Consider the following 115,343-nt stretch of genomic DNA (forward strand, 5'->3'; position numbering starts at 1 on the left):
CGTCGCCACAGCCAGGCTAACAATCTGCCACCGGCAGTCTATGAGGCCATGCTGACTGGCGAGTCAACCGAGAGTGTCTACTGAACCGGGGGCAGTCCACACTTCACACTTAACACTTCACACTTAAGTCTTCACTCTTCTACGCCCAACAATTCTTCCGCATGGGCCAGGCTCTTCTCCGAGTCCGCGCTCCCCAACATCCGTGCAATTTCGCGTTGACGTTGTTTGCTGTCGAGTGACTCGACGGCCAGGGCCGTGGCGTCCTCGCCTTTTTCCTTGCGCACCCGCAGCTGATGATCGGCGCAGGCGGCGACCTGGGCGAGGTGTGTAACGCACATCGCCTGGCCGGTTCCGGCCGCCTCGCGCAGGAACTGTCCGACGATGTGAGCCGTCTCCCCGCCGACACCGGCATCGACTTCGTCGAAAATGCGTGTTTTCGGACCTTCCCGACCACCCGTGGCGATCATCAGTGCCAGCGCCACGCGCGAGAGCTCGCCGCCGGAGGCAACCTTCGCCAGCGGCTGCGGCGCCTGGCCGGGATTGGCGCTGAACTCGATGATCACGCGATCCATGCCGTGGGCCGAGGGAGCTGCCTCGGCATCGGGTTCGACCCGGAACCTGAAATTGGCCGTATCCATGCCAAGATCGCCCAGGCGCTCGGTAATCAGGCCAGAGAGCGTTTCGGCCGCCTTGTCTCGTGCACGACTGAGTTCGCCCGCTGCCTCTCGCCATTGCTGCAGGCAGTGCTCGAGCTCCCGTGCCAGGGCTTCCCGCCGTTCGCCCTGGTTTTCGAGCGAGTCCAGCCGTTCGGTCATTCGCGTCGTCAGGGCCGGTACTTCGCCGGGCTGGACGCGGTGCTTGCGGGCCAGGTCCAGCGCCTTTTCGAGCCGCTGGTTGACGGTGTGGAGCCGTTCGGGATCTCCGTCGTCTTCGCTGCCCACGCGCTCCAGGGCGGTGCGGGCTTCGTCGATATTGATGCGCGCCTCTTCCAGCATCCTGGCGGTCTCCCCGAGTTCGGGCTCCAGGTCGCGCACCGGGTCCAGGGCATGAATGGCCTGGTTGATCAGGCTCAGGGCGCCCGGGCCCTCCTCGCTGTCGAGCGCATGGTCGGCGTTGGTGACGGCCAGGCGTACATCGTCGCTGCGCGCCAGGCGCTCCTGCTCTTTCTCGAGTGACTCGAATTCCCCCTCGGCCAGCGCCAGGTCCGACAGCTCGCGCACCTGGAAGCGCAACAGATCGAGTTGATCGGCGTTGCCGGCGGTCGCGTCCATCTCGTCGATTGCCGATCGGGCTTGCCGCCACTGCTGATAAGCCCCGTCGACGGACTGGACGAATTTGTCGTCGACCTGTCGGTCGAGCAGGCGCCGCTGGACAACCGCCTTTTCAAGCTGTTGGTGCTCATGCTGGCCGTGAATCTCGACGAGCAGTTCGCCCAGCTCGGCCAGCTGGCCGACAGTGGCCGAACGGCCGTTGATCCAGGCGCGCGATCCGCTCGGGTTCGTGAGTACGCGGCGCAGGATCAACTCGCCGTCCTCGTCTAGCGCCTGCTCCTCGAGCCAGCGGCGCGCCGGGTCGTCTGCGTCGAGGGCGAAGACCGCTTCCAGTTCCGCCTGTTTTTGCCCCTCGGCTATCAGGCTCGATTCGGCGCGGTCGCCCAGCAGCAGGCCGAGTGCATCGACCAGGATGGATTTGCCCGCGCCCGTTTCGCCGGTGATGGCGGTAAAGCCGGGTTCGATGTCGATTTCGACTTCGCTGATGATGGCGAAATTGCGGATCGCTAGATGACGAAGCATGCGGGTTCCGGTCGGGCCAGAAGCCCAACAAGCTAGCACCAAGAACGTCCTCGAACAACTCCGGTTGTATTGGCCGACCGCGGCCCCCATTGTTTCGCGCAGGATCACAAGTTCATGACCAAGGCGAACCGATATGGGAGACAACAAGGAATCGGCCGAAACAGAGCAGGATCGATTTGACGAACAGGCCGGCCAGACCGAGGCTGCCGACGGCGTGGCCGAAGACACCGCAGGGCCGGAGTCCGCGCAGCCGACATCGGATGGAGGCAGCGAAGGTGATCTGGAGCGTGAGGTCGAAAAGCTTCGCGAGGCGCTGCTGCGCACGCGTGCCGATATGGACAACATGCAAAAGCGCGCCGAGCGTGACATGGACAAGGCCCGCCGCTATCAGCACGAGGCCATCATGCGCGACCTGCTGCCGGTCATCGACGGGCTGGAGCAGGGCCTGGAGAATGCAGACGAAGGTAACTCCGCGCGCGAGGGCCTGGAGCTGACGCGCAAGCTGTTACTCAAGGCGCTCGAGGATCACGGCCTGGAGGTGCTCAACCCGGAGGGAGAACGCTTCGATCCGCAATGGCACGAGGCGATGAGCATGCAGCCCAGCGAAGAGGCCAAGCCCGATACCGTGCTGATGGTGTTGCAGAAGGGCTATCGCCTCAACGACCGCCTTTTGCGCGCCGCGCGGGTGATCGTCGCCAGCGAGCCTTGACCCGGCCCAGCGATTGAAATGGGCGTCCCCGGGCCCCACTAAACGGCTAGAGCATTCTTAAGTGCATTTTCGTACAACCGAGTTTCAAAACGAATCGAACAGGATTGAAATACCATGAGCAAGACTATCGGCATTGACCTGGGAACCACTAATTCCTGTGTTGCCGTCATGGAAGGCGGCAAGACGCGCGTTATCGAGAACGCCGAAGGCGATCGCACGACGCCGTCGGTTGTCGCCTTTACCAAGGACGATGAAGTACTGGTCGGCCAGCCGGCCAAGCGCCAGGCCGTGACCAACCCGGACCGCACGCTTTACGCGGTCAAGCGGTTGATTGGCCGCAAGTTCAACGAGAAGGTTGTCCAGAAGGACATCAAGCTCGTCCCCTACAAGATCATCGAGGCCGACAATGGCGACGCCTGGGTGCAAGTGGGTGACAAGAAAATGGCCCCGCCGGAAATTTCCGCGCGCGTGCTGATGAAGATGAAAAAGACCGCCGAGGAATACCTGGGCGAGGAAGTGACCGAGGCGGTCATCACTGTGCCGGCCTACTTCAACGACTCGCAGCGCCAGGCGACCAAGGACGCCGGCAAGATCGCCGGTCTCGAAGTCAAGCGCATCATCAACGAGCCGACCGCCGCGTCGCTGGCCTACGGCCTCGACAAGGAAGGCGGTGATCGCAAGGTCGCGGTCTATGACCTGGGCGGCGGTACGTTCGACATCTCCATCATCGAGATCGCGGATGTCGACGGCGAGAAGCAGTTCGAAGTGCTGGCCACCAATGGCGATACCTTCCTGGGCGGCGAAGACTTCGACTTCCGGTTGATCGACTACCTTGCAGGCGAGTTCAAGAAGGAGCAGGGCATTGACCTGCACAACGATCCGCTCGCCCTGCAGCGCCTGCGCGAAGGCGCCGAGCGCGCCAAGATCGAGCTGTCCTCGGCCCAGCAGACCGAGATCAACCTGCCGTATATCACGGCCGACCAGTCGGGTCCCAAGCACCTCAACATCAAGGTCACGCGATCCAAGCTGGAGTCGCTGGTCGAGGAGCTGGTCAAGCGTTCGATCGAACCCTGCCGCACGGCACTCAACGACGCAGGCCTGAAGGTCGACGAGATCGACGAGGTCATCCTTGTCGGTGGCCAGACGCGCATGCCAGCGGTGCAGAAGGCCGTGACCGACTTCTTCGGCAAGGAGCCGCGCAAGGACGTCAACCCCGACGAGGCCGTGGCCGTGGGTGCCGCCATCCAGGGCGGTGTATTGTCCGGCGACGTCAAGGACGTGCTGCTTCTCGATGTCACGCCGCTGTCGCTGGGTATCGAAACCCTCGGGGGCGTGTTCACCAAGCTGATCGAAAAGAACACGACCATTCCGACGCGCGCCTCGCAGGTGTTCTCGACCGCCGAGGACAACCAGTCCGCGGTGACCGTCCACGTGCTGCAGGGTGAGCGCGAGCAGGCCTCGGCCAACAAGTCGCTGGCACGCTTCGACCTGACCGGCATCCCGGCCGCTCCCAGGGGCGTGCCGCAGATCGAGGTCACCTTCGACATCGACGCCAACGGCATCCTGCATGTGTCCGCCAAGGACCAGGCAACCGGTCGTGAACAGAAGGTCGAGGTCAAGGCCGGTTCGGGTCTGTCCGAGGAAGAAATCGACCAGATGGTGCAGGACGCCGAGGCTCATCGCGAGGAAGACAAGAAATTCCATGAGCTGGTCTCGGTGCGCAACAACGCCGATGCCGTGGCGCACGCCACCCGCACCAGTCTCGAGGAGAATGGCGAAAACCTCGACGATTCGACCAAAAAGCAGATCGAGGACGCCCTGGCCAAGGTCGACGAAGCCATGAAGGGCGACGACAAGGAGGCCATCGAGTCGGCTGTCAACGAACTGCAGCAGGCCGGCGCCGAGCTCTACAAGGCCGCGGCCGAAAAGGCCCAGGCCGAAGAGGGTGCGGAAGCTGCCGGTGAACAGGGCGGCGAAACCGCCTCCGGCGAAGACGAGGAAGTGGTCGACGCCGAGTTCACCGAAGTCGACGACGACGAGAAGAAATGAGGGTTGGCTCGTTCGCTGGTTGGCTGGTTAGCTGGTTAACAAAACCGCTAATCGGTCGACCGGCGAACAATTCAACCAGCCAACAAGCAAACCAGCCAACAAGCTAACCGTATCAGAATGCCCGCTGACTACTACGACATCCTCGGCGTCTCACGTGAAGCGTCGACCGACGAGATCCGCAAGGCTTATCGGCGCAAGGCGCGCAAGTATCATCCGGACCGCAATCCGGACGATCCCGACGCCGAGAACAAGTTCAAGGAAGTCCGTGAAGCCCACGACGTGCTCAAGGACGAGCAGAAGCGGGCGGCCTACGACCGTTTCGGTCATGCCGGTGTCAACGGCGGCATGGGGGGCGGCGGCGCCGGCCCGCAGGCCGGCTTTGGCGACATCAACGATATTTTCGGTGACATCTTCGGCGATATCTTCGGCGGTGGGCGCCGGCGTCAGGGGCAGTCGTCGCGCCGTGGCCAGGACCTGCGCTATACCCTGGAGCTGGATCTCGAGGAAGCCGTCGCCGGCATCGAGAAGGAGGTCAGCCTCCCCACCCTGGGTGAATGCCAGACTTGCAGCGGCACCGGCTCGAAGGACGGGCAGCTCAACGTGTGCTCGACCTGCGGTGGGCAGGGGCAGGTACGCATGCAGCAGGGCTTTTTCTCGGTGCAGCAGACCTGTCCGGCCTGCCGCGGCAGCGGCCGCACCATCAAGGACCCCTGCGGCGACTGCAGCGGATCCGGCCAGGTGCGCGAGACCAAGACGCTGCAGATCCGCATTCCGGCCGGTGTCGACACCGGCGATCGTATTCGCCTGAGCGGCGAGGGCGGGGCCGGCGCCCAGGGTGGTGGCGCGGGCGATCTCTATGTCGACGTCCACGTGCGTCCGCACCCGCTGTTCCAGCGCGACGGCGATGACCTGTTCTGCGAGGTCCCGATTACCATCACCACCGCGGCGCTGGGCGGCCAGATGAAGGTGCCCACGCTGGGCGGCTCGGTCATGCTCAAGATTCCGCCCGAAACGCAGTCGGGCAAGGTCTTCCGCCTGCGTGGCAAGGGTGTGCAGTCGGTCCGATCACGTTCGTCCGGCGACCTGCTTTGTCGCGTCGAAGTCGAAACACCGGTCCATCTCTCGCGCGAGCAGAAAGACCTGCTCAGGCAGCTCCAGGACACGCTTGACGACCAGCCCGAGCAAAGCCCGCAGTCCACCGGCTGGACCGACAAGGTCAAGAGTTTCTTCGACCGCATGGGATTCTGATCGGCCTTGTCATCCCGGCCGCTGCGCAAGCTGCGAGCCGGGATCTCGCACCGACCTGAACCACCTGCGTCGAATGCGGTAACCTTCCAGCATGAGTCTGCAAGTTCTCGTCAGCGGCGCCACCGGTGCGGTGGGTCGCACCATCATCGAAGTCATCGAGTCCGATGATCGGTTCACGCTGGCCGGCGAGGCGACCAGCGCTCAGTTCTTCGAGCCGGACGTGCAAGCCGACGTCATCGTCGATTTTTCCCATCCCGACCTGCTCGAACACGTTGCGCGTTTTGCCGCCCGGCGACGCATTCCGCTGGTGACCGGCACCACGGCCCTGGGCGCCGCGCTAAAGGATGAGCTCCGGGAGATCGCCAGGGAGATCGCCATTTGCCAGGCCGCCAATTTCAGCGTTGGTGTCAACCTGCTTGTCAGGCTGGCCGACCAGGCGGCGCGGGCCCTCGGCGAGGACTTCGATATCGAGATTCTCGAAGCACATCACCGCCGGAAGCTGGATGCGCCCTCCGGCACGGCCCTGTTGCTCGGCGAGACCGTGGCCGCCGCCCGCGGCCAGGAATTGGCCGAGCGGGCCGTGTACGACCGGAGCGGGCGTCGCCAGTCGCGCCCGGCCGGCGAAATCGGCTTCCAGGCCATTCGTGGCGGCGATGTCGCCGGTGAGCACACCGTCTATTTCCTGGCAGACGGCGAACGTCTCGAGCTGTCACACCGGTCCAGCGATCGACGCGTTTTCGCCCGAGGCGCGCTGCTGGCGGCACGCAGAATCATCGACCGACCCACGGGCCTGCTGGATTTTTCAGAGTTGGTTTTCGAGACCAGCCGAACGGACAAAAAGGTTTGACAGCCTCCAAGTCCTCGACTAGAATGCCCGGCTTGTTGTGGGGCCATAGCTCAGCTGGGAGAGCGCTACAATGGCATTGTAGAGGTCGGCGGTTCGATCCCGCCTGGCTCCACCAATAAGGTTTCTGAAAGCATCTCCAAGACGTTTTCAGTCCCCATCGTCTAGAGGCCTAGGACACCGCCCTTTCACGGCGGCGACCGGGGTTCGAATCCCCGTGGGGACGCCACCAATAGAAAAGCCCGCCTAGCGCGGGCTTTTTTATTGGTCGCATCCCCACTATGGGATCGAACCCACCTCTTCGAAGCCAAAAGACTTCGAATACCTGGATTGCCTGTTCGAAGCCCGAATCCTTTCGGCCACCCCCTTGAGGTTCGAACCGAGCGAAGCGAGCTCGCTGAAGCGAAGCTTCAGCAATCCCCGTGACGGCCGCACGCCGCTCAATGCGGCGGGTGGCCGTGGCCATAATGAACCCCGTACACAGAATTCAGCCTCGAAAACCTCCGAGCTGGCTTTTCGACCACCCCCTTAGGGTTCGAACCGAGGGCCACAAAGTGGCCCGAGCTAGCTGAAATGCGAAGCATTTCAGCCATCCCCGTGACGGTCGCCTGCCGCTCAATGCGGCGGGCCGCCGTGGCCACAACGCGCCACTTGAGTTTGAAGCATGCCCCCGCCAACGCGCGGGGCCTTTTCTATCCCAGGGCGTCACTCATGCCGCAGCGCATCGATCGGATTGAGATGCGCCGCCTTGCGAGCCGGAAAGTAGCCGAATACAACTCCGATCGTCATCGAGAAGGTAAAACCGAGCACGATCACGCCGGGCGAGGCGACGAAGGGCATATTGAATTGCCGGGTCATCAGCCAAGTGCCGGCCATGCCGAGCAGCACGCCGATGACGCCGCCGAGCGTTGCCAGCACGACCGACTCGACCAGGAACTGTTGCAGCACGTCGCGGGAACGGGCTCCTATGGCCAGGCGGATGCCGATCTCCCGTGTTCTTTCGGTGACCGACACCAGCATGATGTTCATGATGCCGATGCCGCCGACCAGCAGGCTGACGGCGGCAATCCCGCCCAGAAGCAGCGTCATGGTCGCCGTGGTTTCAGAAAGTGCATCCATGATGTCCTGCGTGTCGCGGACATAGAAATCGTCCTCCTCGCCCGGGACGATGCGCCTGCGTTGTCGCATCAGGGATTCGACATCGCTTTTCACGCGTGCGCTGGTGCCGTCCTGCAGCGCGGAAATGTAGACGGTGTTGACGTCCAGATTGCCCGCCAGGCGTCGCTGCACGGCCTTGATCGGCATGACGATGACCTCGTCGCGATCTTGACCCATGGACAGCCCTCGCTGTTCGAGAACGCCGATCACGCGGCAGGCCGTCCGGCCGACACGCAGGCTGGATCCAAGGGGTTCGGCATTGAGATACATTTCTTCGACGACCGTCGTGCCGATGATGCACACGGCCGCTCCGGAACTCAGCTCGGCTTGTTCGAACTCGCGTCCGCGGGTGACCGGGTGGTTGCGCACCGTGAAGTATTCATTGGTGCTCCCCTCCACGCGAACGTTCTGGTTGGCATTGCCGAAGACCACCGTTTCGTTGCGCGAGACGGCCGGTGCGACGAGTATGCCGGGCACTTCGCGACGAATGGCGGTCACGTCCTCAATCTCGAAGGGCTCGGCTGATACACGAAGCGCGCTCGGGCCGTGCTGGGATACGCCCGGCATCACGAACAGCAGGTTCGAACCGATATTGGCGAACTGCTGCTCGACCGATCTCGTGGCTGACTGGCCGAGGTGGACCATGGCGATGACGCTGGCCACGCCAATGATGATGCCCAGTGTGGTCAGGAAGGAACGAAGCTTGTTGCGAGCAATGGCCTGGCCCGCCATGGTCAGTGTGTCGGCGCTGTTCAAGCCAGCACCTCCCCGGGAGGACCGTCGCGCTGTATCCTCCCGTCGACGAAGTAGAGCACCCGCTCGGCGTATGCGGCAATGTCGGTTTCGTGCGTGACCATGACGATGGTCAGGTCGCGCTCGTCTCTGAGTTCGACCAGGCGGTGCATGATCTCGTCGGCCGTGCGCGTATCGAGATTACCGGTCGGCTCGTCGGCCAGCAGGAAAGGCGGTTCGGTGACCAGGGCACGGGCAATGGCCACGCGCTGCTGCTGGCCGCCGGAAAGCTGGTTCGGCCTGGCGTCGGCGCGATCCCCCAGGCCCACGATCCTGAGCGCATCGAGGGCCAGCTGCTTTCGGCGTTTGCGCGAGACGTTTTCGTAGACCAGGGGCAGTTCCACGTTCGCCAGGGCGCTGGTTCGCGGCAACAGGTTGAAGCTCTGGAACACAAAGCCCATGAACTTGCGTCTGAGCAGGGCCAGTTCGTCGCGGTCGAGCGAGGCGGTATCCACGCCTCGAAACAGGTACTCGCCGGCACTGGGGACATCGAGGCAGCCGAGGATGTTCATGCAGGTCGACTTGCCCGAACCGCTAGGGCCCATGACGGCCACGAACTCGCCGGATGTGATGTCCAGATCAACGCCGTCGAGCGCACGAACCTCGGCGACACCCTGGCCGTAGAGCTTGTAGATACCTCGCATCTGCAGCACGGTGGGTGCAGGATTGCGCTCGGGACGATCAGGACTGGACACGGCCGGTGCGGCTCAACTGTCCGGGCGAACCAGCCCGACGACGATTCGGTCGCCGGCCGATACGGACTGGCCGAGCACTTCCGTATACAGGCCGTCGGTATGTCCCGTTCGCACCGGAACCCTCGCGGGTTCGCCGTTGCGCAGGAGCCAGATCGCACTGCCGCCGGAACCCGAACCGCCGCGCGTCATCCCCGGCGGCCCCGCAAGCATGCCGCCGCCGACCTGGTCTGCCGGCGGCTGGAATCGAAGCGCGGCGTTGGGAATGCGGATGATGTCCTCGCGGGTTCCCGTCGTGATCGTTGCCGTGGCCGTCATGCCCGGCAGAAGGCTTTCGTCGCTGTTGTCTACATCCAGCACGGTGGTGTAGGTGACCACGTTGCTTTCGATGTTCGGGAACAGGAACACCCGCAACACGTGCGCCTCGAACTCGCGACCGGGCCAGGCGTCGACGGTGAAACTTGCCGGCTGGCCTGCTTTAATCAGGCCCACGTCCGCCTCATCGACCGAGACGTGCAGTTCCATTTCGCGCAGGTCCTCGGCCAGGACGAAAAGTTCGGGCGCCTGGAAACTGGCCGCGACCGTGTTGCCGGGTTCGACGTCGCGTTTGAGAACGACGCCGTTGATCGGGGAGGTAATGACGGCCTTGTCCAGGCGAGTACGGGTGGCTGAAACCGAGGCCTCGGCCTCGCGGACCGAAGCCTCCGTCGAGTCGATCCGGGCCGCTGCTCGCTTGACCGCGGCACTGGCCGCGTCCAGCTCCGCGCGCGAGGCCACACTGCGCTCGACCAGGTTGGCCAGTCGCCGCTCGTTGGCCCGGGATTCCTCCAACGTGGCCTCTGCTTCTGCCACCGAGGCTCTTGCCAGCGCCAGCCGCGCTTGCGCCTGCGCCAGGCTCACCTCGAGTTCCTCGGTATCGAATCGTGCAAGGACGTCGCCGACGGCGACGGTGTCGTTTTCGCCGACATTCACTTGGCGAATCAACCCGGAGATTTCGGCGCCGACCGTGATCTCCCGACGCGGCTCGAGGTTGCCCGTGGCGGTTGCCGTGAGCACCATGTCGCCGCGATCGACGAGTTCAACCTGCCATTCGATCGGTTCCTCGCGCGGCCATAGCCACCAAGTGATCAATACCAGGAAGACGCCGCCGGCCAGGATCCAGAGCAGCTTGCCGAGCCGGCCACGACGTTGATCCGAACGGATTGCCGAGCGGACCTCTTCGGCCATGTCGTCGGGCGCCGGTTCGTTCGACAGGTTCATACCTGGCTCCAATGAGATGCTTCGTGAGGGTCTCGTACTCGGGATCGTGACCACCCGAGCCGGCCGGTTTCAGCGCGCCAATGCCTGAATGTCCGAGTATATACCTGCCCGGCGATCAGCTCGGGTCATCCAGGGCCGGGTCGCGAGGGTCCGGAGGCGTCATCAACGAGACGAGAACGTAGAGCAGAAGTGAGGCCAGCGCGCCGGTGACGATAACCGGGAAGGCGCCGACGATGGGTAGCCGGGCAAGATTGATCCAGACCAGCTCGGCGGCAATGCCCACGCCCGAGCCGCCGACGATTCCGGCTACGGCGCGGCGGCGTTGCCGCGTCGCCAGTACAGGCCGAGTACCAGGGGCACGAAAACGCCGGCCGCGTAAAGGGTGTAGGACATCAGTAGCAGGTCGATGGTGGCCTCGAAGGCCAGCGCCATCCAAAGCGCCAGTGCTCCGATGACGACAGTGACCACTCTCGACAGGCACAAAAGCTGCCGGCTGTTCATCTCCAGGTCCGGGCGGATCAGTTTGATGTAGATGTCGTTGGTGACATGCGAGGTGCCGGCCATCAGCAGGGAGTCGGCGGTCGACATGATGGCGCCGATGATCGCCGCGACCACGATTGCGGCGGCGAAGTCCGGCATCACTTCGGAAATTAGCATCGGAATGGCCTGCGCCGCCTCGATTTCATCCCCGAACAGGGCGCGCGGCGACCAGGCGAAGCACGACCAGCGACAGCCCGACCCCGGCGGCGGCGTAGGCAATGCCCGTCAGGCCGTAATCGAAACCCCATTCCCCAGAGCCCATCACGAAGCCGCCGCCGAAATGCGTCGCGCACAGCGTGGCGGTGGCCAGCAGCAGGCCCAATCGGCGCCCGACGAGAAGAAAATCCGTGGTGTCGTCGATGTATCGCGTGGCATAGACGCCGACACCGATGATGACAACGAAATTCAGCGCAAGGAGGATGACCTGAAGATTGGGCATTCGAAGTTCCCGAGTCAGAAGTGAGACAAGGCCGATTCTTTCAGCTCACACGCTCGCGGCCGTTCGCGCGCCGGCCGCTCTGGCATCTTCCCTTTCGTCCAATTGCCCGTGGCGTAGTGCAGCGTTCAAGATTGGGTGACAGCTGCCAGGATGAGAGGGAAAATGCTGAACTCAATTATTAGCAAGATACCGATTGCTGCACTGTTGTTTGCCGCAATTCATGCACATGCCTGCAACGACGCGGTCGTTCTGGTTCACGGCAATACTGGTGATCCGTCCGACTGGAGCAATACATACAACGAATTGCTGAACCGGGGATACAGCGCGGGGGAAATTCAGCGCCCCGACTGGGGCAGCAAGTCCTGCGCGGCCTGTAATAATCACAACGGCAGCGAGGAGGAGCCGGTGGTCGATGCCATCGTGGAGGCGCTGGCGGTGTCCTGCACGGGAGAGATCGACGTGATCGGTCATTCCATGGGCGCCACCCTGGCGGCCAAGCAGATCGCCGACTACGGACTGGTCGGGGATGTCGATACCTTCGTTGGTGTGGCCGGTGCGTTCCGCGGGCTGTGGTCCTGCGGCACCTATCCCTGGAACGTCTGGAACAGCACCTGCGGATACTGGGGGCTGTCGGTCAGCAGTCCGTTCCTGGACTGGCTCGACGGCAAACCGCTGGGCAACAACGTCTATTCGATCAAGTCCTGGAGCGATCAGGTGGTCTGCTCCACCGGCGTGTGCACGGTTGGCGGCATCCACAGTTCGCGTATCCGCGGCGAGGACGCCACCTACAGTTTCTCCTATGGTCACTTCGGGCTTCAGGCCTATACAGCCTCGTTCCAGGTGGACCTGATCGACTGATCCTGATCCGGTGCCGGACCGGTTCCGAAGACGGACCGGCCGGCATCGCCAGGTGGCCGGTTCCGGCGTCTACCAGCCGCGGGTGCCTGCACCGCCCTTGAATGGCCCCTTGACCCAGGACAGGATCCAGCCGCCATAGAAATCGCCTTGTTGGGCCTGAACCCGTTCGCCGGCAACGTAGCAGGCGTCCACCCGCCCCGCGTAGAACGATACGAAGTCCTTGATGGTCGGATCGGTCGGGTCGGGATAGGCCCAGGCGACATCTTCGATCCATCCCTTGTTCGTCCTCAGGTGCCAATACCGGGCTTGCCCCTTCCATTCGCAGAAGGTGCGTGTCTGGCTGGGTTCGAGCCTCTCGAAATCGACGTCATCGGGCGGAAAGTAGAAGCAGGGCGGGTGCGAGGTCTCGAGGATTCTCACCCCTAGGGTGGTTTCGGCCAGTACCCGACCTTCGTGTTCCACGCGCAAGGGCCAGTCGACAGCTTCGATTCGAGGTGGTCGCGGGTAGTCCCAGACGGATTCGGTGGCTATCGGGTTCACGCTCGTGTGCATTGCCGGTGGTCGGTAATCCAGTGTCTCACCGGAGGCGTGAAGAAAAATGCCGCCTCCCGGTGGAAGGCGGCATGGCCACCCGGTTCAGGTGGGGAAGCGGTTCAGGCGGTGCGCTTGTCTTCGATCCAGTCGTTGACCACTTGTTCGAGCAGCGTCAGCGGCAGCGCGCCGTGGCCCAGGATCTGGTCGTGGAACTCGGGAAGACTGAAGTCATCGCCCAGTTCGCGGCGGGCGCGCTCGCGCAGTTCGAGAATCTTCATCATGCCCACCTTGTACGACAGCGCCTGGCCGGGCATGACCAGGTAGCGCTCGATCTCTGCGGTGACGTCCTTCTGGCCCATGCCGGTGTGTTCGAGCATGTAGTCGATGGCTTCCTCGCGGTTCCAGCGCTTGTGGTGCAGGCCGGTGTCGACCACCAGGCGCACGGCGCGGAACATCTCGGCCTGGAGTCGGCCCAGGTTGTCGAGCGGGTCGTCCTGGAAGCCGATCTCCCAGGCCAGTTGCTCGGTATACAGCGCCCAACCCTCGGAGTAGGCCGTGAAGGGGATGAGGCGACGAAACATCGGAATGCCGTCGAGCTCCTGCGTGATGGCAATCTGGAAATGGTGGCCGGGGATGCCCTCGTGATAGGCCAGCGTGCGCATGCTGAACTTCGGCACCTCGGAGACATCGCGCAGGTTGGCGAAGAACACGCCGGGGCGCTCGCCGTCCAGCGACGGCCGCTGGTAGTAGGCGCCGGCCGAGGTTTCCTCGGCAAACTCCGGCACTCGCTTGACCTCAACGCCGGATTCCGGTCGCAGATTGAAGTACTCGTCCATGGCCGGGTCGATCTCGTCGAGAATCGACTGGTAGTCGGCCAGGATCTGCTCGCGGCCTTTGTCGGTGTCGGGGTAGAGCTGGTTCGGCCGCTCTGAAAGCTGCTGGACGCGCTCGCCGATGCTGCCTTCCGTCAGGCCCTCGGCGCGCAGGATGGCGTCCATCTCGCGGCCGATGCGCTCGACTTCGTCCAGGCCGATCTGGTGAATCTCGTCGGCGCTCATGTCCGTCGTGGTGTGCTGCCGGATGGCCTGTCGATAGAATGCATCGCCGTCGGGCAGGCGCCAGACGCCGCCGTTGCTGTCGGCTTTCGGCTCGAGTTCGCGCAGGTAGGCCAGCAGGTTTTCGTAGGCTGGATAGACCGATTGCGCGATGGCCTCGACCGCCTGTGAGCGCAGCTCTTCGCGGCGCTGCCCGCCGATTTCGGACTCGTCGATTTCGGCCATCTTTTCGGCCAGGTTCGTCGCCAGGAGATGGTCTTCGGGGGCGCTGTCGAGAAAGCCCTCGACTTGGTCGATGACCTTGGTCACGGCGAACGAAGGCGGCAGGATGCCGCGCTCTTCGCGCACCCTGAGCCCTTCCAGCACGCCATCGAATTTCTCGTCGAACTCGTTCAGGCGGGCGATGTAGTGCTCGGCACCGAGCTCATCCTCGATGACGTGCTGCTGCACCATGAAGTCGGGCAGGTTGCTCTGCACGCCGAACATCTGGTTGACCGGAAAGTTGTGGAAACGCCAGCGGTCGGCCTCGGCGATCTGGTTCGACATGAAGAAGTCGAACACATCGTAGGACAGCAGGTCCTGGCCCTCGTAGTCGGAGCGGTCATAGCGCTTGAAGGTCTCGTGCTGCTCGCGCCAATAGGCCAGCATGTCCTCGTTGGCTTCGGGCGAGGAATCGCTCAGTTCCGCATTGTGACCGCGAATCCCGAACTGGTCGAGAATCCGCAGCGAGGTCAGCATTTCCGGCTGCTGCAGGCTGAACTTCAGGAATGCCCGGGTGTAGAACCAGTCGATCGACAGCGGCTTGAAGTACCAGAAATTGATAAACAGCAGGCTGCCGGCCAGGATCAGGACGGCGAGACTGACACTGCCCCACTTGAGAAACTTCTTAAACATCGGTTTCGGTCCGTTGGATGTGCACGCAGCAGGTTAGCGCCCAGCTTGGGGCGCGCACGACTGCCAGAAGTCATGGTGGCCTTCAGAGCGTTACGACGAGACTCCCCGTCGATTGCCGGCCAAACAGCGCGGCAAAAGCCTCGCCGGCCTCTTCCAGCGAGTAGCTTTGGGTCGGCGCCGGATCGATGGCGCCGGCGAGTGTCCATTCAGCCAGGGTCTTGATCACCGGCGGCACGACGCTCGGATCGGCCATGACCGTCCCGCCCCAGTTGACCCCGTGAATGCTGCAGCGCTTGAGCAGCGGCAGGTTCATGGGGATCTTCGCGATGCCGGTGACGAAGCCCACAACCAGGAAGCGGCCGCCGGGTGCCATCAGGCGCAGGGCGGACTCGGACATCTCGCCGCCGACCGGATCGTAGACGGCATCAACGCCGCGCTTGTCCGTCGCCGCCTTGACCTCGTCACGCCAGCCTTCGCGGGTATAGTCGACGACGAGATCCGCGCCGTGGTCGAGGCAGTGCTGGCGCTTGGCCTCGCTCGAGGCGCAGGCAATGACCCTCGCGCCCAGCGCTTTCGCGCATTGGATAGCGGTGGTGCCCGTGCTGCCGGAGGCCCCGAGAACCAGAACGGTCTCGCCTTCGCGAACGTTGCCGATCTCGCGCAGCCCGTACAGGCTGGTCGCCCAGGAAATGAAGAAATTGGCCGCGTCGATGGGCTGGATACCTGCCGGCAAAGGCGCGCAAGAGCTGGCCGGCAAGACGATCCGCTCGGCCATGCCGCCGTGCAGCGCGAAGGCGGCCACCGGATCTCCAGCCTTGAGATGGGTGACGCCATCGCCGACCGACTCGACCACACCGGCCAGGGAACTGCCGGGCACGAAGGGCAGGTCGGGGCGGAGTTGGTAGTCGCCCCGAATCAGCAGCCCATCGAAGAAGCCCACGCCAATGCCGCTGACATAGAGCCTGACTTCACCCGGCCCGGGGGCTCCGGGCTCGTCGATCTCACTGACCCGGATACCGGACGGATCGCCGAATTCGCTGACCTGGATGGCACGCATGGACTGCTCCCTGATGTCTGAAGAACGGGCGTCATTATCCACGAGTGGCCGCCGCCGCTGCCAGCCGCTTCGTGAAGTGACGAACGTATTTCCATTCGCCAAGCGCCATGCTGGTATACAATGCACGCCGCTTCGATCGCGGTCCATCCAGGGTGGGTTTCGGCTCAACCCGGCTACGCATCCCCGATTCGACCCCCTGATTCTCGAGAACGGCCCGACCGTCGCGTCCGGGCCGACAAGGTATTGCTGAATGAATCTCCTCCACGCCATCCGTCGCGACTGGCTTTCCAATCTTCGCGGCGACGTACTGGCAGGCCTGGTTGTCGCGCTGGCGCTGATTCCGGAGGCCATCGCCTTCTCCCTGATCGCCGGTCTCGATCCGAGGGTCGGTCTGTATGCGTCGTTCTGTATTGCCGTGACGATCGCCTTTACCGGCGGCAGACCGGGCATGATTTCCGCGGCCACGGGCGCCATGGCCTTGCTGATGGTCACGCTCGTGCGCGAGCACGGACTGGAATACCTGCTTGCCGCCACCGTTCTCACGGGGCTGCTGCAGATCGTCGCCGGTTACCTGAAGCTGGCCGACCTGATGCGTTTCGTCTCCCGATCGGTGGTCACCGGCTTCGTCAACGCGCTGGCCATTCTCATCTTCCTTGCCCAACTGCCCGAGTTGATCGATGTGCCGGTGGCCGTCTATCCCATGGTTGCCGTCGGTTTGCTCATCATCTATGGCCTGCCCCTGGTGACCCGCGCCGTCCCGTCGCCGTTGATCGCCATCGTGCTGTTGACGGTCCTTGCGGTCGCTTTCGGAATCCAGGTGCCCACGGTTGGCGACAAGGGCGAGCTGCCCGACGCCCTGCCAACCTTCCTGTTGCCGAACATCCCCTGGACGTTCGAGACCCTGATGATCATCCTGCCGGTGGCGATCACGATGACGATCGTTGGCCTGCTGGAATCGTTCCTGACCGCGCAGATCGTCGACGACCTCACCGATACGCCCAGCAACAAGCACCGCGAAGCGCGGGGGCAGGGCATCGCCAACATGGTTTCGGGCTTTTTCGGCGGCATGGCCGGCTGCGCCATGATCGGGCAGTCGGTGATCAACGTGAAGTCCGGGGGCAGGGGGCGCCTGTCCAGCCTGGCCGCCGGCGTGTTCCTGCTGCTGATGATCGTCTTCCTGGGCGATTACGTCGGCATGATTCCCATGGCGGCCCTGGTGGCGGTGATGATCATGGTCGCCGTCGGTACTTTCAGCTGGCATTCGATTGCCAACCTGGGACACCATCCCAAGACTTCGAGCCTCGTGATGATCGGCACCGTGGTGGTCACCGTCTTCACGCATGACCTGGCCAAGGGCGTGCTGACCGGCGTGTTGCTCTCGGCGCTGGGCTTTGCCCGCAAGGTGAGCCAGGTGCTGGTCGTCGGCAAGCACCTGGAAGACGAGGGCCTGACCCGGCGTTATACCGTGACGGGGCAGGTCTTTTTTGCCTCGGCCGGCGAATTTCTCGCGGCCTTCGATTTCCGCGAAGTGATCGAGCGGGTTCGTATCGATGTCTCGGGTGCTCATTTCTGGGACCTGAGCGCCGTCGGAGCGTTGGACCGCGCCATACTCAAGTTCCGGCGTGAAGGCGTGGAGGTCGAGGTGGTCGGTATGGATGAAGCCAGCCGAACGCTGGTCGATCGACTGGGCGTACATGACAAGCCCGATGCCGAAAAGCTGCTGGGTCACTGAGGAGACTGCGCAATGAACAAGACTGCTTACACCATCCCCGTCGACGGCAAGGTCATGGCCTGTCTCGACGCCTCGATCTACGCAGACTCGGTGATCGACCATGCAGCCTGGGCATCCGTGCGGCTGGATTCAGGTCTCGTGTGCCTGCATGTACTTGATCGGGAGACGGCCCACTCGCCGACGGCCGACTACAGCGGCAACATCGGCATCGATACACAGTCCGCGTTACTCGAGGAGCTGGCCGAGCTCGATGCCCAGCGCTCGCGTGTTGCCCTGCGCCAGGGGCGCGCCTTGCTCGAGCGCGCCGCGCAGCGTGCGGTTGCAGCCGGCGCCATCAATCCCGAGAGCCTCCAGCGCCACGGCACGCTTGTCGAGACGGCCACCGAGCTGGAAGACGATGTCCGCCTTTTCGTTATCGGAAAACGCGGCGAGTCGGTCGATTTCAACAAGGGCCACCTGGGCGCCAATCTCGAGCGCACCGTTCGCGGCGTTAATCGGCCGCTGCTGGTGACTTCGCGCAAGTTTCGCCCCATAAAGCGTTTCGCGATCGCATTCGATGGCAGCGCTACCACCCGGAAATGTGTCGAGATGGTCAGCATGAGTCCGCTGCTGAAGGGCCTGGACTGCCACCTGATCGCTGCCGGCAGCGAAGACGGCAAGCTGCGAAAGGGCCTGGACTGGGCGCGGCAGGAACTGGAGGCGGCGGGCTTTGCGCCGCAAATCATTGTTCAGCCCGGTGATTCCGAGCAGGTCATCAGCACCCAGGTCGGGCAATTGGATATCGATCTGCTGGTCATGGGCGCCTACGGTCATTCTCGTATCCGTCACCTGATCGTGGGCAGCACGACTACGGCCGTTCTGCGCAGCTGCACCATTCCGGTCCTGCTGCTACGTTAGGGCTTACCCGCGGCGGAGTAATCCTTTCCGGACAGCACCTCGTCAAGAATCGCCTGCTCCACGGTGCTTCGCTGTCCGGCCGGGACGGGAAGGCGAACGACCAGCTGCACTTCCGTTGCATTCGGCGCATGGATCGTGACGCGCGGTTCGACGGGCGGCAGCCCCAGTCCCCGCAGTTCGCTGACCCGGCTCATGTGCATGCGCACCTCGTTGATGAAGGGCGCACAGTGTCGCTCGGCCGCCTCGATGAGCGCCTGGCGGGCGGCATTCCAGTCGTCTTCGCGCTTGAAGGGAATGGACAAGATATGAAAGCCGTACTTCTCGGTAAAGCTCTCGTTGACGATCGGTTCGGATACGAAAAGCGCATTCGGCAGAACGATTTTCCGGCCCGTGCGCTGGTGCATCGAATTGCCCGGACCGACCTCGAGAATGGTCGTGGCCAGCAGGCTGTGGTCGATGACGTCACCCCGAAAGTCCTTCACCTGGATGCGGTCGCCCAGGCTGAATGCGCTCGAACCACTCTTGAGCAGGGACCCCGTCAGGCAAAGAATGAGCTCCTTGGTGGCCACCACGAATGCGATGGCGATGGCGACGATCGAAAGCGCCAGGGTGCGAAGCTCGTTGCCCCAGATCAACACAAGGCCCAGGAGCAGAAGCAGCAAGAGCCCGTTGCGTGAATTGACCAGCCACTTGCGGCGCAACTCTGCGGCCGCGACATTGTGGCGGATGTAGCGAGCCGTCAGGCCTCGCACAACGGCGATCGCGAAGACGAGAATGGCGGTGCTGATGATCAGGCTGAAGGCGGAATCCGGTATCGAGAAGTTCGGCAGCCAGTCCATATGGGCTCTTCATTCCAGGACAAAGTCAGAGAATAACAGTGCAAGGCCGCTGAATGCTTCTTGACCCGGTCGGCAAGAGGCGACTAATCTTTCGATGGGGATGTAACGCAACCGACTTCCAGAGCGAACTCAATCGTGTCAGCGAAACGCAAAGTGGCAGAATTGCTCGGGGCCGCCGGCATCGAGATCAACGGTGATCGGCCCTGGGATCTCCAGGTGCACGACGAGCGGCTCTATCGGCGCGTGCTTGCCGAAGGCTCACTGGGGGCCGGCGAGTCCTACATGGACGGCTGGTGGGATGTTGAGCAGTTCGACGAGTTCTTCACGCGTATCCAGGGTGCGCGGATCGACCGCAAGCTCCGCAGTCTGCCGATGCTTTATCAGATCTTGCTGAGCCGGCTCGGCAACCGTCAGAGCCGCCGGCGCTCGAAGCAGGTCGCCGAACAGCATTACGATCTTTCCAATCACCTCTACGAGGCCATGCTGGGCCCGACCATGCAGTACACCTGCGCCTACTACGGGCGCGAAGGAGAGGAAACCACGCTCGACGAAGCGCAGCGTGCCAAGCTCGCCCTGGTTGCCCGCAAGCTGCATCTCGAGCCCGGCATGCGTGTGCTCGAACTCGGCGGAGGGTTCGGTGAACTGGCCCGCTACCTCGCCGCCGAACACGATTGCGAGGTGGTCAGCTACAACATCAGCCGCCAGCAGGTCGGCTATGCGCGGCAAATCTGCCAGGGCCTGCCCGTCGATATACGGCTGCAGGACTATCGCGAGGCGGCACGCGACGCCACCGAGTTCGACCGGGTGGTCAGCATCGGATTGATGGAGCATGTGGGGCCGAAGAACTATCGTGGGTTTTTCGAACTGGCCAAGTCGAGGCTGAAGGCCGGTGGTCTGGCCCTGGTCCATACCATCGGCGGCAACGATAGCCGCACGACCGCCGACCCCTGGATCACCAGGTACATCTTTCCCGGCGGCGTGATTCCCTCGGAGGCGCAGCTCACCCATGCCAAGGAAGGCCTGTTCGTGCTCGAGGACTGGCACAATTTCGGTCCGGACTACGACCGTACGCTGATGGCCTGGGAAGCGAACTTTCTCGCAGCCTGGCCGGAGCTCAAGGTCAGTGAAGGGCTCGATGAGCGTTTCTACCGCATGTGGCGCTACTACCTGAACTCCTCTGCTGGCGGGTTCCGGGCGCGCGGCCTGAATCTGTGGCAAATGGTGTTCAGCCAGGGCGATGTACCCCGCTATGTGCCGGTACGCTGAATCATGAGCGAGGCGAACTGGGCTGCGCATCGCTGGCGCGTCGAGGCGCTGGCCGAAGCAATCACTGAATCCGAAGGGGCGGTGCGCCTGCTCAAACGCACGAGCAATTTGTTCCGCCCTCGCGAGGATGCCGGGCGCACCGAACTCGATGTCACCTCACTGAACCACGTTATCGAGATTGATACCGAGGCGGGCGTGGCCGAGGTCGAAGGCATGACGCCCTATGTCGACCTGGTCGACGCCACCCTGCCGCATGGTTTTGCCCCCGCGATCGTTCCGGAGCTGAAAAGCATCACCGTCGGCGGCGCGATGACCGGCCTGGGTATCGAGTCGAGCGCGTTCCGCTATGGTCTGGTGCATCACACCGTCCACGAGATGGACGTTCTGGTCGCCGACGGCCGTGTGCTGACCTGCTCGCCGCAGCAGCACCCGGAACTGTTCTTCGGTTTTCCCAATTCGTACGGCAGCCTGGGCTATTCGACGCGGCTTCGAGTCGGGCTGATTCCCGTCAAGCCGTACGTGAGGCTTGAACACCTCAGCTACAGCGATCCTGAACAGCTGTTCGCTGCAATCAGACAGGAATGCAGTGAACCAACCTGCGCCTATCTCGACGGCGTGTACTTCGCGCCGGGTGAGTACGTGCTGACCAAAGCGCATTTTGTCGACTCGCTGCCCGCGGGTACCGGGACCAGTGATTACACCTGGCTGCAGCAGTACTGGAAGAGCCTGCACGAACGACAGGAAGACTACCTGAGCATCCACGATTACCTCTGGCGCTGGGATACCGACTGGTTCTGGTGCAGCAAGAATCTTGGCATGCAATTCAAACCGTTTCGCTTCCTCATGGGGCGCAAGCGACTCAATAGCATCACCTACCAGAAGATCATGCGCGCCAGCCATCACTGGCCGCTGAATATGCTCCAGTATTTGCGCCCACGCACCGAATCCGTGATACAGGACGTCGACATTCCGATCGACAATGCCGCTGCATTTCTCGCCGATTTCGAGGAACAGATCGGAATTCGCCCCGTCTGGATCTGCCCCTTCGTCGTCCCCGACGGCCGGTTCTCGCTGTTCGAACTGCGCACCGATACGCACTACATCAACTTCGGATTCTGGGACATGGTCCGATCGAGCGAGCCCGACGGGCACTACAACGCCGTGGTCGAGGAACTGGTCGCGAAACACGGCGGCAAGAAAAGCTTGTACTCGCGCAGCACCTACGACGAGACGCGCTTCTGGCAGGAATACGATCGCGACACCTACGAAGCACTCAAGCACGAATGCGATCCGAACGGCCGCTTCCCCGGGCTGTTTGAAAAGGCGGTGCGGCAGCGCTGATTGCGTGTAATTCAAGTATGAGAGGGAACAGCCAATGCGAATAACGCTACTTTCCGGTGCGGCAGTCGTCGCGCTGATAACCCTGACCACGCAGAATGTTTTCGCCGCAGCTGATTCCGATTCAGACGGATTGCTGGCGCGGCAGGTCGATGTCGTCGAGGCCGTTGGCGCGATCCGCTATTTCCACCCGCATGACGCCGTCACCGTTGTTAATTGGAACAGCGTATTGTTGGAAGGCTTCGAGTTGGCCGAACAGTCCAGTGATGAAGACGATTTTTCTGCGTCGCTTGCCCAACTGCTCGGCCAGATCGGCACTGGCATCGTGCAACGCGATGCAGATCGAACCAATGCTTCGATCACAGCGCTTGAATGCGGGTCGGACGAGAAACCGGTGCGTTGGGTGCACCAGGGATTCGGTGCGCCGCCGGCAGCCGGACAGGGTGAGACGTATCTGAGTCGGCGTTCGGGTGCGCAAGCGCATCCCGACCTTGGACCGCAAGCCTTTTCCAACGCCATGACGATGTTTTCGGCGAGGCCGTGGCGCGGCAAGCGCTTGTTCTTCAGCAGCCAGGCCCGGGTGCCCGATGGCGGCGAAGGCGCGATGTGGATTCGGGTCAACGACCGGAACCGGGAAATTCTCGTTTTCGACAACATGGATGACCGCCGCATCACCCAGAAAGACTGGGAAGAGGAAGGCCTGGTGTTTTCGGTGCCCAGCGATGCCGAGCGGATTGCCGTAGGCATGATCTCGCACGGCACGGCGCGCGTGGAGTTTCGCGATATCGACTTGCGGGAAGTCGACCAGGAGACGGAGCAGCCGCGCGAGGAATCGGTGCTTCCGGAACTGGAACAGTGGCGGACCTTTTCGCCGCCGGGGGTCGACGACCCCGAAATGGAAGTCACCGAAGAGGGGATGTTCGTCACCCTCACACCGGGCACCGGATTGCCACCGGTTGACGATTCGATGATGGCGCTTTTTGAAGATGCGCCGACGAGCGGGTCGCTGGAACTGGTGGACGGTAGCCGGCTGCAATTTCCCCTCGCGCTGTGTCCCGAGGATACGCAAATGGCCGCGCGTCGTCTGACGCGCCTGGCGAAGCGCTTTGCCGAGATCGATGTGGGCGAGCTGTCGGTGACCGAACGGGCCCGACTCGATGTCGCCACACTATGGCCGGTTATTCAGCACTTCTATCCGTATCGCGACAACCTGCACGACTGGCCGGGCGCCCTCGAGACCGCCTTGCGGGAAAGCCGGTCCATCAATGATTCCAGCGACCATCGACGCATATTGCAGCGACTGATGGTGCACGCTGAAGACGGCCATGTCCGCGTCCACGAGACGCAGCCGGAGGAAGAAGAAGAAGCGGTTGCCTGGTTGCCGATCGCGGTCGTGCCGGTCGACGGTGATTGGATCGTTGCCCGGTCTGATTCCCCAGAGCAAGTGCGCCCGGGTGATCGCATTGCCGCGATCGACGGCGAAACGGTTCAGGACTGGTTGGCGCAAGAGATGGCTCATTTCAGCGGTTCCCGCCAGTGGCGTACTTTTCGGGCGATCCGGACGTTGCTCCGGGGGCAGCCGGACGATAGCCGCAATCTCTCATTGCTGCGCGACGGCGAGTCCTTTGAATCCAGCCTGTCCTTCGAGCTCGAAGAGCGATTGGGCGCGAACGACCTGCCGCCCACGCGCGAGGCCGCGGAAGGCATTACTTACATCAACCTCACGGCGATCGATCAAGCAACGCTCTCCGACATGATCCCGGAGCTTGTCGATGCACGGGGCGTGATCTTCGACCTGCGTGGCTATCCCCGGGGCATCCGCCCGGACTTTCTCGGGCATCTCATGGCTTCGGACGATGACTTCACGGACTGGATGAAGGTGATGGTCGCGCGAGCGCCGAACGGCAACCTGGTTACGGCAGGTGAGTATGAATGGTCGATGGAGACCGCCGAGCCGCATATCGAAGCCCCCGTGGTGTTCCTGACCGACTACCGCGCGATCAGCTATGCCGAATCGATGATCGGCATGATCAAGTACCACGATCTCGGCACCGTCGTTGGATCGAATACCGCCGGTGCCAACGGCAACGTACTGCCGTTGCAGCTACCCGGCGGGTTCACCGTCTCTTACACGGGCATGTTCGTGGTCGGCCCCGACGGCGAGCCTTTCCATGGCCGCGGTATCGAGCCGGATGTGGGTGTTGCGCCGACGCTCGAAGGACTACGCGAAGGGCGGGACGAAGTGCTCGAGCGCGCGCTCGAAATATTTGGAGACTGAATAACTGATCCCCGGGCTTTCCTTGACGGCGGCCCTGCCGGGTGTGTCCCTTCCGGACCATGCCCTGGCGCTGATGGCCAGTGACAGGTGGTTTCTGCACGAGCGGCCCTGATTACCGACAGAGTTTTTTCAGCGGATGACTCATGGCACAGGCATTTCCGATTCCGGGCGTCTAGGGTTTCCGGGGCATCACCGGAGCGGGGCCCCATGAAAAATCATCGATTCGACCGACTGAGAATCGGCCTGTCCGGCCGGCGAACTGACGCGGACCTGCGAGGTTTCAAATGACGAGCATGCGAGCGATTGTCCAGGATGGGTATGGCGCGCCCGATGAGGTGCTGCACTTGCGTGAAGTCGAGATTCCAGTGCCAGCCCCGGACGAGGTGCTCGTGCGAGTGCGGGCCGCCTCGGTGAATCCCGACGTGTGGCACGCGGTCACGGGCTACCCTCGCCTCATGCGTCTGATGGGCGCGGGTCTGCGAAATCAGAAACAACCGATCCCCGGCCTGGACATGGCCGGTGAAGTGGCAGCCGTGGGGCGCGATGTGGTCGACTTCCGCCCCGGGGATGCGGTGTTCGGCGAGACCCATGACAAGATCCAGTGGACCAATGGAGGCGCCTACGCCGAATACGTGTGCGTACCGCAACACGTGTTGTCACCAAAGCCCGACAACATCACCTTCGAGCAGGCTGGGTCGGTGCCGACCTCCGGAATCATCGCCCTGGTCAACCTGCGCAAGCACCTGGGGACAAAGCCGGGGCAGCGTATCGTGATCAATGGCGCGGCCGGCGGTGTGGGTAGTATCGCCATCCAGATGGCAAAGGCCGAGGGTGCATTTGTCGTCGGTGTAGACCACACCACCAAGCTCGACTACATGCGAACGCTGGGTGCGGACGAGGTCATGGACTACACGCGAGAGGACGTCACCTGGCTGGAAGAGCCCGTCGATCTCATCGTCGACGTGGCCTCAACGCTATCGCTTTCCGACTGCAGACGGATACTTGAGCCCGATGGGCTGTATATCGCAATCGGTCACGATCACTACGGGGCAAAAGGCCGCCGTACGCTCGGCGGCTTTCCGCATTTTCTCGGGCTCATGGTGCGGGCGCAATTCAATCGGCACCTGGACAGGTCGTGGTTCGAGGTGCTGGAAAAGCGCGATGCCATGGAGATCCTGCGCGCAATGCTCGAGGCAGGGCAGCTGACTCCGATCGTTGGCAGGACCTTCCCTTTGGCGGAGGTGCCATCGGCGATCCAGTGTCTTCAAGCAGGGCAGTTCTGCGGCCGGATGGTCATCGTGCCACCCGATGGAAGCAGCAACCTTGACCGCTAGACGGGCCTGCCACAGCTGGCAAGTCAGGCCTGGCGGGTGACGACCGGGGGCGGCCGTCGGGACTGGCTGAGAGCGACGCCGCCAAGAATAAGAACGCCGGCGATCATCATGCCGGGCGTGAAGGGTTCGGCCAGTACCAGCCAGGCCCAGGCAACGCCGAACAGTGGCACCAGGTAGGTCACGGTGGCGGTGCGGCTGGGGCCGATGGTATCGAGCAGACGAAACAGGAAGGCGTAGGCGATGCCCGTGCAAAGCACGCCGAGCGTGATCGCGCTGGCCCAGACGGTGGCGCTCAGTGCCTGCTGCGGCCATTGCCAGATGGCCAACGGTGACAGCACGATGGCGCTGCACGACAGCGTGGCGCCGCCGAGTGCCACGGGCGGCAGGCCGGCGAGATGGCGCTTGACCAGGTTGCCGGCCAGGCCGTAGCAGGCGGCAGCCGCGGTGGCCGCCAGCGCGGCCCGGCCGACGGGGACGCCGGCCATCGGCATGCCGACCATGACGATCACGCCGACGATGCCTGAAATCAGCCCAAAGCCCCGACGAATGCCGATCTTCTCGCCGAACATCAGTCCGGCAAATACCACCGCGAACAGGGCCGTCATGCTGTTGGCAATCGCGCTGATGCCGGCAGGTGCGATGGCCGTCGCCCAGGCGAACAGGGTGAAGGGAACGGCCGAGTTGATCAGCCCGATCCCGAACAATACGTGCCAACGCCCGGCCAGGCGTTTGCGGGCCCGGTAGACGAAAGGCAGCAGCACCAGGGCGCCGAAGGCCAGCCGGATCTCGACCAGGGCGAAGGGGCCGAACTCCGGCGCGGCCACGCGCATGAGCAGGAACGACCCGCCCCAGATGGCGCCCAGCAGCACCAGTTCGGTCATGGCCTTGAGTTCGTCGGCGGCGGTGTGCGCGGCTTCGTTCATGGCTGGTGAAGAACATGAGTGGGCGGAATCGAGAGCGGAGAGGATAACGCTTTGGGCAGGCGCCCGGATGAAATTGCCCCGGGCGCAATCGATTGGAGGAATTGCTTGCAATTTGCCTATAGTTCGAGTATTCTAGAAATATGAAATCAACAGCCACCCAAATAAACTCAGCCGAAAGCCTGGCGCCCGTTTTCGCGGCGCTGGGGCAGGGCGCTCGCCTGGAAGTGATGCGGCTTTTGCTGGCAGCTTATCCGGATGCCGTGGCAGCCGGGGAGATCCAGGAAAAGCTGGGGATTCCGGCCTCTACCCTTTCGCATCATCTGCATCGCCTGCGCGAGGTGGGCCTGGTGGCATCGGTGCGCGAGAGCCAATGGATTCGCTACGCCGCACGGGACGACACCCTGCAGGCGCTGCTCGATTTTCTCTATTCGGAGTGCTGCAGCCGGAACTCGGTTGTGGACCCGGACCTGGCCGGCCGCTGTTGCTAGAACGATTTTCGGTTGATTCAGCGGCCTTTTTTTCGACTCTTTAATTCGATAGTTGCAGAAATACAGGAGCATGTCATGAACAAGACCCATATTTCACTCGACGTGAAGGACATCGACTCGGCGGTGGCGTTCTATCGCGCCTTCCTGCAGGCCGAGCCCGCCAAGATTCGTCCCGGTTACGCCAATTTTGAACTGGACAACCCGCCGCTCAAGCTGGCCTTGAACGAGGCGAAGCAATCCAGCGTGTCGCACCTGGGGGTGCAGGTGGCCGACCGCGACGAGGTGTTTGCGGAGATCGAGCGGCTCAAGGCGGCCGGCCTGGACACCTTTGCCGAACACGACACGGATTGCTGCCATGCCATTCAGGACAAAGTCTGGGTCGCCGATCCCGACGGGCATCGCTGGGAGGTGTTCGTCGTCAAGGGCGATGCGCCGCAGGCTGCCGGCTGCGGCTGCTCCGCCTGATTGGATCGGATGGATCGACGGCACGAGGAATCGAACCGGGGCGCTGCCCCGGTTCGGGCATCGCGCTATGATTTACAAAGCCTATTGAAGGCATGAGAACAATTAATTGTAGTTATTGGCTCAAAACCGATATGATCGTAGAGCTAACCGGTCAGGAACCGGCAGATTTCTATATGCGGCCCATTCGGGTCGTGCAGAGTTGCAGAAACAGGAGGAAAGGAAATGGATACTGAAGCGAAATGCCCGTTTGCGCCGGCGAAGTACCGGCATACCGCGAGCGGCGGCCTGTCGAATTCGAACTGGTGGCCCGAGAGCCTGAATCTGCGGATTCTCAACCAGAACTCGAACAAGGTCGACCCGATGGGCGAGGAATACGACTATGCCCAGGAGTTCGAGAAGCTCGATTATGACGCGGTCAAGAAGGACCTCGAAGCCCTGATGACCGAATCGAAGGACTGGTGGCCGGCCGACTATGGTCACTATGGACCGCTGTTCATTCGCATGGCCTGGCACGCCGCCGGCACCTATCGCGTGGCCGACGGCCGCGGCGGCGGATCGACCGGCAACCAGCGCTTCGCGCCGCTCAACAGCTGGCCCGACAACGGCAACCTGGACAAGGCCCGTCGCCTGCTGTGGCCGATCAAGCAGAAGTACGGCAAGCAGCTTTCCTGGTCCGACCTGCTGATTCTGACCGGCAACGTCGCGCTCGAATCGATGGGCTTCAAGACCTTCGGTTTCGGCGGCGGCCGCCAGGACATCTGGGAACCGGAAGGCGACGTCTTCTGGGGCCCTGAAAGCGAATGGTTGGGCAACGAGCGCCACCGCGAAGACGGCGAGCTGATGGGTGACCTGGCCGCCGACCACATGGGCCTGATCTACGTCAACCCGGAAGGCCCGAACGGCAGTGGCGATCCGAAGGAAGCCGCGTTCTACATCCGCCAGACCTTTGCCCGCATGGCGATGGACGACTACGAGACCGTCGCCCTCATCGCTGGCGGACACACCTTTGGCAAGTGCCACGGCGCTGCGCCGGATTCGCACCTGGGCCCGGAGCCCGAGGCCGCTCCGATTGAACAAGGTGGCTTGGGCTGGAAGAACGACCACGGCACCGGCAAGGGCAAGGACACCATCACCAGCGGCCTGGAAGGCGCCTGGACGATGGAGCCGACGAAGTGGGACATGAACTACTTCGAGAATCTGTTCAACTTCGAATGGGAGCTGACCGAAAGCCCCGCCGGCGCCAAGCAGTGGCGGCCGGTTGACGCGGAAGCTCAGAACACGGTGCCGGATGCGCACGACCCCAACGAGCGTCACGCGCCCATGATGGCCACCACCGACATCTCTTTGAAGGTCGACCCGGACTATCGCAAGATCTCCGAGCACTTCTGGAACAACCCGGACGAGTTCGCCGATGCCTTCGCACGGGCCTGGTACAAGCTGACCCATCGCGACATGGGCCCGATCGATCGCTACCTCGGCCCGGAAGTGCCGGACGAAGAGCTGATCTGGCAGGACCCGGTTCCCAGGGTCGATCATGACCTGATTGACGACAGCGACGTTGCCGAGCTCAAGGGCAAGCTGCTCGATTCCGGCCTGTCGGTTTCCGAGCTGGCCTTCCTGGCCTGGGCCTCGGCTTCGACGTTCCGTCACACCGACAAGCGCGGCGGCGCCAATGGCGCGCGCATCCGCCTGGCCCCGCAGAAGGACTGGGAAGCCAACCAGCCCGAGAAACTCGGCGGCTGGCTCGACAAGATCGAGAGTGTCCAGAAGGCCTTCAACGATGCCCAGTCGGGCAACAAGAAGGTTTCCATGGCCGACCTGATCGTGCTCGGCGGCGTTGCTGCGGTGGAAAAGGCCGCGAAGGACGCCGGCTTCGACGTGACCGTGCCGTTCGAGCCGGGTCGTACCGATGCCACCGAAGATCAGATCGACGCCGATTCGTTCGAGTGGCTCGAGCCGAAGGCCGACGGCTTCCGCAACTACCTGGGTCATGGGCACGATCGGCCGCAGGAAGAACTGCTGGTCGACCGCGCTCACCTGCTCGGACTGACGGTGCCGGAAATGACGGCTCTGGTCGGCGGCATGCGTGCTCTTGGCGCCAACCACGACCAGACCGCCCACGGCGTGTTGACCGACCAGCCGGGCAAGCTGACCAACGACTTCTTCGTCAACCTGCTCGACATGAGCACGGATGTGAAGGAGACCGACCGCGAAGGCATCTACGAAGGCCGGGACCGCGCCAGCGGCGAGGTCAAGTGGACCGCCACCCGCAATGACCTGGTCTTCGGGTCCAACTCGCAGCTGCGGGCGGTGGCCGAGGTCTACGCCAGCGAAGACGGCAAGGAAAAGTTCGTCCACGACTTCATCGCCGCCTGGAACAAGGTGATGAATGCGGACCGCTTCGACCTGGCCTGATCCGGCCTGTAAGAGTCGTCAGCAAGACCAGACCCCGACGCCCACCGGGCGCCGGGGTTTTTTTGTGACTGGGGCAAGAACCTGCAACAAACGGACAAGAGGCTGAGACAATAGGACAAGCTTTCTGCGTCCCCACGCGTCAGAATAACCAGCGATGGCTTGCCCGCCCGGGACCAGTCCAGCTTCAAGGCTGCAAACAAAATAGGGAGAAAGAATGTTTCAGAGTTCGGGAAGGCCGAGCGGCCTGAGCTATGTATTGATTGCTTGTCTGATGTTCGCTGCCGCTCCGGCCAGCGCCGCGCAATTCACCGTTACCAATAACAACGATTCAGGGGCGGGCAGTTTGCGACAGGCGGTGTTGGACGCCAACGCCAGCGCGGGCGCGGACGAAATCAATTTCGACGCGGGAGTTGGAACGATCACGCTCACCTCGGGGCAGATCGAGATTACCGACGACCTGACGATTCTGGGCCCGGCCGATCGGCAGACGATCAGCGGCAACGGCTGTTCGCGAATCTTCGAAGTGGCCACTGCGGATGCAACGTTACAGCGCCTGCGGCTTATCGATGGCACCGGTGCGGAAGCGTGCGATCCCGCCCAATCAGGACAGGGCGGCGCGGTCTGGAGCGATCAGGGCAGCCTGTCCATCATCGATTGCGAGCTCTCGGATAACCGGACGGAAGGCTTCTCCGGTGGCGCGATCCTTGCGCTTGGCGACCTTCTCCTGTTCGACAGCCTGCTCACCAATAACTCCTCGACCGGGGGGCAGTTCGGAGGTGGCGCGGTCCTCGCGGATGAATCGGTAACGGTGATGAACAGCCGCATTTCCAATAATGACTCCACGGGTTCCGGCGGAGGAATCCACGCCGTGTTCGGAGCGCTGCTGGTCAATTCCGTGGTTGCTGACAACACAACCTCCGGACAATCAGCTCATGGCGGGGGTATCTACGCACAGAACGTCGAGTTAGCCGACAGCACGGTGTCGGGCAACGTTGTGGAAGGCGATTCGGCGAGGGGAGGTGGCGTATATGCCACGGGACGAATCAATGCCGTGAACAGTTCTTTCTACGATAACGCTTCGCTGCAGAGAAGCGGTGGCGCCATGACCGTTGGCGCGGCCGGTGGCATTATCGATCTGGACAACGCAACGGTGGTCGGCAATAGCAGCGCCCTTTTCGGCGGCGGCATCACGCTGACCTGGCCGGACAGTGAATTGAACATCGATAGCACGATTCTGGCCGGAAACGCCGGCAGTTTCGAGGAGAACCTTTCCGTGGAGGGGGTCGTGAATGCACGCAACAGTCTTTTTGGTGGCGCGCCTTCCGATATCAACGGTGCGAACGAGAACAACATATTCTGGAACGCACCCGGTCTGAAGGATGCGGACGACAATGGCTGCGCGGTACCCGCCTTTGATGCGTGTGTTTCCACGCTCGAACCGCGTACGATCAGCCCGGTCCGGGATGCCGGTGCGAATTCAGAGGGGCTGGCCCATGACCAGCGCGGATCCGGCTTCCCGAGAGTCCAGGGTGCGTCCGCCGACATCGGCGCGCTCGAGGGTGAAGTGCCTGCTCTGCTTGCCGACCCGATGCTGCTGGACTTCGGAGAAGGTTCGGTGGGTGACTCAGCCGAGACCGAGAGCGTGACGTTCACAAACACGGGCGGCGATGACCTGGTTTTTGGAACGCTGTCGATTGCAGGCGCTGATCCAGACCAGTTCGGGATTGGGAGCGATCAATGCAGCGGCGAGACGCTTCCCCCACAGGCTGAATGCACGGTCGAGATCAGTTTCGCTCGGGAATTGCTGGACTTGACCCAGGCAGAACTGCTCATTCCCTGGAACGATCCGGAAAGTCCGGCCAGGCTGGCCATGGCGGGGCGGGGCATTCTCTATCGTGCCGTTGCGGTTCCCGATTCGGTGGATTTCGGGGGCATTCGACTCGCCGCCGAGCCGCCGTCGGCGCAGGAGACCATCCGTATCGATAACACCGGCACGGGTGAGTTGGCGTTCGAAACCGCCGAACTGCTCGGCAGCCATCCCGAGGTTTTCGAAATTTCCAGCGATGATTGTTCGGGAATGGTCTTGCCCGTTGCCGAAAGTTGCGAGATCCTGGTGACCGCGGCACCGACCGATCTGGGGGAGCGGACCGCGACTCTGAACCTCGCTTCCAATGCCTCGAACAGTCCGGTCAGTGTCGATCTGCGTGTCGAAGGCACGGAGCGACGCGTGGAGGTGAGCCGCGAACGGATCGTCTTTCCTCCGATCGGGCGAGTGGGCGTAACGACGGATATCGTCGGCGTCGTCTACAGCAACATCGGGAGTGCCCCCGTCGAGTTCGGCGCGCCGACGATCGAGGGTGATCACCCCGGCGATTTTGCCTTCACCGACGGCAACTGCAGCGGACAGACGGTATCACCCGGCGATTCCTGCTTTCTCGAACTGAATGCCACGCCGGCCGAGGAGGGGCTGCGTACGGCCGATCTGATCCTCACGTCCAATGCGCCGGACAGCCCCTATTCGGTGGAACTGATCTCCGAAGGCCTTTTGCCGGAATTGCGACTGAGCGACTCCGAGCCGCAAATCACGATCATCCAGGGTGACACGGGGTCGAGCCGATTGACCCTGCAAGCCGGGCGGCTCGAACTCCTGATCGAAGGAATCGGTAATCCGCAAGCGCCGTTTACCATCACCGGCGGAAGCTGTATGGACCTGACCCTGCCGGCCACGTTGCCGCCGTTCGAGGAGTGCGACATCCTGTTCGAGTTCGAGGCCACGGACATCGGTTCCTACGAATCGAGCTTCCAAATCACCAGCGATGCGCCGTCAAGCCCCGATACGGTGTCGCTGCGCGGGACCGTTCGCCCGCGTGTCGTACCCACGCTGGGCGGGTACGGCCTGGCGATCCTGGTGCTGATGCTCTCAATGGTGGCTGTGAGAAGGCTGGGATAAGCGCAGACGAGACCCCGACGCCCACCGGGCGCCGGGGTTGTTCTGCCTATTCTTTCATGTGGCTGAGCTCGTCGACCCGGACCCAGATGTCGGCATGGTAGTCCTCGATCGATTCGCGGTCGGCTTCACGCATCTTCTTGAATTCTTCCTCACCGAAATGCTCTTCGAGCATCTTCCAGAAACCGTTGTCGCCGTCGAACTCGGAGAAATTGGACACGGGCGATATGACATAGATGCCGCTGCCGTGTTCGCCGCCGATGGCTGAGTAGAAGTAGTACGGTTCGGTCCATTCCTTCTCTTTCGCGGCCTCGGTGTACTTCTTGACGTTTTCGAGAAAGGCGCGGCTGTCCTCGAGCTCGAAGCTGGTGACCCAGGCGATCGAGCGATCCTTGTCGTCATCGACGTGGTGGCTGTGCTCTTCGAGGTAGACGTCGAAGGAGGCGTAGACCTTGTCGACGGTGTCGTGATAGCGGTCCTTGAACTGCTCATAGCAGCTGTCGAGCTCCGAGTCGTCCTCGTCGAAATCGGCCCAGCGCTGATTGTTGATCACGAACGCGTAGCGGCTGACGTTTCCGGTCTCGGCCCGGTACACCGACCACTCGGCGTCTTCATCGGCTTCCTTGATGCACTCGTTCCACTCGGTAACGACTTCCTTGTAAGCGTCGTGCATGTCGCCCTTGACGTATTCCAGGTAGACGCGCTGTACCCAGTCTTCGGCTTCTTCGTGGTTGTCGGCCAGAACGGCGCTGGTCGACAGCGCCAAGCAGCCGGCGGCAAGTATGGCAGTTTTCATGGTTCGAACCTCCCAGTCCGGATTCAATTGGAGCGCGGCGCCCGTATTTGTGCACCGCGGGAGGATCAATAAAGCACATTCAATTTTTCGGAACCTGTCGAAAGGCTTTCAATTCGTCAATTCTCGGGGGTCCGAGGAAGAAATTGGCGCCCAGAATTGCTAAGGTGAACCTCGCGATATTAAAACCCGTGATTTTCGGCCTCCGGGCGCTCAATCACCCAGGCGGTGCGACGGAGTTGTGGGAGATGCTTTTCGCAGAGGGAGATTACATGACGGAATGGAATATTTTTCGCCGGGTTCTGCTGGCCGGCGTTTTGGTTCTGGCATCGGCTCAGGCGAGCGGTGCCGTTTTCACTGTCACAAACAATGCAGACAGCGGTGCGGGCAGCCTCAGGCAGATGGTTCTTGACGCTAACGCCGCAGCCGGGCAGGACGAGATCAATTTCGACCCGGGGCTCGGAACGATTACGCTGACCTCGGGCCAGATCGAGGTTACGGATTCCCTGATCATTCGTGGTCCGACGGATCGGCAAGCGATTAGCGGTAACGAGTGTTCTCGAATCTTCAAGGTGACCGCTGGGGTTGAATTCGAAAATCTGAGGTTGATTGACGGTATAGATTCGGCGACGTGTGGATCAATTTCGGGCGATGGAAGTGGAGGTGCTGTCCACATAAGTGCCGCACCAGCAGCTTTCAGCAACTGTGAAATCAGCGCCAGCCGTGCAGAGCGACCGGTCGCTGGTGTTTCCAATGCCCGCGGCGGTGGTGTTTATTCCGCCGGTCCAGTAACAATACAGAACAGCGCCATCAGCGGTAATACAGTTGCGGGCGTTAACGATTCCAGCCTACCTTTTCCCGCCGGAGGTGGCGTTTACGCTCGATCGATCCAGGTCAGGGACAGCGTCATAGAACGAAACCAGATCTCTGTCGAGGATGGTTTCGGGGCTGGTCTCTCAGCAGGGACGACTTCTGTTGTGAATAGCCGCGTATCCGAGAACGTTGCCAGCGGTCTTCGAAGTCGTGGCGGCGGCATCTGGGGGGGAATTGTGAATGTGGAGAATTCCTATATTGAGCGTAACCAGATTGCGGCTGAGTCCGATGGTGCAGGTATCCATGCGGTCGAGCTTTCTGTTTCCGGGAGTACATTCTTCAGGAATATCATCGATGGAGACGACGGCTCAGGCGATGGAGACGACGGCTCAGGCGCTGCCATCTTTGTAGGCGATCGTCTCGATCTCGTCAATTCCACCATTTACCAGAACGTGGCCTTCGGCGAGTCTGTGGGCTCCGCCGTCTCTGCCGCTGGTTTTAACGCTGTGCTTAATATCTTCAACTCGACGATCTTGGGCAATTCGGGCGGGACGGCGGTTTTGGTCAATCTTGCTGAACTGAACGTAGAAAGCACCATACTGGCTGACAACGGTACACCGCTACAACAAGTTGGTGGGTTGACTGACACCTTCAATCTGAGCAACAGCATTTTCGGCGGCCCCGACAGTGGTTTTGACACTAATGTCGACAATATTTTTCTCAATGATCCTCAGATGATTGGATTCGGCGACTGGGGTTGTGCGGTGCCGGCTCCTGACGAATGCGTGCCCATGAATCCGCCCATAGCTTCGGGTCCGGCGGTCAACGCTGGCTCCAATCCTCAAAATCTGACGGTCGATCAGCGCGGTGCTGGCTTTCCCCGTGTCTTTGGTGTCCGGGCCGATATCGGGGCTTTCGAGTTGGACGTTCCGGACCTGGATTTTCAACCGGAGCGGCTCGCATTTGGGCCCGTCAGCGTCGGGAATTCGGTGGTTGCCTCCGTGACCGGGAGCAGTATCGGAAGCCAGCCGCTCGAGATTTTGGATGCTGGCCTTTCTTCGGAGGTTTTCGAGATCGTTTCGAACGACTGTGACCCGGCGACCCTGGCGCCGGGAGAGGATTGCGCAATCGAAGTTCGGTTTACGCCCCAAGCAGATGGACAAGAGAACACGACATTGGGCGTATCCTGGCAACCAGCTGCAGATTCGCCGGCCACACTTCAGGAAGGGATATTCCTGGAGGGGCGCGGGACCGAGCCGTTGGTGAGCTTTAATCCTGGGCAGGTCGATTTTGGCGATCTGCGTGTGGATACAACAGCATCGGTCCGTCAGATCATTTTGGAGAACAGCGGATCGGAGTCGCTGGAGATTGGACAAGTAGCTCTTGACGGAGCAAATCCCGATGCCTTCACGTTCGAATCCGACGATTGCAGTAACCAGACAATTGCTCCGGGTGGCAGCTGCCAACTGAGTGTGAGCGCTCATCCGGCGGAAACGGGGCTCAGGGAAGCGCGATTCCGGATTCCATCGAATGCGCGCAGTAGTCCCGATTCGGTCGATCTCCTGGTCAATAGCGTGGAGCCGGTTCTCGAAGTCTCAGCCCGCCCTCTGGATTTCGGACCGGTATTCATCGACCAGCCGGATACCGCGAGCTTGACGGTGCAGAACAGCGGCACGCAGACCCTGGAGATTACCGGCTTCGGGTCTCCCTCCGAACCATTCGCGGTCGAAAGCAATACCTGCATGCCGCTGCCCTTGAGTCTCGCTCCGGGCGAATCCTGCGTAATCGACTTTCGCATGGAGCCCGTGCAGGAGCTTGGTGCCGTTGCCTCCAGCGTCACGATTACAAGCAATGCCGACTCAAGTCCGGACACGATCACGCTTGCGGCGACCATTCGCCCGCTGATCATTCCCGTCATGAGCTCTTTTGCTGGCGCGGTTCTGATTTTGTTGTTGATGATGATCGGGTGGCGACGACTGGCCTAAATCACGGCGGTTGATTTCTGTTTTCAATGGAGTGCCCGGCTCAGCCGGGCGCTCCGTCAGCATCGGTTTTTCTCCCTTTGCTTCATGTCTGCGTTTCCCGTTGGTCCGGTATGACGGGTTGGGTTCCTTCGCGGCAGCATACTATTAGCCTCGTTGCGCAGACACGGGTCTGCTTTGCGCGCGTGGCCTGCCGAACTACCGTATGATTTCCGCCCATGTCGGCTTACTTCGTCATCATCTCCCTGATCGTGGTCGGGCGCTTGCTCGCGCGCTTTTTTCCGCCCAGCGCGCCGGAGGTGCTCAACCGCGTGGTGATCATGCTGTGCCTGCCGGCACTGATCTTCATTCACGTGCCGACGCTGGAGGCCAGCACCGCGTTGCTGCCGCTGGTGATCGTGCCCTGGGCCCTGCTGGCGGTCAGCGTCGGCATTGTTTTGATACTGGCCCGCTGGCTGGAACTCAGGCGCGAGGCGGTGGCCGTGCTGTTGTTGCTGCTGCCGTTGGGCAACACTTCCTTCCTCGGCTTTCCGCTGGTCGAGGTACTGCTGGGCGCCGACCAGGTTCGCTACGCGGTCGTCTACGACCAGTTCGGTTCTTTCCTGATCGTTTGTACGCATGCTTTGTTCGTGCTGGCCTGGTTCGGCACCGGCGAGCGCCCGGCCGTGGGCGATATGGTCAGGCGAATCGTGACCTTTCCGCCGTTCATCGCGCTGGTGGGCGCATTGCTGTTGGGCAATGCCTGGTTCCCGGCCTGGCTGATGGACCTGGCGCACAACTTCGCCGACATGCTGCTGCCGCTTGTGACGCTGGCCATCGGCATGAGTTTGCACCTGCGACTGGTGCCGGAGTATCGCCGGCCGTTAATGATCGGCCTGCTCAGCAAGCTCCTGATCCTGCCGGCCGTGGCGCTGGGCATGATCCTGCTGCTCGATACGCGCCCGGATATCGCACGCGTGGCCCTGCTGGAGGCAGCGATGCCGCCGATGATTACCGCCGCGGCGCTACTCTCGTCGGCCCGCCTGGCGCCGGAGCTCGCTTCCGCGCTGGTGGCCTGGGGCGTCTTGCTGTCGGCAGCCACCGTGCCCTTTTGGTACCTGGTCGGCGCGCAACTGTTATCTTGATGCCATGAACAGGCGTCAACGCAGGCACGTGCACGAAACCTTGCGCCGGGCCACGGCCGAGGCGCACCACGCGCTGGGCCATCATCCTCTCATGCAGCGGCTGACCGGCCGCGATCTGCCTGGCCGAACCGCTGCGAGTCGCGATCGAGGCCCTGGCCATTCCTGACTACGGCAGTGTCACCGCCAGCTTCGGTGTGGCGGTACACGAAAAAGGCGAGCAGAGCCGTGAGCTGGTCAAGCGCGCCGACCGGGCCCTTTACGCCGCCAAGGAAGGCGGGCGCAACCGGGTCGAGCTTGCCGACGGTTGAGTCAGCCGTCGGCCGACACCAGGCGGAACCACTGATCGATCAGGCGAGTGCCGGTTTCCACCAGCGAAAACGCCGACGTGTCCAGGTGCCAGCCGTGAATCAGGCCGCGCAGGGTCGCGTGGAGCAGCTGGTTGGCATCATCGGCGCTCAGCCCCGAGCGCAGCTCACCGGCGCTGCGAGCGGCTTCGAATCGAGGCAGGGTGGCGCCCACCGCCTCGCGTGAGAGCTCGGCCAGCATCCCGACCGGGTTGATATCGGCGAAGAACTCGCAGCGATGCAGCAGGATGGCGTGAACGCGCTTGTACTGCGGGCGCTCGAGTCGATCCAGGGCCTGCAGGCAGGCCAGGCGTATTTCGTCGAGGTGGCCCTCGGCCTGCTGCTCGTCCGGAATGGCCTCGACCAGCTCTTCGAAGGGCATGTGAACCCGCTCGAGCATGGCCTGGAACAGGTCGGCCTTGCCCTCGAAATGCCAGTACAGGGCGCCGCGCGTGACACCCGCGGTGTGGGCGATGTCGCGCAGGGTCGCTCGCGCCACGCCCTTTTCGTAGAAGACCGCCTCGGCGGCGTCGAGCAGGGACTCGCGGGTGGCTTCGGCTTCAGCCTTGGTCCGGCGTGCCATGGACTACGCGCCTCCGGAACCGGGTTCGGCACGCCGCTGCCGGAACCAGTCCGAGAAGTCCTCGAACAGCTTGTAGAACAGCGGTACGAACAACAGCGCCAGGGTGGAGGCGAAGATCATGCCACCGACCACGACGGTGCCGATCTCCTGGCGGCTGTTGGCGCCGGCGCCGCTGGCGATCACCAGCGGGAAGGTGCCGATGATGAAGGTGAACGCGGTCATCAGGATGGCCCGGAAACGCTGGCGAGCCGCCGCCGCGGCCGAGTCGAAGGCACTCATCCCTGATGCGCGGTTCTGGGCGGCAAACTCGACGATCAGGATGGCGTTCTTGGCGGCCAGGCCGATGAGCACCAGCAGCCCGACCTGGAAGTAGATGTCGTTGGGGAAGCCGCGCAGCATGGCCGCCAGCGCCGCGCCGAGCACGCCGAAGGGAATGGCGGTGGCCACGGCCAGCGGCAGGGTCAGGCGCTCGTACTGGGCGGCGAGGATCAGGAACACCATCACTAGGCCCAGCGCAAAGGCCAGGGTGCCGGCACCGGCGGCGGCATCGAGCTGGTAGGCCTCGCCGGTCCAGCCGGGCAGCACGTTGCGGTCGTCGATTTCGGCGTCGAGCACTTCCTGCAAGGCCGTCTTGGCCTGCCCGCTGGTATAGCCCGGTGCGGCGTCGGCCATGATCTTGGCCGCCGAGTTGATGTTGAAGCGGTTGATGATGTCCGCGCCGGAAGTTCGCTCGAGGGTGACCAGGGAACTTAGCGGGATCATTTCGCCGCTGTCCGAGCGCACGAATACCTTGTCAAGGTCCTCGGGCGTGCTTCGGAAATCGCCTTCGGACTGCAGGTTGACCTGCCAGTTGCGCCCGGACAGCGTGAAGTCGTTGACGTAGAGCGAGCCGAAGGTGGCCTGCATGGTCGAGAACACCTGGCCGATCGGCACGCCGGCGGCCAGTGCCTTGTCGCGGTCGACCTCGGCCCGGTAGCGCGGGAAGGAGGTATCCAGCGTGGTGCGCGCGTTGGTCAGCTCCGGGCGCTCGTTGGCGGTGGCCATCAGGCGAGCGGCCAGGGCCTGGATTTCATCGGTGTCGGCATCGCCGCGCACTTCCAGGTAGCCCTCCACGCCGCCGGTCAGCGACAGGCCCTGGATCGGCGGTGGGGCGAAGGAGATGACGAAGCCGTCGGGCATCTGCATGCCCATGCCCATGATGCGTCCGGTCATCGACTGGGCGTCCTGGCCCGGGCCTTCGCGCTCGCTCCAGTCGGCCAGGTTGGCGAAGCCGGCACCGGAGTTGGTGCGCTGGCTCATGGAGATGATGTCGAATCCGGCAAAGGTGGTGAAGTCGTCGATCTCGTCCATCGCCAGCAGCGATTCGGAAAGCTGGTTGCGAAACTCGATGGTGCGATTGAGCGAAGCCGAAGGCGGCAGCGAGTAGGACACCAGGGCCACGCCCTGGTCCTCGGCCGGCACCAGGCCGGGTGGCAGGCGCTGCATGCCGAGCACGGCCAGCACGATGACCAGCGCGAACAGGCCGACGCCGATGGCCGAGCGGCGCAGCAGCCATTCCACGCTCGTCACGAAGCCGTTGGTGAATTTCTCGAACCCGTTGTTGAACCACTGGAAGGGTTTGGACACGTCGCGCCGTTCGCCGTCGAGCAGTAGAGCGCACATCGCCGGCGTGAGCGTCAGGGCGACCACGCCGGAGACGACCACCGACACCGCGATGGTCACCGCGAACTGCCGGTACAGCTCGCCGCTCATGCCGCCCAGGAAGGCGACCGGGGCGAATACCGCCACCAGCACCAGCGTGGACGACACCACGGCGCCGGCGACCTGTTGCATGGTCTTGATCGAGGCCTCGCGCGCTTTCATGTTCTTCTCTTGCATGAGCCGCTCGACGTTCTCCATCACGATGATGGCGTTGTCGACGACGATGCCGATCGACAGGACCAGGCCGAACAGCGTGAGCAGGTTGATCGAAAAGCCCATCGCCAGCATGCCGGCAAAGGTGCCCACCAGCGAGACTGGAATGGCCAGCACCGGGATGAGCGTGGCGCGCAGGTGCTGCAGGAACAGGAAGGTAACCAGCACCACCAGCAGCGTGGCGATGATCAGCGTGGTGAAGACCTCGCGGATCGAGATATCGATGAACTCGGTGGTGTCGAAGGGGACGGCGTAGTCCAGGTCCGCCGGGAAGCGGCCCCGGGCCTCGTCGAGGGCATCGCGCACGCGCTGGGCGGTTTCCAGCGCGTTGGCGCCGGGCTGCAGGTAGATGCCGATCGGCACGCTGGGCTGGCCGTTGTAGGTGGCCGAGAAATTGTAGTCCTGCGCCCCGAGTTCGACCCGGGCGACATCGCCCAGGCGCAGCACGCTGCCGTCGGATTGCGAGCGCAGGATGATGCGTTCGAATTCCTCTGCATCGGCGAGCTGGCCGCTGGTCGATACCGCCATCGTGAAGGCGGTGTCGTCCGGCGCCGGTTCCGCGCCGAGCCGGCCGGCGGCGTACTGCGCATTCTGGTCGCGCACCGCCCCGGCCACGTCGGCCGGGGTCAGCCCGAACTGCGCCATCTTGTCGGGCTTGAGCCAGATCCGCATTGAGTAGTCCTGGCGGCCGAACAGTGAGGCATCGCCCACGCCGGGTACGCGGACCAGCTCGTCGAGCACGTTGAGCAGTGCGTAGTTGGACATGAACAGGGCTTCGTGCGTGCCCTCGGGCGAGTAGAGCACCGGCACCAGCAAAATGTTGGTCGAGCGCGATTCCACCCGTACGCCCAGATCACGGACGGATTGCGGTACCCGGGGCAGGGCAGCCTGCACGCGGTTGTTGACGTTGATGGTGGCCTGGTCGGGGTCGGTGCCGATCTCGAACGACACCGTGATCGTCAGGGCGCCGGAGTCCGTGGCGGTCGACTCCAGGTAGATCATGTCATCGACGCCGTTGATCTCCTGCTCGATCGGCGCGGCCACGGTTTCGGAGATGACCTCGGCGCTGGCGCCGGGGTAGCTGGCCTGGACCACGACCTGGGGCGGCACCACGTCCGGGTAGAGTTCGATCGGCACGGCGCGCAGGGCGGCGACCCCGACCAGCACGATGATGATCGAAATGACCGAGGCGAAGATCGGCCGGTCGATGAAAAATCTGAGCATGATCAGGCCCCGCCCTGCGCGTCGTCGGATTCCGGGTTTGCCTCAACGGGCTGGGCCTCGACGGTCATTCCGTCGCGCAGGTTATTGAGGCCGCTGACAACCACGCGCTCGCCCGACTCCAGCCCGGACAGTACGAGGCGCGATTCGCCCCGGGTCGGACCGAGCTCGACGCTGCGGGCGCTCACCGCGTCATCGTCGCCGACGATGAAAAGCTGCGCCCCGTCCGCGCCCTGCGCCACGGCTTGGCGCGGCACGCTGTAAACCTGCTCGAATGAGCGGGTGGTCATGCGAATGCGGACGAATTGGCCGGGCACCAGTTCGCCGTCGGTGTTGGGGAATACGGCCCGGGCGGAGACGCTGCCGGTGCGGGGGTCGATGGTGGCGTCGGTGAAGTCGACCCGGCCCGGACTGGCGTACTCGCTGTCGTCGGGCAGTTCCAGGCGGGCGGTCTGTTCGGTGTTCTCCCCGCGGCCGCGCATGGCCCGGCGGGCGCGCTGCTGCATCGCCGCGTCGCGCTCGGGCAGGGCGAAGCGCACGTGTACCGGGTCGGTCTGGGTGATGGTGGTCAGCAGGGCGCCGGTGCTGATCAGGCTGCCCTCCGAGACCGTTTCGAGCCCGGTGACCCCCGAAATCGGCGCGGTGACCCGGGTCCAGTCCAGATTGAGCTGTGCCGAAGCCAGTCCGGCCCGGGCCAGCGCGACGCCCGCTTCGGCCAGTTCCAGTGCCGACTGCGCCTGGTCGCGATCACGCTCGCTGACGGCATTCTGTTCATACAGCCCGCTGATGCGGCGCCATTCGCGCTCGGCCTGGTTGTAGGTGGCGCGTGCGTTGGCCACCTCGGCCTCGGCCTGTTGTACGGCAATCTCGTAGCGCCGGGGATCGATCAGGAACAGGTCGTCGCCTTCGGAAATCAGCTGGCCCTCGTTGTAGAGTCGCTCGAGCACGATGCCTTCAACGCGCGATCGCACCTCGACCTCGCGCGAGCCGCGAACGCGACCGGCGTATTCCTCCTCGATCGTCAAATCCACCGGTTCAACGGTCGTGAAGCGGACCGGTGGCGGCGGCTGCTGATCCTCACCCTGGGGCTCGGAGCAGGCGGACAGCAACAGCGCGACCGCAAGCAAGACGGCCAGGTCCCGGGCGCGAGGCCCGTTACGGAAGGAAAACGGCATGTTCGGTTGACTCCGGTCTGATGGGGTTCAGTCGGACGGGCAGGGCGTCCTTCAACAGGCGCGCAATTATACATACATGGATGTATGTTTTGTGAATAAGGCAGCCCCACCACTGTCGTCCCGGAAACGGCACCCCCTTGTCGTCCCGGAAGCTGCGAAAGCAGCTATCCGGGACCTCGCACCCATCGGCGGGCAATGAGCCAGGCCGTGCAGGGCCTTGGCGTGCGAGGTCCCAGCTCTTCGCTACCGCTCCGGCCGGGACGACAGGAACCTAGTCGCCCCGCAAACAGCCCCCTTTCGCCCTGGAAATTGCGCCCTTTCTGTCGCCCCGGAAATCGCGCAGCGATTATCCGGGGCCTCGCACCGATCGGAGTGCACGCCTTTGAAAAGGCCGTTCTCCACGCCTCACGTGCAATTCCTACATCCGTGAACGCTGATTTCCGATCGATCCGAGAATGGGTCGACTGCAACACTTCATTAATGGAGCGTCAGTACTACGTTTACATCCTGACCAATCGATTGCGAGGAACGCTCTACATTGGCGTGACGAACGATCTGATTCGGCGGGTGTGGGAACATCGACAGGGTAGAGTTTCGGGGTTTACCCGCAAATATCGTTTGCGCCGGCTGGTTCATTTCGAAGTGTGTGGTGACATCTGCGCGGCGATCGAGCGAGAGAAACGGCTCAAGCGCTGGCGCCGGGCGTGGAAGTTGGCGTTGATTGAGCAACAGAATCCCGGTTGGCGGGATTTGTTTCCGGAGTTGGCGGAGTCTAATGGGGCTGGTTCGTCAGTGCCTTACTGAGAGGAGCCGTGCAGAGGATTGACGTGCGAGGTCCCGGCTCCTCGCTTCGCTCGGGCCGGGACGACAGCGGTTTTGTCGTCCCGGAAGCTGCGAAAGGAGCTATCCGGGCCCTTGCACCTAACAGCCCCTATGTCGCCCCGGAAATCGCGCAGCGATTATCCGGGGCCTCGCACCCATCGGCGGGCAATGAGCCAGGCCGTGCAGGGCCTTGGCGTGCGAGGTCCCGGGGACGACACGATGTGGGCTAGAACGGCGCGTGGCCGGGTGTGCGGGGGTAGGGGATGACGTCGCGGATGTTGGTCAGGCCGGTGATGTAGTTGAGCAGGCGCTCGAAGCCCAGGCCGAAACCGGCGTGCGGGACGGTGCCGTAGCGGCGCAGGTCGACATACCAGCTGTACGTCTGGGCATCCAGGCCATGCTCGGCCATGCGGCGCTCCAGTACGTCAAGGCGCTCCTCGCGCTGCGAGCCGCCGATGATCTCGCCGATGCCGGGTGCGAGCACGTCCATGGCCGCGGCGGTCTTGCCGTCATCGTTCAGGCGCATGTAGAAGGCCTTGATCTCGTCGGGGTAGTTCTTGACCACCACCGGCGCCTTGCAGTGCTGCTCGGTCAGGTAGCGCTCGTGCTCGGTCTGCAGGTCCAGGCCCCACTCGGCCGGGTACTCGAACTTCTTGCCGGAGGCCTTGAGAATCTCGATGGCCTCGGCGTAGTCCATCTGCACGAACTCGGTCTTGATCAGCTTTTCCAGGCGGGTAACCGCCTCGGGCTCGATGCGCTCGGCGAAGAAGGCCATGTCCTCGCCGCAGCGATCGAGCACGCGGGTGAACACGGCCTTCAGGAACTGCTCGGACAGGTCGGCCAGGTCGTCGAGATCGGCAAAGGCGATTTCCGGCTCGACCATCCAGAACTCGGCCAGGTGGCGGGCGGTGTTCGAGTTTTCGGCCCGGAAGGTCGGGCCGAAGGTGTAGACCTTGCTCATCGCCAGGCAATAGGCCTCGACATTGAGCTGGCCCGACACCGTCAGGAACGCCTCGCGGCCGAAGAAGTCCTCGCCGAAATCGACTTTGCCGTTGTCGGTGTGCGGCAGGTTCATCAGGTCCAGGGTCGAGACGCGAAAGAGCTGGCCGGCGCCCTCGGCATCCGAGGAGGTGATGATCGGGGTATTGATCCAGTAGTAGCCCTGGCTGTCGAAGAACTCGTGAATGGCCTGCATGGTGGCATGACGCACACGGGTCACCGCGCCGAAGGTATTCGTGCGCGGGCGCAGGTGGGCGACGGTGCGCAGGAACTCGAAGCTGTGCTTCTTGGGCTGGACGGGATAGGTGTCGGGGTCGGCGACCCAGCCGACGACTTCGATTTCGCCGGCCTGGATTTCGACCGACTGGCCGCGGCCCTTCGATTCGACCACGGTGCCGCGGCAGCTCAGCGAGCAGCCGGAGGTCAGGTGGCGGATCTCGTCCTCGTAATTGGGCAGGGCCTTGTCGGCCACCAGCTGCAGATTGCCTTGCGTCGAACCGTCATTGAGGTGGATGAAGGAAAACCCGGCCTTGGAGTCGCGCCGGGTGCGTACCCAGCCCTGGACGGTGACTTCGGAACCGACGGCGATTTCGCCGCCGAGCACCTGCTTGATGCTGGCAATCTGCATGGTGTTGAGAATCCTTTTCATTGAAACCGGACGAGCAAGCCGCAATAATACCCAACATGGCAACGGCAACCCAAGAAAACGCAAGCGAATCCGGCATTCTTCTCACTGAATCGGCCGTCGAGCGCGTGCGCGAGTTCCTTGAGCGCGACGGCGGCGTAGGGCTGCGCATCGACATCCGCCGCACCGGCTGCTCGGGCTACGCCTACGACGTCGGCCTGGCGCACCAGATCGAGGCCTCCGACCACGAATTCGAGCAGGACGGCCTGAAAGTCGTCGTTTCCGACAAGGCCATGCCCATGGTCGCCGGCACCACGGTCGATTTCGTCAACGAGGGCCTGGTGCGCGAATTCCGCTTCCGCAATCCCAACGTCACCGGTGAATGCGGCTGTGGAGAAAGTTTTACTGTTGGCAATTAGAAACGGCTCCCGCCCTGAATGCGGAACCACGGAAAGCACGGAAAGCACGGAATTTTTGAAAGAATTTCGGATATCGAGGTGCTGTCGCATCCGGTCGCTCGGATTGTGAACTCCAGAATTTCCGTGATTTCCGTGTCTTTCGTGGTTTCAGTAGGTTTTGTGTAACTGAGCGAAGGGTGTAAAATGGTGGGATTTACCCGCCGGAGCCCGCCAATATGCGTTTGATCGAAGAAGCCCTGACTTTTGACGACGTTTCACTGGTTCCGGATTACACGGAAGTCCTGCCGAACGATGTCGATCTCTCCACCCGCATCACGCGCGACCTGAAGCTCAACATCCCCCTGGCCTCGGCGGCCATGGACACCGTCACCGAGGCGCGGCTGGCCATCGCCATGGCCCAGGCCGGCGGCGTCGGCGTGATCCACAAGAACATGCCCATCGAGCGCCAGGCCGATCATGTCCGCGTCGTCAAGAAGTACGAGGCCGGCGTGATCAAGGACCCGTTCACGGTCGACCCCCACACGACCATCCGCGAGGTCATCGAGCTGACCCGCCGGCACAACATCTCCGGCGTGCCGGTGGTCGACGGCAATGAGCTGGTCGGCATCGTCACCAGCCGCGACATGCGCTTCGAGAAGAAACTCGACGATCCGGTGCGCAACATCATGACGCGCAAGGACAAACTGGTGACGGTGCAGGAAGGCGCCAACCAGGACGAGGTGCTCGAACTGCTGCACAAGCACCGCATCGAAAAGGTGCTGGTGGTCAACGGCAACTTCGAACTCAAGGGCCTGATCACCGTCAAGGACATCCAGAAGTCGCGCGACTTCCCCAATGCCGCCAAGGATTCGGCCGAGCAGCTCCTGGTCGGCGCCGCTGTCGGCACGGGTGGCGACACCGAAGATCGCATCCAGGCGCTGGTTGCCGCCGGCATCGATATCGTCGTGGTCGATACGGCCCACGGTCACTCCAAGGGTGTGCTCGATCGCATCAAGTGGGTCAAGAAGAACTATCCCGACGTCCAGGTCATCGGCGGCAACGTGTCGACCTCGGATGGCGCGCGCGACCTGGCCGAGGCCGGTGCCGACGCCGTCAAGATCGGGCAGGGGCCGGGGTCGATCTGCACCACGCGCGTGGTGGCCGGCATCGGCGTGCCGCAGGTCAGCGCCGTCGCCGCGGCCGCCGAAGCGCTGATGAAGCATGACGTGCCGGTGATTGCCGACGGCGGCATCCGTTTCTCCGGCGACGTAGCCAAGGCGATGGCCGCCGGCGCCTCGAGCGTGATGATCGGCAGCCTCCTGGCCGGCACCGAAGAAGCGCCCGGCGAAGTCGAGCTTTACCAGGGCCGCTCCTACAAGAGCTACCGCGGCATGGGTTCGCTCGGCGCCATGGAGCTGGGTTCCAAGGATCGCTACTTCCAGGCCGAGGCCGACTCCGACAAGCTCGTACCCGAGGGAATCGAGGGTCGCGTGCCCTACAAGGGCCCGATCAGCGGTGTCGTGCACCAGCTCATGGGCGGCGTGCGCTCGGCCATGGGCTATGTCGGCTGCGCGACCATCGAAGAGATGCGGACCAAGCCGCGCTTCGTCAGAATCTCGGCCAACGGCGTGCGCGAGTCGCATGCCCACGACGTGTCGATCACCAAGGAAGCGCCGAATTACAAGCTTGGATAAGCTTGAGGGTTCAGGGTTCGGGGTTCAGGGTTCAGGAAAATAGCGGCTTATGGATATTCATCGTCATCGGATCCTGATCCTCGACTTCGGATCGCAGTACACCCAGCTCATCGCCCGGCGGGTGCGCGAGATCGGGGTGTATTCCGAGATCATGCCCTTCGACGTTGGCGATGAGGCGATCCGTGAGTTCAACGCCAGCGGCATTATCTGCTCGGGTGGGCCGGAATCAGTTGCCCTCGATGAAAGTCCGAGGATTCCGCCAATCGTGTTTGAACTGGGCGTGCCGGTGCTGGGCATCTGCTACGGCATGCAGGCGATGGCCGCGCAATTTGGTGGCGCGGTCAGCCCTTCCGATGAAAAGGAGTTTGGCTACGCCGAGGTGGCGCTGAGCGAGCCGGGCCGCCTGTTCGCCGGCATCGAGGATCGCGTGGCCGACGGCCAGGGCCTGCTCGAGGTCTGGATGAGCCACGGCGACAAGGTCAGCGGCCTGCCGGAAGGTTTCGTGACCACCTGCACGACGACATCCGCCCCGATTGCCGGCATGGCCAACGAAGACAAGCGCCTCTACGGCCTGCAGTTCCACCCCGAAGTGACCCACACCAGCCAGGGCCGGCGCATCCTCGAGCGCTTCGTGCTCGAGATTGCCGGCTGCGAGGCGACCTGGACCACCGAGGCGATCATCGACGATCAGATCGAGCGCGTGCGCGAACAGGTCGGCGAAGACACCGTGCTGCTGGGCCTGTCGGGCGGCGTCGATTCCTCCGTGGTCGCCGCGCTGCTGCACCAGGCCATCGGCGATCAGTTGCTGTGCATCTTCGTCGACACCGGCCTGCTGCGCTACCAGGAAGGCGACGAGGTCATGGCGATCTTCGCCGAGCATCTCGGCGTTCGCGTCGAGCGCGTCGACGCCCGCGATCAGTTCATGGATGCGCTCGCCGGCGTGTCCGACCCGGAAGAGAAGCGCAAGATCATCGGTCGCGAGTTCATCAATGTTTTCGACGCCGCCGCCAAGAGCCACCAGGAAGCCGGCTGGCTCGCGCAGGGCACGATCTATCCCGACGTGATCGAATCGGCGGGCGCGAAAACCGGCAAGGCCAAGGTGATCAAGTCGCACCACAACGTCGGCGGACTGCCCGAGGACATGAATCTCCAGCTGGTCGAGCCGCTGCGTGAACTGTTCAAGGACGAAGTCCGCAAGATCGGCGTCGAGCTGGGCCTGCCCAAATCATTGGTAATGCGCCATCCCTTCCCGGGGCCGGGCCTGGGCGTGCGCATCCTCGGCGAGGTCAAGCCCGAATACGTCGAGCCGCTGCAGAAGGCCGACCACATCTTCATTTCCGAATTGCGGCAGGCCGGGCTCTACGACAAGGTCAGCCAGGCCTTCGCCGTGTTCCTGCCGGTCAAGTCCGTCGGCGTGGTGGGTGACGCGCGCCGCTACGAGTACGTCATCGCGCTACGCGCGGTCGAGACCATCGACTTCATGACCGCCCGCTGGGCCTACCTCGATCACGACTTCCTCGACCACGTCTCACGCCGCATCATCAATGAATGCGACGGCGTGTCCCGCGTGGTCTACGACATCTCGGGCAAGCCGCCGGCGACGATCGAGTGGGAGTGAAGGCAAGCCCTACTTGATCCTCATATCGTTCCTGACGGATTTCACGCCCTTGATGTTGCTGGCAATGTAAACGGCCCGTTCCATGGCCTCTTGCGACGTGACGAATCCGCTAAGCTGCACGATACCCTTGAACGTTTCGACGTTGACTTCGCGGGACTTGACGATTTCATCCTTGACCAGTTCGGTCTTCACCTTGGTCGTGATCCAGGTGTCGTCGATATACTCGCCGGTGCTTTCCTGAGTCTCGCTTCCTGCACAGCCGACAATGGTCAAAAGCAGTATCGCAAGCAGCGATCCGCTGGCTACATTGATCCTGTTCATGGCGTTTCTTCTCCAGATATCGTGAATACTGGATTCGATTCTGGGGCGGCGCCGAGAAATGATCTGTGCGGCGGCGTACACAAGGGCAACGCCACACTAGCCGCGGAAGGACGCTTTAATTCGCCGCCGGTGAACAGCCTGGAAGTTCAGGGATTGGGTTTTGAATCAGTTGAGCGGCAGGCCGAATCAGCCGGCCTGGTCGCCCGAACCTGATCGGCGCATCGCCCAGCGGCTCTGGAGGATGTGCAGCGCGTTGGCCGCCGTCCAGTAAAGCACCATGCCGGACGGGAAGGGATAGAACAGCAGCAGGAAGCCGAAGGCCATCGCCACCAGGAAGATGTTCTGGCGATGTTGCGCCTTTGCGTCCATGGCCGGGGCCGGGGAGAGCTTCAAGGTGGCCAGCGTGGTGGCCGCCAGCAGAACCGGCAGCAGGTTGAAGTGCTCGCCGATCAGCGGCCAGTTGCCGCCGAGGCCGAACAGGCGATCCGGTTCGGCCAGTGTCTCAATCCAGAGAAAGGAAGCATCCCTGAGTTCGAAGGCCTCACCCAGGACATGGAACAGCGCGATGAAGACGGGAATCTGGATGAGCACGATCAACAGCGGTTTCAGCCCGGCCAACGGGCTGACGCCATGGGACTCGTAGAGTTGAAGGATTCGTTCGCTCTGTTCGCCGCCACGATACTGCTGTTTGATGCGCTTGATCTCCGGCTGGATCTGCCGCTGCGCGGCGACAAATTCCTGCTGGCTGGCGAGCACCCGGGTGGCCAGCGGATACATCGCCAGACGCACCAGCACGGCCAGGGTGATGATCGCCAGCCCCCAGTCGGGAACGACCAGGTAGATGGCCTCGAGCAGCCAGAGCAGGGCAAAGCACAGCTGCCGCATCCAGTCCCACAGGCCCGGAAAGAGCACGCGGCTGAAATCGGTGCCGTCACCGCTGACCGCCTGGCGGGATCGCGGTCCGGCGAAGACCAGGAAATCGCGCTCGGCGCGTTCCCCCGCCGCGAGTTCGTCGATGCCCAGATCGATCAACGCCTCGGGCAGGTAGCGCGGCGGCAGTGATGCCGCGGCTGAATCCGGCTGGACGAAGCTCACCCCGCCAATCGAGGCCGGATCGGTCGGTTTCACCAGCAAGGCGAAATATCGGCTGTACAGCCCGGTCCATTCCAGTGATTCGGCCAGGGTCGGCGACTGCGCCGCTTCGGGCAGGTGAACGTCGTCACCGTCCCAGGCGATCGGACGCACGAAGGAGTAGAGCGACTCGGCGATACCGAGGCCGCGCGCCGGCGTCTCGCCGAGTCCCGGCCCGAGCCGCAGCTCGACCGGTCCATCGGCCCGCCAGGGGCGGTTGGAGGGGTTCTCGAAGGTGATTTTCAATTGCAGGCGGTGCGGTTCTCCGAGCAGCTCGACTCGCTGAGACACCCGAATCCCGCCGGACTGCGCAGTGGCGTTCAGTGACAGCGTGTCGTCTTCTGTTTCGGCAACCCGCCAGTCTCCGCGCTCGAGGCCGGGAACGTGAACGCGAAGCTGGCCGGTGGAGGCCCGTGTCTGTTCAGGCGGGCTGAGCAGTGAACGCCACTGGCCGTCTTCGCCGGCGCGGACGAGCCATTGCCCGATGCCGGGCTGGCCGTCGACGAAGCTCAGGCGCTGATGGGCGTCTTCCGCGACCGTGTCGCCGGCAACTGCCACGAGCGGCGTGCAGGCGACCACCACACAGGCAAGAAAGGTTGAAACGACCCGGCGAAACATGGTGCTGGAATGAGGTTTCCCGCGCCGGCCACGGGACCGGCAACCTGGAAGGACCGCTCTCAGGAAGCGTTCCCGGATTTCTCGCGGGATGCGGCCTGGCTCGACCGCGGCTGTTCTTCCGGTGCCGGCGATGCGGTGGACTGATCCTGTTCGGCCGACTTGCGAATGCCGATCAGCTTGAGAAAGCGGTGCCAGTAGAGCTTGAGCGTCAGGCCGATGGCGGCCAGTGCAGCGAGAATGCCCTGCAGCACGGCGCTGCCCGTGCCGGGATCGATATAGGCGAACGCCGATGAACTGGCCAGCAGGCCGGTGATACCAAAAACAAGGGAAACGAGCATCGGGCGACGGTGAAGCATCGATGGCACTCCGGGCTGTGCTTTGCAGGTTCAGGAACCGAAGCGCGGATTGTAGCAAGAATGTAATATGTCGTTCCCGTGAAGGACCCCACGATTTCCCTGTCATTCGAGGAAGCGCATGAGTGAAGTCAGCAGCCCGGTCCCGGCCTCGTTCCGGGATCCGTCCGGATTCGTTTTCCGCCGCGACGGGCGACTGTACCGCCAGGTCAACCGCTCGGCGCAGGAAGATTACGATCTGCTGATCAGCTCCGGCCTCTACGATCGCCTGGTCGAGCGCGGCCTGCTGATTCCCCACCAGGAAGTCGACATCGAAGCGGCGGACCCGGCGCTGGCGTACCGGATCATCGAACCCGAGCCGTTGCCGTTTCTGTCCTGGCCCTTCGAATGGAGCTTCAGCCATCTCAAGGATGCCGCCCTGGCCACCCTGGCGATCCAGAAGACCGCCATCGAGCACGGCATGGTTCTCAAGGATGCCTCGGCCTACAACATGCAATTCCACCGCGGCCGCCAGGTGATGATCGACACGCTGTCGTTCGAGCGCTATCACGAGGGCCGGCCCTGGCAGGCCTACCGCCAGTTCTGCCAGCACTTTCTCGCCCCGCTGGCGCTCATGGCCCGGCGCGACATTCGCCTGGGGCAGCTCCTTCGGGTGCACATCGACGGCATTCCGCTCGACCTGGCCTCGAAGCTGCTGCCGCGCTCCACCCGGCTGCGGCCCGGCCTGGCCATGCATCTGCACCTGCACGCCCGTTTCCAGGCGCGACATGCCGATACGCGCGGGGCAGGGGACGGCGAGCGCAAGGCCGGCGCGCGTGTCAGCCGCACCGGCCTGCTCGGCCTGATCGACGGGCTCAAGAACACCATCTCGAAGCTCGACTGGAATCCCGGCGGCACCGAGTGGGCCGACTACTACAACGACACCAACTACAGCGACAGCGCGTTCGGGCAAAAGCGGGCGATTGTCACGGAGTTCATCGAGACGCTTGCGCCGGCTGCTTTATGGGACCTGGGCGCCAACAACGGCGAGTTCACCCGCCTGGCAACGGCGATGGATATCCCGGCCGTGGCCTTCGATATCGATCCCTCGGCGGTCGAGGCCAACTACCGTCGCGTGCGGCAGGAAAGGGCCGGCGGCCCGCTGCCGCTGGTCATGGATTTGTCCAATCCCAGCCCGGGCCTGGGCTGGGACGAGCGCGAGCGCGAATCCCTGATCCAGCGCGGCCCGGTCGACTGCGTGATGGCGCTGGCCCTGATCCATCACCTGGCCATCTCCAACAACGTGCCGCTCGGGCGCATCGCCGCATTTCTCGCCCGCATCGCACGTGCGGTGATCATCGAGTGGGTGCCCAAGTCCGATAGCCAGGTGCAGCGCCTGCTGCGCTCGCGCGAGGATATCTTCGACCGCTATCACCAGGACGGCTTTGAAGACGCCGTGCGGCAGCATTTCGAAATCGTCGAACGCCGGCAGGTGGCCCAGAGCGAGCGCTGGCTGTACCTGCTTCGCAGTCGCGCCGGCTAGTCCCCGGCTTCTCGCAGACGGAAGCGTCCCAGGGCGACAGCCTGCAGGCGCCGATCCTGGCCGACGCCGATGTCGCGTTGGCGAACCGCGTCGGGAAACTCGAAGCCAAGCACCAGTTCGTCGGTATCGGTCAACCCGGCGGGAATCCGCGCCGTCAGTTTCGTGCTTTCCCGCTCGGTCAGTTCCCAACGCCCGATTTCCTGGTCGGCGATCCGCAGGATGATCCGCTGCCGCGGCCAGTCGTCGCCGTGAATGCTCGGCAGCAGCCAAAGCGACAGCTCCAGCGCCTGCTCGGTCGGCTCGGTCGGGATTTCCAGCGTTGCTTCGTGGCCGTTGTTCCAGACGAGGTTGGGAAACGGCATCGACCAGCCGGCGCCGAGATAGCCCGTCCCGTCCCCCTCCAGGCCCACGTTGGCCACCTCGCCGTACTGATAGACGGGGCGATACACGGCCAGGTCTCGCGGATCGAGGCGTTCATAGCTGTCCGGCGACCCCAGCGGCCCCTTGATTCGCACCGTGCGCAGGGTCTCGTTGTCTTCGTCGTGATACATCGCGTAGTGGCGTGCGCGCGGCTCGGATTCGGATATGGCAAAGACCGACTCGCCCGGCCAGTCGACGTCCAGCCCTTCCTGTTCGACGATGGTTGCCGCCACATCGGTGACCGAGCTCTGGGCCCGTGAAGTCGTCATCTCGCCGCGGCTGTCGCGCGGCTTGACCGCCAGCAGGGCGAACATCCGCTTGGGCGTGAAATCCGGCTCGAAGGCGCCGCCGTGGTCGCTCTGGAGCACGATCAGGCTGTTGTCGTAGAGCTTGCGCTCCTTGAGTGATTCGATGACGGTGGTGACCGCCTGCAGGGTCGCCCGCGCCTCGTGGCGATAATTCTCGCGCGTGTTCGGCAGGGCTTCGCCGGCCGGTGTGCCGTCGGCCCGGGTCACGTAGGGCGGATGGGGCGGCCAGACATGGATGAAATGGTAGGCCGGGTCGGCATCCGCGGCCCGGATGCGCCGGGCATAGCGGCGCAGGTAATCGCGATGGACAAAGGCCTTGGGCAGGGTTTCCGCCCGGTCGACTAGTCGGCGAATGCGCCAGTTATTGTCGTTGTAGACCCAGCCGCGAGCGAGGTGGGGTGTCGCGCGAAACAGCATGATGTCGAGCAGGTCGAGCGCTTCGGCCCCCGCCAGTTCGGATCGGGTTTGATCGATCGTGCCCGGAATGCGATACGCCGCGCTGTGGCGGGTGCCCTGCAGGGACATCATCAGGTTCAGATTGACCCGGTAGCCCATCTCGTGCAGCCGGCTCGGCAGGCCGCTTTCGGCGGCTTCCTTGTGAAACTCGTTGTCGGGAATGCTGCCGTCGAAGGTTCGCCCGAGCAGGATCGACGGAATCGCCAGGTTGGTGTAGGGCGCCGCCGCGGCATTTTCCGTGAACAGGACGAAGCCGTCGAAGACCGACTCGAGCCCCGCTTCGGCGACCAGTTCGGCGAAGACATCGGTCTGGAAGTTGTCGAGCACGATATGGACGACGTTGCGCCCGGTCGAGTGCTGGAACAGGGCTTCGGGTGGCTGCTCGACCTCGGGCGGCTGGGAATGCCAGGGCGAATCCTCGAACGAGCGCGCTGTTTCATAGGCGCCGATGACTTGCAGGGCGATGATCATCAGCGCCGCGGGGACCAGCAGGGTCTTGAGTCGCGTCCTGAATGCGAGGACGGCCAGCGGGACGCCGATCCACAACAGGAGGTCCAGCCAGGCCAGCCGGCCGGTAGCTTGCCAGTCCAGCCCGCGGCCGTCGAGCGCGCCATAGTCGTGCATCAGGAAGGTGCCCTGCGCCCAGACCAGGCCGCCGAGGGCGAGCACGAGCCACAGGTAACGGTCCCGCGCGCCGCCCTTGAGGAGCAGCAGGCCGACCAGCGTCAGCGCCGCCCATAACAGTCCGGCGAGCGGCAGCAGGGTGGGCAGGAGCTCCAGAAAGCCCCGTTCGAATTCTCCCGGATTGCCGCCGAAAATCGTGAAGGGCCCGAACAGGCAAAACGACAGGGCCGGCACCGCCGATACGATCAGAACCGCCGGCAGTCTTCGATTCGGGCCTGCGTATTGCTGCTGGCTCATCGGTTCGGGAATCCTAAAGAATGGTGAGCGTGCCGACGGTCAACACCTCGCCCGACTCCGGGTCCCTCAGGGTGAGTTCGTGCTCGCCGACCGGCAAGTCCGCGTAGTGCGGCACGCGCGCGGTGACGATGCCGCTGCGCACGGTCGTGGGCAACGGTTTGCCGTCGAGCACCAGTTCGGCGCTGTCGGGCGCGCAACCGATTCGGACCCAGAAGGCCGCGCTGCCGTCGGGCTGTTCGTTGAAGGCCTGGCCCTGCGGGGCGTGATCGGGCCCCCAGCGCTCGATCTCGCAGAACACCTCGGATTTGCGGCCGTTGTCGAGGGTGGCCGCCGGCGGCATCGGGCGCACCGTCAGGTGACCGACCCGCTGGGCGACGTTGCGCGCGGTGTCGACCATCAGCAGCTCGTACATGCCCGGTTCGGCGATGACCCGGTCCATGTAGTCCGGCTCGAGGCTGGCGGTAACCACGCCGGGCTCGAAGTGTGTGGCCAGTTCGACGCCGTCGAGCATCAGCCGAGTGGAGCCGGGCACCGGCTCTTCGATGCGTACCCAGAATCCGCCGCGGCCGTTGCCGATGGGATTGAAAATCTCGCCCTCGATGGTTTCCTTTGGCCCCCAGCGCTCGATTTCGGCAAAGGGCTCGAAGCGCAAGTCGGGCATTTCGGCTCGCCGCGGTTCACCCAGGCCCTGGGCGCGGGCGGCGACAGCCAGCAGCAGGCATTCGGTGCTGGCCAGCTGCCAGCCGCCGATATCGACGCGTTCGCCGTCGCGGTGGTCGCGGGCGATGCGCTGGCCGAGCGCCTCCTCCAGGCTTCGGTCGCCGGTGCCGTCGAGGCGCTCGAGCAGCATCCGGGTCGTGTCCTCGTCCGGAAACTCCCGCCGGCAGGCCGGTCCGACGAACTCGATGCCGGCCAGGCTGGCCGCGAGTTCTTGCAGGGCCTCCTCGGCGCGCGGGGAATTGACGGCGGTGGCCAGTGCCGACTCGGCCTGTTTTTCGCAGCCGGCCAACAGGCTCAGTTGCAGGCCGACGAAGGACAGCCCACCCAGTTGCAGCAAGGTTCGACGATGCATCAGCGGCCTCCCAGTTTCCGGTCCAGGTGGTCGGCCATGCGGGCAGCCAGCGCCACGATCGTCAGGGTCGGGTTGGAGAATCCGGCTGCGGGATAGACCGAGCTGCCGGCGATATAGAGATTGTCCCGGTCCCAGACCTGTCCGTCGGGATTGACCACGCCGTGTTCCGGTTGGGCCGACATGCGGGTCGTGCCCATGTGGTGGTAGCCGACACCGACATGCTCGTCGTCAGAAGGCGCATCCCGTCGATCCCACTTCACGCGCGCCCGGTTGCCGGCACTGACGGCTTCCATCCAGCGCTCGAACAGCGCGATGACGGGGCCGAAATCGCTGCGCGGCAGGTGCCAGTGCAGGTTGGGCCGCTTCAGCCCGATTGCGTCGCGCTCGTCAGTGAGCGTGATGCGGCTTTCCGGGTGCGGCGTCGGCGCATTGATCATGCTGATGCGGTAATGCGCGCCCGCGCCGTCGCCGGCGGTCGGGTTGTTCCAGAACGCCGGGGGCAGGACGTCGTCGGGCTGGCTCGACGAGACCAGCAGGCAGGAGTTGGGGCCCGGCGTGCCCGGCTCGGGCGCCATGACGGTCATCAGGTCGTCGCCGGCGAGTTGGCCGCGCTCGTACTGCAGGCCCTCGTCGGCCAGCATCTTGCCCGGCGTGAAGCCGAAATGATCCATGAAGCAGCGCCCGACCAGGTCCGACTGGTTGCCCGGCACGGATTCCTGGTTGAGCAGGAAGCGCGCGTTCTCCACCCCGCCCATGGCGATGACGAATTGCCGGGCGCGGATGTCGCAGCCTTCACCGTCGAGCGTGACCGCCCGTGCCGAACGCACCGTGCCGTCGGACTGCTCTAGGCCGACGACGTTGAGGTTGACGCGGCAGTCGATGTTCTCGTTGTTATCCAGGGCTTCGCGGTACCGCGCCCCGAAACGGGTCGGCGGGCTGAAGCGAAAGATCCGATGGCGAAAGCCGGTGTCGCTCAGATCGAGCAATCGCGCGCGCTGTTCAAGCCGGATGCTGGCCGGGTCGTAGTCCCCGCTGCCGACCTCGCACCATCGGGCCGCCCGTATATACCAGGGCTGCAGCGTGGCGGCTTCGATCGGCCAGCCGGGCAGTTCGCCGGCCGGCTGGTCGCTGAAGTCGCGCTCGTCGAAAGGCCGCACCCAGCCGCCCCAGTGGTTGGAGGTGCCGCCGAGCCAGCGCAGGCGCGAGCCGGTGAGGGGATAGCCCCGGCCGGAAGTCGAGTTGTCGTAGATCGAAGCGGCCTCGCCCGGCGAATCGACGCCGCCGCCTTCGAGCAGCAGCACGCGGTAACCGGATTCGGCCAGTTCCAGCGCCAGCACGATACCGGCCGGTCCGGCGCCGGCGATGGCGACATCCGCCTCCAGTGTGGAAGGCAGGTTCTCCCGTGCGTCGACGATCATGATGACAACGGCTCAAAACACAACAGCGCGCCAGTATACCGGAGGCCGTTTGCCGGGTCGGCCGCTATAATCGCGCCCTTGAGCAACATCTGGCCGGGAGTTGATATTGAGCCCGAACGATAGTGAATGGATGCAGCACGCCCTCGAGCTGGCGCAACGTGCCGAGGCGATGGGGGAGGTGCCGATCGGTGCGGTGCTGGTGGACGCCGAAGGAAAAATCCTCGGTGAGGGCTGGAACCGGGTCATCACCGACGCCGACCCGACCGCGCACGCCGAAGTCGTCGCCCTGCGCGAGGCCGCAAGCGGAGTGAACAACTACCGCCTGCCCGACACCACCCTCTACGTCACCCTCGAGCCCTGCAGCATGTGCGCCGGCGCCCTGGTCAACGCCCGCGTCAGGCGCGTGGTCTACGCCGCAGACGACCTGCGCGCCGGGGCCCACCATTCCATCTTCGAAGTCCTCACCAGCCCTGAACTCAACCACCGCTGCCAAGTCACCCGCGGCGTCCTGGCCGACGCCTCCGCCGAAATGCTGCGCCAATTCTTCCGCAGCCGGCGGTAGCCCATTGTGGTCCCGGCCCGGGAGCCAGGCACTAAGAATGTCGTCCCGGCCTCCGAGCCAGGTCCCAAACATGTCGTCCCGGCCGGAGCGTCAGCGAAGAGCCGGGACCTCGCACTCATCCGATAGCACGGCCTCGCTCACTGCCACCCGCCCCGTGCGAGGCCCCGGATAATCGCTTCGCGATTTCCGGGGCGACAGGGTGGGGACGCTTGTCGTCCCGGCCCCCGAGCCGGGACCTCGCATTCATCCGATCGCACGGCCTCGCTCACTGCCACCCGCACCGTGCGAGATCCCGGCTCAAGGCCGGGATGACACCAAGACCGATGCGGGCGACAAAGTGCGTCGGCGACAGCAAGCATGCTATTATCGAGTAGCATCGCTACCTTAGATCGGGTCCATCCATGGCCGCTACGCAGATCGAATCCAACAAGTTCAAGCGCTATCGCCAGCGCCTGAAGGCGCGTGGCCTGCGCCAGATCCAGCTCTGGGTGCCGGATACCTCGCAGGCCGGTTTCGAACGCAAGCTCGAGAAGCAGCTACGCGCAGTCGAGGCCGGCACTGACGATGATGAGTCGCTGGACTTCATCGAACAGGTTGCCGACTGGGAAGACTGATGCGGCGCGGCGATATTGTCACCGTGGCCGCGCCGGGTGACTATGGCAAACCTCGGCCGGCAGTCATCATTCAGGGCGATGTGCTGAACCACGCCAATCCGCGAAGCACCATCGTTGCCTTAATGACCAGCACCCTCCGCGATGCGCCTTTGCTGCGTCTGACTGTCGAACCCCGTCCGGATAATGGCCTGCACAAAGTTTCGCAGGTTCAAACCCACCGGCTGGTCACCGTGAGAACCGAGAAAATCAGCGACCCAGTCGGGCGCCTCAGCGATCAGGAAATAGTCCAACTCAACCGCCTGCTTGCCCTGGCGATCGGACTGGCGTGACATTCTTGTCGTCCCGGCCCCCGAGCCAGGCACCAGGAATGTCGTCCCGGCCTCCGAGCCGGGACCTCGCACCCGCCAGCAAACTGTCGTCCCGGCCCCCGAGCCGGGACCTCGCACTCATCCGATAGCACGGCCCCGCTCACTGCCACCCGCCCCGTGCGAGGCCCCGGATAATCGCTCCGCGATTTCCGGGGCGACAGAACCAAAAAAGCCCCGGCCACTAAGCCGGGGCTTTTTCATTCCGCCCTGCACCCACCAACCCTGGCGCAAAGCGCCAGCCCCCACCCGGATGCCGAGCCACTTGTTGTCCCCGAACCCCGAACCCCGAACCCCGAACCCCACATAGTCATCAGTGCTACCATTTCGGGCTCTGTGCAACTCAAGTACGAGGAAAGACGTGAACAAACCCCTGAGTCTTTTGACGCTGGCGATTGCCGCCAGCCTGCTGATGGCCTGCTCCGAGCAGGCGCCGCCGCCCCCGGAAGCCCCCGAGGCGCCCGAAACCGCCGAGGCCGAAGCCCCGGAAGGCACCGAGATGGAAACTGAAGCTTCGTCCGAATCCGAAAGCACCGGCGACAACCCGCTGCTGACGGAGAACGACCTGCCTTACGGCATGCCGCCGTTCGACAAGATCGAGTCCGAGCACTTCCAGCCGGCTTTCGAGGCGGCGATGGAAGAGCACATGGCCGAGGTCGAAGAAATCGCGAACAGCGACGAGGAGCCGACCTTCGAGAACACCATCCTGGCGATGGAGCGCGCCGGCCTTACGCTGCAGTACATCGGCCGCGTGTTTTCCAATCTGAACGGCACCGTCACCGACGATACGCTGCAGGAAACCCAGCGCAAGCTGGCGCCGAAATTCTCGGCCCACAGCGACGCGATCAACCTCAACCCGGAGCTGTTCGAGCGCATCGAAGCGGTCTACAACCAGCGCGACGAGCTGGATCTGAGCCCTGAAGGCCTGCGCCTGGTCGAGGAATACCACAAGGACTTCGTCCGCGCCGGCGCGCAGCTCAACGACGAAGAAAAGGAAGAGCTCAAGAAGATGAACTCCGAGCTCGCCGAGCTGACCACGCAGTTCAGCCAGAACGTGCTCAAGGAAGTCAACGACTCGGCCGTGGTGTTCGACAGCCGCGAGGCCCTGGCAGGCCTGAGCGACTCGCGTATCGAGGCGGCCGCCGATGAAGCCGCCGATCGCGACCTGGAAGAGGGCAAGTACGTCATTACCCTGGTCAACACCTCGATCCAGCCGCCGATCGCCGAAATGGAAAACCGCGACTCGCGCGAGAAGGTCAAGAAGGCCTCCCTGGCGCGCGGCGCACGCGGCAACGAGTACGACAACACCGGCGTCGTCGCCGACATCGTGCGCCTACGCGCCGAACGGGCGCAGCTGCTGGGCTACGACACCCACGCCGACTACGTGCTCGAGGACCGCACGGCGCAGACCGTCGAGGCCGTCAACGGCATGCTCGGCGAACTGGCCCCGATCGCCGTGGCCAATGCCCGCCTCGAAGGCGAGGACATCCAGGAGATGATCAACGAGTCGGAAGAAGAGCCTTTCGAGCTCAAGTCCTGGGACTGGTTCTACTACGCCGAGCAGGTCCGCCAGGACCGCTACGCCTTCGACGAAGACCAGATCAAGCCCTACTTCGAGATGAACACCGTGCTCGAAGACGGCGTGTTCTACTCGGCCGAGAAGCTGTTCGGCATCACCTTCGAAAAGCGCCCGGACCTGCCGACCCAGCATCAAACCGCCACCGCCTGGGAGGCCTTCGAGGCCGACGGCACGTCGCTGGGCATCGTCATCATGGACTTCTACGCTCGCGGCACCAAGCGCGGCGGCGCCTGGATGAACTCCTACCGCCTCAATTCAGAGCTGCTGGGCGGCCACCCGGTGCTGGGCATGCACCTGAACGTGCCCAAGCCGCCCGAGGGCGAGCCGACCCTGCTGACCTGGGACGAGACCACCACCATGTTCCACGAGTTCGGTCACGTGGTGCACGGCCTGTTCTCGGACGTTGAATACCCGACCTTCGCCGGCACCAGCGTGCCGCGCGACTTCGTCGAATATCCCTCGCAGGTCTATGAGATCTGGGCGGCCTGGCCGGAAGTGCTGGCCAACTACGCCAAGCATTACGAGACCGGTGAGCAGATCCCGCAGGAACTGCTCGACAAGGTGATCGAGGCGCAGAAGTTCAACGAAGGCTTCGCCACCACCGAGTACCTGGCCGCGGCCATCATCGACCAGGCCTTCCATCAGCTCGGCCCGGATGAAACCCCGGCCGCCGACGCGGTGATGGACTTCGAAGCCAGCGTCCTGGAAGAGCACGGCCTGGACTACGAGCCGGTGCCGCCGCGCTACCGCACGCCGTACTTCTCGCATTCCATGGGCGGCTACGACGCCGGCTACTACTCCTACATCTGGAGTGAAGTGCTGGATGCCGACAGCGCGCTGTGGATCAAGGAAAACGGCGGCCTCGACCGCGAGACCGGCCAGCACTACCGCGACACCATCCTCTCGAAGGGCGGCAGCAAGGCGGCCATGGACCTGTACCTGGACTTCGCCGGCCGCGAACCGAGCATCGAACCGCTGCTGGAACGCCGCGGGCTGGTCATCGACGACGAAGGCTAATAAAAGTGTCGTCCCGGCTCCCGAGCCGGGACCTCACACCCGCCTAGAGAAGTGTCGTCCCGGCCGGAGCGTCAGCGAAGAGCCGGGACCTCGCACTTTGAAGCCGGCACGGCCCGACTCACTGCCACCGGCGATGTGCGAGGCCCTGGATAATCGCTCCGCGATTTCCGGGGCGACAGAACAAAAAAGCCCCGGCCACTGAGCCGGGGCTTTTTCATTCCGCCCGGCGATTCAAATCCTGTCGTCCCAAGCATTAGTTTGGCCCCACCCGTCTAGAGGTGTCGTCCCGGCCTTGAGCCGGGACCTCGCACACTTCTTCTGGCACGGCCCAACTGAGCGCCTGATGAAAGTGACCACAAAAAGGGTTACAATTAAGTCATGGCTACAGAACACAACATCAACCTGAAAGACGCCAAGGCACGCCTGAGCGAGCTGGTCAGCCGGGCCGAGACGGGTGAGGACACCACCATCACCCGGCACGGCAAGCCGGTCGCGCGTATATCGGGCGCCCGGCGTGAACTCAAGCCGATCGAGATCGAACGCCTGCGCGCCCTCACGGACTCGCTGCCCGCCCAGGAAGAGAAAGCGGGGGAAACGATCCGGGCCATGCGAGACCAGTCCCGCTATTGAGCTACTACATCGACACCTCAGTGTGGGTTGCCGCCCTGACTAACGAACAGGCGACAGCAGCCGTACAGGCCTGGATTGCCGAACGCGAGCCCGGTCAACTGCACATCAGTGACTGGGTGGTAACCGAGTTCTCCAGCGCGATCGCCATCAAGCTGCGGACCGGACAACTGAACCCGGAACAAAGGGCCAGCGTCCGCACGGCCTTCTTCAGCCTGGTCGAGTCCTCGACGCTGGTGGTGCCCATGGCCCGTGATGATTTCCGCACAGCGGAACACTACTGCAGTCAACCCGAGACGGGGATCCGGGCCGGTGATGCCCTCCACCTGGCGGTCTGTGCCAACCATGGCTTGACGATGGTGACCCTCGACAAGCAGCCCCTGCAGAGTGCCGGTACAGCGCTGGGAGTGGCCACGCTCTCACCCGCCTAGAAATGTCGTCCCGCCCCCCAAGCCGGGACCTCGCACCGACCTAAACTGTCGTCCCGGCCCTCGAGCCGGGACCTCGCACTTTTACGCTGGCACGGCCAGACTCACTGCCACCGGCAATGCGCGAGACCCCGGATAATCACTAAGCGATTTCCGGGGCGACATACTTTCGAAACGACAAAACGACAAATCCACGCGCTTAACTACCATCGCAATCCTTTAAATCACCCCCCGACTGGTTACAATAGCCCCCGGCGCCGAGGTGGCGGAATTGGTAGACGCGCCTGGTTTAGGTCCAGGTGGGGCAACCCGTGGAGGTTCGAGTCCTCTCCTCGGCACCAGGATAGACAGAGGGGCAAGAAAATCTCGTTTGAGCAAGGGGTTCCGGGCACCACGAGCGTGCGCGGGGCGGCGTTGCGCCTGCGCAATTCGCCGTATAGACTGAGGGCGTTCAATCTTGAACGCCCTTGACAACGCGAAAATGAGGCCTTTGGGAACACCCAAGGCGGTAGCGTGCCCGAATCCCCTATCGATCTCGACACCCGTTTCCGGCTCCTCCGGGCGCTGGAAAATGACCCCAATATCTCCCAGCGCAACCTCGCGCAGGAGCTCGGGCTGAGCCTGGGCAAGGTAAATTACTGCCTGCGCGCCCTGATCGACAAAGGCTGGGTCAAGGCCGGCAATTTCCATCGCAGCGAAAAGAAACACCGCTACCTCTACAAACTCACCCCGGCCGGCCTCTCGGAAAAGGCCCGAATCACCAACCGCTTCCTCAAGCGCAAGATCGCAGAGCACCGGGCGTTGACGGAAGAGATCGAGCGGTTGCGGGGAGAAGTCGGAGCGGTGAAAGAATAGTTCGAATTTTGTTCGCTCGTTTGCTTGTTTGCTCGTTCGCTTGTTCGATGGCAACCATATCCAGATTTCAGGATCTCGAGGCCTGGCAAGATGCCCGGGCACTGGTTCGACAGGTTTATGCCCACACCAGGGAAGGGACTTTCAGTCGAGATTTTGGACTACGCGACCAGATTCAGCGAGCCGCGGTGTCCATCATGGCTAATATTGCAGAGGGCTTCGAAAGGAAGAGCCGAAAAGAATTGAGCCACTATTTACGCATCGCCAGGGGCTCCTGCTCCGAGGTCCAATCCCACCTGTACGTTGCTCTGGATGTGGGCTTCATCAACCAGCAGGAGTTCAAGGAACTCGAAGCCCAGACCATCAAGGTGGGCAGCAAGATAAGCGGCTTCCAGCGCTACCTGAAACGGGACAATGGCCCCAGCGCTTAACGAGCCAAAAGGCAAGCGAGTGAACGAGCAAACAAGCGAACAAGGAAACAAGCGAACGTGTTCAAAGTAACCATCTTCGGAACCGGCTACGTCGGCCTCGTCACCGGCACCTGTCTCGCCGATGTCGGCCACCACGTCACCTGCGTGGATATCGACCAGGACAAGATCGACCAGCTCAATCGGGGCAAGATCCCGATCTACGAGCCGGGCCTGGAGGAAATGGTCGAGGAAAACCACGATGCCGGTCGCCTGCAATTCACCACCGAGGCGGCGGAGGCGGTGGCGCAAGCCGAGGTCATCTTCATCGCCGTCGGTACGCCGCCGGACGAGGACGGCAGCGCGGATTTGAAATACGTGTTGCAGGTCGCGACCACCATCGGCGATCACCTGAAGCAACCGGCAATTATCGCCAACAAGTCCACCGTGCCGGTGGGTACGGCCGATCGGGTACGCGAGACGGTCCAGGCCCGCCTGGAAGCCCGCGGCGAGGCCATCAATATCGACGTCGTCTCCAACCCGGAATTCCTGAAAGAAGGCGCCGCGGTCAAGGACTGCATGCGTCCAGATCGCATCGTCATCGGTACCGACTCGCAGCAGGCAGCTAAAACGCTGCGCAAGCTCTACGCGCCGTTCAATCGCAACCACGACCGTCTGATCGTCATGGACGTGCGATCAGCCGAACTGACCAAATACGCCGCCAACGCCATGCTGGCGACCAAGATCAGCTTCATGAACGAGATCGCCAACGTGGCCGAACGCGTCGGCGCGGATATCGAGATGATCCGCCGCGGTATTGGCTCGGACCCGCGCATCGGTTGGCATTTCATCTACCCCGGCGCCGGATTCGGCGGTTCGTGTTTTCCCAAGGACGTCCGCGCGCTGGCCAGTACAGCTCGCGAGCACGGTGTCGAACCCGAGATGATTCGGGCGGTCGAGTCGGTCAACGATCGCCAGAAGCGCCGCCTGTTCGAGATGATCTGTCAGCACTACGGCGGCCCCGAAAAGCTGGCCGGCAAGCGTTTCGCCGTGTGGGGCCTGGCCTTCAAGCCCAACACCGACGACATGCGCGAGGCCTCCAGCCAGACTCTGCTGGCCCTGCTGTGGGAGGCCGACGCCCACGTTCGCACCTTCGACCCCGAAGCCATGGAAGAAGCGCACCGGATCTTCGGCGACCGCGACAACCTGGAATACTGCGACAGCGCCGAAACCGCCCTGAGCGGCGTCGACGCGCTCATCATCATCACCGAATGGAAGCAGTTCCGCAGCCCCGATTTCGAAAAGCTCAAGCAGCGACTGGCCGACCGCACCGTCTTCGACGGCCGCAACCTTTTCGAACCCGAAGAAATGGAACAAGCCGGCCTCGCTTACTACGGCATAGGCCGAGGCCGCAGCGTAACCCGGAACTCGTAATCCAGAAGCCGCAGCTGGAAGTCGTAGCTTTTAAGCTACATTCCTGTTAAAATGCAGTTGTACCGCTACCAGCGAAGGGATGGAACCGTCCCGTTTTCCGAATGGTTGAACGGAATCCGAGACAAAGCCGTACAGGCGCGTATCAGATTCCGTTTGGCAATTGACTATCTGCGGGACTGGAAGGAGAGACAGAAATGAGCAATGCAGCCATTTCTCACCACGAAGCTGAGTTGGACGAATTGAGATCGGACCCGGAACTGGCGGCAGAATATCTCAAGGCTGCCATGGCCTCGCTCGATGATCCAAACGACCGCGCCGCGGGCCTTCTTGCGCTGCGAACCGTTGCAGAAGCGTATGGCGGGTTGGGCGCTGTGGCAGAAGAAGCGGGTATCAATCGTGAATCTCTTTACCGAGCGCTTTCCCCAAAGGGAAACCCGACACTGAAAACATTGCTGGCCGTGCTCAAGACCGTGGGCATGCGACTCTCCGTCGAACCGCGGAACCGCGCTGCCTGAAGTAAATCAGCTAGCAAGTCACGCTAATAGCTGTATGCCCGTGGTCTGTAGCCCGTAGTCAGTGAGCCTATGAACAGTACAGACCACAGACCACAGACCACAGACCACGCGCCCTTGTGTTCTATCATCATCCCGGTCTACAACCACTGGCACCTGGTGCCGACGCTGCTGGATTGTCTGGCCCGGCAAACGCTGCCGCAAGACGCGTTCGAGACGATGCTGGTCGACAACGGCTCGGAGGTCTTCGAGCCGCCGGAATCATTGCCGGCGAACGCAAGGATTATCACCTGCGAGACCCCGGGCTCCTACGCTGCACGCAACCGTGGCATCGAAAAGGCCCGCGGCGACTGGCTGGTTTTCACCGATGCTGACTGTCGCCCGCGACCTGACTGGCTCGAGAACCTGATGGCCGCCACCAACCAGCTGACAGACAGGGGTGGGCGCGGCCTCCAGGCCGCGAACAAGCGAACAAGCGAACAAGCGAACGAGCAAACACTGTTGGCCGGCCCAGTCGAGATGGTCCCCCAGAACGACCCACCAAACCGCTGGGAAATCTACGACCTGGTCCGCGGCATTCCGCAGGTCTGGTACGTAAAGCGCGGCTATGCGGCAACCGCCAATCTGGCAGTGTCTGCCGCCCTGATGGGCCGCCTGGGCGGCTTTGACGCGGCGCGAATGTCAGGCGGAGATGCCGAATTCTGTCGCCGGGCCGCGGTGCAGGGCGCAAGTCTGGAATACATTCCGGGTGCCATCGTTGAGCACCCGGCCCGCAGCACGCGGCCCGAGTTGGTCGCCAAGCTGCGTCGTATCAAGGCCGGCCAGGTTGGCCGAGGCGACTGGCGCCGCCGCCTGCGCACCTTCCTGCCGCCGGTGATCGAGAGCTGGAAATACCTGCGGGCCACCCGCTGGCCGGTCGGCTACCGCCTGAGGGCTATTGTCGTTCAGCTCAGCCTGTGGCCGGTCGAGATCGGCCAGGCGCTGCACTCGAACCCAAGCAACCGTTGAATCGAAGGGGCGCATCAACTATTTTGTGACTCTGCTGGCACTGAAACACCCTGGGGACAAACGTGAAACCGTTAGGGGGCTTTAGTATGGCCGTACCATCCGATGCAAATTGGCAACAATGTGAATCTGGACTACTCCTGCCGGAGCAGCCCAGCCAGAACAAGAAGAACGGAAAGCATCCCGTTCCAGTACCCCCCGGAGAAGACGCAATGGACCCTGATTACGGCAAGGCGCCGTCGGAAGGCGGGCCTGTCCCGTCGATTGGCCGGCCCGAAGAACTGGGCGTAGCCAGCCCCTTCGACGAAAATGCTGTGGCCCTGAAGGATCATCTGAGCCGCATCGGCCTGTCCGGTGATGCTCCGACGCTACACGCGGTCAAAGGGGAAGATCCGCAAGCGCTGTCCGACTGGCTTGAAAAGTATCCGCAAGGCCACTGTCTGGTCTTCTGGCGCAGCCCCGTCGCCGCCGTGGCAAGAGCCATGGCCGAAGGCGTCGCGCCGGACGAAGCATTGAACCAATGGCTTGGCCAGGCCGAAACATTAATGGGGGCCGTAAGACGGAACCGCCGCCGCACCACATTGGTGGAAAGCTCGATGGCCCAGGCTCACCCCGGCATGCTTGCCGAGCGCCTTGCTCAGCGCCTGGCGCTTTCCCTGTCGACCTCGTCGAATATCACCGGTCCTTCAGAAGATCTGGACCCGATCGAGACTTTGATTGCCGAACGCACGGTCGTAACCAACGCGTTGGCTCACCGAATCGCCCAGGAACTGGAAGCAACTGCACTGCCCTTGGGGGCTGGCAAGGACGACCTTCTGCCCGATCCACTGACTGCCTGGCAGTCGCACCGCACGCACGAAAAGGTGGTGCGCGCAGATTATGAGCGAGTGAGATCGGAGAACCGCGAATTGCGGCAGGAAAGGCAGGCGCTCAAGCGGCAGCTTGACGAGCAAGAGGCGAGCAGTGGCTCGAACCAAGCCCGCGATCAGCTCGAACTGAAAGAAGAGAACGACCTGCTACTTCAGCAACTGCACAACGTACAGGAAGAGCTGGAGTCGTATTACCTCGAAAGCCGCGAGCATCAACAGAAGTACCAGAAAGCCGAATCCGAGCGCAAAAAGCTGGAGCGAGAGTGCAACAGCGCCCTGCAGAGAGCCGGGATGCTTCAGAACAAGATCGACGCCATGCGCAAGTCGCGCTCCTGGCGCCTCACCAAGCCGCTTCGTGCCGGCAACTTGCTCAAGCGCAAGAAGGCCAAGTGAGTAAGTAAGCAATGGACTGGATCGAGGATCAGCTCAATCACGCACGGACGCCGGAGACCATCGTGCACCTCGGCGCCGGTCTGTGTCGGGAGTTGCCGCACTACGTCAGCTCGGGTGCAGGGCGTATCGTGCTGTTAGAACCTAATCCTGAAGCGCTGCCCGAACTGAGACAGCGTACTTCGGGCCATGACGACGTGGAAGTTCTCCCCATGGCCGTCAGCGCCGAAGAGGGAAAGAAAGCCCTGAGGATCTATAACTACCCGGACCTTTCCAGCCTGCGAAGACCTACCGGCCTGTTTCAACTATTGCCCGGGCTTCAGCAGACGCGCCAGGCAATCGTCGACGTCATCCGTGCCGACAAGCTGCCTGCCCAACTGGGCCTGGAGGGTAGCGAAGACAACTGGCTTGTAATCGACACGCCCGGAGAGGAATCGGCAATCGTCAGCGCGCTGGCGCAGCACGCGCAGCTCCACCATTTCGATCGCATCATCATTCGTGCGGGGGCCGATATCTACTACGACGGAGCGGCAACGGCCGAAGAACTCGCTGGCAATCTCGAAAAGCTTGGCTATTACCGCGAGGGTGCCGATGACAGTGCCGACGGGGACTGGCCGCGTAGCCATCTTCGCCTCAACGCAAAGGCAATTGAGTGTCGCCGCCTGCGACGAGAAAACGAATTCCTCGCGCAAGAAAACAAGCGGTTGAAGGAGCAGACTAAAAAGCTTACCGAAAAGCTGCAGGTAGCCCGCAAGCAAAAGGAAGAACTCGAAGCCAAGTCAGCGGACCTTAACGCTCGATTGGAACAGCTTGATCAGCAACCGCGCACGGCGGAACTGCTCGCCGGGCTTCAAAAGACCCTCAGTCGTGAAATCCACCAGTCCCGGGTTCAGATCGAATCCTATATGGCCCTGAACAAGTACCTGGACTATGGCGAATTCACGCCAGCCCTGCACGGCTGGACAATCAGTCCGGACCTGGCCGTGTATCTTGTCGAGCTTCTGGAAAACGAGAATTATGATCTGATCATCGAATTTGGTAGTGGCAGTTCAACGGTTCTATTGGCTCAAGCGGTGGAACAGCGAGCCACCAAGATACCGAGAATTGGCCAGCTCATCAGCCAGCTCTCATTGCAGGGCCGAGACAGTGACCAGGGGTATGCCAGACCTCTCTCCGTACAGCGAGAGAGTGCTGCCGGAGAGGTGCCAAATCGCGTTCTGGCCTTTGAGCATAGTCGCAATTATTTGGAGAAAACCGAAAACCTGCTCAGCAAGTCAGGCGTTGGCCATTTCGTGGACCTGGAATACTCGCCGCTCCGTGACTTCGAATGGGGCGATCGGGAGTATTTATTTTATCACTGCTCCGACTCGCTGGAAAGGGCCGCCCGAATGCTACAGAGAAAGGAGGCGAAAGTGCTTGTCCTGGTAGACGGACCACCGGGTAACACAAATTCACACACAAGGTTTCCGGCGCTTCCCATCCTTCTTGAAAATTTCTCCAGGCACGAGCTGCATGTGGTGCTGGACGACTACGAACGAAAGGAAGAAAAAGAGATTGTAGAAATGTGGCAATGTGAACTAGAAAGGCGATCACTTGAATATGATACCCAGGTCCTCTCGCTAGAGAAGGGCTGCTGCTTTCTTCGCATTAATCAGGTTTAATACGTAGGTAATCTAGGTAGAACACGTTCAATGCGGTCTAAGCGAGAACTACAACGCGCGCTGGAGGAGGTCGGCAACATCGGAGCGCTCCGGTACCTGCTCGAGCGCGAAGAGGTTGCCGGGGAAGGCTCGGAAATTCGTGTGCCGGGGAACAATGGGTCCTGGAAAAAATCAGGATGTCAGGAGTCCCTGGCTTCCCTTAGCAGGGACAGAGGGGGCGACCGATGGCATTCCTGGAGCCTTGCTGAGGGTGTGGAAGTGCTTCCCTATGGTGTGCTCCGGCTCCCTGAAGGCTCCGGTCGACTCTTCGCAAGTTCGCGAATCCTGCGGCTCGAGCCGAATTCAGTCTACGAAGTTCACTTCAAGTACAACTGCCAGAACCCTGCCGCCGAAATCTATTTGACGATTACTCCGGATGATGCAACAGCTAAGGCAGATTATTTTAGCGAGAACTGTCTGCCTGTTCCGGTCTCTCGGAGCGGGTACAACGATACCGGCGGTCAAGCACTCTATTTTCGCACGGGCACCAAGCCGGAACTCGTTACCGTCAATCTGTGTAGCAAGACCCAGGATGCGGCTCTCCTGGCTGGTATCGAGGAGCTTGAGCTCGTAAAAAGCGATCAGCCGCGTGCAGCTGTACATTTCGACGACGAGAGATACTGCCATGTTTTTGCCTCACTAGCCTCGATCCCTGAAAGAGTGAGTTGTCTTGAGCGAACTGTCCGTAGCCTTTATGATCAAGTGGATGTGGTTCGCGTTTTTCTCAACGAATATCCCGATGTTCCCGATTTTCTGAAGAACGATCCCAAGATCCAGGTTGCGCGGTCGCAGATTTTTGGAGACCAGGGCGATAGCGGAAAGTTCTTCTGGTCAGATTCGACAGAGCCGGGTGTTCAGCTGATCTGCGACGATGACCTTGAGTACCCCCCTGACTATGCGGAGAGAATGACCGAGTCCCTCAAGCGGTACGATTGGCAATGCGTCGTCGGTGTACATTCGGCGCTCCTGAGGCAGCCGATCACTGACTACTATCATCAGAATCAGCGCCGAGTTTGGCATTTCAGGAATGGGCTTTCAGCCGACAGATTCTGCCATGTCCTTGGAACCGGCACGGTCGCGTATCACAGTGAACATGTGCGCATCAGTCGACATGACTTCGCGTATCGAAACATGGCTGACATCTGGCTTGCCAGGATCGCTGCCAACCGTGATATCGGATTGGTTGGATGTGCTCGCCCGCACAACTGGCTGCGACAGTTAGATACAGACGGTCATAGTATATATGAGCATTCGACAGGTGCCATAGAAGCTTGCACAAATACTGGTGAAATACAGACAGCGATTTTAAAGAATTGTCGGCCATTGACGATTCCAAAGCGCGTATTGTCAAGGCCAAAGGTGGTTTTGGGGATCAAAACGTACGATCGCGTTGGCTACCTGCGAGACTGTATCGAGAGTTTTCTCAAGACACGCAGCCTTGATTTCCAATGGGTTTTGATTGTCGCCGATGATGGCTCGACAGATGGTACGAAAGCCTATCTCCGGCAGCTCGAGCCCGACGTTGAACTGCATGTGATCGAGAACTCACGCAGGTATGCAGTTGGCCAATCTAATACGATTTATGAACTCGCTCAGTCAATAGGGTTCGACTATGGCTTTAACGTCGATGACGACCTGATCTTTACAAAGTCAGGTTGGGACAAACTCTACATAAACGCTATTGAAAAGAGTGGATACTCTCATCTCGTTCACCGCCATATTCGGCATGCGAGGAATCTGCTCTCCAATCAGGAAAACGCGGGGGATTTGCCAGATCCCGTTCACGATCCCTCACTGACCTGCGTTGCCCATGGTGATTCCCATTTCGATCTGGGCACGGGAAGTCTTGTCACCTTTACGCCAGAAACCCTGGAGAAGGCCGGTTTTGCGGATGAGGCGAATTTTCCCATCCGTGGGCAGTGGCACGTGGACTACCATATTCGCTGCGCTCGAGCCGGCTGTAATGAAGTTGAGCATCTTTTCGATGCCCTGGGTAGCAATAACTATCTGGAGATACAGAACTACCTGAGCGAGGATTACCGCTGTGCAATTCCCTGGGGCGAGGAGTACAAGAAAACGAAGGATCCGGAGGAGCTCGAGAGACGAATGAAGGTTATGGCCGACGTCTCCCGAATCTACGTGCCACCACCAAGGCATGAAAAGAGCGCCGGGTTCCAATTGGGTCAAGTATGGGTAGATAAAGTCTATGTTCTGAATCTTGACCGGCGTCAGGATCGTTGGAAAGCGATCTCGGAGTCAGCTGCAAAGGTAGGGGTTCCTATCGAGCGATTTTCTGCAGTCGATGGGGCCGATCCCGAGGTGCGAGCAAGATACGAGGAATACGCGCGGCGACCATTGGTTTCCGTACCAGACGATATTCGGATTGATAATACGCGTGATTTGAGGTCTCCGGCCGCTCATCATATGGCGAGAGTGGCCTTCTTCGAACAAAAGCACAAAAGAAAGGCAATCGGAAGCCCCGGAGCCTGGGGTTACCTTTGTACAATGATCGCAATCCTGAGGGACGCAATCAGTTCGGGCTATGAAACGATCCTGGTTCTGGACGATGACTGCCTTTTCCACAGGGATATGCAACGCCTTGTTGATGATCAATCCAGAAGCTTGCCGGAAGACTGGTTGTTATGGCAGCTGGGTGCGCTTCAATATAACTGGGCTGAGAATGCTATAGATTGGCGGGAGCCGCACTTCTATTCATGCAACGGTACGAGTGTTGGTTCTCATGCAACAGTATTGAGGGCCGAAGTGTTGCCCTTGATCCTTAATGAATGTGAAAGGCTGGATCTTCCGTATGACGAAGGCCCGCTGTTTTGGCCTAAGGCCCTTTATCCTGGCCAGTGCCTGACGTCTTATCCGAATCTGATTATCCAGGATGTTGCAGACAGTGATATTTCCGACACTACAGCTCAACAGAAAAGGAAAGCAAGTATTTTCGATACCTACAGGTGGAATCCTGATGTTTATGTTTAAAAAAGTTTCTCTGAGGGTGAGAAATTAAGGAAATGCGACTGATTAATGCAACCATGCCGCGTTCTGGAAGTGAATTTGTTTCAAAGCTTATTCTCCAGTCCCTCCATCGAAGGCCCGAGTGCATCGTTTCGATCACACCGGGCCGAAATATCAATCACCAGGCCTGCCTCTGCTCGTCGCCGTTCGAGCAAGAATCTTCAATTTTCAGAAATGCGGAAAGATCTATAACAGCCATGCAGAAGGTATCTTCATTTCTTTTGAAAATCGAGTCGCCCGGAAGGGATACCCTGTGCATGGATATTGCGGAGCGTTGCACAGATATACTCTGGCTGTGCTCCCTTCGGAATATTGAGGATATTGTCATATCTCATTACAACTTGAAGTCATGGGGTTGGACTGAGGACAAGGTTTTGCAGGCGTGGAAGAATGACCTTTTCTTTTATGAGTTTCTCCATAACAAGAAGAGGTTGCTGGCGGTAGATATCGATAATCCAGATAGTCTGAGTCCTGAACGATTTTGTCAGTTCCTTGGCCTGGATCAGCTGCCGGATGCTGCCGAGCAGGCAATTGCCAGTTGGGGGGTTGTAAATCCGTTGAAACAGCAGAAAGAAAAGGCCGGTGAGGCAATGGGTGCTCGGTTGGTGCCTGAGTCGATTTCCACCATTAGATTTCGGCATCCGTGGATTGAGGCGCTTGAGAGCAGGTATCAAGCGCTTCTGTGTGCGTGAGGTGAGCCTGGCAGGAGGTCTTGTACATTGGGGACTCTGGGGATCCCCAGCCGTCTCTGTTTTATGTGAATTTGGTAAAACAACGTCTAGTTCTAGCCTGGTAGTTGCATAGAATTGAATTGCAATGGATGCTGAGGGCATAATGCATTGGGAGCGAAAGTCGGAACTTGCCGGTGTAGTGTTGCGGGGTAACGATTGACAATCAATGTAAAACCAAACTTTCTTCTTGGTATCGGTGCGCAAAAGGCCGGTACAAGTTTTATACATCATGCGCTAAGGGGCCGTCCTAACGTATTCTTGAGCTCTCCGAAGGAGCTTCATGTATTCGACGCCTTGTTTCTGCCGAAGATATGTGGCGGGTTCCGTCGGAGGCGAAGAGAGGCGTTAATTGAAAGTCTTCGACTGTCTAATGGGTCGGACGTAAGCGATGAATTTGATAGGCAAACTAAAGAACTCTTATGGAGGGTAATGTTTGATTATGATCCGTCTGCGTATGTGGACTATTTTGTTCGGGCGTCTAAGGGGAAATCATTAGTTGGTGAGATTACGCCAGCGTACTCTATGCTGAATGCGGATCATTTCCTGTTTATTCGGGACCTGCTTTCAGATCATTTTGAGCTGAAGGTACTTTTTGTTATGCGAGATCCCGTGGATCGAATTTTTTCTGCGATGAAAATGGCAGATAGGAATCAAGGGATTGTGGAACATCCTGCGCACGAGAGGTTTGCGGAGGAGTTTAAGGATCCAGGTCATATGCTTCGGACCCGCTACGATAAAACAGTGGCCGCGATTGAGGAGGTGTTTGAGCCAAATCAAGTCTTTTACGGATTCTTTGAAGATATGTTCAATCAGTCGTTTTTCGATCGGTTATCTGAGTTTTTGGAGATTAAAAAGATTATTCCAAATTTCGACGTTCGTGTGAATGCTTCAGAAAGTAAGGCTAGGCCTGATGAGGCGGCTTGTCGCTTTGCTAGGAAATATTACTTGACAGTGTATAAAGCAATTGAAATCAAGTTCGGACGAGAGTACGTGCGGAGCCTCTGGCAGGTGTAGCCTTTGATTGTGCGATTATTTTGGCTCTTGGATTCAACCGCGAAGCGCAACACCACTGACTGGTTAGAGGTGAGGTGCGCTAGCATCGGCACTCTAACCACGACGTTGGAGTTGCACGATGAGCTATACGCACCTCACCAGGGAAGAACGGTACCAGATTCGAGCCATGCTTGACGCCAACTGCACGATTCGCTGCATTGCCAGTGTTCTGGGCCGTTCTCCAGGCACCGTCTCGCGGGAGCTGGCTCGCAACAGTGGTCTGAGAGGCTATCGACCCGGCCAGGCGGATCGGTTCGCCAGCGAGCGCGCAGCTGCCAGCCGATGCCGACACCGAATCACCAAGCGCCAATGGACCGAGATCAGCCGGCTGATTCGTCTCGACTGGAGCCCGGAGCAAATCACCGCTTGGGCCGCCCTGGAGGGAACGCTCGACATCTCGCCAGAATGGATCTATCAGTTCATCTACGCCGACAAGGCGGTGGGTGGCGATCTGTGGCGCCACCTGAGGTGTCAACGCAAACGGCGCAAGCGCTACGGCAGTGGACGCGATCGGCGAGGCCGCATTCCCGACCGGGTGGGCATTGAGGCCAGGCCAGCAGACGTGGAGACGCGCGAGACCATGCGGAACGTGTCAACATTTTCCCAACACATCGGCGCGTTTTGCTATGTAACAACCTCGGGTAGCTCGCTGCTGACCGGGGTTGGTGAGATATGGAACGCATCGGGCTTGTGGAGCAATTCCGCTGCGGTCTGACCATCGTCTGGATTGATCGAGACCACTGCTGGTGGCCGGGCGACTCGCGGTGGCCCTTTGACGTAACGCTCTGGATGCGCCGCAAAGTGCCGGTCAATCGCCGCCTGCCGGACCTGCCAGATTGATTCGAACTGACTGGTGTAGAGGTCTTCAGGTGTAAACAGTGCCAGGCCTTCGTGCGGTCGGCGGCTATAGGCCGGGAAGAATTCGTTGCACCACTGCCGGGCGTGGTCATCGTCCCGGAAGCGACCCGGGTAGCTCGGGCAGTACTTGACAGTCTTGAACTGGCTTTCGCTGAACGGATTGTCGTTGCTGACTCTCGGCCTCTAGAAGCTACGCGCCACGCCAAGGTCAGATAATAGATCTCCAAAGCTGTGCGCGATCATCGGCGAGCCACGGTCCTGGTGGACGATCAGTTGATTGGGCTCGATGGCCCGGCGCGAGAGGACTTCGCGGAACAGGTGACAAGTCAGGCCGGCATTTTCCTTGCGAGAGACCATCCAGCCCACGGGATATCGGCTGAACAGGTCCAGGATGACGTACAGGCACAGATAGAAACCGCGGACGATGGTCGGCAGTTTCGTGATGTCCCACGTGTAGATCTGGTCGGGGCCCGTCGCTTCCAGTTGCGGCTTGATATGTTGCTGTGCCGGGCGCTGGCTGCGGCGTTCGCGCGTTTCCTTTCGTCGGCGGAGCAAGCGATACATCGTCGAGATCGAACGCAGCAATGTGCCTTCGCTGAGCAGCGTCGCGTAGACTTGGCGTGGGGCAGTGTCCAGGAAGCGCTCGGAGTACAACTCATCAAGGATGCGCTGCTCTTCGGCTTCCGACAGTCCGCGACCTGTCCCGGCTGTCACTGTAGTTCGGTTGCGTTGCCGGCGATCCGGATAGCACCAGTGGCGCGGTACATTCAGGGCCCGGCAGGCCTGCGCCTTGGGTACATTCGGCGGCAGTGCAGTCAGGCAGCTCACGATTTGTTGTCGTCTTTGGCGCTGTCGAACAGGTGCAAGACTTTTTTTGGAGATCGACCAGCTGCTCGGCCAGATCCTTACGCCAGGTTGACAGTTGGCCGGCATACAGACCCTTGCGGCGCAGCCAGGCGCCTTTCTCGCCGTGAGGCAGGTCGTCGGCTTCAGTCAGAAGTCGCTTTTTCTCGGCTACACTGAACCGACGACGGGTGCGTTTTTCAAGGCGCGGGTCGGTAACCACCTCATTGGAATCAGACATATTTCCACTCCGTTAGCGCCCTGAATGTTACAGATAAAACCGATCAGGTGTTGTTGGGAGGGATGTTGACACACAGGGCGGGCGCTCCAGCCCTGGGCGTCAGACCCGGCATCGGGATACAGTTCCCCGCGTTCCCGAGCCTGCTTACGCCAGTTGTACACGGTGGCTTCCGAGATGCCTTCCTCGGCGGCAACCTCCAGGACGGTTCGATTGTGCGGTGGGCACACTTTGGCCAGTACCGCTTGTCTGCGTTCTTCTGAGTATTTCACTGTCAGCTCCTGTCCGCCCCCTCTTAGAGACTATTCTAGAAGAGGCGATTACTATCCTGACAGAGGGGGGATGATTCCCACTCAAAATTCAGCAGAGGCTGATGATTATGTTGAGAGTAGAACGTATGATTGATGAATTATTCGAGTGATGTAAACCAATGACCGAAGACGTAGTTGTGGGCATATTGCGCCCAAATAAGGTAATAGTTCGTGTGCTCTCTTTGTCCAAGAGTGATAGCAATGAAACAGGCATTATCCGCCTAATTAGTAGCGGTGGTAAAAAATACGAATATAAAGCTAGTCAAGTGGCACGCGAAAAATGGAACATGGAGTTAACAAGACTGATCGATTCCCACTGGAAGAATACAAGCGATACACATGCGTTTTATGAGAGTTCAGACGAATACGAGATTTTATTGAATAACATAATAGACATGAAGATTATGTCCATCGAGTTTGGTTTTCATGCTTGTGATCAACCCGTCTCTTGGTTAACTGAGAGCCTTTCTCTTTCCTCGCTGCGCCCTACTGGCAGGAAAATGGGATTAGACCTGATAATAAGGCAAAAAACACGGCTCGTAGACCGGTGGACGCTAGCATATGTCGGTCTTGCAACCTTTATGAGAGAAGAGAGCGAAGAGTTCCTACGATTAAATGCACTAGTAGTATATCTCTACAAGCACTCAGAAGGATATTCATGGATATCATGTAGTATAGCAAAACGGTTTATCCGGAATGCGGAGGAGCTCGCGCTCCAACTGCCATGCCAAGGATCATCCGCGAAAACAGATGGTAGGCTAGTTTGTCAGTCAATACGTACAGCTGCTTGGCATTTTATGTTACGTGAACATGATGTTCATGAGGTATATAGGTTATTGATAAAAATTGGGCAGATGAACTTCGATGACGATGAAAGGCCGGTTTATGCTTTGAATCGATCAAAGAGTTTAATGCTGCTGTTAGCGACGGCGATAGCCAGAAGGGAAAGGGAAACTGCGTATGATATTGCATGGGATATATTCGGCCTATTTTATGAAGCGGCCAGCCGCTTTACAGAAAGCATCGGATGGTTTGGTGACTTTCGATGGATCTGGGAGAATGCCTATCTTGCGAGGAAAGTTATTATTATGTTTGACTCTAATCGCAAGCCTCCTAAAGAAATGTTAGACCGGATCGTTAGGCTTTCTCTTAGGGCGGATTCGAGAGAGTTGTATTCTGCGGCGCGAAGATATATTAATAATACGGCGGGAGAGGAATTACTGTGATGCGCAGACGTACGCGTCTCTTTCAAAACGACACATCAATAATATGATTTTGGGACCGTGCTTCGTGCTCCAGCAGGCTCAACTTCATTGGAATTAGACAAAGCAACACGAAACGGGGAGGTAATCCGTTGCCTGAGAATAAGACTGGAACCGCTGTCTCCGAGAAAGTGTGCAAAAATCGTTGCACTACCGTGCCTGTGGGACTACTAGGTCAGGCGCTGGGCTCGCCGCGCCCGGATGGATTGGTACAACTTGGCGATCCGCTCGCACTTGGAGCGGTTCATAAATGTCGCACGAGCGATCAAGACGCATCTCGAAGGGATTCTCACTGCGGTGATCACCGGAGCAACCAATGTCCGTGTCGAGGGCTTCAATACCATGATCCAGTAGATCAAGCGTTACGCTGGATCCGTAAGCTTCCCCGCTGGTGACACAACCAGAAAGTAGAGATTTCTGGCATGATCACACAAGGAGGAAGTCATGAAGAAATCTCGATTCACCGAGCACCAAATCGTTGCCATCTTGAACGAAGCCGAGTCCGGCGTCCCGGTCAAGGACGTCTGTCGCAAGCACGGAATCAGCTCACCGACCTACTACAAGTGGAAGTCCAAGTACGGCGGTCTCGAGGCCTCCGATCTCAAGCGGCTCAAGGAGTTGGAGTCAGAGCTGTCCCAGTACAAGCGAATGTACGCTGAGTTGGCCCACGAGAACTACGCGCTGAAGGATGTCATCTCAAAAAAGCGCTGACGGCCACCGAGAAGCGCCAGATGGCAGCTGAACTGGTGGCCGAGCACAAACTGAGCGTGAGCCGGTCCTGCCAGGCGGTGGGGCTGAGTCGGTCGAGTTGGTATCGACCGCCTCCTGACCCGCTGGCCCGCGACGCCGAAATCGTCGATGCGATGAACGCGTATTTTGACCTGCACCCCCGCCGAGGCTTCTGGAAATGCGTCAAAAGACGCCTCAGTTGAATTTTGAGTGGGTATCATCGCTGCGGACCCTTGATTGGAGCCTGAGTGATGAGTGCCCAGATTTTCGAAGCCGCCCTTGGCCTGACGCCGCCGTGGTTCATTGCTGACCTGGAGTTCGAGGAGGCAGCCAAAACGCTGACCATCCAGGTCGATTTCCGGCGCGGCAGTCGTTTCCAGATCGCTAGTTTCGAAGGTGAACACCCAGTCCATGACACCGTCACCAAGCGCTACCGACATCTCAACTTTTTCCAGCACGAGTGCTTTCTGGAGGTGCGCGTGCCGCGCGTCAAGCTCCCGGACGGATCGGTTCGACAAGTCCAGCCTGACTGGGCCGGCAAGCTGTCGGGGTTCACGCTGCTGTTCGAGGCCTTGGTGCTGATGCTGGCGCAGCAAATGCCGTTCCGGGCGGTCGCTCGCATTGTAGGTTTGAGCCCGCACCGTGTCATGGCGATCTGCGAGCGCTATGTGGCGCTTGCGACTGCCGAGGTGGACCTGTCCGAGGTGCGCAGCATGGCGATTGATGAGACTTCCCGGGCCCGTGGGCACGACTATCTGACGCTGGCGGCCGATGCCGAGCACCGGGCGGTCATCTTCGTCACCGAAGGACGCGGGTCGGAGACCGTTGCCGAGCTGGCCGACGAACTGACCGCTCATGGCGGGGATCCGAGCGCAATCGACAGCTGCAGTATCGACATGTCGCCGGCGTTTATCCGGGGTGTCACCGATCACTTGCCCAACGCCTCGATCACATTCGACAAGTTCCATGTCATCGCCAAGGCTTCCGAGGCCGTCGACCGGATGCGCCGGCTCGAGCAGAAAGCTGATCCCGCTCTGAAGGGCATGCGCTGGAAGCTGCTCAGAGCCCCTAATGGTCTCAGCCGGGGTGCTCGGCAGGAACTCCAGACTCTGGTTGGCCGGTTGACGACGCTTAGAACGGCGCGCGCTTGGCAGTACCGCGAGCAGCTGCGCGCCATCCTGCGGCGCAAGCAGGTCAACGTCGTCCGCCAGATGCTTCGCCAGTGGTGTACGAATGTCATGCGCTCCAAGGTCGAGCCGATGAAATCGGTTGCCAAGATGATCCGCCGACACCTCGACGGCATCGTCTCCTGGGTGAGAACACGCCAAACCAACGGCTTCCTCGAAGCGATCAACGGACTGTTCCAGGCTGCGAAACGGAAAGCACGAGGCTACACACGGCTGAGCACAGCACGGACGGTGATATTCATGCTCGCAGGGAAGCTCGACTTCCGCAGTATCAACCCGCATGTGTATGCTTAACCCACTTGGTATTCAACAGACCCACTTTTGAACTGTCGCCTTGACGGGGAAGCTTACGGATCAAGCAACGATTCAAGACTGCGATCTACTTCCATTTGGGTGGTCTCGATCTCTACCCGGGGGCAGTTCGCAGTTGACTGCTGCCCACACAATTGAGTGAAGAGCCATTTAAGGGAAAAATTATGATTTTTGTTGACTGTACGTTCCGTGATGGCGGCTATTATAATGCTTGGAGTTTCACTCCAGAGCTCATCCACCAGTACCTTAACGCTATGCAGGCTGCCGAGGTGGATGTTGTGGAGCTGGGCTTCCGTACCCTAAAAAATCAAGGTTTCCAAGGCCCGTGCGCCTTCACTACCGATGAATTTCTCCGCAGCCTGACGAGGCCGGACGGGCTGACGATTGGCGTGATGGTCAACGGCAACGAGCTAGTGGGGAAGGTGCCGCAGCTGGAGGCTTTGGAGCGACTGTTCCCCAACGTGTCGGTGAACTCACCTGTGGACTTGGTGCGAATCGCCTGTCACGTGCATGAGTTCGAGGAGGCGCTGCCGGTGGTTACCTGGTTGAAGGAGCGTGGCTATCAGGTCGGCTTCAACCTAATGCAGGTAGCGGATCGCACCCAGGAGGAAGTTAAGGCGCTTGCCCGTCAGGCCAATGCCCACCCGATTGATACACTCTATTTCGCCGACAGCATGGGCAGCATGAGTCCGGATCAGGCTGCACAGATCATCCAGTGGTTCCGTAGCGAGTGGGCGGGGCCCATGGGCATCCATACTCATGACAACCTGGGCTTGGCTCTTGCCAACACACTTCGGGCGCTGGATGAGGGCGTAACCTGGGTGGATTCCACTGTCACTGGTATGGGCCGTGGGCCAGGTAATGCCCGCACCGAGGAACTGGTCATCGAGATCGCCGAGCGCCGTGGAAGGGCTGCAAATCTAGTGCCGCTAATGACGCTGGTGCATGAGCACTTCAAGTCTATGCAGGCGCACTTCGGCTGGGGTACTAACCCCTACTACTACCTGGCGGGCAAGTACGGCATTCACCCTACTTTTATTCAGGTTATGCTCAGCGACTCCCGTTATAGCGAAGAAGATGTGTTGGCGGTTATCGACCATCTTAGGGTAGAGGGCGGCAAAAAGTTCAGCCCTAATACTCTTCATGCGGCGCGCCACTTCTATAGGGGCGAGCCCAAGGGGCGGTGGTCACCTCGGGAGTGCTTCGCTGGGCGGGACGTGCTACTGCTGGGCGCCGGTCCCGGCGTGGCGCGCCACCGTTGGGCGCTGGAGTGCTATATTCGCGACCAGAAGCCGCTTGTGGTAGCCCTAAATACTCATAGCGACATCAATGCCGACCTAATTGACCTACGCGTGGCTTGCCACCCCGTGCGCCTGCTGGCCGACTGTAAGTCGCATACACAGCTCCCCCAGCCGCTAATCACGCCCTACTCCATGCTGCCAGCGGATGTGCGTGACTCCTTGGGCGGCAAGGAAGTGCTGGACTTTGGCTTGAACGTGCAGGCGGAGACCTTCGCTTTCGACGACACCCACTGCACCCTGCCGACGTCGCTGGTGGTAGCCTACGCCCTGGCGGTGGCCACCAGCGGCCAAGCCTCTCGTATTCTGATGGCCGGCTTCGACGGCTACGAGGCTGACGATCCGCGTAGCCGCGAGATGCATCAGCTGCTGGAGCAGTATCAGGATGCTGAAGGTGCACTGTCGATCACGGCGATCACTCCCACCCGCTACGGGCTGCATAGCGAATCGGTTTACGCGCTCTAAGGATAAATTCTCGCTCCCCTCGTCGCCTTTGCTTCTCTCTATACCACTCCATCCCATTTCATGAATAAGAGGCCTCTATGCGCAGTGTAGCCATGATTCCCGCCCGCTATGGCTCCAGCCGCTACCCAGGGAAGCCGCTGGTGCCCTTGCTGGGCAAGCCAATGATCCTGTGGGTCACCGAGGTTTCGGCCCGCGCCGTCGGCGCCGAGAATGTTTATGTCGCTACTGAGGATCGGCGCATCGCCAAGGTCGTTATTGAAGCCGGCTTCCATGCGGTGATGACCAGCAACGACGCCCTGACCGGTACCGATCGCGTGGCTCAGGCCGCCGAGCAGGTCGAGGCGGACATCTACATCAACGTTCAGGGCGATGAGCCGCTGGCCGATCCGACTGATATTCTCAAGGTGCGCGACGCCAAGCTGGCTCATATGGATGCCATTATCAACGGTGTCAGTTGGGTGGGCGATAACGAAGATCCCCACAGCGTCAACATTCCCAAGGTAATCACCAACGAGCGCGACGAGCTGGTCTACATGTCGCGGGTGGCGCTGCCGGGCTTCAAAGACGCCGAGTGCGCTCCCAGCCGCTACAGGAAACAGGTCTGCATCTACGCCTTCACTCGGGAGGAATTGGCTGCCTTCCGGGCTTTTGGGCGCAAGAGCGAACTGGAATACGCCGAGGACATAGAGATTCTGCGCTTTTTTGAGCTGGGTAGGACCATTTACATGGTAGAAACCCAACCGGGCAGCCTGGCAGTGGATGTGCGTGAAGATGTCGCGAAGGTCGAAGACGCGCTACGTCAGACTGGTCAGGTGCCGCAATGAGATATTCAGTGGCCGAGTACACTACTTTGATCTTCGACTGCGACGGTGTGGTGCTTAACTCCAACAAGGTCAAGACCGAGGCCTTCTATCAGGCCACCTTGCCATTCGGTAAGTCAGCTGCGCAGGCTATGGTTGACTACCACGTAGCGAAAGGTGGGGTGTCACGGTACAAAAAATTTGATTACTTCCTGGAACGGATTGTTCTGAATCATGCGGAGCAGAAGAGAGCGGACTTAGAGTCTCTTCTACAGGCCTATGCCGACCATGTGCGGGAGGGGCTCCTGAACTGTGAGATAGCCCCAGCATTGGGGGCACTTCGCCAGCATATTCCCAACACCCGATGGTTAATCGTTTCCGGCGGTGACCAGGCGGAGCTGCGTAATGTGTTAACCGAGCGTGGAATTGCCGAATGGTTTGACGGTGGCATATTCGGCAGCCCTGATTCTAAAGACAAGATCCTCGCGAGAGAGTTGGCTTGTGCCAACATCCGGAAGCCAGCGCTATTTTTGGGTGACAGCAAGTACGACTATCGGGCAGCGAGTACTGCAGGGCTGGACTTCGTGTTTCTGAGCGACTGGAGTGAGATTGAAGGCTGGAAGGCTTGGGTGTCTGAAAACCAGTTGTCTTACATAAGGGGGGTGCATTCACTGTTGGATAGGTAATTCCCCACTTGGTTTCAACCGCGAAGTGCAACACCACTGAACGGTTAGAAGTGAGGTGCGCTAGCATCGGCACTCTAACCACCACGTTGGAGTTGCACGATGAGCTATATGAACCGCCCCGGGTTTCGCGGAGGCTCGTTGGTTTAAGTCAGGCTGCGATAGCGGCCTGACTGTCTAACTGCCGGTAGTAGTTTGCCTCAACTTCTGCCGGCGGGATATACCCCAGCGGTTCCATCAGCCGATGGTGATTGAACCAGGATACCCATTCCAGCGTGGCCAGCTCTACAGATTCCATGGTTTTCCAAGGGCCGCGCCGATGGATCAATTCCGCTTTGTACAGGCCGTTGATGGTCTCGGCCAGGGCATTATCGTAGCTGTCGCCCTTGTTGCCCACCGACGGATCGATGCCGGCCTCGCCCAGGCGTTCAGTGTAGCGGATCGACACATACTGCGAGCCTCTATCGGAATGATGAATCAAGTTCTCAGAGTCCTCGGGCTGACGGGCATAGAGCGCCTGTTCCAGCGCATCCAGCACGAAGTCCGTGGTCATGGTGCGACTGACGCGCCAGCCAACAATACGCCGGGCAAAGACATCGATAACGAAGGCCACATACAACCAGCCCTGCCAGGTGGAGACGTAGGTGAAGTCCGATACCCAGAGCTGGTTCGGACGATCTGCGCTCAACTGTCGGTTGACCCGATCCAGCGGACACGGCGCCGATTGATCGGGCACGGTAGTGCGAACCGTCTTGCCACGGCGCGCGCCCTGCAGGCCCAGACGGCGCATGAGCCGCTCCACGGTACAGCGCGCCACGGGAATGACTTCCCGGTTCATCTGCTTCCAGACCTTATCGGCGCCATAGACCTGCATGTTGGCATCCCAGACACGCTCGATGTGCGGAATCAGCACTTCATCGCGCTTGGCCCGGTCACTACGCAGCGTCTGGAAGGAAGGCTGCATCGGAAATCCGCTGGTCCTTCACGGCGACAACGGCAGTCCGATCAGGGGTCAGACGGTGCAGGTCATGCTCGGCAAGTTCGGGATCACGGCCTCGTTCAGCCGACCGCGGGTCAGCGACGACAATGGCTTCGTCGAATCGCTGTTCAGAACCTGCAAATACGTGCCGCACTTCCCGGGGACCGGCTTCGCCTCGCTCAAGGCCGCGCGCGAGTGGGTCTGTGACTTCGTCGACTGGTACAACCACCAACACAAGCATCGCGGCATCAACTACGTCACGCCGAACCAGCGTCACACCGGGCAGGACATCGAGAACCTGGCCAAGCGGCACGCCGTCTATCAGGCGGCGCGAGAGCGGCATCCACAGCGCTGGAGCGGAGATACCCGGAACTGGTCACCCGTCGGAACCGTGTGGCTGAACCCGGAGAAGGAAGAGCGGCCAGAAAAACAGGCTGCCTAAGCATGGGTAAGGCGACATCTATCTTGACAACCACCGCACCGGAGACAACGGCAAGGAATTCGCCGACCACCAACGGATCAGTGCCGATCTTGGCTGCCAGTTTTACTTCGCTGATCCCTACGCATCGTGGCAGCGTGGCACGAACGAGAACACCAATGGATTGATCCGGCAGTACCTGCCCAAGGGTCGTAATCTCACAACGTTGACCGGTCCAGAAGTCCGAAAGATCGAGATTCGACTGAACTATCGGCTGCGAAAATGCCTGGGCTACTTGACGCCATACGAAGTGTTCCACGACACTTCCTTACAGCTTACTGTTGCACCTCGTAGTTGAATCCAGGATACCTATTTGGAATTCAAGAAGAAGTTGAGGTTGTCATTTTCATGTAAAGAGGCCACTCCTAGGAGTGGCCTCTTGGCCGACTCAAACAAAATAGCTCAATTAGCAGCAATGGTTTTAGTTGTTCCATTGTCAAAGATCACTTTTAAATCGCCGCTGGATTCGTCGACATAAAGGGTCGCCCCCTCAAATGGAGCGGAAGGCTCTGCACTTGATCTGATTTGAAGGCCGTTCTGGAGAATGGTTCGTCCGTCACTCTCAGTAATTATAAGCGGCGCATCAAGTGACGATCCATCGGTGTCTCGGCGTGAAATTTGAAAATCGCCCGTGTCACCCCGCCTTCTGAAGATCCAACGGGCTATACCTTCCTCTCTAAACGCGAAATCTGCTTGCGAGTCCGCCCCAGCATCGAACAAGACGGAGGCGCGTCCAGAGCTTACGATATGTAGATTTTGAAGTGGGCTGCTGGTCCCAACGCCAACATTTCCGGAGGCATCAATAGAGAGTGAAGGCTGTGGGGCGGCATCAGAGATAGTTACGATATCCTGTTCGCTGTTACCCTCAATTTTGAATAGGCCGTCACCATATTCAAACTGTGCTGTGCGGCCGTCTGTATGCTCAAAGACGAGCTGCGGGTATGAATCCACCATGTGGAGCTGCCACGTAGGGTTATCCGTGCCGATGCCGATATTTCCGCTTGAAGTAATATGGAAGGCCTGATCCGGTGCGTCCGGAGCAATGGTGAACGGGTTGGTGCCGCCTGTCACTTCCGCAATTTCAAAACGTCCTGCGTTGTTGTTCTTGATGTACCAGCTTTGGGTGCCATCGGTATCTTCGATGCGAATTTCCGGTATCGTATCAGCGATATGGAGCGCTCGGCTCGGTGCGGACGTTCCTAAGCCAACATTGCCAGTAGAACTTATAAAGAATGAGCTGTCTGGGGCGCCTTCTTGGATACCAAACGTTGCGGTATCCGTGAAGGCGCTAGCACCGTTGTTTAGCGAGAACCCGTCGCCATCAAAAGTACACGAGTTCCAATCTACACCCGTCGTATCAGTATCGTCATAGCGAAGGCAAGGTGATGCGTCGCTGATGGTCACATCGTCGTTAATGACCTGGTCGGCGTGTGCTGAGGGAAAGATAAAGTCGATGACTGCCCCGGCCACGGTGCCAAGAATACCGGGCTGCTTGTCGTGGAGGTAACCGACGGATTCTTCCGCGCTTATTGCGCCTTTTTGTCGGTTGATCGGTTCGATCCAGCCATCGCGAACCCTGAAAGTGCCAGTCTCGGTTGTGACATTCTTGTATTGACCTTCAAAAAGGCGCTCGAGCGGGGGCTCGGATCGCTTTTCTGAGGCGTTTTTTTCCAGCGAAGCGGCCGCGTCAAGTGTATTTCCTTGGTCAGCCGAGTCCGCGCTATTGTTCGCTGCGGTTGATGCCTGTGTGGAGAGAACATCTTCGCGCAGCGGCGCACCGGGTTCGACGGTTACCATTCTGGCTTCCCAAGTGTAGAGCCCGTCGCTTAACTCGCCTTCGGGGACCCAGTCGATGGCGGCATCCTCGACTCGGTTTTCGTACACAAAATTGTCGGGCCCCACGATCCGAATGCTGATCGACAAAATGTCATCAGAGCTGTGAGCGTAGGCGGTAATGCCATTGCCATCGTTTTCGGCTTCGACAAGTGACTCGGCAGACAGTGGTGAACTCAGGCATAAAGCTAATAGAGTTCCTAGTAGTATGGAAAAGCTGCTGCTGCTTAGGTATCGCATGAAACCCTCCTGAATTGTGCAAGTGATCATGTGAGAAAACTCCCATTTAGAAGAGAGCGAATTCAATAACTCTCTTAAGTACCCTAAACGAGAAATGAGGGAGATGTGTGACACCTGTCTGGTTTTTTTGGGGGGGTGCGCCTCTTTTAGGTCTGTAACGCGGCACGGCAAGGATAAAAAAGAAGCTAAAGGCCCCTAATGTGTCTCGAAATGTAGCAAAAATAACTTAAAATGGTGTTTTCAGGGGAGCAATTTGCCACGGCACGTTCCTGTTGGCGCTTCCAATGCGGTTTCGCAGTCGTCGGCCTGGTTGTATTGCTTTCTGCTGGCTTGCGCTTGCTCGAGTGGCCAATGTGGGCCCAATTGGGTGTCTCGCCTCCTGTGCTGCCTACGGCCGATGCATACGCCTGGCTGACCGGCCTGGATAGCGTCGGGCGGCTCAGTGGCTGGGCAATGTCGGATGTGATTGCCTGGCTGTCTTCATTCTCCGGGTATGCGCCGGAATGGATCGCATTCTGGCTTCCGGCGGTACTGGCGTGCCTGCCCGGCGTCGTGATTGCCGGTGTGTGCTGGCAGCGGGGGCACCCGGTCGCCGGGCTGGCCGGCGGCATTTTCGCGGCGGCCAGCCTGGGTTATCTGGGGCGGACGCGGCTGGGTTATGCGGATACGGATCTATTCGCGCTGTTTCTGCCGACCGCGTTGGCCGCAATCTGGGCCTGGGCCATTGATCGTCTGGACGGGCAACGGGCCCCGGGGTCGGGTGGCGCCGCGGAATGGATGCTCCCAGGCGTTTTGCTGATCGCTGTCGCCGGGCTCGCGCAGTGGGCGTATCCCAGCGGGTTTCCGGTCCTGGTGGCGATTTCGGTCATGGCCGCAGGGCTTGGTGTCTGGCTGCTCGGGCGTGCAGCGTCGGGCACCCTGCTGGCGTTGTTGGCAGCCTTGCTGCTGGCCTCGAGTTTCGGATGGTGGGGCGTTTTGGGCGGTTTCGGGCTGGTTTTGCTGCTGGCACGGCGAGGTCCGGCGCGTCCGAGTCTGGGAGTTGTGTCGCTCGTTGTGGCGGTGGTGCTCATTGCCGTTCTCGATTGGGCGTTCCTGCAGCAGACGTGGACGCGGCTTTCCGCGTACACCGGTTGGGCGGGGCCGCGCCTCGTCAGCAACTGGACGTTGCCGGGCGTCGATGCCAGCATTCAGGAAACAGGTGCTGTCAGCTGGGCGGAGTACATCCAGCGCGTGGGCACTCACTGGACCTTCCTGCTACTCGGCCTTGCCGGTTTCGTAGTGACAGTCATTCGCTGGCCCAGCCTTTTGACGTTTTTCCCCCTGCTCGTGCTGGGGCTGCTGTCCATCGATCTGGGGCACCGATTTGCCATGTACGCGGCGGCGCCGCTCGGGCTGGGGATCGGGCTGGGGGCGGCGACGCTGCTTGAGCGCATGAGGCGTCATCGGCGCCTGGAAGCATTCATTCACATCGCCCTGGCCGGCGTGGTCGTGGCCGTCATCGGCTGGCACGCACGCGATCTGCGGCCCGAGCCTGCGGTGTCGCCCCGCTGGGCTGATTCCCTGAAGGAGCTGCGGCATTTGGATTCCTCTCGCGGCCGCATCTGGGCGTGGTGGGACGAAGGCTATCCGGCGCAGTTCTACGGCCGGCTGCCGACCCTGGCCGACGGCGGCAATGCCTCGAGACTGCGAACCTTTGCCCTGGGCCAGGTGTTCGGCGCCCGCGATCCGCAACGTGCAGCGTCGTTCGTGCGCCGTTCTGCGGCCGAGCGTCAGAGAGCGATGCGTTCGTCGGAGGACTGGCGCAGGGCAAGCTACGAGGTGGAGCCGCTGGAGACCATGACGCATCGTGATGCTCGGCACGTACAGCGCCTGCTGGAACGGCCCGAAAGGCTCGACCCCCGTGACGTGGAGAACCTGCCCGACGAGTTCGTGGTGGCAAGCTGGAAGACGCTGCGCAAGGCGCAATGGGCGGATCTGTACGGGCGCTGGCGGCTGACTGGCGGCGAGCACGGTTACGGCCGGATCGCCACAATCAGGCCGCCGGTTCAGTTTGATGGGGAAAGTGGCCTACTCGAGACCGCCGACGGGCCGGTTGCCCTGCGTTCGATGCACATACTGGATGCCTCCGGTAGCAGTTACCGGAATCACTGGGATCGGGCCGACGGCGCCCATGCAATCATCAACAACGAGGCCGGCGAGGGCGTGGTGATGGATGCCGATCTGTTCGGCACCCTCGCCGTCCAGCTCCTTGTCGGCGACCCGGCCGAACTGGCACCGCATTTCAAGCTGGTGGTCGACGCGGCTCCCGCGGCCCGTATCTATCGCGTCAGGTAGCGTTCCCCGTGCGGCGCCGGGGCGGCGTTGTCACCGTCCCGGGATCAGGCTGTCGAGCCATGATCGCGGGTCGCTGGGAATGCCCGCAACGTGGATTTCCCAGCGGAGCAAGTCGTCGTCGATGGCCCCGCTGCGGCCGACGATTCCAATCGCTTCGCCCTTGCTGACGGCCTGCCCCTGCTCAACCTGGGATGAATCCAGGTGCGCGTAGATGGAAACCACGCCGCCGCCGTGGTCGATGGCAACCGTTTGTCCTCGAATGGGCAGTTCCTCGACCAGGGCCACGACACCGTCATTGCTCGCCAGTACCCGGCTGTTGTCATCCGGACGAATCAGATACCCCGGGCGGGGGTGAAACGGGGCCATGGGGCCGGAAACCATGCGCTGACCGAATTCGCCCACCACGTCGCCATTCAGGGGCGCTTGAAATTCGCTGTCCCATCGCGGCTTGGTAGTGCGCAGGGATGCAAAGGTTGCTCTTGCGAGTTGTTGCGATTCGGTTTGCAGATTCTCGTCGCTATAGCGATCGAGAACGCCAGGATCAACCTCAATGGGCGCCGGCGTTTCGGCGGCGGAGTTTATGGCGATGTCTCGCTGTCCGACCAGTGACTGCCCGTAGGGGTCGGCGGCTCCGACGGTCAAGCGGATATCCCCTTCTGCAGCCTCTATCGGGACAGCGCCCAAAATCCATGCCCCGTCACCCGCGTCGATGATACCAAGGGGGGTTCCTTCCAGCAGGCTGAAGAAATCTTCGACCCCGAAGTGATCGTCCTCCCAGGTGATCGGGACAGCGAAAGCCTCTCCGGCGGCAATTTCCGAGGGCGGGTCGACCGTGAACCCGACGTCGGGACGCTCTTCCGGCGGGTAGGAGTCCGGCGCTGGCTCTCCCTGCTCGACAGCGGAGACGACCTGGCGGGCGTATCTGGGCAGGGCTTCCGGCCCGAAAATGCTTGCAATGGCCTGGTGGGTTGCCAGCGGAGTGCGATCCTTTCCGAGGAAGCGCTCCCCATCGGCGGACCAAAGCTCGAAATGCAGGTGTGGCGCCGGATCAGGCTGGTCTTCGGTCGCCGGGATGCCCGTGTTGCCCATCAGGCCGATGGCCCGTCCCTGCTCGATGGCATCGCCGGGCTGCAGTTCGGGGTGAACCTCCGAAAGGTGAGCGTATCGGGATACGTGGCCCGCTTCGTGGCGAATCCACACCTGCCGGCCGCGGAGCTGGTCGAGGGCGTATTCACCCACGAATCCGGCATCGTCCGCCAGCTGGCTGTAGTAGGCTTGTCGAGCCTGCTCGGGCGTGTCGTAGTCGCGGTCGATGCGGATGACTTCTCCGTCGGCGACAGCGACGACGGCTTCGCCTTCCGCAAGGGGGCGACTAGACAGGCCGTTGAAGAAATCGAAACCCTGGTGGCTGCCTTCGCGGTAATCGCGGGGGGCGCCGGGCAGATGGGATTCAGAAAGGCTGAAGGTGGCGCCTTCGATGGGGGCTATCAGGTCGGCCGGCCAGTCGGAAGTCGATTCCGGGTCAGCCTGATCATCACTGGCGTTGCAGGACGCGAGAAAGGCGATGACTGCGGCAGCAGGCAGCAGATTAAAAAGTCTTTTTGGTTCAGACACGTATGGCCTCATGGCATGATAGCAATTAGTAGGGATTGTTTTTCGGAACACTGCATTTGCCGCACATCTCTGTTTTTCGCGCGGCAGCAAATGCGCCACATCATACTCAAACGAATTCCTATGACCAAGTCTGCCAAGCCATTCAGTTTGCCGGTTGTCGTATGTTGAAGGATCTTTTCTTGAAGGGCTACTGATGAATACTATTCTTGTGACTGGTGGCGCTGGCTATATCGGCTCGCACAGCGTCAAGTATCTACTCGAGAGAGGTCACCGGGTTCTGGTGCTCGATAACCTCTGCGGCGGATTCCGTGACGCTGTGCCGGAAGGGCTTTTCGTGGAAGGCGATATTGGAGACGCGAAACTCCTGGACAGGCTGTTCTCGGAGAATGATATTGACGCTGTCATGAATTTTGCTTCATTTATCGAAGTTGGTGCATCAGTCAAGAATCCCTCCGGCTATTTTCGAAACAATGTCGGCAATACACTTATTTTGCTGGAGGCGATGGCTCGTCATCGAGTGCAAAATTTCGTGTTCTCTTCGACGGCGGCCATTTTCGGGAATCCTCAGTACACGCCTGTTGACGAAGAACATCCCAAGGCGCCGATCAATCCCTATGGGCGAAGTAAGTGGTTGGTCGAGCAGATGTTGGCCGATTACGCTATTGCTTATGGGCTAAAAAGTGTCTGTCTGCGCTATTTCAACGCTGCAGGTGCGGACCCTGACGGCGCGCTAGGCGAAAGACATCAACCTGAAACGCATCTGATCCCACTCGTTCTTCAAGCGGCCTCTGGGCGCCGCAGCAGCATAACTGTATTCGGCAACGATTATGACACCAAGGATGGGACTTGCATTCGCGATTATATCCACGTCGAGGATCTTGCCCAGGCTCACTGGCTTGCGCTCAATTACCTGGACGAGGAGGGTCGTGGTGCCGTTTTCAACCTGGGCAATGGCAATGGCTATTCTATCCGGCAGGTGATCGACGCCGTCAGGCAAGTCAGTGGTCAGGATTTTCATGTCGAAAATGGTCTGCGTCGGCCGGGTGATCCGCCGATACTTGTGGCTGACAGTAGAAAGGCACGTTCTAGTCTGGGATGGCAACCGGAGTTTTCAAGTTTGTCAGAGATTATTCGCCATGCTTGGAATTGGGAAAAGAAAAAGGGATCAGCATGGTAACTAATTTTTCGGCTACGCATTTGTATAAGCCAAATGTCCTCCTTATTTGAATCGAATTTTCTTGACGGGCCTGTTTTGTGTTGCGGCTGAAAACTGCCAATGAAGCCTTTCGCGCCAATCGCTACGGTGCGGCCATGCGCGCTTATCTGGAGTCGCTGGCCAGCAGACCCGGGCTGGCCAATGTGCTGCGTCAGAATATCGAGATGACTCGGCGCAAGTATCTTGCGAGTGTGGCAGATGGCCCGTTGCGGGTGGCGGTGTGTGGCTGGAGCCTAACGCACAACGCGGCCGGCCGGGCGCATCTGCTGGCCAGGCTGTATGGCGAGTTTTCTCAGGTGGAGTTGATCGGGGCGCTGTTTCCCAAGTACGGCGATGGCGTCTGGCCGCCGATTGCCGAGGGCGATATCGAGCCTTTTGTGCTCCGGGCCGACGATCAGCGCCGTTTTGTGCAGCAGGCGATGGCGCTGGTGGCCGAGCATCCTTGCCAGGTGGTGCATCTTTCCAAGCCGCGTATGCCGAATATGCTCTTCGGGTTGCTCTACAAGCTGATCTGGGGCGCACGGGTGATTGTCGATGTGGACGATAACGAGTTGGCGTTTCGGCGCGGTGGCTTGAAGGACGAGATGGATCTGGATCCGGCCACCATTGGTGCATTGCCGTATCCGGACCGGCTGGCCGGGCCAAAGTGGACGGATGTGGCCGTCAAGCTGGTTTCCTTGTTCGATGGCGTGACGGTGTCCAATCCGGTGCTGCAGGACTGGTTTGGCGGCACGGTGATTCGGCATGCGCGCTGTGAGCGTGAATTCGACCCCGGTCGTTTTGATCGCAGGGCTGTGCGCGATAAGTACGGGCTGCCGGCTGATCGGCGCATCGTGTTGTTTCTGGGCACGCCGCGGCCGCACAAGGGGCTGGTGGAGACGGCGGAGGCGCTGGCGCGGCTGGGGCGAGATGATGTGTCGATGCTGGTTGTGGGCGGCTTCGACGCTGATGCCCGCTCGGTTCAGCGGCAGATGCAGGCCGTATCCGGCGTCGAGATCCGTTTTCTGGAAGACCAGCCTTTGTCGGCCGCGCCGGAACTGGTGGCCGCGGCCGATGTCTGCCTGGCGCTGCAGCATCCCGATAGCGACGTGACCCGGGCGCAGGTGCCGGCCAAGCTCAGCGATGCGCTGGGCATGGGGCGGCCGGCGCTGGTGGTGCGCAATCCGGCGTTTACCGATTTGCCGCTTGACGACGTAGCGCTGTTTACGGATCTCACCGACCTCGATCAGGTGCTGGATCGGGCGCTGTCTGACGAATGGCAGAACGACGAGAAGCGCCAGCAGATTCGGCAGGTGTTTCTCGATGAGTTCTCCGCCACGGTGAATGCTCGGCGGCTGCGGCAGGTGGTCGAGGCGCTGCCGGAAGAGGACGATCCGAGGCTCGGCCGTTTTGCGCGTCGCATTCTGCCGCATTTTCCGTACTTTCCCGAGGGTCTTCTGGGGCCGCAGGCCGCTCCGAAGCGCCAGCCGGAAGGCGAGGGCATCGCCGCTCGCCGGCTCGAGGAGATTCTCGGCCAGGACCAGCCGGAGGGCCTTGATCAGGCGTTGGAAGAAAGCGACCGCGGCATTGCCGAGGCCGAGCGGCGGCTGGTCGAGATCGGGCACAAACCGCTGGTGTCGATCGTGATGCCAACCCACAACCGGGCCTCGATCATTGCCGAAGCCATTCAGAGCGTCGTGGAGCAGTCCTGGGCGCACTGGGAGCTGTTTGTCTGCGACGATGCCAGTACCGACGCCACGGCCGAGGTGGTGGCACAGTTCGACGACCCGCGAATCCAGTACCTGAAGCTGGAGAAGCAGGGCGCGGCGGCCGTGCGCAACCGGGGGCTGGAACTCGCCCGAGGTGAGTTCATCGCCTATCTCGACAGCGACAATATGTGGCGACCGGGCTATCTGGCGCGCATGCTGTGGGCGCTGATCGAGTGCCCGGGGCGAAGCTGCGCTTATGCCGATTTTCTCGACTACCGGGTCGATCGGCAGGGCGGGATCAAGGTCAAGTCTTACCAAAGGCCGGCGTTCGATCACGAGCGGCTGCTCGACAAGAACTATATCGACCTGAATTCGTTCCTGCATCGCCGCGAGCTCTACGACTGCTTCGGCGGGTTCACCGAATCGCTGCCGCGCCGTCAGGACTACGACCTGATCATCAAGTACACCTGGCTGCGTGATCCGCTGCACGTGACCGATATCGTCACGCTGTATCAGCGCAACGAGAGCCTCGAGCAGCTGACGGTGACCGCCAAGCATCAGAACCCGCTGGTCGAGCGGATTGTCGATGCCAATGTGGCCGGCTATCTGTCCGACGGCCTGCCCCAGGCGAGTGCGCCGGCCGTGCAACGCGTGACGGTGATTTCCTGGGACATGTCGCGCAACCATTTCTCCAAGGCCTTTGCCGTGGCCGAGGCGCTTTCTCGCGACTACGACGTGCAGCTCGTCTCTTTCCGGTTCTTCGAGGAGGAGATCTTTCCGCCGCTGGCCGGGGTCAAGCCGCCATTCGAAACGGTGTACCTGCCCGGCGGCGAGCTTCCGGACTTCTTCGACGCCATGCGTCGTGCGCTGGCGCGCATTAGCGGTGATGTGATCTACGTGGTCAAGCCGCGCCTGCCAAGCCTGGGGCTGGCCTTGCTGGCCCGGCACGTCTACGGCACGCCGATCGTGCTGGAAATCAACGACCTGGAGTCGGTGGTGCAGGCGCCGGGCCGCGACAGCGCCGACGCGGCCCTGCCGCTGGATAAGGCCCGGCCGGACGACCCGGAGCTGGATAATCCCTACAGTCATCGCTGGTCGCTGCTGATGGAGTGGGCGGGCCAGCAGTTGCCGGTGCTTGCCACGCATAATCGCAATATCGATGCGCATTTCGGACACCGCTGCCTTTACATGCGCAACCCCAAGGATGAGCGCGTGTACGATCCGGCCCGTTGGGATCGCAATGCCATCCGGCGCGAGCTGAGGTTTTCCCGTTCCGATCGGGTGATTCTCTTCGGCGGGCTGATCCGCAAGCACAAGGGCATCTATGAGCTCATCGAGCTAGTCGAGCGCCTGGGCGATCCGCGCTACAAGTTGTTGTTCGTCGGTTCGCGCATCTCGCCGGACCAGAAGCGCCTGGTGGCCGAGTACGGCAATCGAATCACCGTGCTGCCGCCCCAGGATCGCGAGGCGATGGCGCGCATCAACCTGGCCGCCGACCTGGTCGTGTTGTGGCTGGATCCTGAAGTACCCGCCAGCCACTACCAGATGCCCTACAAGGCCACCGATGCCTTTGCCATGGGGGCCAGCGTGATTGCCAACGATATTTCCGATCTGGGCGATCTGGCGCGCCAGAGCTATCTGCGGTTGGCGCCTTTTGGCGACTGGGGGGCGATCGAGAAAGCCATTCATCGCGTGTTTGCCGACCGCAAGCAGCGGCGGGCTATGCAGGAAGCCGGACAGCGCCTGTTTCGGCGGCAATTTTCCTACGCCGCGATGCGGTCCGGGTTCGAGCTGGCTTCGCGCCGGGCATTGGCGGAAAACGATGGTCAGGAAGAAGTGGCCGAGTCGTTCTATGACTTCTTCGCCAATTTCTACCGGCAGCGCTGCCTGGTCGATGAGGATTTTGCGTTGCCGGGGAATGTGGCCGGTGAGCTGGCCGGCGCCATCAGCACGCCCGAGGTGCGCGAGTTGGATGAGCCCGAGACCCTGGCGGGGCTGGAGGAAGACGGTGTTGTGGCGTTGCTTCCTGCCAGGCATCGCGGGCGCGGTCTGGCCGCCGCAAGGCGCTTGGTGGCCCGCGCCGGGCATCCGCTCAAGGTCTTGATGGTACCCGTGGCTTCCGAAGCCGAGGCCGTCGAGGCTGTTCGCATGGCGTTTTCTACGCTGCCGTGCCGTCAACTGCTGGTGGTGGGCGAAGGCATACTGACCGGCGTCGATTGGCTGCAGAAGGCCCTGGCAGTGAGTGCGGCTGGTGATTCCTGCGTGCTCGGGCTCAACGGCGGGCAGGCGCCGGGAGAGCATTCTTCCTGCGTCCTGGTGCGCCGCGAGTGGCTCAAGGGTCTGGAGGACGGGGTTCCAGAAGCCAAAGATCCGCGCGGCTGGATGCATGCCGTGCAGCAGCGCGCGGCGCAGAAAGGCGTATTGGCGCAGGTGCCGGAGGCCGTCGTCTACGATCTGGCGGCTGCCGAAGCGGAACTGGCCGGGTTTGAGCCGGAACAGCCTGATTATGCGCCGGCAGTTGGCTGGTTTGAGCGTGTTCGGGCGGGTTTGGGGCGCGTGCTGGGGCTGGGGCGGCGAAAAGCCGGAAGTGAGTCTGGTGGCGAAGGGGGCACTGCTCATGAGATCCCGGATATCGGCTCGGGCCGATTCCGGGACGACAGTGCAGAGTTGGGTGGGCCGGATGGAAGCTCGGGCCGATTCCGGGACGACAGTGCCGAGTTGGGTGGGGCAGATGGAAGCTCGGGCCGATTCTGGGGCGACATCACTGTGATCGATGGCGAGCAGCTTCGCGGTCTCGAGCGTGGCGATGAGGGCCATGTAACGGTGATCATGCCGTCCATCAACCGACGCCGGGCGCTGGCTACGGCGCGGCACCTGGCCCATCGGGCCGGTATGCCGGTGCGCATCGTGGTCGTGCTCGACAACAAGCGTCGCGGCTTTGTCGACACGCTCAACCGAAGCGCCCGTCGCATTCGGGCCCGCTATGTGGTCTACCTGGCTGAAGACGCCGTGGCCGGCCAGGATTGGCTCAAGACCGCCCACCGGCAGCTCGAAGACAGCGGCAAGGGGCTGCTGGCCTTCAACTGCGGCAAGTGGCATGGCCGTATCGCCGCATTTGGGATGGTGCGCACGGCATGGGTCCGGGGCCTGTATCCGAAGGATATTCTGTATTCCGGCTACCGGGCCCACCGGGCAGACAACGAGTTGACGGCAATCGCCCGGGCCAATGACGAGTTTGTATACTGTGCCGAGGCGCTCTTGATGGAAAACGACCCGGGTAAACTGGTGCTTGATCTTGGTGTCGAACAGTCAGGAAAAGATGATCGTCGGCTGTTCAGGCAGCGCTACGCAAAGGAGTTCGGTGGCCTGGCCCCGGCGGACCGGCTGGCCGAAATGGCCGACGAGTACATTAACCGTGTCGGTACGTTGAATGCGCCCCAGAATGCGGCCGATCGTACGCTGTCTGGGGGCAAGCCAATCCTTGCGGAGGATCAGGTGGACCAGACCAACAAGTGTGGGCCGCAAGATGCTCCCTGAGTCACGGGAGAGGGTCCAGTGAGGTTTTGCCTTATCGGAGGGTTCCCCCGCAGCGGCACACGGCAGTTTGTGGATATTCTGAATCGCCACCCGCAGTTCTGGATGCGTGGTGAGATTCACAGGGATCTGATTGTGGCGCTGGACCAACTGGTGCAAACGGCCGAGGCCTGCCATGCCGGCAAATGGACGGAACCCAACTTCAGAAAGGCACGGCTCCGACTCATACTCGAGAACATCCGACTCCTGGGCAAGGGCGGAGCGTCACCCGGGTGGCCAGGCCGCGTCGAGCGGTACCGGATTGGTTTCAAGATGCCGTATGTGGAACTGGTTAAACCTTCGCTGGACAATCTCCTCAAGCCGGAATTCGATGGAGTGGATTTCCTGTACTGTGTGCGGGGGCTCGAGCAGAACTTCTTGTCCCAGAAGTCGAAACTTGGGATAAAGAAGAAGCAGTTCATCGCCAACACCATTGCATCCATTGATGCATTCAATGTTATGAATCAGGATGATTTCTATCGAGTACAGATACTCCATCTCGATCAGTATCTTGCCAGTGACGACAGGCCCGGCTGGCTGTGCCGAAACCTGTTCGGGTTTCTAGGGGTGGATGGAACCTCCGATGAAGATGTGGAATCCTATATCGCCAGTACGCCAAATCGGAACAAGACCCCGGGCAAGGACAGGCTACGGGAATTAGAGGAGCGGGAGCGTCAGGCAATTTCTGGGAACAAGGCACTGCTCGAAAGAATCCGCTGGCTCCAGCAGCACCATTCCATTAATCTCGAACTTGTATAGGAAAGGTGATTAAATGACGGAATCAACTACAAGTAGGCACCTTGCCGCTAGATGTTGGGGTGGTATTTTGTTACTGGGACTGTTTGTGAGCTGGGTCCATGCAGACACCATTCAGGTACAGGGTGACTCTGATTCGATCCAGGCAGCGATTGATGCCGCTGCTAGCGGGGATACCATTGTCGTTGGGCCCGGAAACTACGATATTGGTGAATTCATAGAGATTGTAGATAAGTCGATTACCCTGATTTCGGACGATGGTGCCGATTCGACCATTCTGAATGGTCAGGATTCGGGCAGTATTCTTTTCATTCGCGGCCCACTTGCCTCGAATACTCTGGTTGAAGGTTTCACATTCATTGACGGCCGGGCAACTCGCTCTCGGGAAGGCGGCTGTGTAGTGATCCGCGAGTCGTCTCCAACAATTCAGCACAACAGATTTGAGAACTGCCGCAGCGACCCAGAGAACTCTTCCAGTTCCGGTGGGGCCATCAAAATATCCGCGGGTGAAAACGCACCCAATCCCGGGCGTCCTACCATTCGGAATAATCGATTCCTGAACAATCGGTCCTACAGTCAGGGCGGCGCCATCCACATTTTCCGGGCCAGTGCCAGGATCATCGAGAATGTTTTTACCGGCAATGTGGCTCGCGGTAGCCTTGAACCCGGCGGCGGTGGGGTGAAGGCGACTCGAACCGAAGGGGATGTGGTCGAAATACGCGGCAATCTGTTCGAGGGCAATGAAGCGAGTTTTGCCGGCGGTGCCATTTCCGTATTCGATGGCAGTGCTGACATCATCGGCAACGAGATTACCGGCAATGGCCGGTCACGATTCGGCGGGGGGATTCATCTCGAGACGGATGACAGGGATCTGGTGTTTCAGGTAATCGATAACGTCATCGAAGATAATTTCGCCACGAATCAGATAAATGACCCCGAGGTCGGGCCGGCATTCGACAGTGTGTCCGGCGGGGGAATTCATATGAACTTCAGGGCTTCAGTGGGTTTTACCGATTCCACGGCCGAAATCCGCGGGAACATCTTTCGGGGTAACAGCGCAGTAGACACCCGATGCACAAGTGACGTCGGGAACAGTGATTGTGGGAGGGGCGGTGCTATCGAGTTCTTCAGCGGGCCGCTGGCGAAGCAATTATTTCAGAACAACCTGATTGAAGGAAATATTGCCGATGTCAATGCTTCAGGAAACTTCGACAAGGTGCAGCTCGTCTTTACCGACAATACGGTCCGGAACAATCAATCGATCTACGTACATCCGGGAGTTGGCTGTGTCGCGGGTGGCGGAGATGAGCCGGTTCACTGCGTAATCGAACGCAACTACTTTCTCGACAATGGATACAAGGATGGCGGTGTTGGCCACCCTTCAATCAATGATACTGGCGCCGTGTATGTGCTGAGAAATACTGCCAGAATCATCAACAACGTTTTTGCGGGGAATTCCGGCTACCACGGCATGATATTCATGCGTCACCGTCCGGAGAATTATCCTGATGCGTTCTCCCGGATTGAACACAACACATTTTATGGCAACCAGACCGAACGGAATGCATTCGGGTCGCTCAGGCTCGAGGGAAATGGATCCATACAGAACAATATTTTTGATGGTGACGCATGGGCGCTGAGGATTGATGATTTTGTAAGCGATGACTCGATCATCGGTTTCAACAACATCGTAAACTTTTCCGAACGTGTTGGACGTATTAACGGCATCAACGTCAATACAGTGGAAGATCTCAATGCCCTTGATGGAAGCGAAGGAAACACCGGTCTCGATGCCGGTTTTGTGGATCCAGCATCACATGATTATCGACTCCAGGAGACTTCGAGTCTCGTTCAGTCTGTGGAATGTCTGGTAGGCGTTGATGAAGATATCGAACATAACTCGCGACCGTTTGGGTCCCTTTGTGATGTTGGGGCGCATGAATATTTTGAAGACACGACGATTTTCCATGACCGGTTTGAAGGCTGATGAAGACAGGTGATTGTGCGGATGGATGGATCTTCATCCATGTAATGAAGACTGCGGGTACGTCTTTCAGAAAGATGCTCGAGAAGCAGCTCGGTGCCGCCGTGTACCCCACACGTGAGGAATTGAAGCAGCACAAGAGGGGCTGGTATCTGAAGGCCCGGGAACTTCGGGAGCGTCTTCAAAGCGGTGAGCTCACGCTTGGAGGGAGGCAGGTGGTTTGTGGCCATTTCTCAGCGTCCGTTGCCGAACGGATGCCGGGGGATTGGCGTCTTGCGGTTTTTCTCAGGGATCCTGTTGCTCGCTCGTTGTCGATGATTGCGCACCGGTTGAAGCATGATGGCCCGGAGAACTTGCTTGGCCATCCGGAGGCGGCCGGGGATGCTGTCTTGAAGTTGCTGGAGGACGAAAAGTTCGTCAATTCCCAGGTTCGAGACTATCAGACGAAAGTACTTTCCATGAAGCCGATGGCGAACGTGAATTCACCAATGTTGGTCGGAGAGCGGGAGTATGAGACTGCAGTCCGGCGATTGGAAAGCATTGATTTCGTCGGGATAACAGAACAGTTTTCAGAGTCTATCAGTTTGTTCGAGTCGGTGTCGGGGATACGATTTAGTGTGCCGCTGCTTCAGCGCAATCGTAGCCCCTTGATTGCGCCGACCGATGCGGCAATCGAGAAGATTCGGAATCTGGTTGGCTACGACCAAAGATTGTATGAATGTGCACTTGAAAGGTTCGGAAAGGAAGCGTCGGGAGACCTGCAAAGGCTGCATGCAGGGGGCAGGTGATCATGCCGTCTCCGGATTTTATTGTCATAGGTGGCATGAAGTGCGGGACGACCAGTCTGTATCATTATCTCGGACATCATCCGGAGGTCACCGTTAGCCGTAAGAAGGAAGTCAACTACTTTTTTGGCCGGCTGTACAACAAGAGATCATATGCCTGGTACAGGCGACAGTTCCCCGATGGCGGGGTGGTCACGGGCGATGTAAGTCCGGTCTACTCAAAACTCCATCTGGATCCCGAGGTGCCCCGCAGGATTCATTCGGCGTTGCCGCATGTCAGGCTCATTTACTTGGTGAGAGACCCCGTTCAGCGATTTATTTCTCACTACCAGCATTCCCTCGCCAAGGCGCGCACGACGCTCAGGGCGGATGCTTTTGTGGAGTCGGAGCTAAGGGGGCCGGGGAACGTCTTTCTGACCGGATGCTATTACAAACACCTGAAGGGGTATTTGGAATACTTTTCCCATGAACAAATCCTGATCGTTGAATGCGAGAAACTGTGGAGTCAGACGACACAGGAGCTTGACAGGATTTTCCGGTTCATCGGCGTTTCCGAAGAGTCTGCCTACGAGGGCTTTGACCAGGTGCATCATAGTAGTTCGAGCAAGTATGTACTGAATCCGATCGGGGCTCGACTGCGGAAGCTGGTTGGGGCGAAGCAGGCTCTTGCATGGTCCAGGTCGCCTATTGGCCGCAAGCTTCTTTACAGGCCCATGCAGAGCATCGCACTGGATGCAGGGTCTCGTGCAGCTCTCGAGCGCGCTTATGCTCCGTGGAACAACTTGCTAAGAGATCTTTGCGGGATGCCTCTCGAAAGCTGGCCTGACTACTCGCGGTTAAGGGGCAAAGGAGACAGGATCCCCGAGGAGCCAATTCCATGAGCCTTTTCCGTGAAACGCTGAATGCGCTTCAGTGGGTTCAAAGGGCAGTATGCGCTCTCCTCGTACTTACTCCGGTTGCCATGCCGGTTTTTGTGATGGCGACCCTGCTCGGGCGCATTTTCGGGCTGCTCGCGTTCTTCCTGCCCCTGAAAGTCATTCTTTTGGCTGGTTCTGACGGCGTTCCCAGGTACTTTGCCTTCTTCATCGATCCGGCCGACAAATTTCCGTGGATCGTCGGGTTGTCTGTCGGGGCAGTCGTGTTCTATCTACTTTCTCTGTTGTTGGATGCTCTGTCCGACAGGGTGGCCGCCAGGGGCAGCGCGAAGGTGATTGCAGCAAGTAGCGGAATTTCCCAGACTACGGACCAAAGGGTTGAATCAAAGGAGTACTACAGCGACTTCGGTTCCATATGCGGTAGTTCGGTCTTCTTTGTAGTTGGCATGTCGGCGTTGGGCTTTATTGATCCCGCACTGGTTATAGTGATCGGCTCTCTTCTGATGCTCCAGTATGGCTTGTCAGCGGCTCTCCTGGAATTCGGAAGCGTTCTTGACCCCAATCCGTTACTGCGTCTGATGGTTGATAGGACGCAGTTCTATCTGACTATTTTCTATTCGATCAACTTCCTGACCGGATTCTTCGTTCTATTGATTCCCTACCTGCAAGGGTCGCAGGGAAACATACTGTTTGCAATTCTGGCAATTCTGATTATCCGTCAGAGTCTCAAGGGCGCCGTACAAGTCACGTCAAAGATTGCGCAGTTGTATCAATTCAAGACACATGTTGATCCGTTCATATTTCGGCAGGAGAAGATTGGTCAGCGTGATCGGGTTGTTAGTCGGACCTTTCGCCAGGTGTTTCAACGCCAGGCGAGAGAACAACACGTTGGCGAGCGACTGATATCACTTGGCTATAAGCCGCGCGATCTGCACACGTTCTATATTGACTTCGGTATCCGCAATTCATACGCATTCAAAGTAGAGTTCTTTGATTCGGGTAGCAAGGATCACGTTTTGCTGCAACAGCAGATTTTCTCGGAGAAGAGTGTCTCCCGGCTTGATCATGAGGAGTTGCTGTTCGAGCATGTTGCAAGAGAGACGGTTCTGGCGCCGAGACTCGTTGATCGCTTCCTGCAGAGTGGGTTCAAGGTTCAGATGGTTGACTTTGGCCTTGGTGCTTTGCCAGAGGACACTGATTGGTCGGAAGTCTGCGAGACGCTTACCCGTCATCTCTGGGAGGTAAGGCCCCCGGAATCCCTGGTCAACGTATTCAGTACATCTAGGTTTACGTTGGAGGGGCGATTGACTTCGGGATTTCTGGAGAGATTGACGGTTGCTCTCGATTCGGATGATGCCATAGCGACCTATCAAACGTTCCAAGCCTATCTTGGTGTGATCAAGGACGTGCTAAAGCAAGTGCCCCTTTGTATCCACAATCCCGCAGTATCTCCGCAGTTCGTTTCGAGGTTCGGTGACGATGAATGGCGAATAATGATCTGGCACCAATGGTCTATTGAGCATATTGGCGTGGGGGCTCCAGGGTTTCTGCAGGGGGAGAGGCTCGAGTCGATCCTGGCGGCTGTCAGGCGGGCACGGGGACTGAAGGAGGATGAACTGACCGTGGATCATGTTGAGCTAGCCAGGGCGTGCAGGATTCTCGAAATCGAGATCGAGAGGGATAAGTACAACAGTGCATTGGCCGTTGCCAGACGTATTGTCGATAACCCGTTGGTTTCGGGGCGCGCACAAGCTGCTTGATGGATATGGTGTGAGTGGAGTTCTCTATCTGCACGCCGGCTTCCACAAGACTGGTTCTACAGCCATTCAGCACTTCGCTGCCCACCATCGCCGTCGCCTCAAAGCAGGCGGCGTTTTGTATCCCCGGCTTTGGCCTGCGACGTTTCGGCCTGTTGCCGGGCATCATTTTCTGGCACACGCGGTTGCCGGCAACGAGCGGTTCCTTACGCTGCGTCAGGCAACACGGCTGGTTGGGCGTTGGCGTCGCGCGGCAGAGGGGCGCGGGCTGACTGTTCTGCTCAGCAGCGAGGCAGTCTGCCGGCAAGCGTTGTCGGGCGAGGCTGAACTTGCGGCGAGCCAGGAGGCCTTTTTGCGCCGATTTCAGTCGGTGCTGGAGGGCTTCGATATCAAGCCTGTTCTGGTGGTACGTCGTCAGGACGACTTCGTTCGCTCGCTCTACCAGGAGCACGTTACTCAGGGCCGGGGTGTGACGGCCCGGATGAAATTTGGGGATTACCTGGAGAAGGCGGCGATTGATAAGTCGCGCTTCCTGGAGCGGCTGAGGCTCTTTCGTTCCGTATTCGGTAGTGTGCACTTGATGATCTATGAAAGATTGCGCCAGGCTGGATTGCCGTCCGCCTTCTTTTCGGAACTCGGTCTCGATGTCGCCGGGGGGCAACACTCACTCGGCGAAACCAGGAAGAGCCCAAGCCCCGGTGAAACCATTCTGAAACAGAAGCTTAATCCCTGGGTTAGGAACGATCGACAGAATGTCAGGTTAATCAAGTGGCTTCGCTCCCGGCGAATGAGAGAGTTACTAGAGCGTCAATATCCCGCCGATCTGTCTCTCTGGTCAAGCGAGAAAGAAAGATCGAACTTCATGCGAAGATTTCAGTCGGAGAACGAGCACATCCTGGCCGAGTTTGGTGACAGTCAATGGCGCACGTTGTTTCCGCAGAATGCACCTGAATCTGTCAAAAGTTCCAGTTCGGCTGCCGGTGAGGTCGAAGAAGCAACGGCCCGAATTCTGAATCAGAAAAAGGCAAAACTCGCGAGTATTCTGGGAAGGGATGCGCTCGAGCAGCTGATAAATGGCTGATCATCTAGGTGGGCAATGGTGTGGGACAATTCCAGGGGGCGAAGTGTGGCGCGGATTCTGTAAAGAGCTCCTGGAGATATGAAGGAAAAGGTTCAATCCCGTCAGATAATTGTACTTGGCATGCATCGTTCGGGGACATCGGCGTTGAACGGTGCGCTATCGGGCATGGGTGTGTATGTCGGTGATCCCGATGACCTGACGAAGCCGCTTGCTGAGAATCCGAAGGGTTTTTTTGAGCGTCGGGATGCGCGCCGAATTTGTGATGCCATGTTGCACGACGAAGGTGCTGATTGGTGGAAGGTGTCGGGGTTCGATTCCGACTCCAATCAACTTCCCCTCGCGGACAGACATCGCGAAGCCATTATCGATTTGCTCAACGAGCTCGATAGTCACGGTCACTGGACACTCAAGGAGCCACGCCTTTGCCTGCTCTTACCACTTTTCCGTCCCTGGCTTCAGAAGCCGCTGGTGGTGGTGGTGCTTCGTCACCCTCTGGAGGTCGCCAAGTCGCTTCGGCAGCGCAACGGGTTTCCCGTACGGGTGGGGCTGGCGCTCTGGGAGGTCTATACCCTTGCAGCGCTTCGGTCGGCGCGCCATGAAACACATCATCTTGTCCGACATTCAGACTTGGTTTCCTCTCCTCACATGGTGATTGAGCGCCTGGTTGACTGGCTGGAAGACAATGGCGTCAGCGGCCTGGATATCGCAGGTGGAATGGAGATGATTGACCCATCTCTTAGGCATCAACGGCACTCGCGTATGGAGGAGGCGTGGTTGCCTAGTTCGGTCTCGGCCCTGTGGGGAAAGCTCTCCGGGGGCGAGTTCTATGGTGACTTGCCGGCCGTTGCTGCAGAGACAATCTGGACTTTGAAGGAGTTCGAGGTCGATCATGGGCGTGAGCTGGCTGCTCGCGCCCAATCGAAGGCACTAAGCAAAGAGTTCCAGAGCGTCCGTGCGGATGTTGATGGTCTGAAGCAAGAACTCGGCACGGCCAGGTCGGAAATCGAATCTTGGAGATCGCAAGCGCAGGAGGCGGAAGCTGAACTGGGGGAGGCCCGCAAGGCGCTTTCGGATTTTCGTTCCGTTGCCGATGGAGCCAAAAAGCAAGCCGAAAAGGTGCGCGCACGATACGAACGAGCGCTCAAAGACTCAAAGCGTCACGTGGATGAGCTTCGCGAGCGACTGGACCAGTCCCGAGAGGAAGCCGGGGCGCTCTCTGCGCGCTTGCGGATGCAGGATGCGGCGCTCGGCGGTATTTGTGCTTCGCTGGGCGGCAAGGGACGAGGCGGCGATGCGGGTCGAATCAATTGGTTTGACCGTGTGACCGTCAGCGTGGTTTTAGTTTTAGAAAATGGCAATGCAAAGTCGATTGTTGCTTGCCTTGATACGATGAAGCGACAAACCTGGCCACGCTGGGAGCTGGTTGTCGTCCACGATCCGGCCAGCTTCGAAGGTGATCGTGATCTTGAGGGCTTGACTGATCCCAGAGTTCGTCTGGTGGCAAGTTCGAGTCATGCTCGAATCAACCTGCGCAACCGAGGTCTTTCGGCCTGTGCGGGCGAGTTGGTGGCGTACTGGGGAGCGGATTCCGATTGGCAGCCGTCTCATCTGCAACGTGCTGTTTCGGCCTTTCAGCATCGGCCGGAGGGCGCCCTGTATTCGAGTGTGATGGATAGCGCTGAGAGTAACGCTGCAGACGATCTGACGGCCCTGGTTCACCGAAAGGCGCTAACGGACTGTTTCGGAGCCTGGGCAACGGCTTCCGGGGACGAGGCCGATGGAGCATTCATTCCCGGGCTGCAGGTTTTGCCGGCCCTGGGTGATGGTGGCCGGACTTTCGCATTAGCCGATCGGCCGGAATACAGCGTGGGAATTGATGAAGCGGTTTCACCCCGTTTTCGACAGGTGCGGCTTATCGGGCCCGAGAGGGCGGGGCAAGCTGCCTTGGACGACTGGCTGCAGGCTTTTGGGCCCAATGTCGATGTGGCGGTAACTCGTTGGGACGCGTTGCAGGATTGCAGCGCCCCGGACAAGCAGGCCGGTGATGGGTGCGAGAGTGACCGTGTTCACTCAACTGTTTCATGGGAAGCATTTCAGTCGGGACTGGCCGAAGAGCTGGCACAGCAGGACGCTGAATGGGTAATTGCGCTCGGCAATAGCCCGGTAGCGCAGCTCCAGGCATTGCTCTCACACTTCCATACGGGCTGTGCCGTGACCATTGTTTCTACGCCGGAACGGGATGAATCTGATCCTGAACGCGATTCCTTGCAGGAGCAGCTTCGAAAGTTGGTCTCGAGTTGTATCGAAGACCTTGGGGAAAGCGATCTTGCCGTATGTCCTTCCTTGATGATCCTCGGTCAGTGCTGGCTCAGCGTTGACTCGTCTGCGCTACGGGGAAGGTTGGCGTACCTTGACCGCGTCCTGTTGCCGGCGGAGCGGCCTCATCGGGCTGTCGAAAGGTTGGCGAATGCCTTCAGCCGATGGCGTACGGCTGGTCCGGGGAACGCCGGGGTTGCTGCGGAAGGATGAAGGCTGTGCGTTGGCTGATCAAGGCACCATCGCCCGAGGATCGGCTCAAACGCGTGCAATGGGGAGACACCCATTTTGCCGAGGCGCTGTGTCGAGCCCTGGCGCTGCGGCACCATGTCGAAATCGATCACCGCGATTCATGGGAGGCAGGTCGCCCTGCCGATGTCGTCGTCGTGCTGCGCGGTTTGTATCGTTATGACCGCTCAAGGTCGGCCGATCCCGATGCTTTGCACGTTCTTTGGCTGATCAGCCATCCCGACGACGTGACGGATTCCGAGCTTGGGGACTACGACCTGATTTTCGTTGCCTCTTCCTCGCATGCCCGCGATCTGGAGGCGAGATTTCCGGATAAGGTGTACACGCTGTTGCAGTGCACGAATACCGAAACCTTTTTCCCTCCGCTGGGTGGGCCACGTGCCTCGGAACGTTCCGGCGTAATATTCGTCGGCAATACGCGTGGGCAGCGACGTATTCCGGTGGAGATGGCGGAAGTAAAGCCGGGCATTCGGCTGCATGGGGTTGGATGGGATACATTCGGGCTCGGTCGACAGGTCGCTACTCAGAGAATCGACAATCATCGGCTGGGAGAATTGTACAGGCGCGCCAGGATCGCTCTTAATGATCACTGGGCGGACATGCTGGAGTATGGCTACCTGAATAATCGAGTGTTCGATGCTCTGGCTTGCGGTTTGCCGGTTCTCACTGATGCGACCCCTGAAGTGGAACGAATTTTCGGAAATGCCTGCGGCGTCTGCGAGGCCGAGTCGGATGATTTCATGGCGGCCTATCGGGAGATGCTTCTGGACTATCCGCGGTATCTCGAGGAGGCAGCCGATGTGGCTGGTCAGGTCTGCCGTGAGCACGGATTCGGGGCGCGAGCACGAGAATTGGAAAACGTGGTAATGAAGGAACTCGGGAACCGGGGTGTGCCCCTGGGTGACAGAGCGCAATCGCTCGATGCTTGAGTCCTGCGTTTCGATCGTAACCCCCGCGCATAACGCGGCAAATGTGGTCGAACGCGCCGTCGCCTCGGTCGCAAAGCAGGGGAGCATGGTGCTAGAGCATATTGTCGTCGACGATGGCTCCACCGATGAAACGAATGAAGTCCTCAAAGCGCTTGCGCGAGCACATTCGCATCTGGTCGTACTGCGTCAGACGCGCCGAGGCGCCGGGGAAGCCCGGAATTTCGGAATCAAACAGGCTCGCGGTCGCTATATCGCGTTTCTCGATAGCGACGACGAGTGGAAGCCGGCCAAACTCGAGCGGCAGATCGGCTTCATGGAAGAAACTGGCACGCTGTTCTCCTACGGTGACTACCTGCGCAGGCGAGTAGGAAGCGACGAAAAAGCCAGGATCATACACAGCCCCGACAAATTGCGGTACGCGGATTTGCTGCACGGCTGTCCAATCGGTTGTCTGACCGTCGCTTTCAACCAGGAAGTGCTGGGGAAGCGCTACATGCCGGATGTCCGAAGGGGGCAGGATTGGGGGCTGTGGCTGAATCTCACCCGTGGCGGTATCATGGCGCGTCGATACCCCGGTATTGAAGCGATTTACCATGTGCGCCGGGGTTCCCTGTCGGGCCACAAGCTGAAGAAGGTTTGCGACGTCTACCGTATCTATCGGGAGCAGGAAGGTCTCGGGCGGCTACATAGCGCGTCGTACCTGATGAGCCACAGCCTGCGCTCTTTTACCAAGTAGTTTAACTGCACGCTCGGAAAGCAGCGTTTTAACAAACTTATGACGAATAGACATTTAAAGGCACTCGAAGCCGAATCGATCCATATCATCCGCGAGGTGGCGGCGGAGTTCTCCAATCCGGTCATGCTGTACTCGATCGGCAAGGACTCTTCGGTCATGCTGCATCTGGCTCGAAAGGCCTTCTGGCCGTCGCCGCCGCCTTTTCCGCTACTGCACGTGGATACGACCTGGAAATTTCGGGAGATGTACGAGTTTCGCGACCGGATCGCCGAAGAAGCCGGTATGGAGCTGCTGGTCCATATCAACCAGGAAGGGGTCGAACAGGGTGTCGGGCCGTTCACGCATGGCTCGAAGGTGCATACCGATATCATGAAGACCCAGGCGCTCAAGCAGGCCCTGGACAAGTACGGCTTCGATGCCGCGTTTGGCGGCGCGCGCCGTGATGAGGAGCGTTCTCGCGCCAAGGAGCGCGTGTTTTCGTTCCGCGATCGCAATCATCGCTGGGACCCCAGGAACCAGCGCCCGGAGCTGTGGAATATCTACAACGGCCGGGTCCACAAGGGCGAGTCCATTCGCGTCTTTCCGCTATCGAACTGGACCGAGCTGGATATCTGGCAGTACATCTACGCCGAGGATATTCCGATGGTGCCGTTGTATTTCGCCGCCGAGCGTCCGGTGGTCGAGCGCGACGGCATGCTGATTATGGTCGACGACGAGGAACGCATGCCGTTCGAGCCCGGCGAAGAGCCGGAGATGCGGATGGTCCGCTTTCGCACGCTCGGTTGCTGGCCGCTGACCGGGGCGGTGGAATCAGAGGCGACCAGTCTGCTCGATGTGATTCGAGAGACGATTTCGGTGCGGCAGTCCGAGCGGCAAGGCCGGGCGATCGACAAGGACGCCGGCGCGTCCATGGAGCAGAAGAAGATCGAGGGGTACTTCTGATCGTTCGCTTGTTCTCTCGTTCTCTGGTTGGCTTGTTCGTTCAACCGTTCAGTCGTTTAGTGACTACGATGCGGGATTGAAAGCGGGTCATGAATGGCAATTGATCATTCGCAGACCTATCGATCCTGGCGGCCTCGGAACCTGGTTCATCGGTGGCGGCTTCGGGTCTTGCAGCGGATTCTGAGCCAGGAGCTCCAGAGACCGCCTCGTGAATACGCAGATTTTGGCTGCGCCAACGGCTATCTGACGCGGGAAGTCGCACGGTGGGTGGGCGCGGAAAGGGCCCTCGGATTCGATCTGCGGCACTGGAATGTCAACAAGGCAAAGCGCTTGTGGCCGGAGATCTCGTTTTCCGAGGCGAATCTGAATCAGGAGCTGGAGCTTGACAGACGTTTCGATCTGATCACCTGCCTGGAGACGATAGAGCACGTCGGCTCTCCTGGTATGGCGACCCGAAATCTCGTCAGGCACCTGGATACAAATGGACTGTTAATCGTGTCGATGCCGATCGAGGTGGGCCCGGTTGGCATCGTGAAATTTCTGCTGAAAAACGGGCTTTTCGGATCGGGTTTTAATCAGATTTCGAGCCGTCCTTCGGTGAGGTGGAAGTACCTGCTCGACCTGGTTATGGACAAGCCGATCCTCAACTACCGACATGATCGGGAGAGTTGGGGAACGCATTTTGGTTTCGACTACCGGACTATCTTGCGGTATTTCAGAGACGAAGGAGTGAACATCGATGTCATCAAGTCCCTGACGACCTGCTTTTGTGTCGTTCGACTGGACGGCAAAATATGAACGATGGGGCCGGAGCGTTCCGGGGCGTCAGTGACACCAGTGTTAAGTGTTAGGTGTGTCGCCGTCGGCTTGAGGTGGCTCAGGGGTGGTCGTTGATGGTTGTGGTGAAGGGGTTGAGGATTTTGAGGTTGTCGATGGTTTGGTCGTTTTTAAGGTCTTCGGATAGGACGTAGGTGCAATTGCTTCTCTGGGCGGCGGCCAGGATCAGCAGGTCCCACCAGCTGTAGTTCAGGCGGTCTTCCAGAGACCAGGCCTGTTCGATTCGGGATTTCCGTTGGCGATACTCGGCCAGCATTTCACCGACCAGGCGGGAAACGCTGGTGTTGCGCCGGGCGGCTTCCATTCGGGCCCAGCGGGCGGTTTCGGGGTCGAGCGTAATGGTGACGTTTTTCATGACACGGATTTCGTGAAACACGAGGTTAGTGTGAAGTGTCGAGTGTGAAGGGGTTCGCGACCGACTTAGTGGCGTTTTGACGCTTTAACGTTTTGATGCTAGATTGGGGCTGGAGGTGTGTTATGAGTGACGCTTTGAAGCGGTCTACGGTTTATTTTGATCCGCAGTTGCATGCGGCGTTGCGGTTGAAGGCGGCCCAGACCGATCGCAGCCTTTCGGATTTGGTGAACGAGGCGGTACGGGAAGCGCTGGCGGAGGACCAGGAGGACCTAGCGGCGTTCGAGGAGCGGGTCTCGGAGCCGACCATGACCTATGAGACCTTGCTGAATGACCTCAAGGCTCATGGCAAATTATAGTCTGGTCTTCAAGAGATCAGTTGCCAAGGATCTTCGCCCAATTCCCCCAAAAGACGTTGCACGCATCCTCAAGAGAATCGAGTCACTTCGGGATGATCCCCGACCAATCGGTTGCGAAAAACTTTCGGGGCAGGAGCGGTATCGACTAAGGCAGGGGCGGTACCGGATTCTCTATGAGATAAGCGACAAGGAGTTGGTGGTAACTGTCGTGAAGGTGGGGCACAGGAAGGGGATTTATAGAGAGTGAAGTGTGAAGGCTAAGAATGAGTTACTTTTCGTTTGAGGATTTGGAGGTCTGGAAGCGAGGGTGTCGGGTTGCTGTGGAGGTTTGCTCGTTGCTTCGCAACTCGCGGGAGTGGGGCTTGCGGGATCAGATGATGCGGGCGGCTGTTTCTATTTCATGGAATATTGCTGAGGGGGCAGAGCGGAGTACGCCTCGGGATTTTGCCCGGTTTCTGGATATTGCTCGTGGTTCGGCCGCTGAGTTGCGGACTCAACTATATATACCGGTACGGGCTGAAATGCTGCCCGAAGACAGGGCAAATGAATTGATTACGGAATTAAAGGAAATTTCATCCATGCTGCACAGCTTGTCCCAACAGCAACGCGCAAAGGTGAAGGAAGAGGATCCTTCACACTTCACACTGAACACTTCACACTCTGCGTCGGAGCAGTGGTAATGGCTGTAGTGGATATCGAAAAGGTCCTGACCGAAGACGCGCAAAAAGACTTACTGCGCTTCATTACCTGCGGTTCCGTCGATGACGGCAAGTCGACGCTGATCGGGCGGTTGTTGTTTGACTCGAAGCAGGTATACGAGGATCAGATGGCCGCGGTCGATCGGGACTCCAAGAAGTGGGGGACGACCGGGGACGAAGCCGACCTGGCCTTGCTGGTGGATGGCCTGCAGTCGGAGCGCGAGCAGGGCATCACGATCGATGTGGCGTATCGGTATTTCGCTACGGCCCGGCGCAAGTTCATCATCGCAGATACGCCGGGGCACGAGCAGTACACCCGTAATATGGCTACGGGGGCTTCAACTGCGGGTCTGGCAGTCATTCTGATCGATGCGCGCAAGGGTGTGCAGACGCAAACCAGGCGACATTCGTTCATTGTCTCCCTGCTTGGAATCAAGCAGGTGGTCGTGGCGGTTAACAAGATGGATCTGGTCGATTTCGATCAGGACCGCTTCGAATCGATCAAGGCGGATTACCTGGAATTTGCCAACAAACTCGATTTCGACTCGGTGGATTGCCTGCCGGTGGCGGCATTGCGCGGGGACAATGTGACCGTGCGGGGAGACAACCTGGCGTGGTTCGAGGGGCCGACCTTGCTGAAACTGTTGGAGACCTTGCCTGCTGAAGGTGCCCACACTGCGTCCGATTTCCGGTTGCCCGTTCAGTATGTCAACCGCCACAGCTCCGACTTCCGCGGTTTTGCCGGCACCATCGCCGGCGGGAAGGTCGCTGTTGGGGAACCGATCATGGTGATGCCATCGGGCCGGCAGAGCCGGGTCGAGCGTATCGTTACATTCGACGGTGATCTGGAACGGGCCGAGACCGGGCAGGCGGTCACGCTGACCCTGGAAGGCGAAATCGACATCAGTCGCGGCGACCTGCTGGTCCATCCCGACGAGCGTGCGCGTGTGGCCGAAGCCCTGGACGCCCGAGTCGTGTGGATGGCCGATACGCCGTTGTTGCCGGGACGCCAGTACGACATCAAGCTGGGCCCGAAAGCGGTTTCGGCCATTCCCGAGCTGGTGCATCATCGTATCGATGTCAACACGCTCGAGCACCAGCACGTTGACGAGCTCGGTCTTAACGAGATCGGCCTGGTTCGCTGGCGGCTGGGTGCACCCGCGGCTTTCGACAGCTACGAGCACAATCGCCATACCGGCGCATTCGTGGTTGTTGATCGCATCAGTAATCTGACCGTTGGCGCCGGTATGATCGTGCGTCCGGTCACCGACACCCTGGCCGACAAGTCTCAAAATGTGGTTTGGCACGAGCACAAGATCACCAAGGTGCAACGGGCCGGGCAAAAGGCACAGCGGCCGGCGGTGCTGTGGTTTACCGGGCTGTCGGGTGCGGGCAAATCCTCGGTGGCCAACGCCCTGGAACAGGCCCTGTTCCAGCGTGGGCACCATAGCTACCTGTTGGACGGCGACAACGTGCGCCACGGTCTCAACCGGGACCTGGGCTTTACCGACGAGGACCGGGTCGAAAACATCCGCCGCATCGGCGAAGTCGCCCGCCTGATGGCCGATGCTGGACTGGTGGTGCTGACGGCCTTCATTTCGCCGTTCCGCTCGGATCGGGCGATGGTGCGTGAGTTGATGGAGCAGGGCGAGTTCATCGAGGTGCACGTCAGTGCCAGTCTCGAGACCTGCGAGCAGCGTGACCCCAAGGGGCTCTACGCCAAGGCGCGTGCTGGTGCGATCAAGCACTTCACGGGTATCGACTCGCCCTACGAGGCGCCCGAGGATCCCGAGATCGTCGTGGACAGTGAAAAACTGTCGGTGGAAGAGGGGGTGGATGTCGTGTTGGAATATCTCAAACGAAGGGGTATCCTGCACTGAGTTTGTGAGGGTGTGACGTGCTGGCGGACGCGGCAAGAATCCTGTTTGCACTGGGGCTCCCGTTTTTGACGGGGGCCCTTTTCATATGCGCCTGTTGGCAACGAGAGCGACCGGGCTATCGCCTCGCGGTGGCCGGCATGGCGTTTCCGCTGGGCATGGTGGGTGTCATCCTGGGCTACGTGCTTCTGGATGGCTTGGGTATCGGCCTGCAGTATGCCTGGAACGCGGGTTTGCAGCTGACCGTTGCAGTCATTCTGGGTACTGTGGCGTGGTGGCGCAGGCGGCGGTCCGCCGAAGAGTTCACAATGGCCGTCAACGGCGGCTGGAGAGAGCTCGCCCCCTGGGCGCAATGGCTGGTTGCCGGCCTACTAGGCTGGATGATATTGCGCTGGCTGGGCATTGTAGTCGAAGTCATGCACCGGCCCCTGTTCCCCTGGGATGCCTGGTATGCCTATGGTGCTCAGGCCAAGGTCTGGTTCTTCGCCGAGAAGCTGGGTGTCTTTGCAAACGGCTCGGCGTGGTTTGCGTCGGACGAACCGGCCTGGTCGGTGGGCGGGGTAAGACATCCGCCGGGCATCGGTTTGATTCAGCTTTGGATGGTCCAGTCACTGGGGCGTTGGGATGACGCCTTGATGAACCTGCCCTGGCCCCTGGTATTTGCCGGTTTGGGCGTGGCATTTGTCGGCCTTGCCCGGATTGCCGGTGTGTCGCTGCTGGTGTCCGTTGTGTGCCTGTGGCTGGTGATGAGCCTGCCCGTGCTCGATATCCAGGCCGTACTGGCCGGGTATGGTGACCTGTGGATCGCGGTTTACCTGTTTCTGGCAACCTGCGGCTTGATGCTATTGCGGCGGGAAGGCGACAAGGGCCTGATTGCGGTCATTGCTGCCGCTGTGGCCGGCCTGTTGCTGATCAAGGAGGTCGGCGCCTTCTGGCTTTGCCCGGTTGTGCTGGGACTGCTCGCCGGCTGGTTGACGATTTTCAGGTTGCTGCTGACGGGTGTCGTGGTGGTCGCGATCGGTGTGGCCGGTCTTTGGTGGCTTGGAGAGCCCGTAAAAATCGGAATTCTTGGGGAGTTCGGCTTTGCCGATGGCGTACCTGTCTTTCCCGGCTACGTACCGATGTGGGGTGCGTTGGCGACTCATCTGTTCGTCCTTCCCAACTGGCACTTGTTCTGGTGCTTGGTGGCATTGTCGCTGCCGGCAGTATGG

94 protein-coding genes, 3 tRNA genes and 4 pseudogenes (1 of these 101 running past the window's edge) are annotated in these 115,343 nt (G+C 60.6%); 71 read left to right on the forward strand and 30 right to left on the reverse strand.

Features of this window, described 5'->3' with window-relative positions:
- Positions 1–131 precede the first annotated feature (131 nt).
- Complete coding sequence (gene recN, locus ACDC66_RS02725; protein WP_376695150.1) at positions 132–1,793, reverse strand: DNA repair protein RecN; 1,662 nt, start codon at positions 1,791–1,793, stop codon at positions 132–134.
- Between the two features lie 133 nt (positions 1,794–1,926).
- Between recN and grpE the strand changes: the two genes are divergently transcribed.
- From grpE to ACDC66_RS02755, 6 genes are all read left to right on the forward strand, one after another.
- A complete protein-coding gene (gene grpE, locus ACDC66_RS02730) occupies positions 1,927–2,502 on the forward strand; it encodes a nucleotide exchange factor GrpE (RefSeq protein WP_376695151.1) in 576 nt (191 codons plus the stop codon).
- A gap of 114 nt (positions 2,503–2,616) precedes the next feature.
- Positions 2,617–4,551: a molecular chaperone DnaK gene (gene dnaK, locus ACDC66_RS02735; protein ID WP_376695152.1), complete on the forward strand. Its 1,935-nt coding sequence runs from the start codon at positions 2,617–2,619 to the stop codon at positions 4,549–4,551.
- Positions 4,552–4,668: 117 nt separating this feature from the next.
- Positions 4,669–5,799: a molecular chaperone DnaJ gene (gene dnaJ / locus ACDC66_RS02740; protein WP_376695153.1), complete on the forward strand. Its 1,131-nt coding sequence runs from the start codon at positions 4,669–4,671 to the stop codon at positions 5,797–5,799.
- Between the two features lie 91 nt (positions 5,800–5,890).
- Positions 5,891–6,646, forward strand: coding sequence for a 4-hydroxy-tetrahydrodipicolinate reductase (gene dapB / locus ACDC66_RS02745; RefSeq protein ID WP_376695154.1), 756 nt, complete (start codon positions 5,891–5,893; stop codon positions 6,644–6,646).
- Between the two features lie 39 nt (positions 6,647–6,685).
- Positions 6,686–6,761: transfer RNA gene (locus ACDC66_RS02750), tRNA-Ala, on the forward strand.
- A 35-nt stretch (positions 6,762–6,796) separates the two neighbouring features.
- Positions 6,797–6,872: transfer RNA gene (locus ACDC66_RS02755), tRNA-Glu, on the forward strand.
- A gap of 476 nt (positions 6,873–7,348) precedes the next feature.
- Here ACDC66_RS02755 and ACDC66_RS02760 read toward each other — a convergent pair.
- The 6 genes from ACDC66_RS02760 to ACDC66_RS02785 all read right to left on the reverse strand — a co-directional run bounded on the left by ACDC66_RS02760 (position 7,349) and on the right by ACDC66_RS02785 (position 11,524).
- Positions 7,349–8,557, reverse strand: a complete 1,209-nt coding sequence (locus tag ACDC66_RS02760) for an ABC transporter permease (protein ID WP_376695155.1) — start codon at positions 8,555–8,557, stop codon at positions 7,349–7,351.
- Positions 8,554–9,237 (reverse strand): ABC transporter ATP-binding protein, encoded by a 684-nt coding sequence (locus ACDC66_RS02765; protein ID WP_459117381.1) that lies wholly within the window; start codon positions 9,235–9,237, stop codon positions 8,554–8,556. The genes ACDC66_RS02760 and ACDC66_RS02765 overlap by 4 nt, the downstream gene beginning before the upstream one ends.
- Positions 9,238–9,300: 63 nt before the next feature.
- The gene (locus ACDC66_RS02770; protein WP_376695157.1) at positions 9,301–10,545 is read right to left on the reverse strand and encodes an efflux RND transporter periplasmic adaptor subunit; all 1,245 of its coding nucleotides are present in this window, start codon (positions 10,543–10,545) and stop codon (positions 9,301–9,303) included.
- Between the two features lie 115 nt (positions 10,546–10,660).
- Entirely contained in the window at positions 10,661–10,828 is a 168-nt protein-coding gene (locus ACDC66_RS02775) for a hypothetical protein (protein WP_376695158.1), read from the reverse strand.
- Positions 10,829–10,851: 23 nt separating this feature from the next.
- A complete protein-coding gene (locus ACDC66_RS02780; RefSeq protein WP_376695159.1) occupies positions 10,852–11,202 on the reverse strand; it encodes a sodium:solute symporter family transporter in 351 nt (116 codons plus the stop codon).
- A gap of 25 nt (positions 11,203–11,227) precedes the next feature.
- The gene (locus ACDC66_RS02785) at positions 11,228–11,524 is read right to left on the reverse strand and encodes a hypothetical protein (RefSeq protein ID WP_376695160.1); all 297 of its coding nucleotides are present in this window, start codon (positions 11,522–11,524) and stop codon (positions 11,228–11,230) included.
- Positions 11,525–11,686: 162 nt separating this feature from the next.
- Here ACDC66_RS02785 and ACDC66_RS02790 point away from each other — a divergent pair, with 162 nt between their 5' ends.
- Entirely contained in the window at positions 11,687–12,382 is a 696-nt protein-coding gene (locus ACDC66_RS02790; RefSeq protein ID WP_376695161.1) for an alpha/beta fold hydrolase, read from the forward strand.
- Positions 12,383–12,451: 69 nt separating this feature from the next.
- On the opposite strand, the gene ACDC66_RS02795 is transcribed toward ACDC66_RS02790, so the two are convergent.
- From ACDC66_RS02795 to ACDC66_RS02805, 3 genes are all read right to left on the reverse strand, one after another.
- The gene (locus ACDC66_RS02795; RefSeq protein ID WP_376695162.1) at positions 12,452–12,934 is read right to left on the reverse strand and encodes a DUF427 domain-containing protein; all 483 of its coding nucleotides are present in this window, start codon (positions 12,932–12,934) and stop codon (positions 12,452–12,454) included.
- A 101-nt stretch (positions 12,935–13,035) separates the two neighbouring features.
- A complete protein-coding gene (locus ACDC66_RS02800; RefSeq protein ID WP_376695163.1) occupies positions 13,036–14,865 on the reverse strand; it encodes a DUF885 domain-containing protein in 1,830 nt (609 codons plus the stop codon).
- An 82-nt stretch (positions 14,866–14,947) separates the two neighbouring features.
- Positions 14,948–15,922, reverse strand: a complete 975-nt coding sequence (locus tag ACDC66_RS02805) for an NADPH:quinone oxidoreductase family protein (RefSeq protein WP_376695164.1) — start codon at positions 15,920–15,922, stop codon at positions 14,948–14,950.
- Between the two features lie 250 nt (positions 15,923–16,172).
- Here ACDC66_RS02805 and ACDC66_RS02810 point away from each other — a divergent pair, with 250 nt between their 5' ends.
- Both ACDC66_RS02810 and ACDC66_RS02815 read left to right on the forward strand, forming a co-directional pair.
- On the forward strand, positions 16,173–17,654 hold the full coding sequence (locus tag ACDC66_RS02810) for a SulP family inorganic anion transporter (protein WP_376695165.1): 1,482 nt from the start codon (positions 16,173–16,175) through the stop codon (positions 17,652–17,654).
- A gap of 12 nt (positions 17,655–17,666) precedes the next feature.
- Positions 17,667–18,551: a universal stress protein gene (locus ACDC66_RS02815; protein WP_376695166.1), complete on the forward strand. Its 885-nt coding sequence runs from the start codon at positions 17,667–17,669 to the stop codon at positions 18,549–18,551.
- Here the strand turns inward: ACDC66_RS02815 and ACDC66_RS02820 are convergent.
- Positions 18,548–19,390 carry a mechanosensitive ion channel domain-containing protein gene (locus tag ACDC66_RS02820; RefSeq protein ID WP_376695167.1) on the reverse strand — a complete coding sequence of 281 codons (843 nt, stop codon included), beginning with the start codon at positions 19,388–19,390 and terminating at the stop codon, positions 18,548–18,550. The genes ACDC66_RS02815 and ACDC66_RS02820 overlap by 4 nt on opposite strands.
- A 135-nt stretch (positions 19,391–19,525) precedes the next feature.
- Between ACDC66_RS02820 and cfa the strand changes: the two genes are divergently transcribed.
- The 4 genes from cfa (at position 19,526) to ACDC66_RS02840 (ending at position 25,606) form a co-directional block, all read left to right on the forward strand.
- Entirely contained in the window at positions 19,526–20,656 is a 1,131-nt protein-coding gene (cfa, locus tag ACDC66_RS02825; protein WP_376695168.1) for a cyclopropane fatty acyl phospholipid synthase, read from the forward strand.
- A gap of 3 nt (positions 20,657–20,659) precedes the next feature.
- Positions 20,660–21,997 carry an FAD-binding oxidoreductase gene (locus ACDC66_RS02830; RefSeq protein WP_376695169.1) on the forward strand — a complete coding sequence of 446 codons (1,338 nt, stop codon included), beginning with the start codon at positions 20,660–20,662 and terminating at the stop codon, positions 21,995–21,997.
- A 34-nt stretch (positions 21,998–22,031) separates the two neighbouring features.
- Positions 22,032–24,272 (forward strand): S41 family peptidase, encoded by a 2,241-nt coding sequence (locus ACDC66_RS02835; protein WP_376695170.1) that lies wholly within the window; start codon positions 22,032–22,034, stop codon positions 24,270–24,272.
- 284 nt (positions 24,273–24,556) lie between these two features.
- Positions 24,557–25,606 (forward strand): NAD(P)-dependent alcohol dehydrogenase, encoded by a 1,050-nt coding sequence (locus tag ACDC66_RS02840; protein ID WP_376695171.1) that lies wholly within the window; start codon positions 24,557–24,559, stop codon positions 25,604–25,606.
- 23 nt (positions 25,607–25,629) lie between these two features.
- Here ACDC66_RS02840 and ACDC66_RS02845 read toward each other — a convergent pair whose 3' ends face one another.
- Complete coding sequence (locus tag ACDC66_RS02845) at positions 25,630–26,529, reverse strand: DMT family transporter (protein ID WP_376695172.1); 900 nt, start codon at positions 26,527–26,529, stop codon at positions 25,630–25,632.
- Between the two features lie 140 nt (positions 26,530–26,669).
- Here ACDC66_RS02845 and ACDC66_RS02850 point away from each other — a divergent pair, with 140 nt between their 5' ends.
- The 4 genes from ACDC66_RS02850 to ACDC66_RS02865 all read left to right on the forward strand — a co-directional run bounded on the left by ACDC66_RS02850 (position 26,670) and on the right by ACDC66_RS02865 (position 32,847).
- Positions 26,670–27,017, forward strand: a complete 348-nt coding sequence (locus ACDC66_RS02850) for an ArsR/SmtB family transcription factor (RefSeq protein ID WP_376695173.1) — start codon at positions 26,670–26,672, stop codon at positions 27,015–27,017.
- 75 nt (positions 27,018–27,092) lie between these two features.
- Entirely contained in the window at positions 27,093–27,482 is a 390-nt protein-coding gene (locus tag ACDC66_RS02855) for an ArsI/CadI family heavy metal resistance metalloenzyme (RefSeq protein ID WP_376695174.1), read from the forward strand.
- A 222-nt stretch (positions 27,483–27,704) separates the two neighbouring features.
- Positions 27,705–29,897, forward strand: coding sequence for a catalase/peroxidase HPI (gene katG / locus ACDC66_RS02860; protein WP_376695175.1), 2,193 nt, complete (start codon positions 27,705–27,707; stop codon positions 29,895–29,897).
- Positions 29,898–30,168: 271 nt separating this feature from the next.
- A complete protein-coding gene (locus ACDC66_RS02865; RefSeq protein WP_376695176.1) occupies positions 30,169–32,847 on the forward strand; it encodes a choice-of-anchor D domain-containing protein in 2,679 nt (892 codons plus the stop codon).
- 46 nt (positions 32,848–32,893) lie between these two features.
- Here ACDC66_RS02865 and ACDC66_RS02870 read toward each other — a convergent pair whose 3' ends face one another.
- Positions 32,894–33,640 (reverse strand): hypothetical protein, encoded by a 747-nt coding sequence (locus ACDC66_RS02870; RefSeq protein WP_376695177.1) that lies wholly within the window; start codon positions 33,638–33,640, stop codon positions 32,894–32,896.
- A 269-nt stretch (positions 33,641–33,909) separates the two neighbouring features.
- On the opposite strand from ACDC66_RS02870, the gene ACDC66_RS02875 reads away from it, so the two are divergent.
- The 3 genes from ACDC66_RS02875 to ACDC66_RS02885 all read left to right on the forward strand — a co-directional run bounded on the left by ACDC66_RS02875 (position 33,910) and on the right by ACDC66_RS02885 (position 37,864).
- Positions 33,910–36,435 (forward strand): choice-of-anchor D domain-containing protein, encoded by a 2,526-nt coding sequence (locus tag ACDC66_RS02875; RefSeq protein WP_376695178.1) that lies wholly within the window; start codon positions 33,910–33,912, stop codon positions 36,433–36,435.
- Between the two features lie 215 nt (positions 36,436–36,650).
- Positions 36,651–37,556 carry an AEC family transporter gene (locus ACDC66_RS02880; protein WP_376695179.1) on the forward strand — a complete coding sequence of 302 codons (906 nt, stop codon included), beginning with the start codon at positions 36,651–36,653 and terminating at the stop codon, positions 37,554–37,556.
- Between the two features lie 119 nt (positions 37,557–37,675).
- The gene (locus tag ACDC66_RS02885) at positions 37,676–37,864 is read left to right on the forward strand and encodes a diguanylate cyclase domain-containing protein (RefSeq protein WP_376695500.1); all 189 of its coding nucleotides are present in this window, start codon (positions 37,676–37,678) and stop codon (positions 37,862–37,864) included.
- A gap of 1 nt (position 37,865) precedes the next feature.
- Here ACDC66_RS02885 and ACDC66_RS02890 read toward each other — a convergent pair whose 3' ends face one another.
- Genes ACDC66_RS02890 through ACDC66_RS02900 form a run of 3 tightly spaced genes read right to left on the reverse strand, consistent with a single transcriptional unit; the run spans position 37,866 to position 42,793 of the window.
- Positions 37,866–38,483, reverse strand: a complete 618-nt coding sequence (locus tag ACDC66_RS02890; protein ID WP_376695180.1) for a TetR family transcriptional regulator — start codon at positions 38,481–38,483, stop codon at positions 37,866–37,868.
- Between the two features lie 3 nt (positions 38,484–38,486).
- Positions 38,487–41,621, reverse strand: a complete 3,135-nt coding sequence (locus tag ACDC66_RS02895; RefSeq protein WP_376695181.1) for an efflux RND transporter permease subunit — start codon at positions 41,619–41,621, stop codon at positions 38,487–38,489.
- Positions 41,622–41,623: 2 nt separating this feature from the next.
- A complete protein-coding gene (locus ACDC66_RS02900; protein ID WP_376695182.1) occupies positions 41,624–42,793 on the reverse strand; it encodes an efflux RND transporter periplasmic adaptor subunit in 1,170 nt (389 codons plus the stop codon).
- A gap of 480 nt (positions 42,794–43,273) precedes the next feature.
- Here ACDC66_RS02900 and ACDC66_RS02905 point away from each other — a divergent pair, with 480 nt between their 5' ends.
- Complete coding sequence (locus ACDC66_RS02905) at positions 43,274–43,597, forward strand: GIY-YIG nuclease family protein (RefSeq protein WP_376695501.1); 324 nt, start codon at positions 43,274–43,276, stop codon at positions 43,595–43,597.
- A 244-nt stretch (positions 43,598–43,841) separates the two neighbouring features.
- Here the strand turns inward: ACDC66_RS02905 and asnS are convergent, their stop codons facing one another.
- Complete coding sequence (gene asnS / locus ACDC66_RS02910) at positions 43,842–45,242, reverse strand: asparagine--tRNA ligase (protein ID WP_376695183.1); 1,401 nt, start codon at positions 45,240–45,242, stop codon at positions 43,842–43,844.
- Between the two features lie 56 nt (positions 45,243–45,298).
- Between asnS and ACDC66_RS02915 the strand changes: the two genes are divergently transcribed.
- The 3 genes from ACDC66_RS02915 to guaA all read left to right on the forward strand — a co-directional run bounded on the left by ACDC66_RS02915 (position 45,299) and on the right by guaA (position 48,949).
- The gene (locus tag ACDC66_RS02915; RefSeq protein WP_376695184.1) at positions 45,299–45,658 is read left to right on the forward strand and encodes a HesB/IscA family protein; all 360 of its coding nucleotides are present in this window, start codon (positions 45,299–45,301) and stop codon (positions 45,656–45,658) included.
- Between the two features lie 215 nt (positions 45,659–45,873).
- Positions 45,874–47,331 carry an IMP dehydrogenase gene (gene guaB, locus ACDC66_RS02920; protein WP_376695185.1) on the forward strand — a complete coding sequence of 486 codons (1,458 nt, stop codon included), beginning with the start codon at positions 45,874–45,876 and terminating at the stop codon, positions 47,329–47,331.
- A gap of 49 nt (positions 47,332–47,380) precedes the next feature.
- Positions 47,381–48,949, forward strand: coding sequence for a glutamine-hydrolyzing GMP synthase (gene guaA / locus ACDC66_RS02925; protein ID WP_376695186.1), 1,569 nt, complete (start codon positions 47,381–47,383; stop codon positions 48,947–48,949).
- Between the two features lie 9 nt (positions 48,950–48,958).
- On the opposite strand, the gene ACDC66_RS02930 is transcribed toward guaA, so the two are convergent.
- The 3 genes from ACDC66_RS02930 to ACDC66_RS02940 form a co-directional block, all read right to left on the reverse strand.
- Positions 48,959–49,270 carry a BON domain-containing protein gene (locus ACDC66_RS02930; protein ID WP_376695187.1) on the reverse strand — a complete coding sequence of 104 codons (312 nt, stop codon included), beginning with the start codon at positions 49,268–49,270 and terminating at the stop codon, positions 48,959–48,961.
- Positions 49,271–49,456: 186 nt separating this feature from the next.
- A complete protein-coding gene (locus ACDC66_RS02935; protein WP_376695188.1) occupies positions 49,457–51,019 on the reverse strand; it encodes a YidC/Oxa1 family membrane protein insertase in 1,563 nt (520 codons plus the stop codon).
- A 59-nt stretch (positions 51,020–51,078) separates the two neighbouring features.
- The gene (locus ACDC66_RS02940; RefSeq protein WP_376695189.1) at positions 51,079–51,375 is read right to left on the reverse strand and encodes a hypothetical protein; all 297 of its coding nucleotides are present in this window, start codon (positions 51,373–51,375) and stop codon (positions 51,079–51,081) included.
- Between the two features lie 118 nt (positions 51,376–51,493).
- Here ACDC66_RS02940 and ACDC66_RS02945 point away from each other — a divergent pair, with 118 nt between their 5' ends.
- Positions 51,494–52,894, forward strand: a complete 1,401-nt coding sequence (locus ACDC66_RS02945) for a class I SAM-dependent methyltransferase (protein WP_376695190.1) — start codon at positions 51,494–51,496, stop codon at positions 52,892–52,894.
- Here the strand turns inward: ACDC66_RS02945 and ACDC66_RS02950 are convergent.
- Genes ACDC66_RS02950 through ACDC66_RS02960 form a run of 3 tightly spaced genes read right to left on the reverse strand, consistent with a single transcriptional unit; the run spans position 52,891 to position 57,489 of the window.
- The gene (locus ACDC66_RS02950; protein ID WP_376695191.1) at positions 52,891–54,999 is read right to left on the reverse strand and encodes a sulfatase-like hydrolase/transferase; all 2,109 of its coding nucleotides are present in this window, start codon (positions 54,997–54,999) and stop codon (positions 52,891–52,893) included. The genes ACDC66_RS02945 and ACDC66_RS02950 overlap by 4 nt on opposite strands.
- 13 nt (positions 55,000–55,012) lie before the next feature.
- Positions 55,013–56,071, reverse strand: a complete 1,059-nt coding sequence (locus ACDC66_RS02955; protein WP_376695192.1) for a hypothetical protein — start codon at positions 56,069–56,071, stop codon at positions 55,013–55,015.
- Positions 56,071–57,489 carry a GMC oxidoreductase gene (locus ACDC66_RS02960; RefSeq protein WP_376695193.1) on the reverse strand — a complete coding sequence of 473 codons (1,419 nt, stop codon included), beginning with the start codon at positions 57,487–57,489 and terminating at the stop codon, positions 56,071–56,073. Before ACDC66_RS02960 ends, ACDC66_RS02955 begins: the two co-directional genes overlap by 1 nt.
- Positions 57,490–57,595: 106 nt before the next feature.
- Between ACDC66_RS02960 and tadA the strand changes: the two genes are divergently transcribed.
- The 18 genes from tadA (at position 57,596) to ACDC66_RS03050 (ending at position 75,373) form a co-directional block, all read left to right on the forward strand.
- The gene (tadA, locus tag ACDC66_RS02965) at positions 57,596–58,051 is read left to right on the forward strand and encodes a tRNA adenosine(34) deaminase TadA (protein WP_376695194.1); all 456 of its coding nucleotides are present in this window, start codon (positions 57,596–57,598) and stop codon (positions 58,049–58,051) included.
- Between the two features lie 401 nt (positions 58,052–58,452).
- Positions 58,453–58,665, forward strand: a complete 213-nt coding sequence (locus ACDC66_RS02970; RefSeq protein WP_376695195.1) for an antitoxin MazE family protein — start codon at positions 58,453–58,455, stop codon at positions 58,663–58,665.
- On the forward strand, positions 58,665–58,994 hold the full coding sequence (locus ACDC66_RS02975) for a type II toxin-antitoxin system PemK/MazF family toxin (RefSeq protein WP_376695196.1): 330 nt from the start codon (positions 58,665–58,667) through the stop codon (positions 58,992–58,994). The genes ACDC66_RS02970 and ACDC66_RS02975 overlap by 1 nt, the downstream gene beginning before the upstream one ends.
- 397 nt (positions 58,995–59,391) lie before the next feature.
- On the forward strand, positions 59,392–61,626 hold the full coding sequence (locus tag ACDC66_RS02980; protein WP_376695197.1) for a M3 family metallopeptidase: 2,235 nt from the start codon (positions 59,392–59,394) through the stop codon (positions 61,624–61,626).
- A 378-nt stretch (positions 61,627–62,004) separates the two neighbouring features.
- Complete coding sequence (locus ACDC66_RS02985; RefSeq protein WP_376695198.1) at positions 62,005–62,256, forward strand: type II toxin-antitoxin system Phd/YefM family antitoxin; 252 nt, start codon at positions 62,005–62,007, stop codon at positions 62,254–62,256.
- On the forward strand, positions 62,253–62,684 hold the full coding sequence (locus tag ACDC66_RS02990) for a type II toxin-antitoxin system VapC family toxin (RefSeq protein ID WP_376695199.1): 432 nt from the start codon (positions 62,253–62,255) through the stop codon (positions 62,682–62,684). The genes ACDC66_RS02985 and ACDC66_RS02990 overlap by 4 nt, the downstream gene beginning before the upstream one ends.
- A gap of 253 nt (positions 62,685–62,937) precedes the next feature.
- A tRNA-Leu gene (locus ACDC66_RS02995) sits at positions 62,938–63,022 on the forward strand.
- Between the two features lie 172 nt (positions 63,023–63,194).
- Positions 63,195–63,536 (forward strand): MarR family EPS-associated transcriptional regulator, encoded by a 342-nt coding sequence (locus ACDC66_RS03000; RefSeq protein ID WP_376695200.1) that lies wholly within the window; start codon positions 63,195–63,197, stop codon positions 63,534–63,536.
- Between the two features lie 47 nt (positions 63,537–63,583).
- Positions 63,584–63,964, forward strand: coding sequence for a four helix bundle protein (locus ACDC66_RS03005; protein WP_376695201.1), 381 nt, complete (start codon positions 63,584–63,586; stop codon positions 63,962–63,964).
- Positions 63,965–64,021: 57 nt separating this feature from the next.
- On the forward strand, positions 64,022–65,374 hold the full coding sequence (locus ACDC66_RS03010; protein WP_376695202.1) for a UDP-glucose dehydrogenase family protein: 1,353 nt from the start codon (positions 64,022–64,024) through the stop codon (positions 65,372–65,374).
- A 194-nt stretch (positions 65,375–65,568) separates the two neighbouring features.
- Complete coding sequence (locus tag ACDC66_RS03015; protein ID WP_376695203.1) at positions 65,569–65,889, forward strand: addiction module antidote protein; 321 nt, start codon at positions 65,569–65,571, stop codon at positions 65,887–65,889.
- A gap of 114 nt (positions 65,890–66,003) precedes the next feature.
- Entirely contained in the window at positions 66,004–66,894 is an 891-nt protein-coding gene (locus ACDC66_RS03020; RefSeq protein ID WP_376695204.1) for a glycosyltransferase family 2 protein, read from the forward strand.
- A gap of 86 nt (positions 66,895–66,980) precedes the next feature.
- Entirely contained in the window at positions 66,981–68,153 is a 1,173-nt protein-coding gene (locus tag ACDC66_RS03025; protein ID WP_376695205.1) for a GAS domain-containing protein, read from the forward strand.
- Positions 68,154–68,164: 11 nt separating this feature from the next.
- On the forward strand, positions 68,165–69,811 hold the full coding sequence (locus ACDC66_RS03030) for a class I SAM-dependent methyltransferase (protein WP_376695206.1): 1,647 nt from the start codon (positions 68,165–68,167) through the stop codon (positions 69,809–69,811).
- Between the two features lie 30 nt (positions 69,812–69,841).
- Positions 69,842–72,838 carry a glycosyltransferase gene (locus ACDC66_RS03035; protein ID WP_376695207.1) on the forward strand — a complete coding sequence of 999 codons (2,997 nt, stop codon included), beginning with the start codon at positions 69,842–69,844 and terminating at the stop codon, positions 72,836–72,838.
- Between the two features lie 32 nt (positions 72,839–72,870).
- The gene (locus tag ACDC66_RS03040) at positions 72,871–73,566 is read left to right on the forward strand and encodes a hypothetical protein (RefSeq protein ID WP_376695208.1); all 696 of its coding nucleotides are present in this window, start codon (positions 72,871–72,873) and stop codon (positions 73,564–73,566) included.
- Between the two features lie 195 nt (positions 73,567–73,761).
- Entirely contained in the window at positions 73,762–74,619 is an 858-nt protein-coding gene (locus ACDC66_RS03045) for a sulfotransferase (RefSeq protein WP_376695209.1), read from the forward strand.
- A 118-nt stretch (positions 74,620–74,737) separates the two neighbouring features.
- Complete coding sequence (locus ACDC66_RS03050; protein WP_376695210.1) at positions 74,738–75,373, forward strand: IS30 family transposase; 636 nt, start codon at positions 74,738–74,740, stop codon at positions 75,371–75,373.
- Here the strand turns inward: ACDC66_RS03050 and ACDC66_RS03055 are convergent.
- The 3 genes and pseudogenes from ACDC66_RS03055 to ACDC66_RS03065 form a co-directional block, all read right to left on the reverse strand.
- A pseudogene (locus tag ACDC66_RS03055) lies at positions 75,283–75,687 on the reverse strand (hypothetical protein); the annotation flags it as partial. The gene ACDC66_RS03050 and the pseudogene ACDC66_RS03055 overlap by 91 nt on opposite strands.
- Positions 75,688–75,699: 12 nt before the next feature.
- Entirely contained in the window at positions 75,700–76,344 is a 645-nt protein-coding gene (locus tag ACDC66_RS03060) for a DDE-type integrase/transposase/recombinase (RefSeq protein WP_376695211.1), read from the reverse strand.
- Positions 76,345–76,530: 186 nt separating this feature from the next.
- Positions 76,531–76,869, reverse strand: a complete 339-nt coding sequence (locus tag ACDC66_RS03065) for a transposase (RefSeq protein WP_376695212.1) — start codon at positions 76,867–76,869, stop codon at positions 76,531–76,533.
- Between the two features lie 158 nt (positions 76,870–77,027).
- Here ACDC66_RS03065 and ACDC66_RS03070 point away from each other — a divergent pair, with 158 nt between their 5' ends.
- From ACDC66_RS03070 to ACDC66_RS03100, 7 genes and pseudogenes are all read left to right on the forward strand, one after another.
- Positions 77,028–78,134, forward strand: a complete 1,107-nt coding sequence (locus tag ACDC66_RS03070; RefSeq protein WP_376695213.1) for a hypothetical protein — start codon at positions 77,028–77,030, stop codon at positions 78,132–78,134.
- A 228-nt stretch (positions 78,135–78,362) separates the two neighbouring features.
- Positions 78,363–78,524: pseudogene (locus tag ACDC66_RS03075) on the forward strand (transposase); the annotation flags it as partial.
- 90 nt (positions 78,525–78,614) lie between these two features.
- Positions 78,615–79,090 (forward strand): annotated as a pseudogene (locus tag ACDC66_RS03080) (transposase); the annotation flags it as partial.
- Between the two features lie 60 nt (positions 79,091–79,150).
- The gene (locus ACDC66_RS03085) at positions 79,151–80,380 is read left to right on the forward strand and encodes an ISL3 family transposase (protein ID WP_376695214.1); all 1,230 of its coding nucleotides are present in this window, start codon (positions 79,151–79,153) and stop codon (positions 80,378–80,380) included.
- A 182-nt stretch (positions 80,381–80,562) separates the two neighbouring features.
- Positions 80,563–82,161 (forward strand): aldolase catalytic domain-containing protein, encoded by a 1,599-nt coding sequence (locus ACDC66_RS03090; RefSeq protein ID WP_376695215.1) that lies wholly within the window; start codon positions 80,563–80,565, stop codon positions 82,159–82,161.
- 77 nt (positions 82,162–82,238) lie between these two features.
- On the forward strand, positions 82,239–82,985 hold the full coding sequence (locus ACDC66_RS03095) for a 3-deoxy-manno-octulosonate cytidylyltransferase (protein WP_376695216.1): 747 nt from the start codon (positions 82,239–82,241) through the stop codon (positions 82,983–82,985).
- Positions 82,986–82,993: 8 nt separating this feature from the next.
- Complete coding sequence (locus tag ACDC66_RS03100; protein WP_376695217.1) at positions 82,994–83,647, forward strand: HAD family hydrolase; 654 nt, start codon at positions 82,994–82,996, stop codon at positions 83,645–83,647.
- 148 nt (positions 83,648–83,795) lie between these two features.
- Here the strand turns inward: ACDC66_RS03100 and ACDC66_RS03105 are convergent.
- A pseudogene (locus tag ACDC66_RS03105) lies at positions 83,796–84,584 on the reverse strand (IS3 family transposase); the annotation flags it as partial.
- 88 nt (positions 84,585–84,672) lie between these two features.
- On the opposite strand from ACDC66_RS03105, the gene ACDC66_RS03110 reads away from it, so the two are divergent.
- Positions 84,673–85,065: an integrase core domain-containing protein gene (locus ACDC66_RS03110; RefSeq protein WP_376695218.1), complete on the forward strand. Its 393-nt coding sequence runs from the start codon at positions 84,673–84,675 to the stop codon at positions 85,063–85,065.
- 16 nt (positions 85,066–85,081) lie between these two features.
- Positions 85,082–85,399, forward strand: coding sequence for an IS30 family transposase (locus ACDC66_RS03115; RefSeq protein ID WP_376695502.1), 318 nt, complete (start codon positions 85,082–85,084; stop codon positions 85,397–85,399).
- A gap of 104 nt (positions 85,400–85,503) precedes the next feature.
- Here ACDC66_RS03115 and ACDC66_RS03120 read toward each other — a convergent pair whose 3' ends face one another.
- On the reverse strand, positions 85,504–87,174 hold the full coding sequence (locus ACDC66_RS03120; protein ID WP_376695219.1) for a hypothetical protein: 1,671 nt from the start codon (positions 87,172–87,174) through the stop codon (positions 85,504–85,506).
- Positions 87,175–87,525: 351 nt separating this feature from the next.
- On the opposite strand from ACDC66_RS03120, the gene ACDC66_RS03125 reads away from it, so the two are divergent.
- A complete protein-coding gene (locus ACDC66_RS03125) occupies positions 87,526–89,508 on the forward strand; it encodes an STT3 domain-containing protein (RefSeq protein ID WP_376695220.1) in 1,983 nt (660 codons plus the stop codon).
- A gap of 30 nt (positions 89,509–89,538) precedes the next feature.
- Here ACDC66_RS03125 and ACDC66_RS03130 read toward each other — a convergent pair whose 3' ends face one another.
- Entirely contained in the window at positions 89,539–91,122 is a 1,584-nt protein-coding gene (locus ACDC66_RS03130; RefSeq protein WP_376695221.1) for a peptidoglycan DD-metalloendopeptidase family protein, read from the reverse strand.
- Positions 91,123–91,315: 193 nt separating this feature from the next.
- Here ACDC66_RS03130 and galE point away from each other — a divergent pair, with 193 nt between their 5' ends.
- The 13 genes from galE to ACDC66_RS03195 all read left to right on the forward strand — a co-directional run bounded on the left by galE (position 91,316) and on the right by ACDC66_RS03195 (position 110,807).
- A complete protein-coding gene (gene galE / locus ACDC66_RS03135; RefSeq protein WP_376695222.1) occupies positions 91,316–92,299 on the forward strand; it encodes a UDP-glucose 4-epimerase GalE in 984 nt (327 codons plus the stop codon).
- A gap of 80 nt (positions 92,300–92,379) precedes the next feature.
- Entirely contained in the window at positions 92,380–97,563 is a 5,184-nt protein-coding gene (locus ACDC66_RS03140) for a glycosyltransferase (RefSeq protein WP_376695223.1), read from the forward strand.
- A gap of 69 nt (positions 97,564–97,632) precedes the next feature.
- The gene (locus ACDC66_RS03145; RefSeq protein ID WP_376695224.1) at positions 97,633–98,358 is read left to right on the forward strand and encodes a hypothetical protein; all 726 of its coding nucleotides are present in this window, start codon (positions 97,633–97,635) and stop codon (positions 98,356–98,358) included.
- A gap of 13 nt (positions 98,359–98,371) precedes the next feature.
- Positions 98,372–100,342: a right-handed parallel beta-helix repeat-containing protein gene (locus ACDC66_RS03150; RefSeq protein WP_376695225.1), complete on the forward strand. Its 1,971-nt coding sequence runs from the start codon at positions 98,372–98,374 to the stop codon at positions 100,340–100,342.
- Positions 100,342–101,127, forward strand: a complete 786-nt coding sequence (locus ACDC66_RS03155; protein ID WP_376695226.1) for a hypothetical protein — start codon at positions 100,342–100,344, stop codon at positions 101,125–101,127. Before ACDC66_RS03150 ends, ACDC66_RS03155 begins: the two co-directional genes overlap by 1 nt.
- Before the next feature lie 2 nt (positions 101,128–101,129).
- On the forward strand, positions 101,130–102,005 hold the full coding sequence (locus tag ACDC66_RS03160) for a sulfotransferase domain-containing protein (protein WP_376695227.1): 876 nt from the start codon (positions 101,130–101,132) through the stop codon (positions 102,003–102,005).
- The gene (locus tag ACDC66_RS03165) at positions 102,002–103,759 is read left to right on the forward strand and encodes a hypothetical protein (RefSeq protein ID WP_376695228.1); all 1,758 of its coding nucleotides are present in this window, start codon (positions 102,002–102,004) and stop codon (positions 103,757–103,759) included. Before ACDC66_RS03160 ends, ACDC66_RS03165 begins: the two co-directional genes overlap by 4 nt.
- A gap of 10 nt (positions 103,760–103,769) precedes the next feature.
- Positions 103,770–104,837, forward strand: a complete 1,068-nt coding sequence (locus ACDC66_RS03170; protein ID WP_376695229.1) for a hypothetical protein — start codon at positions 103,770–103,772, stop codon at positions 104,835–104,837.
- Positions 104,838–104,915: 78 nt separating this feature from the next.
- Complete coding sequence (locus tag ACDC66_RS03175; RefSeq protein ID WP_376695230.1) at positions 104,916–107,366, forward strand: glycosyltransferase; 2,451 nt, start codon at positions 104,916–104,918, stop codon at positions 107,364–107,366.
- Positions 107,363–108,331, forward strand: coding sequence for a glycosyltransferase family protein (locus ACDC66_RS03180; RefSeq protein ID WP_376695231.1), 969 nt, complete (start codon positions 107,363–107,365; stop codon positions 108,329–108,331). Before ACDC66_RS03175 ends, ACDC66_RS03180 begins: the two co-directional genes overlap by 4 nt.
- A complete protein-coding gene (locus ACDC66_RS03185; protein ID WP_376695232.1) occupies positions 108,324–109,067 on the forward strand; it encodes a glycosyltransferase family 2 protein in 744 nt (247 codons plus the stop codon). Before ACDC66_RS03180 ends, ACDC66_RS03185 begins: the two co-directional genes overlap by 8 nt.
- Positions 109,068–109,106: 39 nt before the next feature.
- Entirely contained in the window at positions 109,107–110,009 is a 903-nt protein-coding gene (gene cysD / locus ACDC66_RS03190) for a sulfate adenylyltransferase subunit CysD (RefSeq protein ID WP_376695233.1), read from the forward strand.
- A 93-nt stretch (positions 110,010–110,102) separates the two neighbouring features.
- Positions 110,103–110,807 (forward strand): class I SAM-dependent methyltransferase, encoded by a 705-nt coding sequence (locus ACDC66_RS03195; protein ID WP_376695234.1) that lies wholly within the window; start codon positions 110,103–110,105, stop codon positions 110,805–110,807.
- A gap of 79 nt (positions 110,808–110,886) precedes the next feature.
- Here ACDC66_RS03195 and ACDC66_RS03200 read toward each other — a convergent pair whose 3' ends face one another.
- On the reverse strand, positions 110,887–111,201 hold the full coding sequence (locus ACDC66_RS03200) for a hypothetical protein (RefSeq protein WP_376695235.1): 315 nt from the start codon (positions 111,199–111,201) through the stop codon (positions 110,887–110,889).
- A gap of 122 nt (positions 111,202–111,323) precedes the next feature.
- Here ACDC66_RS03200 and ACDC66_RS03205 point away from each other — a divergent pair, with 122 nt between their 5' ends.
- The 5 genes from ACDC66_RS03205 to ACDC66_RS03225 all read left to right on the forward strand — a co-directional run.
- Positions 111,324–111,557, forward strand: coding sequence for a CopG family transcriptional regulator (locus ACDC66_RS03205; RefSeq protein ID WP_376695236.1), 234 nt, complete (start codon positions 111,324–111,326; stop codon positions 111,555–111,557).
- Positions 111,544–111,804: a type II toxin-antitoxin system RelE family toxin gene (locus tag ACDC66_RS03210; RefSeq protein ID WP_376695503.1), complete on the forward strand. Its 261-nt coding sequence runs from the start codon at positions 111,544–111,546 to the stop codon at positions 111,802–111,804. The genes ACDC66_RS03205 and ACDC66_RS03210 overlap by 14 nt, the downstream gene beginning before the upstream one ends.
- 16 nt (positions 111,805–111,820) lie before the next feature.
- Positions 111,821–112,237, forward strand: a complete 417-nt coding sequence (locus ACDC66_RS03215; RefSeq protein ID WP_376695237.1) for a four helix bundle protein — start codon at positions 111,821–111,823, stop codon at positions 112,235–112,237.
- Positions 112,237–114,135 (forward strand): sulfate adenylyltransferase subunit CysN, encoded by a 1,899-nt coding sequence (gene cysN, locus ACDC66_RS03220; protein ID WP_376695238.1) that lies wholly within the window; start codon positions 112,237–112,239, stop codon positions 114,133–114,135. Before ACDC66_RS03215 ends, cysN begins: the two co-directional genes overlap by 1 nt.
- A 137-nt stretch (positions 114,136–114,272) precedes the next feature.
- Positions 114,273–115,343: the 5' portion of a hypothetical protein gene (locus ACDC66_RS03225; RefSeq protein WP_376695239.1), read on the forward strand. The gene runs 213 nt beyond the window's last position; the window shows 1,071 of its 1,284 coding nt (coding positions 1–1,071); it begins with the start codon at positions 114,273–114,275; its stop codon lies beyond the right edge, outside the window.

Source organism: Wenzhouxiangella psychrophila, assembly GCF_042310375.1.
Classification (GTDB): Bacteria; Pseudomonadota; Gammaproteobacteria; order Xanthomonadales; family Wenzhouxiangellaceae; genus Wenzhouxiangella.

Coding starts and splice junctions, on each gene's coding strand:
- recN (WP_376695150.1), bottom strand. CDS start 1,793: ATGCTTCGTCATCTAGCGATCCGCAATTTCGCCATCATCAGCGAAGTC.
- grpE (WP_376695151.1), top strand. CDS start 1,927: ATGGGAGACAACAAGGAATCGGCCGAAACAGAGCAGGATCGATTTGAC.
- dnaK (WP_376695152.1), top strand. CDS start 2,617: ATGAGCAAGACTATCGGCATTGACCTGGGAACCACTAATTCCTGTGTT.
- dnaJ (WP_376695153.1), top strand. CDS start 4,669: ATGCCCGCTGACTACTACGACATCCTCGGCGTCTCACGTGAAGCGTCG.
- dapB (WP_376695154.1), top strand. CDS start 5,891: ATGAGTCTGCAAGTTCTCGTCAGCGGCGCCACCGGTGCGGTGGGTCGC.
- ACDC66_RS02765 (WP_459117381.1), bottom strand. CDS start 9,237: ATGCGAGGTATCTACAAGCTCTACGGCCAGGGTGTCGCCGAGGTTCGT.
- ACDC66_RS02770 (WP_376695157.1), bottom strand. CDS start 10,545: ATGAACCTGTCGAACGAACCGGCGCCCGACGACATGGCCGAAGAGGTC.
- ACDC66_RS02780 (WP_376695159.1), bottom strand. CDS start 11,202: ATGCTAATTTCCGAAGTGATGCCGGACTTCGCCGCCGCAATCGTGGTC.
- ACDC66_RS02785 (WP_376695160.1), bottom strand. CDS start 11,524: ATGCCCAATCTTCAGGTCATCCTCCTTGCGCTGAATTTCGTTGTCATC.
- ACDC66_RS02790 (WP_376695161.1), top strand. CDS start 11,687: ATGCTGAACTCAATTATTAGCAAGATACCGATTGCTGCACTGTTGTTT.
- ACDC66_RS02795 (WP_376695162.1), bottom strand. CDS start 12,934: ATGCACACGAGCGTGAACCCGATAGCCACCGAATCCGTCTGGGACTAC.
- ACDC66_RS02800 (WP_376695163.1), bottom strand. CDS start 14,865: ATGTTTAAGAAGTTTCTCAAGTGGGGCAGTGTCAGTCTCGCCGTCCTG.
- ACDC66_RS02805 (WP_376695164.1), bottom strand. CDS start 15,922: ATGCGTGCCATCCAGGTCAGCGAATTCGGCGATCCGTCCGGTATCCGG.
- ACDC66_RS02810 (WP_376695165.1), top strand. CDS start 16,173: ATGAATCTCCTCCACGCCATCCGTCGCGACTGGCTTTCCAATCTTCGC.
- ACDC66_RS02815 (WP_376695166.1), top strand. CDS start 17,667: ATGAACAAGACTGCTTACACCATCCCCGTCGACGGCAAGGTCATGGCC.
- ACDC66_RS02820 (WP_376695167.1), bottom strand. CDS start 19,390: ATGGACTGGCTGCCGAACTTCTCGATACCGGATTCCGCCTTCAGCCTG.
- ACDC66_RS02830 (WP_376695169.1), top strand. CDS start 20,660: ATGAGCGAGGCGAACTGGGCTGCGCATCGCTGGCGCGTCGAGGCGCTG.
- ACDC66_RS02835 (WP_376695170.1), top strand. CDS start 22,032: ATGCGAATAACGCTACTTTCCGGTGCGGCAGTCGTCGCGCTGATAACC.
- ACDC66_RS02840 (WP_376695171.1), top strand. CDS start 24,557: ATGACGAGCATGCGAGCGATTGTCCAGGATGGGTATGGCGCGCCCGAT.
- ACDC66_RS02845 (WP_376695172.1), bottom strand. CDS start 26,529: ATGAACGAAGCCGCGCACACCGCCGCCGACGAACTCAAGGCCATGACC.
- ACDC66_RS02850 (WP_376695173.1), top strand. CDS start 26,670: ATGAAATCAACAGCCACCCAAATAAACTCAGCCGAAAGCCTGGCGCCC.
- ACDC66_RS02855 (WP_376695174.1), top strand. CDS start 27,093: ATGAACAAGACCCATATTTCACTCGACGTGAAGGACATCGACTCGGCG.
- katG (WP_376695175.1), top strand. CDS start 27,705: ATGGATACTGAAGCGAAATGCCCGTTTGCGCCGGCGAAGTACCGGCAT.
- ACDC66_RS02865 (WP_376695176.1), top strand. CDS start 30,169: ATGTTCGCTGCCGCTCCGGCCAGCGCCGCGCAATTCACCGTTACCAAT.
- ACDC66_RS02870 (WP_376695177.1), bottom strand. CDS start 33,640: ATGAAAACTGCCATACTTGCCGCCGGCTGCTTGGCGCTGTCGACCAGC.
- ACDC66_RS02875 (WP_376695178.1), top strand. CDS start 33,910: ATGACGGAATGGAATATTTTTCGCCGGGTTCTGCTGGCCGGCGTTTTG.
- ACDC66_RS02880 (WP_376695179.1), top strand. CDS start 36,651: ATGTCGGCTTACTTCGTCATCATCTCCCTGATCGTGGTCGGGCGCTTG.
- ACDC66_RS02890 (WP_376695180.1), bottom strand. CDS start 38,483: ATGGCACGCCGGACCAAGGCTGAAGCCGAAGCCACCCGCGAGTCCCTG.
- ACDC66_RS02895 (WP_376695181.1), bottom strand. CDS start 41,621: ATGCTCAGATTTTTCATCGACCGGCCGATCTTCGCCTCGGTCATTTCG.
- ACDC66_RS02900 (WP_376695182.1), bottom strand. CDS start 42,793: ATGCCGTTTTCCTTCCGTAACGGGCCTCGCGCCCGGGACCTGGCCGTC.
- ACDC66_RS02905 (WP_376695501.1), top strand. CDS start 43,274: ATGGAGCGTCAGTACTACGTTTACATCCTGACCAATCGATTGCGAGGA.
- asnS (WP_376695183.1), bottom strand. CDS start 45,242: ATGCAGATTGCCAGCATCAAGCAGGTGCTCGGCGGCGAAATCGCCGTC.
- ACDC66_RS02915 (WP_376695184.1), top strand. CDS start 45,299: ATGGCAACGGCAACCCAAGAAAACGCAAGCGAATCCGGCATTCTTCTC.
- guaB (WP_376695185.1), top strand. CDS start 45,874: ATGCGTTTGATCGAAGAAGCCCTGACTTTTGACGACGTTTCACTGGTT.
- guaA (WP_376695186.1), top strand. CDS start 47,381: ATGGATATTCATCGTCATCGGATCCTGATCCTCGACTTCGGATCGCAG.
- ACDC66_RS02930 (WP_376695187.1), bottom strand. CDS start 49,270: ATGAACAGGATCAATGTAGCCAGCGGATCGCTGCTTGCGATACTGCTT.
- ACDC66_RS02935 (WP_376695188.1), bottom strand. CDS start 51,019: ATGTTTCGCCGGGTCGTTTCAACCTTTCTTGCCTGTGTGGTGGTCGCC.
- ACDC66_RS02940 (WP_376695189.1), bottom strand. CDS start 51,375: ATGCTTCACCGTCGCCCGATGCTCGTTTCCCTTGTTTTTGGTATCACC.
- ACDC66_RS02945 (WP_376695190.1), top strand. CDS start 51,494: ATGAGTGAAGTCAGCAGCCCGGTCCCGGCCTCGTTCCGGGATCCGTCC.
- ACDC66_RS02950 (WP_376695191.1), bottom strand. CDS start 54,999: ATGAGCCAGCAGCAATACGCAGGCCCGAATCGAAGACTGCCGGCGGTT.
- ACDC66_RS02955 (WP_376695192.1), bottom strand. CDS start 56,071: ATGCATCGTCGAACCTTGCTGCAACTGGGTGGGCTGTCCTTCGTCGGC.
- ACDC66_RS02960 (WP_376695193.1), bottom strand. CDS start 57,489: ATGATCGTCGACGCACGGGAGAACCTGCCTTCCACACTGGAGGCGGAT.
- ACDC66_RS02970 (WP_376695195.1), top strand. CDS start 58,453: ATGGCCGCTACGCAGATCGAATCCAACAAGTTCAAGCGCTATCGCCAG.
- ACDC66_RS02975 (WP_376695196.1), top strand. CDS start 58,665: ATGCGGCGCGGCGATATTGTCACCGTGGCCGCGCCGGGTGACTATGGC.
- ACDC66_RS02985 (WP_376695198.1), top strand. CDS start 62,005: ATGGCTACAGAACACAACATCAACCTGAAAGACGCCAAGGCACGCCTG.
- ACDC66_RS03005 (WP_376695201.1), top strand. CDS start 63,584: ATGGCAACCATATCCAGATTTCAGGATCTCGAGGCCTGGCAAGATGCC.
- ACDC66_RS03015 (WP_376695203.1), top strand. CDS start 65,569: ATGAGCAATGCAGCCATTTCTCACCACGAAGCTGAGTTGGACGAATTG.
- ACDC66_RS03025 (WP_376695205.1), top strand. CDS start 66,981: ATGGCCGTACCATCCGATGCAAATTGGCAACAATGTGAATCTGGACTA.
- ACDC66_RS03030 (WP_376695206.1), top strand. CDS start 68,165: ATGGACTGGATCGAGGATCAGCTCAATCACGCACGGACGCCGGAGACC.
- ACDC66_RS03035 (WP_376695207.1), top strand. CDS start 69,842: ATGCGGTCTAAGCGAGAACTACAACGCGCGCTGGAGGAGGTCGGCAAC.
- ACDC66_RS03040 (WP_376695208.1), top strand. CDS start 72,871: ATGCGACTGATTAATGCAACCATGCCGCGTTCTGGAAGTGAATTTGTT.
- ACDC66_RS03050 (WP_376695210.1), top strand. CDS start 74,738: ATGAGCTATACGCACCTCACCAGGGAAGAACGGTACCAGATTCGAGCC.
- ACDC66_RS03070 (WP_376695213.1), top strand. CDS start 77,028: ATGACCGAAGACGTAGTTGTGGGCATATTGCGCCCAAATAAGGTAATA.
- ACDC66_RS03085 (WP_376695214.1), top strand. CDS start 79,151: ATGAGTGCCCAGATTTTCGAAGCCGCCCTTGGCCTGACGCCGCCGTGG.
- ACDC66_RS03090 (WP_376695215.1), top strand. CDS start 80,563: ATGATTTTTGTTGACTGTACGTTCCGTGATGGCGGCTATTATAATGCT.
- ACDC66_RS03095 (WP_376695216.1), top strand. CDS start 82,239: ATGCGCAGTGTAGCCATGATTCCCGCCCGCTATGGCTCCAGCCGCTAC.
- ACDC66_RS03110 (WP_376695218.1), top strand. CDS start 84,673: ATGCTCGGCAAGTTCGGGATCACGGCCTCGTTCAGCCGACCGCGGGTC.
- ACDC66_RS03120 (WP_376695219.1), bottom strand. CDS start 87,174: ATGCGATACCTAAGCAGCAGCAGCTTTTCCATACTACTAGGAACTCTA.
- ACDC66_RS03125 (WP_376695220.1), top strand. CDS start 87,526: ATGTGGGCCCAATTGGGTGTCTCGCCTCCTGTGCTGCCTACGGCCGAT.
- galE (WP_376695222.1), top strand. CDS start 91,316: ATGAATACTATTCTTGTGACTGGTGGCGCTGGCTATATCGGCTCGCAC.
- ACDC66_RS03150 (WP_376695225.1), top strand. CDS start 98,372: ATGACGGAATCAACTACAAGTAGGCACCTTGCCGCTAGATGTTGGGGT.
- ACDC66_RS03155 (WP_376695226.1), top strand. CDS start 100,342: ATGAAGACAGGTGATTGTGCGGATGGATGGATCTTCATCCATGTAATG.
- ACDC66_RS03160 (WP_376695227.1), top strand. CDS start 101,130: ATGCCGTCTCCGGATTTTATTGTCATAGGTGGCATGAAGTGCGGGACG.
- ACDC66_RS03165 (WP_376695228.1), top strand. CDS start 102,002: ATGAGCCTTTTCCGTGAAACGCTGAATGCGCTTCAGTGGGTTCAAAGG.
- ACDC66_RS03175 (WP_376695230.1), top strand. CDS start 104,916: ATGAAGGAAAAGGTTCAATCCCGTCAGATAATTGTACTTGGCATGCAT.
- ACDC66_RS03180 (WP_376695231.1), top strand. CDS start 107,363: ATGAAGGCTGTGCGTTGGCTGATCAAGGCACCATCGCCCGAGGATCGG.
- ACDC66_RS03185 (WP_376695232.1), top strand. CDS start 108,324: ATGCTTGAGTCCTGCGTTTCGATCGTAACCCCCGCGCATAACGCGGCA.
- cysD (WP_376695233.1), top strand. CDS start 109,107: ATGACGAATAGACATTTAAAGGCACTCGAAGCCGAATCGATCCATATC.
- ACDC66_RS03195 (WP_376695234.1), top strand. CDS start 110,103: ATGGCAATTGATCATTCGCAGACCTATCGATCCTGGCGGCCTCGGAAC.
- ACDC66_RS03200 (WP_376695235.1), bottom strand. CDS start 111,201: ATGAAAAACGTCACCATTACGCTCGACCCCGAAACCGCCCGCTGGGCC.
- ACDC66_RS03205 (WP_376695236.1), top strand. CDS start 111,324: ATGAGTGACGCTTTGAAGCGGTCTACGGTTTATTTTGATCCGCAGTTG.
- ACDC66_RS03210 (WP_376695503.1), top strand. CDS start 111,544: ATGGCAAATTATAGTCTGGTCTTCAAGAGATCAGTTGCCAAGGATCTT.
- ACDC66_RS03215 (WP_376695237.1), top strand. CDS start 111,821: ATGAGTTACTTTTCGTTTGAGGATTTGGAGGTCTGGAAGCGAGGGTGT.
- cysN (WP_376695238.1), top strand. CDS start 112,237: ATGGCTGTAGTGGATATCGAAAAGGTCCTGACCGAAGACGCGCAAAAA.